Annotated in this window: 106 protein-coding genes and 3 pseudogenes (1 of these 109 only partly in view); 53 read left to right on the top strand and 56 right to left on the bottom strand. The window is 72.9% G+C overall.

Annotated elements, in window-relative coordinates; genetic code table 11:
* Positions 1-422, bottom strand: partial view of a LysR substrate-binding domain-containing protein gene (locus AB0I79_RS41260; RefSeq protein WP_357885415.1) — the beginning only. It extends 481 nt beyond the left edge of the window; 422 of the gene's 903 nt are visible here — the first part of the coding sequence; its start codon is at positions 420-422; its stop codon lies beyond the left edge, outside the window.
* A gap of 97 nt (positions 423-519) precedes the next feature.
* Between AB0I79_RS41260 and AB0I79_RS41255 the strand changes: the two genes are divergently transcribed.
* A complete protein-coding gene (locus tag AB0I79_RS41255; protein ID WP_357885413.1) occupies positions 520-885 on the top strand; it encodes a nuclear transport factor 2 family protein in 366 nt (121 codons plus the stop codon).
* 69 nt (positions 886-954) lie between these two features.
* Here the strand turns inward: AB0I79_RS41255 and AB0I79_RS41250 are convergent, their stop codons facing one another.
* The gene (locus tag AB0I79_RS41250; protein ID WP_357885411.1) at positions 955-4107 is read right to left on the bottom strand and encodes a BTAD domain-containing putative transcriptional regulator; all 3153 of its coding nucleotides are present in this window, start codon (positions 4105-4107) and stop codon (positions 955-957) included.
* Between the two features lie 213 nt (positions 4108-4320).
* Between AB0I79_RS41250 and AB0I79_RS41245 the strand changes: the two genes are divergently transcribed.
* From AB0I79_RS41245 to AB0I79_RS41225, 5 genes are all read left to right on the top strand, one after another.
* A complete protein-coding gene (locus tag AB0I79_RS41245) occupies positions 4321-4779 on the top strand; it encodes a hypothetical protein (protein WP_357885409.1) in 459 nt (152 codons plus the stop codon).
* Positions 4780-4890: 111 nt separating this feature from the next.
* Positions 4891-5955 carry a sigma-70 family RNA polymerase sigma factor gene (locus tag AB0I79_RS41240; protein WP_357885407.1) on the top strand — a complete coding sequence of 355 codons (1065 nt, stop codon included), beginning with the start codon at positions 4891-4893 and terminating at the stop codon, positions 5953-5955.
* Between the two features lie 3 nt (positions 5956-5958).
* Entirely contained in the window at positions 5959-7371 is a 1413-nt protein-coding gene (locus AB0I79_RS41235; RefSeq protein ID WP_357885405.1) for an MFS transporter, read from the top strand.
* Entirely contained in the window at positions 7364-8155 is a 792-nt protein-coding gene (locus AB0I79_RS41230; RefSeq protein WP_357885403.1) for an isocitrate lyase/phosphoenolpyruvate mutase family protein, read from the top strand. The genes AB0I79_RS41235 and AB0I79_RS41230 overlap by 8 nt, the downstream gene beginning before the upstream one ends.
* 127 nt (positions 8156-8282) lie before the next feature.
* A complete protein-coding gene (locus AB0I79_RS41225) occupies positions 8283-9194 on the top strand; it encodes a helix-turn-helix domain-containing protein (RefSeq protein WP_357885401.1) in 912 nt (303 codons plus the stop codon).
* Positions 9195-9257: 63 nt separating this feature from the next.
* Here the strand turns inward: AB0I79_RS41225 and AB0I79_RS41220 are convergent, their stop codons facing one another.
* Positions 9258-9761, bottom strand: a complete 504-nt coding sequence (locus AB0I79_RS41220) for a hypothetical protein (RefSeq protein ID WP_357885399.1) — start codon at positions 9759-9761, stop codon at positions 9258-9260.
* Between the two features lie 189 nt (positions 9762-9950).
* Positions 9951-10328 (bottom strand): helix-turn-helix domain-containing protein, encoded by a 378-nt coding sequence (locus tag AB0I79_RS41215; RefSeq protein ID WP_357885567.1) that lies wholly within the window; start codon positions 10326-10328, stop codon positions 9951-9953.
* A 229-nt stretch (positions 10329-10557) separates the two neighbouring features.
* On the opposite strand from AB0I79_RS41215, the gene AB0I79_RS41210 reads away from it, so the two are divergent.
* Complete coding sequence (locus AB0I79_RS41210; protein WP_357885397.1) at positions 10558-11040, top strand: hypothetical protein; 483 nt, start codon at positions 10558-10560, stop codon at positions 11038-11040.
* A gap of 88 nt (positions 11041-11128) precedes the next feature.
* Here the strand turns inward: AB0I79_RS41210 and AB0I79_RS41205 are convergent, their stop codons facing one another.
* Entirely contained in the window at positions 11129-12424 is a 1296-nt protein-coding gene (locus AB0I79_RS41205) for a cytochrome P450 (protein WP_357885395.1), read from the bottom strand.
* 291 nt (positions 12425-12715) lie between these two features.
* On the opposite strand from AB0I79_RS41205, the gene AB0I79_RS41200 reads away from it, so the two are divergent.
* Both AB0I79_RS41200 and AB0I79_RS41195 read left to right on the top strand, forming a co-directional pair.
* Positions 12716-14605 carry a S9 family peptidase gene (locus AB0I79_RS41200; RefSeq protein WP_357885393.1) on the top strand — a complete coding sequence of 630 codons (1890 nt, stop codon included), beginning with the start codon at positions 12716-12718 and terminating at the stop codon, positions 14603-14605.
* A 43-nt stretch (positions 14606-14648) separates the two neighbouring features.
* Positions 14649-15188, top strand: coding sequence for a TIGR00730 family Rossman fold protein (locus AB0I79_RS41195; protein WP_357885391.1), 540 nt, complete (start codon positions 14649-14651; stop codon positions 15186-15188).
* On the opposite strand, the gene AB0I79_RS41190 is transcribed toward AB0I79_RS41195, so the two are convergent.
* Positions 15158-16111, bottom strand: a complete 954-nt coding sequence (locus tag AB0I79_RS41190) for an LLM class flavin-dependent oxidoreductase (RefSeq protein ID WP_357885389.1) — start codon at positions 16109-16111, stop codon at positions 15158-15160. The genes AB0I79_RS41195 and AB0I79_RS41190 overlap by 31 nt on opposite strands.
* Positions 16112-16183: 72 nt before the next feature.
* Positions 16184-16648: a MarR family transcriptional regulator gene (locus AB0I79_RS41185; RefSeq protein WP_357885387.1), complete on the bottom strand. Its 465-nt coding sequence runs from the start codon at positions 16646-16648 to the stop codon at positions 16184-16186.
* An 89-nt stretch (positions 16649-16737) separates the two neighbouring features.
* Here AB0I79_RS41185 and AB0I79_RS41180 point away from each other — a divergent pair, with 89 nt between their 5' ends.
* Both AB0I79_RS41180 and AB0I79_RS41175 read left to right on the top strand, forming a co-directional pair.
* Positions 16738-17100 (top strand): hypothetical protein, encoded by a 363-nt coding sequence (locus AB0I79_RS41180; protein ID WP_357885385.1) that lies wholly within the window; start codon positions 16738-16740, stop codon positions 17098-17100.
* 171 nt (positions 17101-17271) lie between these two features.
* Positions 17272-18906 carry an MmgE/PrpD family protein gene (locus AB0I79_RS41175; RefSeq protein ID WP_357885383.1) on the top strand — a complete coding sequence of 545 codons (1635 nt, stop codon included), beginning with the start codon at positions 17272-17274 and terminating at the stop codon, positions 18904-18906.
* A gap of 105 nt (positions 18907-19011) precedes the next feature.
* Here AB0I79_RS41175 and AB0I79_RS41170 read toward each other — a convergent pair whose 3' ends face one another.
* The 4 genes from AB0I79_RS41170 to AB0I79_RS41155 all read right to left on the bottom strand — a co-directional run bounded on the left by AB0I79_RS41170 (position 19012) and on the right by AB0I79_RS41155 (position 24494).
* Positions 19012-20769: a hypothetical protein gene (locus tag AB0I79_RS41170; RefSeq protein ID WP_357885381.1), complete on the bottom strand. Its 1758-nt coding sequence runs from the start codon at positions 20767-20769 to the stop codon at positions 19012-19014.
* A gap of 279 nt (positions 20770-21048) precedes the next feature.
* On the bottom strand, positions 21049-22245 hold the full coding sequence (locus tag AB0I79_RS41165) for a CoA transferase (protein ID WP_357885379.1): 1197 nt from the start codon (positions 22243-22245) through the stop codon (positions 21049-21051).
* Between the two features lie 24 nt (positions 22246-22269).
* Positions 22270-23679, bottom strand: coding sequence for an amidohydrolase family protein (locus AB0I79_RS41160; RefSeq protein ID WP_357885377.1), 1410 nt, complete (start codon positions 23677-23679; stop codon positions 22270-22272).
* Positions 23676-24494: an IclR family transcriptional regulator gene (locus AB0I79_RS41155; RefSeq protein ID WP_357885375.1), complete on the bottom strand. Its 819-nt coding sequence runs from the start codon at positions 24492-24494 to the stop codon at positions 23676-23678. The genes AB0I79_RS41160 and AB0I79_RS41155 overlap by 4 nt, the downstream gene beginning before the upstream one ends.
* A gap of 88 nt (positions 24495-24582) precedes the next feature.
* On the opposite strand from AB0I79_RS41155, the gene AB0I79_RS41150 reads away from it, so the two are divergent.
* The 3 genes from AB0I79_RS41150 (at position 24583) to AB0I79_RS41140 (ending at position 27040) form a co-directional block, all read left to right on the top strand.
* The gene (locus AB0I79_RS41150) at positions 24583-25377 is read left to right on the top strand and encodes a cyclase family protein (RefSeq protein WP_357885373.1); all 795 of its coding nucleotides are present in this window, start codon (positions 24583-24585) and stop codon (positions 25375-25377) included.
* 122 nt (positions 25378-25499) lie between these two features.
* Positions 25500-26630 carry an acyltransferase family protein gene (locus tag AB0I79_RS41145; RefSeq protein ID WP_357885371.1) on the top strand — a complete coding sequence of 377 codons (1131 nt, stop codon included), beginning with the start codon at positions 25500-25502 and terminating at the stop codon, positions 26628-26630.
* Positions 26631-26698: 68 nt separating this feature from the next.
* Entirely contained in the window at positions 26699-27040 is a 342-nt protein-coding gene (locus tag AB0I79_RS41140) for a hypothetical protein (protein WP_357885369.1), read from the top strand.
* Positions 27041-27149: 109 nt separating this feature from the next.
* On the opposite strand, the gene AB0I79_RS41135 is transcribed toward AB0I79_RS41140, so the two are convergent.
* Positions 27150-27626 carry a YkvA family protein gene (locus AB0I79_RS41135; RefSeq protein WP_357885367.1) on the bottom strand — a complete coding sequence of 159 codons (477 nt, stop codon included), beginning with the start codon at positions 27624-27626 and terminating at the stop codon, positions 27150-27152.
* A 203-nt stretch (positions 27627-27829) separates the two neighbouring features.
* Between AB0I79_RS41135 and AB0I79_RS41130 the strand changes: the two genes are divergently transcribed.
* The 3 genes from AB0I79_RS41130 to AB0I79_RS41120 all read left to right on the top strand — a co-directional run bounded on the left by AB0I79_RS41130 (position 27830) and on the right by AB0I79_RS41120 (position 30611).
* Positions 27830-27982 carry a hypothetical protein gene (locus AB0I79_RS41130; RefSeq protein ID WP_357885365.1) on the top strand — a complete coding sequence of 51 codons (153 nt, stop codon included), beginning with the start codon at positions 27830-27832 and terminating at the stop codon, positions 27980-27982.
* A gap of 333 nt (positions 27983-28315) precedes the next feature.
* Entirely contained in the window at positions 28316-29092 is a 777-nt protein-coding gene (locus tag AB0I79_RS41125; protein WP_357885363.1) for an LLM class flavin-dependent oxidoreductase, read from the top strand.
* A gap of 130 nt (positions 29093-29222) precedes the next feature.
* Complete coding sequence (locus AB0I79_RS41120; protein ID WP_357885361.1) at positions 29223-30611, top strand: glutamine synthetase family protein; 1389 nt, start codon at positions 29223-29225, stop codon at positions 30609-30611.
* A 72-nt stretch (positions 30612-30683) separates the two neighbouring features.
* On the opposite strand, the gene AB0I79_RS41115 is transcribed toward AB0I79_RS41120, so the two are convergent.
* Positions 30684-31565, bottom strand: coding sequence for a LysR family transcriptional regulator (locus AB0I79_RS41115; RefSeq protein WP_357885359.1), 882 nt, complete (start codon positions 31563-31565; stop codon positions 30684-30686).
* Between the two features lie 96 nt (positions 31566-31661).
* On the opposite strand from AB0I79_RS41115, the gene AB0I79_RS41110 reads away from it, so the two are divergent.
* The 5 genes and pseudogenes from AB0I79_RS41110 (at position 31662) to AB0I79_RS41090 (ending at position 34363) form a co-directional block, all read left to right on the top strand.
* Positions 31662-32405, top strand: coding sequence for an arginase family protein (locus AB0I79_RS41110; protein WP_357885357.1), 744 nt, complete (start codon positions 31662-31664; stop codon positions 32403-32405).
* Between the two features lie 84 nt (positions 32406-32489).
* Positions 32490-32657: pseudogene (locus AB0I79_RS41105) on the top strand (FAD-dependent monooxygenase); the annotation flags it as partial.
* A 64-nt stretch (positions 32658-32721) separates the two neighbouring features.
* The gene (locus AB0I79_RS41100) at positions 32722-32829 is read left to right on the top strand and encodes a hypothetical protein (protein ID WP_357885355.1); all 108 of its coding nucleotides are present in this window, start codon (positions 32722-32724) and stop codon (positions 32827-32829) included.
* 95 nt (positions 32830-32924) lie between these two features.
* On the top strand, positions 32925-33278 hold the full coding sequence (locus AB0I79_RS41095; RefSeq protein WP_357885353.1) for an STAS domain-containing protein: 354 nt from the start codon (positions 32925-32927) through the stop codon (positions 33276-33278).
* A 254-nt stretch (positions 33279-33532) separates the two neighbouring features.
* Positions 33533-34363 carry a hypothetical protein gene (locus AB0I79_RS41090; RefSeq protein WP_357885351.1) on the top strand — a complete coding sequence of 277 codons (831 nt, stop codon included), beginning with the start codon at positions 33533-33535 and terminating at the stop codon, positions 34361-34363.
* Between the two features lie 166 nt (positions 34364-34529).
* On the opposite strand, the gene AB0I79_RS41085 is transcribed toward AB0I79_RS41090, so the two are convergent.
* Positions 34530-34874, bottom strand: a complete 345-nt coding sequence (locus tag AB0I79_RS41085) for an STAS domain-containing protein (protein WP_357885349.1) — start codon at positions 34872-34874, stop codon at positions 34530-34532.
* 155 nt (positions 34875-35029) lie between these two features.
* Between AB0I79_RS41085 and AB0I79_RS41080 the strand changes: the two genes are divergently transcribed.
* Positions 35030-35524 carry an archease gene (locus AB0I79_RS41080; RefSeq protein ID WP_357885347.1) on the top strand — a complete coding sequence of 165 codons (495 nt, stop codon included), beginning with the start codon at positions 35030-35032 and terminating at the stop codon, positions 35522-35524.
* A 59-nt stretch (positions 35525-35583) separates the two neighbouring features.
* Here the strand turns inward: AB0I79_RS41080 and AB0I79_RS41075 are convergent, their stop codons facing one another.
* The 5 genes from AB0I79_RS41075 to AB0I79_RS41055 all read right to left on the bottom strand — a co-directional run bounded on the left by AB0I79_RS41075 (position 35584) and on the right by AB0I79_RS41055 (position 40132).
* Entirely contained in the window at positions 35584-37008 is a 1425-nt protein-coding gene (locus AB0I79_RS41075) for an RtcB family protein (RefSeq protein WP_357885345.1), read from the bottom strand.
* Positions 37009-37129: 121 nt separating this feature from the next.
* The gene (locus AB0I79_RS41070) at positions 37130-37978 is read right to left on the bottom strand and encodes an aminoglycoside phosphotransferase family protein (protein ID WP_357885343.1); all 849 of its coding nucleotides are present in this window, start codon (positions 37976-37978) and stop codon (positions 37130-37132) included.
* Between the two features lie 6 nt (positions 37979-37984).
* Positions 37985-38779 (bottom strand): SGNH/GDSL hydrolase family protein, encoded by a 795-nt coding sequence (locus AB0I79_RS41065; protein WP_357885341.1) that lies wholly within the window; start codon positions 38777-38779, stop codon positions 37985-37987.
* Positions 38779-39342, bottom strand: coding sequence for a PadR family transcriptional regulator (locus tag AB0I79_RS41060; RefSeq protein WP_357885339.1), 564 nt, complete (start codon positions 39340-39342; stop codon positions 38779-38781). Before AB0I79_RS41060 ends, AB0I79_RS41065 begins: the two co-directional genes overlap by 1 nt.
* A gap of 325 nt (positions 39343-39667) precedes the next feature.
* Entirely contained in the window at positions 39668-40132 is a 465-nt protein-coding gene (locus tag AB0I79_RS41055; RefSeq protein WP_357885337.1) for a MarR family transcriptional regulator, read from the bottom strand.
* Between the two features lie 90 nt (positions 40133-40222).
* Here AB0I79_RS41055 and AB0I79_RS41050 point away from each other — a divergent pair, with 90 nt between their 5' ends.
* Positions 40223-40402, top strand: coding sequence for a hypothetical protein (locus tag AB0I79_RS41050; RefSeq protein WP_080038241.1), 180 nt, complete (start codon positions 40223-40225; stop codon positions 40400-40402).
* An 18-nt stretch (positions 40403-40420) separates the two neighbouring features.
* Here the strand turns inward: AB0I79_RS41050 and AB0I79_RS41045 are convergent, their stop codons facing one another.
* Entirely contained in the window at positions 40421-41212 is a 792-nt protein-coding gene (locus AB0I79_RS41045; protein WP_357885335.1) for a class I SAM-dependent methyltransferase, read from the bottom strand.
* A 40-nt stretch (positions 41213-41252) separates the two neighbouring features.
* Entirely contained in the window at positions 41253-42935 is a 1683-nt protein-coding gene (locus AB0I79_RS41040; RefSeq protein WP_357885333.1) for a CBM35 domain-containing protein, read from the bottom strand.
* A gap of 206 nt (positions 42936-43141) precedes the next feature.
* Between AB0I79_RS41040 and AB0I79_RS41035 the strand changes: the two genes are divergently transcribed.
* On the top strand, positions 43142-43552 hold the full coding sequence (locus AB0I79_RS41035) for a hypothetical protein (protein ID WP_357885331.1): 411 nt from the start codon (positions 43142-43144) through the stop codon (positions 43550-43552).
* 199 nt (positions 43553-43751) lie between these two features.
* Positions 43752-44198 (top strand): DUF6010 family protein, encoded by a 447-nt coding sequence (locus tag AB0I79_RS41030; protein WP_357885329.1) that lies wholly within the window; start codon positions 43752-43754, stop codon positions 44196-44198.
* Positions 44199-44242: 44 nt separating this feature from the next.
* Here the strand turns inward: AB0I79_RS41030 and AB0I79_RS41025 are convergent, their stop codons facing one another.
* Positions 44243-44401, bottom strand: a complete 159-nt coding sequence (locus tag AB0I79_RS41025) for a hypothetical protein (RefSeq protein WP_357885327.1) — start codon at positions 44399-44401, stop codon at positions 44243-44245.
* Between the two features lie 405 nt (positions 44402-44806).
* Here AB0I79_RS41025 and AB0I79_RS41020 point away from each other — a divergent pair, with 405 nt between their 5' ends.
* On the top strand, positions 44807-46039 hold the full coding sequence (locus tag AB0I79_RS41020; protein ID WP_357885325.1) for an MFS transporter: 1233 nt from the start codon (positions 44807-44809) through the stop codon (positions 46037-46039).
* A 124-nt stretch (positions 46040-46163) separates the two neighbouring features.
* On the opposite strand, the gene AB0I79_RS41015 is transcribed toward AB0I79_RS41020, so the two are convergent.
* Positions 46164-46472 (bottom strand): DUF6300 family protein, encoded by a 309-nt coding sequence (locus AB0I79_RS41015; RefSeq protein ID WP_357885323.1) that lies wholly within the window; start codon positions 46470-46472, stop codon positions 46164-46166.
* A 35-nt stretch (positions 46473-46507) separates the two neighbouring features.
* The gene (gene dnaE / locus AB0I79_RS41010; RefSeq protein WP_357885321.1) at positions 46508-50050 is read right to left on the bottom strand and encodes a DNA polymerase III subunit alpha; all 3543 of its coding nucleotides are present in this window, start codon (positions 50048-50050) and stop codon (positions 46508-46510) included.
* 111 nt (positions 50051-50161) lie between these two features.
* On the opposite strand from dnaE, the gene AB0I79_RS41005 reads away from it, so the two are divergent.
* Entirely contained in the window at positions 50162-51103 is a 942-nt protein-coding gene (locus AB0I79_RS41005) for a LysR family transcriptional regulator (protein WP_357885319.1), read from the top strand.
* 85 nt (positions 51104-51188) lie between these two features.
* Positions 51189-52004 (top strand): SAM-dependent methyltransferase, encoded by an 816-nt coding sequence (locus tag AB0I79_RS41000; protein ID WP_357885318.1) that lies wholly within the window; start codon positions 51189-51191, stop codon positions 52002-52004.
* Positions 52005-52066: 62 nt separating this feature from the next.
* On the opposite strand, the pseudogene AB0I79_RS40995 reads toward AB0I79_RS41000, so the two are convergent.
* Positions 52067-52189, bottom strand: a pseudogene (locus AB0I79_RS40995) (hypothetical protein); the annotation flags it as partial.
* 131 nt (positions 52190-52320) lie between these two features.
* Between AB0I79_RS40995 and AB0I79_RS40990 the strand changes: the two are divergent.
* Positions 52321-52575, top strand: a pseudogene (locus tag AB0I79_RS40990) (MarR family transcriptional regulator); the annotation flags it as partial.
* 343 nt (positions 52576-52918) lie between these two features.
* Here AB0I79_RS40990 and AB0I79_RS40985 read toward each other — a convergent pair.
* Together AB0I79_RS40985 and AB0I79_RS40980 are read right to left on the bottom strand one after the other, a co-directional pair.
* The gene (locus tag AB0I79_RS40985; protein ID WP_357885316.1) at positions 52919-53809 is read right to left on the bottom strand and encodes a hypothetical protein; all 891 of its coding nucleotides are present in this window, start codon (positions 53807-53809) and stop codon (positions 52919-52921) included.
* A 129-nt stretch (positions 53810-53938) separates the two neighbouring features.
* On the bottom strand, positions 53939-54826 hold the full coding sequence (locus tag AB0I79_RS40980; protein ID WP_357885314.1) for a hypothetical protein: 888 nt from the start codon (positions 54824-54826) through the stop codon (positions 53939-53941).
* Positions 54827-55031: 205 nt separating this feature from the next.
* On the opposite strand from AB0I79_RS40980, the gene AB0I79_RS40975 reads away from it, so the two are divergent.
* The 3 genes from AB0I79_RS40975 to AB0I79_RS40965 are packed head-to-tail and all read left to right on the top strand — an operon-like array spanning position 55032 to position 57055.
* Positions 55032-55613: a hypothetical protein gene (locus AB0I79_RS40975; protein WP_357885312.1), complete on the top strand. Its 582-nt coding sequence runs from the start codon at positions 55032-55034 to the stop codon at positions 55611-55613.
* 9 nt (positions 55614-55622) lie between these two features.
* Positions 55623-56006 carry a hypothetical protein gene (locus tag AB0I79_RS40970; protein WP_357885310.1) on the top strand — a complete coding sequence of 128 codons (384 nt, stop codon included), beginning with the start codon at positions 55623-55625 and terminating at the stop codon, positions 56004-56006.
* 14 nt (positions 56007-56020) lie between these two features.
* Positions 56021-57055, top strand: coding sequence for a methyltransferase (locus tag AB0I79_RS40965; protein WP_357885308.1), 1035 nt, complete (start codon positions 56021-56023; stop codon positions 57053-57055).
* On the opposite strand, the gene AB0I79_RS40960 is transcribed toward AB0I79_RS40965, so the two are convergent.
* A complete protein-coding gene (locus tag AB0I79_RS40960) occupies positions 57056-57763 on the bottom strand; it encodes a hypothetical protein (RefSeq protein ID WP_357885306.1) in 708 nt (235 codons plus the stop codon). It lies immediately after the preceding gene.
* A gap of 722 nt (positions 57764-58485) precedes the next feature.
* Positions 58486-59094, bottom strand: a complete 609-nt coding sequence (locus AB0I79_RS40955; RefSeq protein ID WP_357885304.1) for a TetR/AcrR family transcriptional regulator — start codon at positions 59092-59094, stop codon at positions 58486-58488.
* Between the two features lie 48 nt (positions 59095-59142).
* Between AB0I79_RS40955 and AB0I79_RS40950 the strand changes: the two genes are divergently transcribed.
* Positions 59143-60057: a hypothetical protein gene (locus AB0I79_RS40950; protein ID WP_357885302.1), complete on the top strand. Its 915-nt coding sequence runs from the start codon at positions 59143-59145 to the stop codon at positions 60055-60057.
* Between the two features lie 48 nt (positions 60058-60105).
* Here the strand turns inward: AB0I79_RS40950 and AB0I79_RS40945 are convergent, their stop codons facing one another.
* The 9 genes from AB0I79_RS40945 to AB0I79_RS40905 all read right to left on the bottom strand — a co-directional run bounded on the left by AB0I79_RS40945 (position 60106) and on the right by AB0I79_RS40905 (position 69032).
* Positions 60106-61452 carry a hypothetical protein gene (locus tag AB0I79_RS40945; protein WP_357885300.1) on the bottom strand — a complete coding sequence of 449 codons (1347 nt, stop codon included), beginning with the start codon at positions 61450-61452 and terminating at the stop codon, positions 60106-60108.
* On the bottom strand, positions 61449-61571 hold the full coding sequence (locus AB0I79_RS40940; protein WP_357885298.1) for a hypothetical protein: 123 nt from the start codon (positions 61569-61571) through the stop codon (positions 61449-61451). Before AB0I79_RS40940 ends, AB0I79_RS40945 begins: the two co-directional genes overlap by 4 nt.
* 122 nt (positions 61572-61693) lie before the next feature.
* Positions 61694-63778, bottom strand: coding sequence for a beta-galactosidase (locus tag AB0I79_RS40935; RefSeq protein ID WP_357885296.1), 2085 nt, complete (start codon positions 63776-63778; stop codon positions 61694-61696).
* An 11-nt stretch (positions 63779-63789) separates the two neighbouring features.
* Entirely contained in the window at positions 63790-64719 is a 930-nt protein-coding gene (locus AB0I79_RS40930; protein ID WP_357885294.1) for a carbohydrate ABC transporter permease, read from the bottom strand.
* Positions 64716-65600: a sugar ABC transporter permease gene (locus AB0I79_RS40925; protein ID WP_357885292.1), complete on the bottom strand. Its 885-nt coding sequence runs from the start codon at positions 65598-65600 to the stop codon at positions 64716-64718. The genes AB0I79_RS40930 and AB0I79_RS40925 overlap by 4 nt, the downstream gene beginning before the upstream one ends.
* The gene (locus tag AB0I79_RS40920; protein ID WP_357885290.1) at positions 65597-66958 is read right to left on the bottom strand and encodes a sugar ABC transporter substrate-binding protein; all 1362 of its coding nucleotides are present in this window, start codon (positions 66956-66958) and stop codon (positions 65597-65599) included. Before AB0I79_RS40920 ends, AB0I79_RS40925 begins: the two co-directional genes overlap by 4 nt.
* Positions 66955-67980: a LacI family DNA-binding transcriptional regulator gene (locus tag AB0I79_RS40915; protein WP_357885288.1), complete on the bottom strand. Its 1026-nt coding sequence runs from the start codon at positions 67978-67980 to the stop codon at positions 66955-66957. The genes AB0I79_RS40920 and AB0I79_RS40915 overlap by 4 nt, the downstream gene beginning before the upstream one ends.
* A gap of 143 nt (positions 67981-68123) precedes the next feature.
* Positions 68124-68330 carry a hypothetical protein gene (locus AB0I79_RS40910; protein WP_357885286.1) on the bottom strand — a complete coding sequence of 69 codons (207 nt, stop codon included), beginning with the start codon at positions 68328-68330 and terminating at the stop codon, positions 68124-68126.
* A gap of 204 nt (positions 68331-68534) precedes the next feature.
* Positions 68535-69032 carry a MarR family transcriptional regulator gene (locus AB0I79_RS40905; RefSeq protein WP_357885284.1) on the bottom strand — a complete coding sequence of 166 codons (498 nt, stop codon included), beginning with the start codon at positions 69030-69032 and terminating at the stop codon, positions 68535-68537.
* Positions 69033-69101: 69 nt separating this feature from the next.
* Between AB0I79_RS40905 and AB0I79_RS40900 the strand changes: the two genes are divergently transcribed.
* From AB0I79_RS40900 to AB0I79_RS40885, 4 genes are all read left to right on the top strand, one after another.
* Complete coding sequence (locus tag AB0I79_RS40900) at positions 69102-70436, top strand: FAD-dependent monooxygenase (protein WP_357885282.1); 1335 nt, start codon at positions 69102-69104, stop codon at positions 70434-70436.
* Between the two features lie 113 nt (positions 70437-70549).
* A complete protein-coding gene (locus tag AB0I79_RS40895; protein ID WP_357885280.1) occupies positions 70550-71404 on the top strand; it encodes an aldo/keto reductase in 855 nt (284 codons plus the stop codon).
* A gap of 142 nt (positions 71405-71546) precedes the next feature.
* Positions 71547-72065: a SigE family RNA polymerase sigma factor gene (locus AB0I79_RS40890; RefSeq protein ID WP_357885278.1), complete on the top strand. Its 519-nt coding sequence runs from the start codon at positions 71547-71549 to the stop codon at positions 72063-72065.
* Positions 72062-73162 carry a hypothetical protein gene (locus tag AB0I79_RS40885; protein ID WP_357885276.1) on the top strand — a complete coding sequence of 367 codons (1101 nt, stop codon included), beginning with the start codon at positions 72062-72064 and terminating at the stop codon, positions 73160-73162. Before AB0I79_RS40890 ends, AB0I79_RS40885 begins: the two co-directional genes overlap by 4 nt.
* A gap of 201 nt (positions 73163-73363) precedes the next feature.
* On the opposite strand, the gene AB0I79_RS40880 is transcribed toward AB0I79_RS40885, so the two are convergent.
* On the bottom strand, positions 73364-74515 hold the full coding sequence (locus AB0I79_RS40880; protein WP_357885274.1) for an alginate lyase family protein: 1152 nt from the start codon (positions 74513-74515) through the stop codon (positions 73364-73366).
* A gap of 145 nt (positions 74516-74660) precedes the next feature.
* On the bottom strand, positions 74661-75959 hold the full coding sequence (locus AB0I79_RS40875; protein WP_357885272.1) for an alpha/beta hydrolase: 1299 nt from the start codon (positions 75957-75959) through the stop codon (positions 74661-74663).
* A 583-nt stretch (positions 75960-76542) separates the two neighbouring features.
* Between AB0I79_RS40875 and AB0I79_RS40870 the strand changes: the two genes are divergently transcribed.
* Both AB0I79_RS40870 and AB0I79_RS40865 read left to right on the top strand, forming a co-directional pair.
* Complete coding sequence (locus AB0I79_RS40870; protein ID WP_357885270.1) at positions 76543-77565, top strand: histidine kinase; 1023 nt, start codon at positions 76543-76545, stop codon at positions 77563-77565.
* Positions 77562-78263, top strand: coding sequence for a response regulator transcription factor (locus AB0I79_RS40865; protein ID WP_357885268.1), 702 nt, complete (start codon positions 77562-77564; stop codon positions 78261-78263). Before AB0I79_RS40870 ends, AB0I79_RS40865 begins: the two co-directional genes overlap by 4 nt.
* Before the next feature lie 279 nt (positions 78264-78542).
* Here AB0I79_RS40865 and AB0I79_RS40860 read toward each other — a convergent pair whose 3' ends face one another.
* The 4 genes from AB0I79_RS40860 to AB0I79_RS40845 all read right to left on the bottom strand — a co-directional run bounded on the left by AB0I79_RS40860 (position 78543) and on the right by AB0I79_RS40845 (position 82749).
* The gene (locus AB0I79_RS40860; protein WP_357885266.1) at positions 78543-79673 is read right to left on the bottom strand and encodes a hypothetical protein; all 1131 of its coding nucleotides are present in this window, start codon (positions 79671-79673) and stop codon (positions 78543-78545) included.
* Between the two features lie 312 nt (positions 79674-79985).
* Positions 79986-80582 carry a DUF1707 domain-containing protein gene (locus AB0I79_RS40855; protein WP_357885264.1) on the bottom strand — a complete coding sequence of 199 codons (597 nt, stop codon included), beginning with the start codon at positions 80580-80582 and terminating at the stop codon, positions 79986-79988.
* 100 nt (positions 80583-80682) lie between these two features.
* Positions 80683-81465 carry a glycerophosphodiester phosphodiesterase family protein gene (locus AB0I79_RS40850; RefSeq protein WP_357885262.1) on the bottom strand — a complete coding sequence of 261 codons (783 nt, stop codon included), beginning with the start codon at positions 81463-81465 and terminating at the stop codon, positions 80683-80685.
* Positions 81466-81543: 78 nt separating this feature from the next.
* Positions 81544-82749 (bottom strand): MFS transporter, encoded by a 1206-nt coding sequence (locus AB0I79_RS40845; protein WP_357885260.1) that lies wholly within the window; start codon positions 82747-82749, stop codon positions 81544-81546.
* A 72-nt stretch (positions 82750-82821) separates the two neighbouring features.
* Between AB0I79_RS40845 and AB0I79_RS40840 the strand changes: the two genes are divergently transcribed.
* Positions 82822-83793: a helix-turn-helix domain-containing protein gene (locus AB0I79_RS40840; protein ID WP_357885258.1), complete on the top strand. Its 972-nt coding sequence runs from the start codon at positions 82822-82824 to the stop codon at positions 83791-83793.
* A 25-nt stretch (positions 83794-83818) separates the two neighbouring features.
* Here the strand turns inward: AB0I79_RS40840 and AB0I79_RS40835 are convergent, their stop codons facing one another.
* A complete protein-coding gene (locus AB0I79_RS40835; RefSeq protein WP_357885256.1) occupies positions 83819-84124 on the bottom strand; it encodes a hypothetical protein in 306 nt (101 codons plus the stop codon).
* Between the two features lie 185 nt (positions 84125-84309).
* Between AB0I79_RS40835 and AB0I79_RS40830 the strand changes: the two genes are divergently transcribed.
* The 4 genes from AB0I79_RS40830 (at position 84310) to AB0I79_RS40815 (ending at position 91212) form a co-directional block, all read left to right on the top strand.
* The gene (locus tag AB0I79_RS40830) at positions 84310-85458 is read left to right on the top strand and encodes a glutamate--cysteine ligase (protein ID WP_357885254.1); all 1149 of its coding nucleotides are present in this window, start codon (positions 84310-84312) and stop codon (positions 85456-85458) included.
* Between the two features lie 11 nt (positions 85459-85469).
* Positions 85470-87257 (top strand): N-acetylglutaminylglutamine amidotransferase, encoded by a 1788-nt coding sequence (locus AB0I79_RS40825; RefSeq protein ID WP_357885252.1) that lies wholly within the window; start codon positions 85470-85472, stop codon positions 87255-87257.
* Between the two features lie 233 nt (positions 87258-87490).
* Positions 87491-89341 (top strand): alpha/beta fold hydrolase, encoded by a 1851-nt coding sequence (locus AB0I79_RS40820; RefSeq protein WP_357885250.1) that lies wholly within the window; start codon positions 87491-87493, stop codon positions 89339-89341.
* Positions 89342-89586: 245 nt separating this feature from the next.
* Positions 89587-91212 (top strand): RecQ family ATP-dependent DNA helicase, encoded by a 1626-nt coding sequence (locus AB0I79_RS40815; protein WP_357885248.1) that lies wholly within the window; start codon positions 89587-89589, stop codon positions 91210-91212.
* Between the two features lie 6 nt (positions 91213-91218).
* On the opposite strand, the gene AB0I79_RS40810 is transcribed toward AB0I79_RS40815, so the two are convergent.
* The 6 genes from AB0I79_RS40810 to AB0I79_RS40785 all read right to left on the bottom strand — a co-directional run bounded on the left by AB0I79_RS40810 (position 91219) and on the right by AB0I79_RS40785 (position 96944).
* Entirely contained in the window at positions 91219-91668 is a 450-nt protein-coding gene (locus tag AB0I79_RS40810) for a DUF6789 family protein (RefSeq protein WP_357885246.1), read from the bottom strand.
* Positions 91669-91709: 41 nt separating this feature from the next.
* Positions 91710-92432, bottom strand: coding sequence for a TetR/AcrR family transcriptional regulator (locus AB0I79_RS40805; protein WP_357885244.1), 723 nt, complete (start codon positions 92430-92432; stop codon positions 91710-91712).
* Positions 92429-93949 (bottom strand): N-acyl homoserine lactonase family protein, encoded by a 1521-nt coding sequence (locus AB0I79_RS40800; RefSeq protein WP_357885242.1) that lies wholly within the window; start codon positions 93947-93949, stop codon positions 92429-92431. The genes AB0I79_RS40805 and AB0I79_RS40800 overlap by 4 nt, the downstream gene beginning before the upstream one ends.
* Positions 93950-94120: 171 nt before the next feature.
* Entirely contained in the window at positions 94121-94810 is a 690-nt protein-coding gene (locus tag AB0I79_RS40795) for a DUF899 family protein (protein WP_357885240.1), read from the bottom strand.
* 165 nt (positions 94811-94975) lie between these two features.
* Entirely contained in the window at positions 94976-95956 is a 981-nt protein-coding gene (locus AB0I79_RS40790) for an LLM class flavin-dependent oxidoreductase (RefSeq protein ID WP_357885238.1), read from the bottom strand.
* Between the two features lie 46 nt (positions 95957-96002).
* Entirely contained in the window at positions 96003-96944 is a 942-nt protein-coding gene (locus AB0I79_RS40785) for an RNA polymerase sigma-70 factor (protein ID WP_357885236.1), read from the bottom strand.
* Between the two features lie 184 nt (positions 96945-97128).
* On the opposite strand from AB0I79_RS40785, the gene AB0I79_RS40780 reads away from it, so the two are divergent.
* Positions 97129-97992 carry an SDR family NAD(P)-dependent oxidoreductase gene (locus tag AB0I79_RS40780; RefSeq protein ID WP_357885235.1) on the top strand — a complete coding sequence of 288 codons (864 nt, stop codon included), beginning with the start codon at positions 97129-97131 and terminating at the stop codon, positions 97990-97992.
* Here AB0I79_RS40780 and AB0I79_RS40775 read toward each other — a convergent pair.
* Positions 97965-98909: an oxidoreductase gene (locus AB0I79_RS40775; protein WP_357885233.1), complete on the bottom strand. Its 945-nt coding sequence runs from the start codon at positions 98907-98909 to the stop codon at positions 97965-97967. The two genes, AB0I79_RS40780 and AB0I79_RS40775, sit on opposite strands and share 28 nt — an antisense overlap.
* A gap of 107 nt (positions 98910-99016) precedes the next feature.
* On the opposite strand from AB0I79_RS40775, the gene AB0I79_RS40770 reads away from it, so the two are divergent.
* Both AB0I79_RS40770 and AB0I79_RS40765 read left to right on the top strand, forming a co-directional pair.
* Positions 99017-99640, top strand: coding sequence for a TetR/AcrR family transcriptional regulator (locus AB0I79_RS40770; protein ID WP_357885231.1), 624 nt, complete (start codon positions 99017-99019; stop codon positions 99638-99640).
* Between the two features lie 150 nt (positions 99641-99790).
* Positions 99791-100813, top strand: coding sequence for a hypothetical protein (locus AB0I79_RS40765; protein ID WP_357885229.1), 1023 nt, complete (start codon positions 99791-99793; stop codon positions 100811-100813).
* A gap of 146 nt (positions 100814-100959) precedes the next feature.
* Here AB0I79_RS40765 and AB0I79_RS40760 read toward each other — a convergent pair whose 3' ends face one another.
* Both AB0I79_RS40760 and AB0I79_RS40755 read right to left on the bottom strand, forming a co-directional pair.
* A complete protein-coding gene (locus AB0I79_RS40760; RefSeq protein ID WP_357885227.1) occupies positions 100960-101802 on the bottom strand; it encodes a universal stress protein in 843 nt (280 codons plus the stop codon).
* Positions 101803-102285: 483 nt separating this feature from the next.
* On the bottom strand, positions 102286-102699 hold the full coding sequence (locus AB0I79_RS40755) for a VOC family protein (RefSeq protein ID WP_357885225.1): 414 nt from the start codon (positions 102697-102699) through the stop codon (positions 102286-102288).
* 116 nt (positions 102700-102815) lie between these two features.
* Between AB0I79_RS40755 and AB0I79_RS40750 the strand changes: the two genes are divergently transcribed.
* From AB0I79_RS40750 to AB0I79_RS40735, 4 genes are all read left to right on the top strand, one after another.
* Positions 102816-103688 carry a sigma-70 family RNA polymerase sigma factor gene (locus tag AB0I79_RS40750; RefSeq protein ID WP_357885223.1) on the top strand — a complete coding sequence of 291 codons (873 nt, stop codon included), beginning with the start codon at positions 102816-102818 and terminating at the stop codon, positions 103686-103688.
* On the top strand, positions 103685-104113 hold the full coding sequence (locus AB0I79_RS40745) for a VOC family protein (RefSeq protein ID WP_357885221.1): 429 nt from the start codon (positions 103685-103687) through the stop codon (positions 104111-104113). Before AB0I79_RS40750 ends, AB0I79_RS40745 begins: the two co-directional genes overlap by 4 nt.
* Positions 104114-104397: 284 nt before the next feature.
* Entirely contained in the window at positions 104398-107580 is a 3183-nt protein-coding gene (locus tag AB0I79_RS40740) for a family 78 glycoside hydrolase catalytic domain (RefSeq protein ID WP_357885219.1), read from the top strand.
* A gap of 304 nt (positions 107581-107884) precedes the next feature.
* Positions 107885-108331: a DUF4383 domain-containing protein gene (locus AB0I79_RS40735; protein WP_357885217.1), complete on the top strand. Its 447-nt coding sequence runs from the start codon at positions 107885-107887 to the stop codon at positions 108329-108331.
* Between the two features lie 41 nt (positions 108332-108372).
* Here AB0I79_RS40735 and AB0I79_RS40730 read toward each other — a convergent pair whose 3' ends face one another.
* A complete protein-coding gene (locus tag AB0I79_RS40730) occupies positions 108373-109236 on the bottom strand; it encodes a helix-turn-helix transcriptional regulator (RefSeq protein WP_357885215.1) in 864 nt (287 codons plus the stop codon).
* A gap of 115 nt (positions 109237-109351) precedes the next feature.
* Here AB0I79_RS40730 and AB0I79_RS40725 point away from each other — a divergent pair, with 115 nt between their 5' ends.
* Positions 109352-110050 (top strand): SDR family NAD(P)-dependent oxidoreductase, encoded by a 699-nt coding sequence (locus AB0I79_RS40725; RefSeq protein ID WP_357885213.1) that lies wholly within the window; start codon positions 109352-109354, stop codon positions 110048-110050.
* Here AB0I79_RS40725 and AB0I79_RS40720 read toward each other — a convergent pair.
* Positions 109983-110591, bottom strand: a complete 609-nt coding sequence (locus AB0I79_RS40720) for a hypothetical protein (protein WP_357885211.1) — start codon at positions 110589-110591, stop codon at positions 109983-109985. The two genes, AB0I79_RS40725 and AB0I79_RS40720, sit on opposite strands and share 68 nt — an antisense overlap.
* Positions 110592-110901 lie beyond the last annotated feature (310 nt).

The following is a 110901-nucleotide window of genomic DNA, read 5'->3' as shown; positions in this document are numbered from 1 at the left end:
ACGGCGCCGTCGCGGACGGCGGCCGCGAGCCGGTCGGAGTTGTCCTCCAGCAGCGAGAGCTCGACACCGGGATGCGCCGCGTGGAAGGCGGCCAGCGCCTCGAACAGCGGCGTGACCGTGCAGCCGATCACCATGCCGATGGTCAGCCGCCCTCTGATCAGGCCGGTGACCTCTCCCACCGCCTGGCCGACCGCCCCGGCGGCGGCCAGCGCCGCGCGGGCGTGCTCGAGCGCCGCCTTGCCGGCGACGGTGAGGGTGGCCGCGCGGGCCGAACGGTCGAACAGCTCGGCGCCGAGCTCGCGTTCGAGCTGGCGGATCTGGGCGCTGACGCCGGACTGGCTGATGTGCACCCGCTCGGCGGCCCGGGTGAAGCTCTGCTCCTCGGCGACCGCCACGAAGTATTCGAGCTGCCTCAGTTCCATAACTTGCAATTCTAGATGTCATCGGAACTAGCTGTTGGACTTCTAGATCGGAGCGCGGCAGGCTGGAGGGACCGAGACACGAAGAGGAGAGAACTCCATGACCGAGTACGAGAAGGCCATGCGGCCGGAGGACATCACCCGGCTGTTCGTCGAGCGTTCCAACGCCGGCGACGCGGCCGGGGTCGCCGCGCTGTACGAGGAGGAGGCGGTGATCGCCTACCCGCCGGGCAGCCGGACCACCGGCCGCGCGGCCATCCAGGAGCTGTGGGAGAAGGTGCTGGCCGGCCGGCCGCGTTTCGAGCCGGAGCAGCCGCTGCCGACGCTCATCAGCGGGGAGCTCGCCCTCACCTCCACCCCGCCCAGGGACGGGGCCGGCGCCCGGGCCCAGGTCGTGCGCCGCCAGCCGGACGGAAGCTGGCTGCGCGTGCTCGACCAGCCCGAGTTCGTCACCCCCGCCCGCTGACGGCCCCCGCCCGCGGGCGCCGCCGGGCTGTCGCCGGTCCGATCAGCCATCGGCGGGCGCGCGCGTCGTTCACGGAGCGAGCGTGATCTCCGCCAGCTCACGCCACTCCCGCTGCCGGCCCTCACGAACCGCCTCGGTGAACGCCTCCTCACCGAGGCGGTCGCGCGTGTCCGCCGTGATCCGGGCAACGTCCGGCAGCGAACGGTCCGGCGTGCCGCGCACGGCCTCGCTCGCCGCGAGCAGGCGCACGGCCTGCTCGTCCTGCCCCTGCCGCAGCGCGAGATCCGCGATCCCGACCAGTATCTCGGCCACCATCGGCGGATACGGCTGCTCCACGACCATGTGGAACGCCTCGGCCCGATGCCCCCGCGCCTCCTCCAGATCCTCGGCGAGGTAACCCTGGAGGTCCAGGGCCTGGGCGTGGACGGCGTCGCCCACGTCCGCGCCGCCCAGCACCGCCCGCACCGTGGCCAGGTGTTCGCGCGCCTCGTCCGGCTCGCCGCGCCAGCGGGCCAGCTGCGCCTTCGCCAGCGCCAGCCCGGCGAGCGTCCCCGGCCAGGTGATCCCGTCCGCGCACCGCTGGGCCTCCGCCATGGCCGACGCGCTGGACCGCTCGTCGCCGGCCAGCCAGTGGAGCTGCGCCTGCCGCGTCCGCAGCCCGACCACGTCCTCGCCCGCGCCTACCTCGGCCAGCGCCACGGCCGCCTCCTCGTAGTGCTCGCACGCGCGCGCGAACTCGCCGCGCAGAGCGAGCCGGTCGGCCCGGAACGTCAGCGCCAGCGAGATCCCCCAGCGGTCGCCCAGCGCGCGGAACTCTGCCAGGCCGATCTCGAGGTCGGTGTCCACGTCGGTCTCGTCGCGTTCCAGCGTGAGCCGGAACCTGGCACGGCTGAGCCTGGCCTGCGCGCGCACCCACGGATCGTCGTCGGCGATGAGCGGCTCGAACGCGGGCATGACCTCCGCGGGGTTCTCCAGCAGCCGCTCCAGCGGCGCGACGAAGCCGACCATCGGACTGCGATGCTCCGGCCTGGCGAACCGGTGCGCCTTCTCGATCCACTCGCGCGCCTGGAACTGATCGCCGCCGGGCCCCGAGGAGACGAACACCGCCAGGATCGTGTATGCCAGCGCCCGCACCTCGTCGGGCACCTCACCCGGCAGCGACGCCGCCGCGATGCCCAGTTCGGTGCCCTCGGCCCGGTGCCCGCTGAGGAACCAGTACCAGCCTGTCGCCCCGACCAGCCGCATCGCCTCCTCGGCCCAGCCCTCGGCGATCGCCCCGCGCATGGCCGCGCTCAGGTTGTCGTGCTCGGCCTGGAGCGTGGCCAGCCACTCCATCTGCTCGGCCCGCCGCAGGTGCGGATCGGCCGCCTCGGCCAGCTCGACGAAGTAGGCCAGATGCGCCCGCCGTACCAGCTCGCTCTCCCCGGCTTCGGCGAGCCGGTGCGCCGCGTACTCCCTGATGGTGTCGAGCATCCGGTAACGCGGCAGGTCATCGCCGTCGGCGACCAGCAGCGACTTCTCGATCAACGCGGTCAGCACGTCGAGCACGTGCTCCCCCGCGAACGTCTCGCCGCCGCACACCCGCTCGGCCGCCTCCAGGCTCGCCCCGCCGGAGAACACCGACAGCCGCCGCAGCACGCCGCGCTCGGTCTCGCTCAGCAGATCCCAGCTCCAGTCCACGACCGCGCGCAGCGTCTTGTGCCGGGCGAGCGCCGTACGGCTGCCGCTGGTCAACAGCCGGAACCGGTCGTCGAGCCGGCGTGCCAGCTGATCGACGGACATCGTCCGCAGCCGCGCCGCGGCCAGCTCGATCGCCAGCGGGATCCCGTCCAGCGCCCGGCAGATCCCGGCCATGACCGCCAGGGTCGGCGTGTCGGAGCCGATGTCCTTGCGCACCAGGGCGGCGCGGTCCCGCAACAACCGCACCGCGGGAGAGGACCGGACCTCGTCGGCGCCGGCGCCCTGCGCGGGCAGCGCGAGCGGCTCGACCTGCCACAGCACCTCCCCCGTGATGCCCAGCGGCTCCCTGCTCGTCGCCAGGATCCGCAACCTCCGGCACTCCCCCAGCAGCCGATCCGCGAACTCCGCGGCCTCCTCGATCACGTGCTCGCAGTTGTCGAGGATCAGCAGGATCGTCCGCTCCCGGATCGCGGCGATGAGCCGATCCATCGGCTCCCCGCCCCGCGCGCCGCCCAGCACGGCCTGGTCCCGCAGGCCGATCACGGTGAGCGTGGCCTGCGCCAGCTCGCCACCCGCCCGTACCGACGCCAGCTCGACCAGCCACGCGCCGTCCGGCAGCTCGGCCAGCATCCTGCGCGCGGTCTCGGTGGCCAGCCGCGTCTTGCCGGAGCCGCCCGGCCCCGTGAGCGTGACCAGCCGATGCTTGACGGCCAGCCCGGCCACCGTGGCGACGTCATCGTCCTTGCCGACGAAGCTCGTCAGCTCGGCGCGCAGGTTCGTCCGGCGGTTCTCCGCCCGCTCGCCCAGCTCGCCCCGCAGCAACGCCGTGTGCAGCGCCGACAGCTCCGCCGACGGATCGGCGCCCAGCTCCTCGGCCAGCAGCTCCCGCGTCCGCTGGAACACGGTCAACGCCTCGGTCCCGCGGCCCGCCTCGGCCAGCGCCCGCATCAGCGCCGCCACGAACCCCTCCCGCAGCGGATACGTGGCGACCAGCTCGGTCAGCTCAGAGACCAGCTCGGAGCCGCGGCCGAGCCGGATGTCGGCGTCCACCCGGTCCCCGAGCGCGGCCACGTGCAGCTCGTCCAGCCGCGCGACCGCCGCGTCGAACAGCTCGCTGTCACGCAGCGCGATGTCGGCCATCGCCGAACCACGCCACAACGCCAACGCCGAACGCAGCAGCTCCGCGCGCTCCGCGGGCTCCGCCGCCGCCCGCGCCTTGCCGACCAGCTGCTCGAACCGCCACACGTCCACGGCTTCAGGAGCGACCGCCAGCCGGTACCCGCCCGCGTCCGCCTCGATCACGCCGTCCGGCAGCACCCTGCGCAGCCTGGACACCAACGCCTGCAGGGCGTTCACCTCGTCCGAGGGCGGCTGCTCCCCCCAGATCCAGTCCACCAGCCTCGCCCGCGTGACGATCCGCCCGGGCTCCAGGGCGAGCGCGGCGAGCAACCCGCGCAGCCGAATCCCAGGAACCTCCACCACGGCCCCATCACGGCCTCTGACCTCGAACGGTCCTAGCAATCCGACTCGCACGCCAGCCATTGTGCCGAACCCGGACGATCCCGACGAACCGCCACCGCTCCCAGCCCGCCCTCACCACCGATCTTCACCGGACCGTTATCAGGGGCCGGCCGCCGGAACCACGGCACGATCATGCGGGTTGCAGTCGCCGTGCAAGCGGCACCTGATCGACTGGCCGCATCGGAACGGATCAGGCCGGCCCACCAGGCCCGCCTCTCAGCGTGAGGTAGCAGGATGGCATCGACTGTCTTCGGAACCACGGCCGTGATCGCGGTGGTCGTGGGTGTGGTGTTGTTCCTCAGGTTGAGGCGCAAGCCGGAGACCCGGGCCGGGGCGTACATCAGCGCGACGTTCCTGTTCCTGGGCGCGGGGATCCTCACCATGGGCTCCATCTCGTTCGCGAGCCTGGAGTCCGCCGCGCTGCGGACGTTCACGGAGCAGGAGCGCGCGGCGGCGATGCCGTGCGACGCGGCGGTCCTGGGGGCCGAGGAGACGTCCAACAAGCTCAACGGGCGCTACATCTGGCTGCTGCGGCTGCGCGTCACTCCCCAGGCCGGCAGCCCGTACGAGATCGAGCGCACGGCCCGGCTCACCTCGTCCATGGGCGAACGCCTGGAGCGGGGCGGTGTGGTGCTCCCCTGCCTGGTGGCCCGCACCGACAACACCCGGATCGAGATCCCCGCGCTGGCCTGAGGTTCCCGGCCACGAGCGGAGGCCGGAAAAATCGCGCGACGGCCGACCGCTTTCCGCGGCCGCTGGTGTCCATCCATGTGAAGACAGGATGACGAGACACCAGGAGTCACGATGCGAGAGATCCCGCCGACCGGGGTCCCCGATGCCGTTGCGGAGCTGCTGGAAGCGGCGCGCAGCGGAGACGGCGAGGCGTTCCGCAGGCTGATCGAGCCGTACCGGCGCGAGCTTCAGGTGCACTGTTACCGCATCCTCGGCTCGGTGCAGGACGCCGAGGACCTGCTGCAGGAGACGCTGCTGGCCGCGTGGCGCGGCATCGGCGACTACCAGGAGCGCGCGTCGCTGCGGACGTGGCTCTACCGGATCGCGACCAACCGCTGCCTCAACGCTCTGCGGGCCGCCGGGCGCCGCCCGCGGGATCCGGCGGCCTACCGGACGGAGGTACCGATGCCCGAGCCGTCGCGCCGCAGGGAGGAGCCGAGCTGGCTGGAGCCGTACCCGGACGTGCTGCTCGGCGAGATCGCCGACCAGTTGCCGGGGCCGGAGGCCAGGTACGAGGTCAGGGAGTCGGTGTCGCTGGCGTCCCTGGCGGCGCTGCAGCAGCTGCCGCCGAGGCAGCGGGCCGTCCTGGTGCTGCGGGACGTGCTGGGATTCCGCGCCGCCGAGGTGGCGGGCATGCTCGACACGTCCGAGAACGCGGTGACGATGGCGCTCAAGCGAGCGCGGGCCGCGCTGGCGCGCGACTTGCCCGGCGGCCGGGAGAGCGGCCCGCTGCCGGACTCGCCGCAGGAACGCCGGATCGTGGACGAGTTCAGCCGCGCGCTCCAGGCCGGCGACGTGGCCGCCATCGTCGCCATGCTGACGGACGACGCGTGGCTGACGATGCCGCCGATGCCGCTGGAGTACCAGGGCCCGGATGCCATCGGGCACTTCCTGTCCACGGTCGCGGTGCGCGGCTGCCGGCGCTACGTGCTGGTCCCGACCCGGGCGAACGGCCAGCCGGCGTTCGGCTGCTACCTGCGCGACCCGCGCACCCCGGTCCTGCACGCGTACGGCCTGCTCGTCCTGACCCTGGCCGGGGACCGCATCTGCGCGCTGACGCGCTTCCACGACAACTCGTTCCTGCCGATGTTCGGCCTGCCCCGGTCGCTGCGCGGCCTCCCGTCGGGCGAGCGCTGAGAGATGCGATCCAAGCAGGCATGGGGGTTGGGGCTCGCCTCGCTGGCGTCGTTCATGATGGCGCTGGACAGCCTGGTCGTGACGACGGCGCTGAGCACCATCCGGCAGGACCTGACAGCCTCGATCGAGGCACTCGAGTGGGTGGTCAACGCCTACAGCCTGGCGCTCGCGGTCCTGCTGCCGACCGGTGCGGCGCTGGGTGACAGGTACGGCCGCCGCCGCATGTTCGCGGCCGGGCTGGCGGTGTTCACCCTCGCCTCGGCGGCCTGCGCGCTGTCCCCCGGCATCGGCGCGCTGATCGTGTCCAGGGCGTTGCAGGGCGCCGGCGCCGCGATGGTGCTGCCGCTGTCGCTCACCCTGGTCAGCACGCTGTTCCCGCCGCAGGAGCGGGGCAGGGCGATGGGGCTGTACCTGGGCATCACGGGGCTGGCGACGTTCAGCGGGCCGTTCGTCGGTGGCGTCATCGCCGAAGGGCTGGCCTGGCAGTGGATCTTCTGGGTGAACCTGCCGATCGGCCTGGTCGCGATCCTGCTCACGGCGCTGCGCGTGGACGAGAGCCGCGGCTCCGGCGGGCGGTTCGACCTGGGCGGGGTGGTGCTGGTGAGCTCGGGCGCGTTCGGCGTCGTCTGGGCCCTGGTGCGCGGGAACGCGGCGGGCTGGGGCAGCGCGGAGGTGCTGGGGGCGCTGCTGCTCGGCGTCGCGCTGGTCGTCGCGTTCGTGCTCTGGGAACGGCGGGCCGAGGCGCCGATGTTGCCGATGCGGTTCTTCCGGCTCCGGGCGTTCGCCACGGCCAACCCGGCGAACTTCCTCGTGTTCGCCTCGCTGTACGGCACGATGTTCTTCCTCGCGCAGTACTTCCAGACCGTCCACGGTGACGGGCCGCTCGTCGCCGGCCTGCGGCTGATGCCGTGGACGGCGACGCTGATGGTCTGCGCGCCGATCGCCGGGCGGCTGGCCGACAGGGTGGGCGAGCGGGCGTTCGTGGTGGGCGGCCTGCTGCTCCAGACGCTCGGCATGGGCTGGATCGCCCTGGTCGCCGGCCCCGGCACGGGCTACCTCGAACTGCTGCCCGCGCTGATCGTCGGCTCGGCCGGGCTGACCATGGCCATGCCCGCCGCCCAGAAGGCGGTGGTCGGCGCGGTGCGCCCGCAGGAGATCGGGCAGGCGTCCGGCGCGTTCATGACACTGCGGATCCTCGGCGGGGTGTTCGGCGTCGCCGTCGCGGTCGCGGTCTTCGCGAGTACGGGCGGCTACGCCTCGCCCGAGGAGTTCAGTACGGGTTTCGCCGCGGGGATGGGCGCGGTCACCGTGCTCGCGTTCCTCGGCATGCTCGTCGCGCTCGGCATGCCGGGCGGACGAGCGGCCGCCGTGGCGGCACCACCGATGACCCGCGAAAGGGAGGAAGTTCATGAGTGACATATCTCGCCCGGCGCTGCCGGGGATGGCGGCCGGCCTGCGCGAGCTGCACGTGCCCGGCGATCCGCTCGTGCTGGCCAACGTCTGGGACGCCGCCTCGGCCCGGATCGCCGAGGCGGCCGGCTTCCCGGCGCTGGCCACGAGCAGCGCGGCCACGGCCGCGGTACTCGGCTACGACGACGGTGAGCAGGCTCCGGTCGGCGAGGTGCTGGCCGCCGCCGCGCGGATCGTCCGCGCGGTGCGCGTGCCGGTGACGGTCGACTTCGAGCGCGGCTACGGGCTCGCGCCGGCCGAGCTGGTCGAACGGTTCGCCGCGACCGGGGCCGCGGGGCTGAACCTGGAGGATTCGCACCCGGCGACCGGCGACCTGGTGGACGCGGCCGAGCAGGCGGACTTCCTGTCCGCGGTGCGCGAGGCGGCGGTGTCGCTGGGCGTGGACCTGGTGATCAACGCGCGTACGGACCTGTTCCTGCGCCGGCCCGTGCCGCCGGAGGCGCAGCTCGCCGGGACGCTGGACCGCGGTGCCCGCTACCTCGCGGCCGGCGCGGACTGCGTCTACCCGATCGGCGCCGGGGATCCCGCGGTGATCCGGGCGCTGGCCGGGGGCGTTCCCGGTCCCGTCAACATCGCCTACGGGAACGGGAAGCTGTCGCGGGCCGAGCTCGCGGCGCTCGGCGTCGCGCGGGTGAGCTTCGGGCCGGCGTTGCAGCGGCACCTGTACGGCACGTTCGGCTCCGCGATCTTCTCGGCGGTGGCCTCCGGTGAGAATCCCTTCACGCTCTGAGCCGCTTCGCATGCCGCATCCGGTGGATTCTGATCGTCCGGGGCCGTCGGCCCCGGACGCCGGTGGTGGCCGGGGTCGTCGTGCGAGAGCGCCGTTCCGTACGGTGGCGGCGCTCGCCATGGACGGCGTGAGCGCCATCGCACTGGGCGGGATCAGCGGGGGCTTCGCCTCTTGCGCGCAACCGGGGCTGCCGGAGTTCGAGGTCGTGGTGTGCGCGGAAGTGCCGGGAATGGTGCGGACCGATCTCGGCCTGCCGTTGCGGGTGACACATGGTCTGGACACGCTGGCCGAGGCGGACCTGATCATCGTGCTGCCCTCCTGCGCCTCGGCCCCGCGGCCGTCGCCGGCGGTGTCCGCGGCACTGCGGGCCGCCTACCGGCGGGAGGCGATCATCGTCGCGTTCAGCGCCGGGACCTACCTGCTGGCGGACGCCCGGCTGCTGGACGGGCGGCGCGCCACCACGCACTGGAGCCTGATCGACGGCTTCGCCGCCCGCTTCCCCCAGGTGAGCGTGGTGCCGGGGGCACTCTACGTCGACGAGGGGCGTCTCATCACGGGAGCGGGCGGGGCGTCCTGCCTCGACGTGTGCATGCACCTGCTGCGCCGCGAGCACGGCGCCGCCGTGGCCAACGCCGTCGCCCGCGAGATGGTGGCGGCGCCGCACCGGGAGGGCGACCAGGCCCAGTATCGTGACCGGCCCGTCACGGCCGAGGGTGAGAGGTCCCTCGCCGGCGTCATCGACTGGCTCCTGGCCAACCTCGACCGGCCGGTGTCGATCGGGGAACTGGCGGGGCGGGCGCTGATGAGCGAGCGCACCTTCAACCGCCGGTTCAAGGCCGTCACCGGGACCACGCCCTACTCGTGGCTGTTGGCGCAGCGGCTGGAGCGGGCCACCGAGCTCCTGGAGACCACGGAGCTGTCCGTCGAGGAAGTCGCGCGCCGCGTCGGTTACAACACCGTCGCGGTCTTCCGCCAGCAGTTCACGAAACGCCACGGCATCGCGCCGCGGACTTATCGCAGGAAATTTCGTCAAGAATGAGATTGCGACAGAAGGGCCGCGCGATGGCAGGATTGCACGATCGCGCGGCCCCGTCGTCACACTTTACCGGTCGCGCCGCTCGACCTGCGGAGCCGAGTCCGTCAGGCCATCCGGCGCCTTCTCCGCCACCTTGGACGAGGAGAAGAGCGGAACCAGGCTCGACCCCCAGGTAACGGTGCGCGGCTCGTCCAGCGCCCACGGGCCGGAAATGTATGCCGTCTCCCAGTTGGGATTGTCGGGATCCAGCGCGGTGGTATGGAAGTACTCGTCGGTCTTGGGGTCGAGGCAGTCGGTCCAGGTGTACCAGCCCGCACCCAGGTACATGTTCGGCCGCTCGATGGCCATGAAGTTGTTGAAGTACTGCGTCCATTGATAGTTGCCGGCGACCAGCTCTATCCGGCGCTGCACGCATGAGGTGGGCAGCGAATCGACGGGGTACGCCGCCAGATACTGAGTCTTGTAGTTATAGGCCGGCGGATACGCATCAGCAGCGGCGGCGGGCGCGGTCAGCGACAGCATCGCGGCGAATAATCCGCCCGCGAGAGCGAAAAAACCCTTCCGTTTCATCAGCTTCCTTTGCTGCTCGTGAGTTTCGCCGCGACTTCATGTGCGGCAATTGACATCATATGAATGCCTCACGGAGCAGAAAAAGAGAAAGCTCTGCCATTGTTCGCCTGTTTCCGGCCACCGCCTGTCAGTCGAAGGTGATGACCGAGCGCTTTCCCGCATGCCCCCGGTGGCCGCCGCCACGCCGCCTCACCGCGGCCGGACGCCTGCCTGGCGGGCCTCGGCGGCCTGGCCGTTCTCCCGGACGCAGGCGTCGATGACGGCCCGCAGCAGGCCGGGGAAGCGGGTGTCGAGGTCGTCCGGGCGCAGGCTGTTCATCTTGGTGGTGCCCTGGTAGTGCTGGCGGATGATGCCGGCCTCGCGCAGCACGTTGAAGTGGTGGGTGGCGGTCGAGCGGGAGACCGGCAGGTCGAAGGTGCCGCAGCTGAGATCGTGGCCCGCGATGGCGAGCTGGGCGATCACCGAGCGGCGGACGGGGTCGGCGACCGCCTCCATGAACTGCTGGAGGGTGACCTCGGCGACGGAGGCGTTGTCCACGGTGCGCGGGGTGGTCTTCGGGCGGGCCACGCGGTCTCCTCCTCGCGGGATCAAGGCTGGCACGCCATGGTACGACGGCCGTCGAAGGAGTGGGCGGGCCGGCCCGCGGGCAGGAGGACCACGGACGAGGGGGCCAGGAGCCGGCTCCGGCCAGCGCGAAGAATTCCTGCAGCCGGCCACCTGCTTGGTCAGCCGCTCCTGCACCTGCAGATCGCGGGCGAACAGTTCGGCGACCCGGGCGAGCTTCGACAGCCCCAGGATGCGGTCGCCGGGCAGGCGCCCCGCAACACCGTCTCGTTCCACCTGGACAAGCTGGTGGGCCGAGGGGCTGCTCGAAGCCGTCTACCAGCGTCGCACCGGCCGCACCGGTCCCGGCCAGGCGGCGCAGGCCTCAGGAGAGCCGCCCCGCGCCGCGCTCGACCGGCGCGCCCGCGAGCTGGGCGGCGAACTCGGCAGGAAGGCGCGCTCCGCCGCCCCCGCGCCCTGCCCCCGCGACGCGGTCATGCTCGCCCTGGAGTCCCTCGGGTACGAGCCCCGCGCCGTCGGCGACACCGTCGACCTCGTCAACTGCCCCTTCCACAGCCTGGCCCGGCAACACACCGAGCTGGTCTGCGGGATGAACCTGTGCCTCGTCACCGGCCTCCTCGAAGGCCTCGCCGCAACGGACGTCACCGCCCGCCTGGAGCCCGACCCCGAACACTGCTGCGTCCGCCTCCACCCGGCCGGCCACCCTTCCTCCTGAGCCCGACCGGCAGGCCGGGCGGTCGGGGCGGCAGGCCGGGCGGCGGGTACCGGCCGCATCCAGTTCTGGCGCGGGAGGACCGCGGGGGTCATCGTGGGCGGCGCAGCCCGCGCAGGAAGGTCCACAGCGGTGAGCGGGCCTGCTTCCCGGCGGGCTCGTCCGCCGGAGGCTGCTGCGGGGCGGGCGCCTCGTCCGCGGCCGGGCCGCTCCTCCGGGGTTGCGGGGCCTGGGCGAGCTCGTACTGGACGGGCAGCGACCGCAGCGCCCGCATGAACGGCGAAGGCCGCCAGGGCAGCTGGTCGGCCGGGAGCGCGAGCTTCACCTTGGACATCCGCTTGAACAGCCGGTGCACGGCGATGGCGGTGATCCGGGTCGCCAGGAGCTGGCCGAGGCAGTTGTGCGGCCCCGCGCCCCAGGCCAGGTGGGCGCGGGTGGTGCGGATGGCATGCCAGTCGATCGCCCCGGCGAAGCGCGGATCCTGGTGGGCGGCGGCGACGGAGAGCATCACGGGATCGCCGGGGGCGATGGTGTAGTTGCCCAGCTTCACCTCGGTCAGCGCGTAGCGGAAGGTGAGGTTGGCCATCGGCGGGTTGAGCAGGGCGACCCTGTTCAACGTCTCGTCGATGGCGCCCACCGACAGGCTCTCGCGCACGTCCGGGTTGGCGGCGACCTCGACGACCACGTTGCAGACGAGGCTGGCGGTGAAGTCCAGCAGGCCGGGCAGCATGAGCAGCTCGCGGGCCAGCTCGTCCAGGGTGATGTCGGGCTTGGCCTTGATCAGGTAGGACGGCAGGTCGTCGCCGGGGGCCGCGCGCTTGGCGGCGCCCAGCTCGGTCATGGCGGCGTACAGCCGCTCGAACGCCGCGGCCGCCTCCGGGCCGGCGTCGATCATCCGCCAGATGTCCATGACGACGTCCTCGCCGCGGGCGGCGGTGAAGCCGAGCATGCGGTTGGCGACCATGAGCGGGAGCGGCCGCGCGTACTGGGCGGCCAGGTCGGCCCACCCGGTGGCGCCGCCCTCCGCCAGCACGCCGATGAGGTCGTCGGCGTAGCGCACGACGGCCTGCTCCAGCTGCTGCGCCTGGGGGTGGCCGTGGTCCTGGAAGGGGGCCAGCGCGCTGGTCCAGGCGTGGCGCAGCGCGTTCTGGGCGGCGCCTTCCTGGAACGTCGAGTTGTTGACCTGGAAGACGGGCAGCAGGGGCCAGTCGGCCGGGATCCGGCCTTCGGCGTGCGCCTTCCACCTGTCCACGCGCTTGCTCCACACGCCTCCGGAGTTCTGCAGGACGCGGAGCACCTCCTCGTACCCCATGACGAACCAGACCGGCACCCCGAGGAGATCGACCGGCGCGACGGGGCCGTAGATCTTGCGCAGTCTTTCGTGCACTTGCGCGGGGTCCGCGTCGTAGTCCCTGGTCAGCAGTGGCTCGGGGGTTGCCGGCGCCGGTGTCGCGGGGGGTTGCTGGGGCCACGGGCCTTGGGTCACGTGCTGAACTACCTCTCTGCTCGCTGCTCCGCCGTCACGGATCGTGGAACGCGTGACGCGTTCTGGGAGCTTACGGCTGTTTCACGCAGAAGGTGTGCAGCATCACGAATTGTAACCAAAGGCGGGGTGTGCAGGAATATGTGATCTCCGCGCCGCTATGGCCGCCGGAGCGCTGCGGTTAGGGTCGTGCGCATGAAACCTGCGGATATCTCCCTTTTGCATGCTCTCGGCGCGCCGACGATCTCGCCCGACGGGAAGCATGCGATCGTCGCCGTCACGCGGCCCGACCTCGAGGCCGACGAGTACCGCGGCGGCCTCTGGCTGGTCCCGACCGACGGTTCGGCCGAGCCGCGCCGGCTGACGCGGGGGCCGCGCGACGCCGAGCCGGCGTACTCCCCCGACGGCGCCTGGCTGGCCTTCGTCCGCGGCGGTGACGGCGCCAAGCCGCAGCTCTACGTGATGCCCACCGGCGGCGGCGAGCCACGGAAGGTGACCGACCAGCCGCTCGGCGTCAGCGAGCCGGTGTGGAGCCCCGACTCGCGGCGGCTGGCCTTCGTCGCGCGCGTGCCCGAGGAGGGCCGGTACGGCGAGGGCGAGCCGGACAAGGAACGCCCTCGCCGCATCACCGGCTTCCATTACCGCTGGGACAACGTGGGCTTCGTCCTCGACCGGCGCGCGCACGTCTTCGTCGTCGACCCCTTCGCCGAGGAGCCCGCGCCCGCCCAGGTCACCGAGGGCGACTTCGACCACGGCGAGGTGGCCTGGAGCCCGGACGGCTCGCTGCTGGCGTTCGTGGCGGCCCGTCACGACGAGCGCGACGCCTCGCTCGCCAACGACGTGTGGGTGAGCGCCCCCGACGGCTCGGGCCTGCGCCGGGTGACCGCCACCGACCTGGCGGTGGCCGCGCCGCGCTTCACCCCGGACGGCGACGCCGTGTGCTTCCTCGGCACCGTCATCGGCCCCGAGCGCCGCCACCTGGTCTGCAGGAACCTCGGGCTCTGGCTGGCGCCGCTCGCCGGCGGCGAGGCCCGCCGCCTCACCGACGAGGAGCGCTTCCACGTCTGCGAGGACCCCTACGCGCCCACGGCCGACGGCGTGCTGGTCACCGTGGAGAACCGGGGCGCCAGGGACCTGCTGCGGGTGCCGTACGCGGGCACGGAGCCGGACGTCCTGATCGGCGGCCGGCGTGAGGTCAACGCCGTCGCCCACGCCGGCGGTGTCACCGTCGCGGTCGTCGCCGACGCCCGCACCCCGGGCGAGCTGGTCGCCCTGCGCGACGGCGGCGAGACCACCCTCACCTCCTTCGGCCGCGACCTCGACGTGCTGCCCATCGAGGAGGTCACCGGCACGGCGCCCGACGGCTACCCCGTGCACGGCTGGATCGTCCGTCCCGCCGGCGAGGGCCCGCACCCGGTGCTCCTCATGATCCACGGCGGCCCCTTCACGCAGTACGGCTGGCACGTCTTCGACGAGGCGCAGGTCTACGCCTCGGCCGGGTACGCGGTCGTCATGGGCAACCCGCGCGGCTCGTCCGGCTACGGCCAGGCGCACGGCCGGCACATCATCGGCGACGTCGGCCGCCTGTCGGCGATCGACCTGCTGGCGCTGCTGGACGCCGCCCTGGCCACCGGCGGCCTGGACGCCTCCCGCGCCGGCGTGCTCGGCGGCTCGCACGGCGGCTTCATGACCACCTGGCTGGCCGCGCACCACGGCGAGCGGTTCAAGGCGGCGATCAGCGAGCGCGCGCTCAACGCGATCGACAGCTTCCACGGCAGCAGCGACATCGGCTGGTCGTTCACCCGTGACCTGTACGGCGAGGACCAGGCGCGCTGGGTGGAGCAGAGCCCGCTCACGCACGCCGACAAGATCGAGATGCCGTTCCTGATCATCCACTCGGAGCACGACTGGCGGTGCCCGGTGGAGCAGGCGCAGCGGCTGTTCGTCAAGCTCCGGCTGCGCGGGGTGGAGACGGAGCTGCTGCTGTTCCAGGGAGAGGGTCACGAGCTGTCCCGCTCGGGGCTGCCCAGCCATCGGGTGGCCCGTTTCGAGGCCATCCTCGACTGGTGGGGGCGGCACCTGTGACCCCGTCCCGCGGCGCGGCGGGCACCCCCCTACGGTGGTCCTCATGAACATTTGCGTCTTCCTGTCGGCCGCTGACCTGCCCGAGACCTACACCCGGCCCGCCCGCGAGTTCGCCGAGCTGATCGGCAAGGGCGGGCACACGCTGGTCTGGGGAGGCTCCGACGTGGGCCTGATGAAGGTGGTGGCCGACAGCGTGCACGCGGCGGGCGGGCGGCTGATGGGCGTCTCGGTGGACTTCCTGGCCGGCAAGGCGCGCCGCGGCGTGGACGACATGATCATCGCCTCCGACCTCGCCGAGCGCAAGAAGCTGCTGCTGGAGAAGGCGGACGCGGTGGTCATCATGGTGGGCGGCACGGGCACGCTGGACGAGGCCACCGAGATCATGGAGCTGAAGAAGCACGGGCGGACGGACAAGCCCGTCGTGCTGCTGAACACGGCGGGCTTCTACGACGGCCTCAAGGAGCAGTTCCGGCGGATGGAGGACGAGGGTTTCCTGCCGCGTCCCCTCACCGACCTGGTCTTCTTCGCTGAGGAGCCCGTGGGCGCGATGGCCTACCTGGAGGAGTCGCTCGGCATCGAGTGACGCCGCTCGCGGCCGTGCTCCTTCGCCACCGCCTCGCGTACGGCGGGGGCGATCTCCTGGGCCCAGCGGGCCAGGGTGGTGGCGTCGACGGCGCCGTGGCCGGCGGCGAAGAGCGTGAAGCCTGACGCGCCGTGCTCCAGGACGGCCCCGGTCAGCTCCTCGACCCACTGGCCGGGGGAGCCACCGAGCCAGCGGCCCTCACCGTCGCGGGTGGCGGGCAGCGGCCGGTCGGTGATGCGCCCGGGGAGGTTGAAGACCGTGCGGATCTCGCCCGGGTCGCGGCCGGCGGCCACCGCCGCCTCGTCGATGATCGGGCGCGAGGACCGGTAGCGCTCGCTGAGCCAGTCGGCCGCGTGCCCGGGGATCCAGCCGTCGGCCACGCGGCCGGTGGCGGCCAGGGACTTCGGGCCGACCGATCCGGTCCACACGGGCGGCGCGGCCACCGGAGCGGGCTCGATCCGGTGCACCTGGTAGTGGGCGCCCTCGAAGGTGACCGGGGAGCCGCCTCCGGACAGCAGCTTGACCAGGACGATCGCCTCCTCGAAGGCGTCGACGGCGTCGCCGGGCGACAGCCGCGGCACGCCCATGTCGGCGATGCGGTCCCACAGCCCGCCCGCGCCCATGCCGAGCACGACCCGGCCCTCCGACAGGGCCGACAACGACGTCACCGTCCTGGCCAGCATGGCGGGCGGCCGGGTCGGCAGGTTGGTCACGTTGGCGAAGCCCGCGATGTGCCGGGTGCGCCCGAGGACGAAGCCGAGCGCGGCGTAGGCGTCCAGGCGGCCGCCGATGTAGGGGTGGTCCGACAGGGTGAAGAGGTCCAGCCCGTCCCGGTCGGCCTGCTGGGTCATGCGCAACAGCTCAGGTATGTCGTCGATGCCGGGATGCGTGCCGAACCCGAAGACGACGTCATGTGCGGACATTTTCCTGCCTCTCAACGCTCAGTTCGTGCCACGAACCATATTAGTTCGTGGCACGAACTGCAACCCCGTCGCTCAGTGCGGGCGGACCGACTCCATGAAGACGGTGGGCACCTTGTTGTCCGCCACGACGCGCCCGAGCAGGGCGGCTAGCGCGTCGCGCTCCTCCTCGGGGAATCCGGAGACCAGCTCCTCGACGCGGCGGCAGGTCTCGGTGTAGAACTCGCCGGCCAGCTTGGCGCCCCGCCTGGTGAGCCCCACCCGCACCGCGCGCGAGTCGTGCGGATCGGGCCTGCGCTCGACCAGGCCGTTGCGCTCGCTGCGGTCGACCAGGCCGGTCAGGCTCGACTTGGCCAGACCGAGCAGCGCGCCCAGCTCGCTCATGCCGTACGGGCGCGGCATCAGGACGCACAACAGCTGGCCCTGCTGCTGGGTGATGCCGTACTCGCGGGCGGAGGCCTCGTACACGGCGTTCACCAGGAACGTGGACCGTACCAGGGCCGCCACTATCCCGATCGGGCCGTCAACATGCTCATTCACCGCCCAAGAATAACAAAATTCGCGGGACGAACTACTCCGGCGGGACGGCCGGTAGGATTGGACTCGTGGCACGCCGGGAGGGAGGGCGCGTGGCAGTGGCACGAGTGCTGGTGATCGGTCTCGATCCCGCCAGGATCGAGGGCTGGGACCCCGAGCCGGTCCAGGCGGCGATCGCACGCGGCCAGGCCCGGTTCGCCGGCCTCGGCATCGAGGCCGACTGGTGCCTGGTGGCGGTCGGCGACGACCCCGAAGGGGCGATCGTCGCGGCGCTGACCCGCGCGGAGCACGGCTGCGTGGTGATCGGGGGCGGCATCCGCACCTACGAGCCGATGCTCGAGCTCTTCGAGAAGGTCGTCAACCTGGTGCGGCTGCACGCGCCCGGCGCCGCCATCGCCTTCAACAGCACCCCGGAGGACTGCGCGGACGCGGCGCTGAGGTGGCTGCGCCGGTAGATCTCGGCCGGACACACCGCCCGCGACCATGAGCCGGGCTGGAGCGCCCGAACGAGCGCGAGTCGCACAACTGGAAGCCGGGCGACCCGTGCCCGCCCGATCATCTCCGCCCTTCCCGTACGCCGCCGTTCCCGCGGACGATGGGACGGCGACGGCTTGTGAGGAGAGCGGATGACGTACGTGAGGCGGCTGGCCGAGTTCGCGGTGGCGTGCAGGGACGGGGAACTGCCGGCCGCGGTGCGGGACGACGTGCCGGGCCGGGTGCTGGACGTGCTCGGCAACTGCCTGGCCGCCTGCGCCGAGCCGGACGGGGACGCCGCGCCGGCGGTGCTGCGTGCCGTACGGCGCTGGGGCGGCAGCGGCGAGGCGACCGTGATCGGGAGCGGCGACCGGCTGCCTGCGCCGTCGGCGGCGCTGGTCAACGGCACCCTCGCGCACGCGCTCGACTTCGACGACACGCACCTGCCGTCCGTGCTGCACCCGAGCGCGTCCGTCGTGCCCGCGGCGCTGGCGGCTGCCCAGAGCGCGGGCGCGCGCTGGAGCCTGCCCGCAGCGTCGTTTCACGCGGAGCGGGGGACGGCGCAGGACGCGAGCGCGTCTTGCGGGGAGCGTGGGGCTGGCGCCTTTCATGCGGACGGGGTGGACGCGTTTCCTGCGGACCGTGGGGCTGGCGCGTTCTATGCGGACGCGGTGGACGCGTTTCCTGCGGACCGTGGAGTGGGCGCTTTTCCTGCGGAGCCGGTGGCGGCGCAGAGGGCGGGGGCGTCCGGTGCGGAGCTGGTGGCGGCGGTCGCGGCGGGGATCGAGGTGTGCGGCCGGCTCGGCATGGCGTCCTACCTGCCGCAGGAGCGCAACTCGCTCTTCTTCGAGCAGGGCCAGCACGCGACCTCCATCTGCGGCACGCTGGGCGCCGCCGTGGCCGCGGGGCTGCTGTTCGGGCTGACGGCCGAGGGGGTGGCGCACGCGATGGGCGTGGCGGCCTCGATGGGGGCCGGTCTGATCGAGGCCAACCGTACGGGCGGGACGGTCAAGCGGGTGCACTGCGGGTGGGCCGCGCACGCCGGGGTGTCGGCCGCGGTGCTGGCCGCGGAGGGGCTGACCGGGCCACCGACGGTGCTGGAGGGGCGGTTCGGGTTCTTCCAGGCATGGCTGGGCGGGCGGTACGACGCCGATGCGCTGATGTCGGGGCTGGGCGAGCGGTGGGAGCTGCTGCGTACGGTCTACAAGCCGTACCCGACCAACCATTTCACCCACCCGGTCATCGACTGCGCGCTGGCGCTGCGGCGCGGCGGGCTGGACCCGTCGCGGATCGCGGAGGTCGAGGTGGGGGTGCCCGGCCCGGTGCTGCGCACGATCGCCGAGCCGCGGGAGGAGAAGGTCCGGCCGCGCTCGCCGTACCACGCGAAGTTCTCCGGCCCCTACACGGTCGCCGCGGCACTGCTGGGCGGGGGCGGGCTCGGGCTTGCGCTGGAGGACTTCGCCGCGCTGGACCCAGCGCGGCTGGAGCTGGCGGGGCGGGTGCGGTGCGTGGCCGACGAGCGGGCCTCGGAGATCTTTCCCAGGGCGTTCGCGGCGGTGGTACGGGTGCGGCTGCACGACGGCTCGACGCTGGAGCACCGGGTGGACTCCTCGCGCGGCGGGCCCGAGCACCCGCTCTCGGCAGCGGAGCTGGAGACGAAGTTCCGCTCCAACGCGGGCCGCGCGCTGCCTGAGGGCCGGGTGAGCGAACTGGCCGAGGCGGTGCGGAGGCTGGGCGCGGGCGGCACGGTGGATGACGTCCTGGCACGCACCGTACGAGCGTCCTAGCCGGACGTCAGACGGGACGGGGGCCGCCCTCGTCAGGCGGGACGGGGCGCCGCGCTCGTCAGGCGGGACGGGGTGCCGCGCTCGCCCGATGAACGGGTGCCGTTCTCATCCGATGAGGTGGCGCCGGACGGTTCGGGGTTCGGCCGGGCGGTTTCCGCGGAGGCGGCGAAGGTGCCCGGCCAGGGCCAGTGCCCGGCGGAGCGCGGGCAGCGCGGCGGCGTGGTCGCCCGCCTGCAGGTGCGCGTGCCCGAGGCGGCGGTAGGCCAGGCACTGGGCCTCGGCCGCGCCGAGGCGTTCCGCGGCGAACACGGCGGCCTCCCAGACGTGGACGCGGTCGTGGACGTGCCCCCTGCGCTGCAGCATCTCGTCCATGGACCAGGCGATCCGCCAGGTGTTCTCGTTCCAGTCCTGGTCGGCGGTCCAGCGCAGGAGGGCCAGCAGGCAGTCGCGCTCGGCGTCGAACCACTCCAGGGCGTCCTGCTCCGTCGTCAACGGGGTGAGATCGACGCCCTGCGCCGGTGGGTTCATGGTGATGGGCCGGATCTGCGGGGCCAGGGTGCGCTCGCCGCGGTTCGCGGTGTGCAGGTAGTGGTCGACCAGCCGTCTCAGCGCGGCGGCCGAGGAGGCGGGCCGTCCCTGCTCGATCGCGTACAGGCGGATCAGGTCGTGCATGCGGTAGCGGCCCGGCCGGTGCTGGACGACCAGGTGCGCGGCCTCCAGCAGGCGCATCAGCGTGCGCGTGCGTGCGGCGGGCAGGGCGGCGAGCGACGCCGCGGCAGGCAGGCCGACGTCGGGCACCGGCGCCGGGCCCAGGGCCAGGAACAACCCCCTGGCGTCCTCGGCGAGGCTCAGGCAGGAGGCCTGCAGGACGGCGCGCAGGCCGCCGGGGATCTCGCCCGCGTCCTGCGTCTCCGGATGGGTGACGGCGTTGCGCAGCTCGGCCGTGAGGGTGTCCAGGGGCAGATGCGGCCGGGCCGCGACGCGCGCCGCCACGATGCCGAGCACGAGCGGCAGGCCCGCGCAGTGGCGGATGAGGTCGCGCACGGCGTGCGGCTGGGTGGTGCCGGCGCTGCGGACGAGCAGCCGCGACGCCTCCTGCTCGCTCAGCCCCTCCAGCGGCAGCACCCGCACGCCGGGCCCGCCCGGGAACAGCTCCTGCACCCCGAGCCCGCCCGGAGGCAAGTCCTGCACCCCAAGCCTGCCCGGAGGCAAGTCCTGCACCCCAAGCCCGCCTGGGGACAACATGTGCGCGTCGGGCCCGCCCGGGGACAGCTCCTGCGCGCCAGACCCGCCCAACGACGGCACCTGCGCATCGGGCCCAGTGCAGGGCTGCTCCTGCGCGCTGTGCCCCGAGAGCGGCCGGCCCGGGTGCCGGCGGCTGGTCACCAGGACGGCGCTGGAGGTGGTGCCGGGCAGCAGCGTCTCCACCTGAGCCGGGGAGGCGGCGTCGTCGATCAGGACGAGCATGCGCCGGCCGGCCATCATGCTCCGGTAGAGCCCGGCCTGGGCCTCGGGCTCGGCGGGGACGGCCCGGGGGTCGGCGCCGAGCGCCAGCAGGAAGCCGCGCACCGCCTCCTCCGGCGGCACGGGCGGGGTCACGGGGTCGGAGCCGCGCAGGTTGACGTGGAGCTGCCCGTCCGGGAACAGGCCGGCGTTGCGGTCCGCCCAGTGCAGGGCCAGCCATGTCTTGCCGACGCCGCCCGCGCCCACGATCGCGACCGCTCTCGCGGCGCCCTCCTGGGACAGCGCCTCATCCAGGAGGCGAAGCTCCGCCTCCCGTCCACTGAACAGGTGGCCGGGCACAGCGGGCGATGGCCTGGGCACCACGGTGACCGACTCTGGCGGCTGCTGTCTCGCCACCACGGTGGCCGACTCCCGTGGCCGTGGTCTTGCCACTTCGGTGGCCGGCGCGGCCGGGAGCTGCCTGGGCACCGCGACGGCCGATGCGGGCGACGGAGGACCTGACGCCTCGAACCGCATGTGCGTCCTCATGGAGCTCCCCGATCGTCCTCGCGCCGATGAAAGATCGACTTTAGCCGCCCTCGCGCGACTTAAGCGGACGAATCAGGCAACCCATTCGCACCCGGCCACCCCTGCCGGATCCGCCCCTGCCCGATTCGTCCGTGGCGGGATTCGTCCGTGTCAGATGACGCCCTTCTCGCGCAACCCCGCCAGCTCCTGGCCGGTCAGACCGAGCAGCCCGCCGTAGACCTCGTCGTTGTGCTGGCCGAGCTCCGGCCCGGCGGTGCGCACCGCACCGGGCGTGGCCGACAGTTTCGGCACGACGTTCTGCATGGCCAGCTCGCCGAACTCGGGGTGCGGCACGCGCACGATGGCCTGGCGGGCGGCGAAGTGCGGGTCGGCGAACATGTCCTTGGCCGTGTAGATGCGCCCGGCCGGGACGCCGCCCTCGTGCAGCGCCCGCAGCAGGTCGCCGGCGGGCAGCTCGGCCGTCCAGGCGGCGACGAGCGCGTCCAGCTCCGCCATGTGCTCGCCGCGCGCGCCGTGCGTGGCGAAGCGGGCGTCGGCGGCCAGCTCGGGGCGGCCCATCACGCGGGCCAGCCGGGCGAAGACGCTGTCCTGGTTGGCGGCGATGAGGATGGACTCGCCGTCGGCGGTCGGGTAGACGTTGCTGGGTGAGACGTTCGGCAGCACGGGGCCGGTGCGTTTGCGCTGGTAGGAGGCCTGCTGCCATTCAGGCAGGAGCGACTCCATCATGGCCAGCACGGCCTCGTAGATCGCCGAGTCCACGACCTGGCCCCTGCCGCTGCGCTCGCGCTCGTGCAGCGCGACCAGGGTGCCGACGCAGGCGTGCGTGGCGGCCAGCGAGTCGCCGAGCGAGATCCCGGCCCGCGACGGCGGCCTGTCGGGGTCGCCGGTGACGTGGCGGATGCCGCCCATCGCCTCGCCGATCGACCCGTATCCGGCGCGCGGGGCGTACGGACCGGTCTGCCCGAAACCGGTCACCCGGGTGATCACCAGGCGGGGATTGATCGCGTGCAGTTCCTGCGGTGACAGGCTCCACCGCTCCAGCGTGCCGGGCCGGAAGTTCTCCAGCAGCACGTCGGCGCCGGCCACCAGCCGCTTGACGAGGTCCTGCCCCTCGGGGGTGCGCAGGTCGCAGGTGACGGACTTCTTGTTGCGCGCCACGACCGGCCACCACAGCGAACGCCCGTACGGCTTCTCCCTGCCCCACTCGCGCATCGGGTCGCCGCGCCCGGGGTCCTCCACCTTGATCACCTCGGCGCCGAAGTCGCCGAGCAGTTGCCCGCAGAACGGGCCGGCCAGGAGCTGGCCGAGTTCGACGACGCGCACGTCGTCCAGGGGCAGCGCGCTCATCTCCGCTCCTTACGGCGGTCCGTCTCAACGGTGCAGGTACGAGCCCGACGGCTCGCCGGCGGTCTTGCCCTCGTGGAAGGCGACCCGCCCGCCGACGACCGTGGTCACCGGCCAGCCGGTCACCCGGACGCCCTCGAACGGGCAGTGGTCCTGCCCCGACAGCAGCAGGTCCGTGGTGACGGTCCTGGTCAGCGCCGGGTCCAGGACGGTGAGGTCGGCGTCGAACCCGACAGCCAGGCCGCCTTTGCGCCCCCACAGGTTGAAGGCGCGGGCGGGGTTGGCGGCGGCGACCTCGGCGATCCTGGTCAGCGGCAGGCCCCGGCGCAGGTGCCCCTCGGAGAACAGCACGGGATACAGCAGCGCCGTGCCGCCGAACCCGGGTCTCGCCGGCCACAGGTCGTCGCCCTTGTGCTCCTCCAGGCAGCAGGCGTGGTCGGAGGCCACCCAGTCGATCCGCCCGTCGGCCACGCCCGCCCACAGCGCCTCGTTGTGCTCGCGGGTGCGGATCGGCGGGTTGACCTTGCCGCCCAGGCCGCCGCGCGCGTCCAGGTCGTCGTGGTCGAGGCACAGGTGGTGCAGGGTGGTCTCGCGCCTGGCGGGGGTGCGGGCGGCCGCCTCGAGCGCCTCGGCGCTCGACAGGTGCAGCAGGTTGATCTCGACGCCGGTGTGCCCGGCGAGCACGGCCGCCTCGGCGATGGCGAGCTGCTCGGTCAGGGGCGGGCGGGCCTGGGCGTAGGCGCGCAGGTTCTGGGGGGCGCCGCCGGCGCGTACGCGGTCGATGAAGACGCGCATCAGCTCCGACTGCTCGCAGTGCAGGCTCAGCGACAGCCGCCTGCCGGGGTGGGCGGCCTGCGTCTCGGCCAGCTTCTCCATGATCAGGTAGAGGTGTCCGAGGTCGTACTCGTCGCTCATGGTGAACGCCCGGGCGTCGCGGCTGTTGGCCGCCAGGTCGAAGCCCTTGTAGAACATGTAGTACTTGAACGAGGTGATGCCGTGCCCGGCGACGAGGGCGGGGATCTCGTCGATCTGGCCGGAGGTCATCGGGGCCAGGTGGAAGCCGTAGTCGGTCCACGCGCGCCCGGCGACCGCCCGCAGCACCTCGGGCAAGATCGTCTGGTACGGGCCGGTCCTGTCGAGGTAGTGCTGTCCTGTACGGAAGTAGGACAGGACGGTCGTCGCCCCGCCGACCAGGCAGGACCGCGTCTCCTCGAAGGCGTCCACCCCCAGGTCGCGGTAGATCCCCAGGTGGAAGTGGGCGTCCACCGCCCCCGGTAACACGATCTTCCCGGCGGCGTCGATCACCTCCGCGCCGCCGTCGAGGTCCTCGCCGATCGCGACGATCCGGCCGTCCCGTACGGCCAGGTCGGCGCGGACCTCGCCGTGGTACGGCAGGACCAGGGTTCCGCCCTTGACGAGCAGGTCGTATCGCATCATGGTGCCCCTTCCGCGGCGGCGTGGCCCATCCGGGCCGACAGTTTGCGGGTGGTCTCCAGCAGCGCCCGCGCGCACCGCCTCTCCTCGCCGCGGAAGCGCTCCAGCGGCCCGCACACGCTGATCACCCCGGCGGGCCGCCCGTGGTGGTCGAGCACGGGCGCGGCGACGGAGGCGGAGCCCGGCTGCCGCTCGGCCCGGGAGCGGGCGTAGCCGCGGCGCCGGACGGCCGCCAGGTCCGCGCGCAGCGCGGCCTCATCGACGGGCGTGCGCTCGGTGAGCCGGGTCAGCGGCTGCGTGGCGAAGTAGTCGTCGATCTCCTCCTCGGCCAGGAACGCCAGGAACGCCCGCGACGAGGCGCCGGCGTGCAGCGGGTACGGCACGCCGAGCGTCACCGACATGATCACCTCGCGGCTGGGGGTCGCCTGGTCGACGTAGACGCGCGCGTGCCCGGTGCGGATGGACAGCGTGGCCGTCTCCGACAGCGCCGTGGACAGGGCGACCAGCTCCGGCGCGGCGAGCCTGCGCAGGTCCAGCCGGTCAAGGTAGGCCAGGCCCAGCCGCATGGCGGTCAGGCCGAGCGAGTACCGCCTGCTCTGCTCGTCCAGGTCGATCAGGCCGCGCAGCCGCAGCGACGCCAGGATCCGGTGGACGGCCGCCTTCGACAGCTCCAGCCGCCCGGCGATCTCGGTGACCCCGAGGGTGCGCGCGGCCGGATCGGCGAACAGCACGAGCACGTCGGCCGCGCGCTCGACGGTCGCGACGGTCTGGCTGGCGCCGCCGGTGCCGCGGCGGCGCGGGTGCCCGGTCGTCGGCATGAGGGTGTGCCCTTCCTGCCGGTCGGCTCCTGCCGTACAGTCTGGAACAGCTTTCCTCGTAGTGGAACACCCTGAAGGACGTCCTCTCGTGCGAGCCCCGTGGGAGGCGCTGGCCGGGGCCGAGGTGTTCGACCTGGCCCAGCCGATGCGCACCGGCATGCCGCAGTCGCCCAACCATGTGCCGTTCCGGATGGTGCTGGAGCGCCGCCACGGGGACGTGGTGCGCGCCGACGGCGGGTCGGCGGCCAACGAGGTCATCGTCACCGGCGGCCACGTGGGCACCCACGTGGACGCGCTGGCGCACGTCTCGCAGGAGGGCAGGTTGCACGGCGGGCACGAGGCGGCGGCGGTGCAGGGGCATGCGGGGTTCACGGCGCTGGGCATCGACGCCTTCGAGCCGTACGTCGGCCGGGCCGTGCTGCTCGACGTGGCCGCCGTGCACGGTGTCGCCGCGCTGCCGCCGGGATACGAGATCACCCCCGCCGACCTGGACAGGGCCGCGGACGGGCTGGCGCCGCAACCGGGGGAGGCGCTGCTGATCGGCACGGGCTGGTCGCGGCACTGGGGCGAGCCGGAGCTGTTCACCGGCCAGTCCCGCGGCGCGCCCGGCCCGGGCGCGGCGGCCGGGCGCTGGCTGGCCGAGCGGCGCCCCCGCCTGGTGGGGGCCGAGAGCATCGCGTTCGAGCACATCCCGCCCGGGCACGGTCACGCCACGCTGCCGGTGCACCGGATCCTCCTGGTGGAGGCGGGGATCAACATCGTGGAGACCATGCGCCTGTGGCCGCTGCTGGACGCCGGCCACCGCGAGGTCCTGCTCATCGTCAACCCGCTGCCGCTGGCCGGCGCGACGGGCGCGCCCGTCAGGCCGCTGGCGCTGGCCTGACGGGCTCGCTCCGCGCAGGGGTGTGCCTAGCTCCACCCCTGTGTACGTCCAGGTGCATACCGGCTACTGCCCGCGCTTCCTAGCGTCGTCATCACGTCCGACGACCCGAAACGGAGTGCGCCATGAGAGCCGACCCCCGTCCCGCGCCACCAGCCCGGAGCAGCGCGTCCCCGACGCGGCTGTGGTTCGCCGACAACCTGCGGATCCTGCTGACCTCGCTGGTGGTCCTGCACCACGTCGCCGTCATGTACAGCGGGATGCCGCTGTGGTACTACACCGAGCCACCGACCAGCGTGGCGGCCAGCGTCGGCCTGTCGATCTTCCTGCTGGTGAACCAGGCCTGGTTCATGGGCGCGTTCTTCCTGCTGTCCGGCTACTTCACGCCCGGCTCCTACGACCGCAAGGGCCCCGGCGCGTTCCTGCGCGACCGGCTGATCCGCCTGGGGATCCCGCTGGTCGTGTTCTACTTCGTGCTCAGCCCGCTGCTGCACGCCGGCTCCTACCCGGACGGCTCGCCGCTGGCGGCCTACCTGGACACGATCGGCTCGGGGCCGCTGTGGTTCGTGCTCGCGCTGCTCGTCTTCGACGTCTGCTACGCCGCCGTCCGTCTCGCCGGCGCCCGGCGGCGGCCTCGGGAGCGGGCCGTCCGACCGCCCGCCCTGCCCATGGTGATCGCCTTCGTGGCGGTGCTGGCCCTGGGGACGTACGCGCTGCGGATCGTGCTCCCGGCGGGCACCTGGGTGCCGGTCGTCGACTTCCCGACCATCGCCTACCTGCCGCAGTACGTCAGCTTCTTCGTCGCAGGCACGGTGGCCTACCGGCGCGGCTGGTTCCACGCCGTCACCCCCCGCATGGGCTGGGCCGGGTTCGGCCTGGCCGCCGGGGCCAGCCTGGTGTTCCTGCCGCTCGCGCTGGCCGGCGGGCTGGAGGCGTGGATGGGGCACGGCACGCTGAGCTCCCTGTTCTTCGCGCTGTGGGACTCGGCGTTCGCGGTCGGCGCCGTGCTCGCGCTGCTCGCCCTCTTCCGCAGCAGGCTGGACGGCCAGGGGCCGCTGGGCCGCTACCTGTCGGCCCACGCGTTCACCGTGTACGTGATCCACGCGTTCGTGGTGACGGCGGCCGGTCTCGCGCTCGGTGCCCTGGCCTGGCCGACGCCGGCGAAGTTCGCACTCGTGGCCGCCGTGACGCTGCCGGCCTGTTTCGCGCTGGCGGGGCCCATCCGCCGGCTGCCCGGCGTCCGCCGCGTCCTGTGAGCGCCCTGAGGTGGCGCCCCCGCGATCCGGCGGAGTAAGTCACCGAAGATCGGCACAAGGGCCCCAGGTTGCCGCTGTTCGCCGGCCCGGGCACCCGCCCGGGCACCGCCGCGCGGGTGGCCGGCGGCACGGGTGGCCGGACGCTGCTGTTCGGGCTGCTGCCGCGGCCGGCGGTGGCGGTGAGCTGGACCGTGCTGGGCCTGTTCCTGGTCGTGGACCTGCTGGCGGAGTTCCGGCTGGCCGGCGGGGCCGTGCTCGAACTGTCGCCGTTCGTGCACGTGCCCGCGCTGCTGCTGGGCGGCGCGCCGTCACCGGCGGCGCCCCTGCTGGCGCTGACCGTACTGGCGGCCGGGCTGGCGGCGGCGGGCCTGGCGTTCCTGCGCCGCCGCGACCTGGCCCCCACGTCCTGAATTCCACGTCCTGAACCCCGCGTCGTGAACCCCGCGTCGCGAACCCCACGTCGCGAACCCCACGTCGTGAACCCCACGTCGTGAACCTCTGCCAGCGCCCGCATACGTCTCAGGAACCCTGCTGATCGGTCCGGCCGTCCGCCTCGCGCCGGCGAGCAAGCCCTGACCGGGAATCCCCGTCGAGCCCGGTCAACCGGGCCAGCGCGGCGAAGCCGTCGTCGGTGCCCGGCCAGTGCCGGCGGACGGCCTGCAGACCGGCGCGGCGGACCACGGAGCGCAGCACCGCCGTGACGATGATGGCGTCGTCGGCATACCCCAGCACGGGGATGAAGTCGGGCACCAGGTCCAGCGGCAGGGCCAGGTAGCCCAGCAGCAGCGCGAGCCGCACGCGCACACCACGGGGCAGGGCGGGGTCGGCGGCCAGGCGGCGCACCAGGCGCAGCACGTCGGGCAGCAGCCGCAGCGCCTCCCGCAGCAGATTGCCGCGGGGCCGGACGACCGCCAGCGCGCCGATCATCGCCAGCCAGGCGACCAGCAGCGCGGCCCCGATCCCGATCAGCAGGTCCCAGCCCCACGACCCGGTCATGCCTGCCCCTTCTCAGGGGCGGTCACGGCAGTGGACGCGCCGATCGACGGCCGGTCCCGTTCCTCCAGATCGCCCATCACACGCTCACGCTACGCCGCTCCGCCGAAGGCCCGGAACGGGGCCCGCGATGAGCTTGGAATACGGCGCGGCACACGGCTGTTCTCGTCCATCAAAGATTCAACTTCTGATGGAGGGAATTTCTGGTGGCCATCGCATTCATGCTCGTCATGAGCCTCATCGTGGGCAGCTTCCTCACCGGCGCCATGATCGCCGTCGTGCTGAGCGGCATCAGGGACCGCCAGTGGCCCGTCCTGTGGCGGCGGCGCGTGGTCTACCGCGGCTTCATCCCCCGCTGACCCCACCGGTCCCCCTTCTGGGCCGGCGACGTCCGCCAGGCGCGGACACCCGCACTCGCCGCACGCACGCTCCCGCCACTCGCGGTAACGTCGGAGCAAGGTCGGCCGCGAACGACGCCCGCCGCTCGCGGCCCTCGGCCATCAAGCGCCCAATCCACCGCACCAGCGGCCGCTACTGGCGCGCCGCGAGCTGCGCGCCTACCACCATGGAGACGGCCGGACGAGCTGAGCCGGCCACCCCAGAGTCCACCCAACGGGCCGAGCCGGCCCCGGCCGCAGGTAGGGGGCGGGGCGCCACGCGAGCACACGATCACCACCGCATAGCCTTGACCCATGGTGCGCTTCGCTATCGGCCTGCCCAACGTCGGCGAGTTCGGAGACCCCACCCTCCTGACCGAACTCGCCGTCGCCGCCGAAGAACACGGCTGGGACGGCGTCTACCTCTGGGACCACCTCCTCTACCACGATCCCGGCTGGCCCGTCGCCAACCCCACCGTCACGCTGTCCGCCATCGCCGCCCGCACCCACCGCATTCGCCTGGGCATCCTCATGACGGCGCTCCCACGCCGACGCGTCCAGACGGTCGCCAAGGAAACCGCGACCCTCGACCGGCTGTCCGAAGGACGGCTCGTCTTCGGCGCCGGCCTCGGCTCCATGGACACCGAGTACACCGACTTCGGCGAGGACCCCGACCTGAAGATCCGCGCCGCCAAACTCGACCGCGGCCTGGACGACCTGACCCACCTGTGGCAGCGACTCCTGCCACCACCCGTCCAGCGGCCACGCATCCCCATCTGGTGCCCCGGACGATGGCCCACCCGTGCCGGCTTCCGCCGAGCCGCCCGCTGGGACGGCGCGATGCCCACCTTCCACCACTTCGGCCAGGACCGCCCCGTCCCCCCATCGGAGTTCGCCCAGGTGGTCGACTATCTCGCCGAACAACGCGGCACCCTCGACGGCTACGACATCGCCCTCGAAGGACGCGCCGCCGACGGCCTCGTCGACGCCTACACCGCAGCCGGCATGACCTGGTGGATCGAGGCCATGGGCTGGTGGCGCGGCGGCGTCCGCGACGCCCGCGCGACCATCACCGCCGGACCGCCCCGCTGAGCCCCCGGATCAAGCCACACATCCACGGACATACCCCTCGACCAGCCAAAACCCGCGAGCGTGGCATCCCCTCGACTCGCCCCGCCGGCTATAAGGTGCCACGCGGGCCGCACACCAAGAGGGGATGCCGATGCTCGACCACACCACCACCGGCGCACCGCAAGCCGACACCCAGACACTCGACCTCGACCTCGCCGCCGCAGGCGTCGCCGGCGTCATCATCACCTGGGCCGACAACAACGGCATCCCGCGCTCGCGCACCGTACCCGTCGAACAGTTCACCGCCGCGACCGAGCGCGGCATCGGCATCACGCCCCTCTTCGCCGTCTTCGACTCCCACGACACCATCACCTTCGACCACCCCCCGCTCGGCACCCCCTCGGGCGACATCCGCCTGATTCCCGTCACCGACCGCATCGTCCAGCTCGCCGGACAACCCTCCTTCGCCTGGGCCCCCGGACGCCAGATCGCCCCCGACGGCTCCCCCTGGCCCTACGACCAGCGAACCGCCCTCGAACGCCAGGTCGCCCGCGCCGCCGACCTCGGCATCCAGATCCGCGCCGGGTACGAGATCGAATTCCACCTCAGCCCGGCCGACGACACCGGCGACGACCCCCGCCCCGTCTACGACGGCCCTTCCTACGGCCCCACCAAGATGCTCGCCGTGGACGCCTTCGCCGGACAGCTGCTCCGCGACCTCAACCGCAACGGCATCCCCGTCGGCCAGCTCCACGGCGAATACGGCGCCGGCCAGTACGAGCTCAACATCGCCCCCGCCGACCCCGTCACCGCCGCCGACCGCCAGCTCCTCACCCGCCAGACCATCCACGCCGCCGCCCGCAACCACGGACTGCGCGCCAGCTTCGCCCCCCTCGTCACCCCCGGCCACGTCGGCAACGGCTGGCACCTGCACACCTCACCCTCCCGCGCCGGCGCCAACCTCCTCTCCGGCGGCCACGGCCCCGCCGGCATCACCCAGGAAGGCGCCGCCTACCTCGCCGGCCTCCTCCGCGACCTGCCCGCCATCGTCGCCATCACCGCCCCCAGCCTCTCCTCCCTGCAACGCCTGCGACCCGGATACTGGTCCGGCGCCTACACCTGCTGGGGCGTGGAGAACCGCGAAGCCGCACTCCGGCTCGTCCCCACCACCCCGCTCCTCGGCCCCGACCACGCCAACCTCGGACTCAAACCCTCCGACGCCTCCGCCAACCCCTACCTCGCCCTCACCGCCGTCATCGCCGCCGGCCTCGCCGGCATCGAGGACGGCCTCACACCCCCCGACCCCGTCCAGGAGGACCCCGGCACCTGGACCGACCAGCAACGCGCCCAGCACGGCATCCACCGCCTGCCCACCACCGTCCAGCAGCAACTCCGCGCCCTGCTGGACAACCCCCGCATCCGCGCCGCGCTGGGCGAGGAGATCACCGACGCCTTCCGCGCCGTACGCACCTCCGACGCCGACCGCGCCGGCGACCTCCACCCGGCCGACATCATCCGCGCCTACCGCTGGCTCTACTGACCGGCCGGCGCCTCACCCCTCACGCCGACACCGCATATCGCACTCACAGCCAAGCGCCTTTACATTGTAGATTCATTCCAGGAGCAGGTCGAGGATGGCGTTGACCGCGGGGGTCGCGGTGCGGACGAGGGCGTAGCTGGTGCGGGTGATCTCGATCGTGGAGATCGGGCGCAGCACGACGCCCCCGGGCACGCCGACGGCGGTGGCGACCAGCTCGGGGACGAGGGCCACCCCCAGCCCCTCCCGCACCATGCGCAGCACGAGCGCGTAGTCGTCGGCCGTGTGGATGACGTTCGGGCGGAAGCAGCCCGCCAGGGCGCAGGCGCGGTCGAGCATCTCGTGGTCGCTGGTCCCCTGCGAGCCGGCGATCCACGGCTCCTCCCGCAGGGCGCGCAGGTCCACCGCGCCGGACGCCGTCGGGTGATCGGCGGGCAGGGCCATCAGCATCGGCTCGACGCCCAGGAACCGGCGCGTGACTCCCGGCCGGGGGTCCTCCGGGATGAGGCTGTAGGTGAACGTGATCGCCACGTCGCACCTGCCGGCACGCAGCGCCTCGACGGCCTCGCGAGGTTCGAGCTCATGGACGATCACGTGCAGGCCGGGGTGGCGGCCCCGGGCCGCGGCGATCGCCGGCAGGAGGCGGGCGACGGCCGCCGTGGCGAAACAGGCCACCCTGACCGGCCCTCGCGGGGTCGCGGCCGAGCGGAGGTCCTCCTCGGCGGCGTCCAGGGCGTCCAGGACGACATGCGCGTGCCGTACGAGCCGCTGCCCCTCGGCGGTCAGGCGGACCCGCCGGCCCGCCCGCTCGAACAGCGGCACCCCGGCCTCCCGTTCCAGGGCGGCGAGCTGTTGCGAGACGGCGGACGAGGTCAGGCCGCCCATCTCGGCGACGGCCGTCATCGTGCCGTGCTCGGCGAACTCGCGCAGCAGGCGCAGCCTGACCGGATCCAACATCAAGCACATCTTATAGATCCGTGCAGAACTACTAAGTGGACGTTGCCGATGAGGCGAGGCGACACTGTCGGTCCACCCCTTCAAGAGGAGAGCGACATGCTGACCGTCGTCGAGGTTCCGCAGTGGCAGGGATCGTCATCACCCACCGCACCCAGGCTGGTCGAAGGCGCCGCCCGGCTGGCGGCCATGATCCCCGGGGCGGCCGCGCACGTGCGGGTCGAGACCGGCACGACCCTGGCCGAGACCGCCGACCGCGTACGGCAGGCGCTCCCCCGCGACGGGTTCACCGTCACGGTCGGCGGCGACTGCGGTGTCGAGCTCGAACCGGTCACGGCCGCGCTGCGCCGGCACGGCGACCGCCTGCACGTCGCCTGGTTCGACGCCCACGGCGACATGAACACCCCCGACACGTCCCCGTCGGGCGCCTTTCACGGCATGATCCTCCGCACGCTCCAGGGCGACGGCCCGCCCGGCCTCGTCCGCTCCCCCGCGCTGCGTCCCGGCCAGGTCGCCCTGGCCGGCACCCGCTCGCTGGACCCGGCCGAGGCCGACCACATCCGCCGGTCCGGCATCGGCGGCCTGGACACCATCGGCTCGGACGCCGTCGTCTACGTGCACGTGGACCTCGACGTCCTGGACGGCATCACCTCGGTCGGTTACCCGGAGCCTGACGGCCTGTCCGCCCAGGCACTCACCGAGGCGATCGCCGGGCTCGCCGCCCGCCACGAGATCGCCGGGCTCGGCATCACCGAGTACGCGCCCGCCGACCCGCGCGACGAGGAGCTGCTGCGGGGGCTGGTCCCTGAGCTCGTACGCCTGTGTGCCGCCTCGCGTCGATAGCTGCCGACAAATCTTGGCCAACAACCGTCGACACCACGGCGCCGGGGTGACGGTGTCCACTGCGGCGGGGAGCGGCAGGTGCCGCGGTATCGGGTGGGCGGGTGTTGTGGCCGGGGATGCCGCGCATGTGTGGTCAGGGTATGAACACCGGTCTGCAGGATGCGGCGAACCTGGGCTGGAAGCTGGCCGCGGTGCTGGGGGGTGCGCCGCAGGCGCTGCTGGACAGCTATCACGGTGAGCGGGTATCCGGTGGGGCGTTCGGTGCTGCGCAGCAGCGGCGCGCTGATCCGCGCCCGCCCGCCCCGGCGGCCCGCTGATGCTCATCCGCCCCGACGGGTACATCGCCTGGACCGGCACCGACACCACCGACCTGCACCGCACCCTGGCCGAGCTCGCCGGGCCGCCCGCTGAGAGCCGCCGGTGATCCGCTAGCTCGGCGGCGCAGGGGTAGTGTCCGCATCAGGAAGGTCCGGAGGCGTGGCCGCGACCGATCACCTGCAACGGTGAGGTGAGTGAGCCATGGCCTACATGTCGAGCCTTCTCGCGCATGGCCGCTGGACCGTCGTCCGCGTCACCGGCACCGTCGACGACTGGCGGATGCCGGCACTCCGTGCCCAGCTCGCCGACGCCGTGGACGTCTGCCCGCGCGTGGCCGTGGACCTGTCCGGCTGCCGGCTGACGGGCACCCGCTGGATGGGCGTCCTGCTGGAGGCCGGGCGCCGCGCGCACGACCGTGGTCACCTGTTCGCCGTCGTCAGTCCCCGGCCGCACGCCACGCGCCTGTGCCTGCCGGTTCTGGCCAGGGGCGGGCGGCTGCTGCTGTGCTGGTCCATGGAGCAGTTGCCGAAGCTGGAACCCGTCGGACGCCACTAACCGGACGACGGCGGTGAAACCGGTGGGAACCCACCGAGTCCGTGCGACGTCCAACCAGAGCTAGCGTTCGCGCCGGGCACCCGCGCCACCCCGTGGCGGTGCCGGCGCCGTAGTCCGACCTGTTCGCCTTCGACTGACGACGCGAGTCAGACCCCCGCCCTCCACGCCGTGGCGGTTTGTGCCATGCGTTCGTACGGAGGGCTGCTGTCCCCGATCCGATCCCACCGACCCCCGTGGAGGACCAGGTGACGCCCATGAGTTCCGGCCAACCGCACGAGGAACGTCCCCGCCGCCGGCGGATCCCCCGGCAACTGCTCAAGCTCGCCACCATCGCGATCGTCGCCACCAGCGGCCTCGGGGTGACCGTATCGGCCTCGGCCGCCACTCCGGCCCCGGCGCCCTCCGCCACCGAAACCCCGGCCGAAACCCCCACCCCGACACCCACCGAAACCCTCACCCCGACGCCCACCGGGACACCGACGACCTCGCCCACGCCGGCCGAGCTGCCGCCCATCAACCCGTGGGGGTTCGTCGGCACGATGCACGGCGAGTTCTCGGTGGCGACCAAGGACGGGTGCGGCGCCGTCACGCTGCTCACCCAGACCGGGCAGGTGACCGCGCTGGCGGACGGCTCCATCACGGTACGCAGCCAGGACGGGTTCGAGCAGGCGTACACGATCGACGAGTCCACGCGCCAGCCTCGGGTGCGGCTCCGTGACGGCGAGGAGAGCCGGCTCCAGCAGGACGGCTGGGTCTCGGTGACGGCCACCACGGACGGCCAGACGGCCAGGGCGGCCTACATCCTGGACCTCTCGCAGCCCATGAGGCTCCACCCGCAGGACAAGAGCGGCTGGCGGCGCGCCAAGCAGTGGTGGGCGATCGTCCCGAACTGGCAGACTCCGACCCCGTGCCCCACCCCGACCCAGACGGCCACGCCGCTGCCGACCGACACCGCCACGGCCGTCCCGACGGAGGCCCCCACCGAGGTCCCGACCGAAACACCAACCGAGACGCCGCCTGAGACGCCGACCGGAACCCCGACCGAAACGCCCACGCAGACGCCGACCCCGACCCCCACCTCCTGAGCCGATCCGCGCCTGGTTCCCGGGCGGTCACCCTCACCCACCAGGAACCGATCACCCGTCACGTAACGGGAACCGGCCGGCCGTCGGCCGTCTCCGGTTGCCCGGCGTCGGAGGTCAGCACGGCTGTCCGACGTCGGAGGTCAGCACGGCTGTTCGAGGTCGCGGGTCAGAGCGCGCGTAGCTCGGCGACGGCCTCCTCCAGCGTCGAGCGCAGGTCGAGGACCCGGTCGAGGCCGCGCTGCCGGAAGAGCGCCCGCATCAGGTCGCCGGTCTCGCACACCAGCGCCCGGCCTCCCGCCGCCCGCGCGTGGTGGTGCATCGCGAGCAGCACGGTCAGGCCGTAGGAGTCGGCCGAGGTCAGGGCGCCGAGGTCGATCGCGACCCGCGGCAGCGCCCGGGCCAGCGCGGCCTGCAGCAAAGGGCAGGTGTCCATGTCGAGCTCGCCGCTGACGGTGACCACGGTGACGCGCGAGTCGAGCTCGACCTCGCTGATCCGCAGGCGTTCCGTCATGGCGCGCCTCGCCGTCGGGCCTCCGTCAACCGGTTGATCATCACGACGACTCTATCCGGATCCCGGACCTTCCCTGGCCCCGGTTGGCGTACATCCTGCCGTTTCTTGACGCCGGCGGGCTTTGCGGGCGGGCCCGTCCCTGGTGGAGTGGCAGCATGAGCAGAGGTCACCGCGCGGTCCCGCACACCGCCGACATCGCGCTGGAAGCATGGGCGGGTGGCCGCGAGGAGTGCCTGGCGGAGGCGGTGCGGGCGCTGGTGGAGAGCTTCGCCGACCTCAGTACGGCCCCCGCGCCGGACGATGACGTCGGCTTCCCCGCGCCCGGCCACGACGGCGGTGAGGCCTCGGGCGACGGCGAGGCTGCGGCCGACGATCCAGTCCCGGGCGGCGGTGGGGTCCCGGGCGGCGGTCAGGGGGATGGCGCGGGGATGCTGATCGCGCTGCTGGAAGAGGTGATCTACCAGGTCGAGGTGCACGGCCGCGTGGTCGTGGACGTCCGGCCCGGGCAGGAGGGCGGCCTGCGGCTGGCCACCGTCCCCGCCGAGGCAGTCGAGCAGGTCGGCGCGATGCCGAAGGCGGTCACCACGCACGGCTTGCGATTCGGCCGGGAGGACGGTGAGTGGCGGGCGCGGGCGGTGGTGGACGTCTGAGCCACCTGAACCCCTGACCCGCCCATCCCCACCGCCGACCCTGTGACCACCGGACCGGCCTACCCCTTGACCACCCCGACAGGCGCGAGTTTGGCGACCTTCCTGGCCAGGCCCGCCAGGTGGCACGCCGTCACCACCGCGTCCACGTCCTTGTACGCGTGCGGCGTCTCCTCTGCCAGCCCCCGCGCCGACGCCCCCCGCACAGCGACCCCCGCCTCCTTCAGCTCCGCCCGCAGCCTGGCCGCCGACGTGCTCTTGAGCGCCTGGTGACGGCTCAGCCGCCGCCCCGCCCCGTGGCAGGCCGACGCGAACGCGGGCGCGTCCGGGGTCCCGGCCAGCACGTACGAGCCCACCCCCATCGAGCCGGGCACCAGCACCGGCTGCCCCACCGCCCGCAGGTCCGCCGGCAGGTCCTCGTGACCGGGCGGCAGGGCCAGGGTCGCGCCCTTACGGTGCACGCACAGCCGCCGCGCCCGGCCTTCGACGTGGTGCGTCTCCAGCTTGGCGAGGTTGTGCGAGACGTCGTACAGCAGGCTCAGCCCGCCGTCCCCGGTGGCGCGCTCGAAGGCGCGGCGGGCGGCCTGGCCGAGGAGCTGCCGGTTGGCCCGGCCGTAGTTCGCGGCGGCCGCCATCGCCGACAGGTACGCCTGCCCTTCCGGCGAGGTGACCGGCGCGCACGCGAGCTGCCGGTCCGGGACGCTGATGCCGTACCTGGCCATGGCCGCCTCCATGACGCGCACCGAGTCGGTGCACACCTGGTGACCCAGCCCGCGGGAGCCGGTGTGGATGAGCACGCAGACGCGCCCCGGCCACAGCCCGTACGCCCGCGCGATCTCCTCGTCGAAGACCTCGGAGACCGCCTCCACCTCCAGGAAGTGGTTGCCGGAGCCGAGGCTGCCGACCTGCGCCAGCCCGCGCTCCCTGGCACGGGCGCCGATCGCGGCGGGGTCGGCGTCGGCCACGGCGCCGCGGTCCTCGCAGCGCTCCAGGTCGGCGGGTTCGCCGTGGCCGCGTTCCACGGCGTACCTGGCGCCACCGGCCAGGACCTCCTCCAGCTCGGCCGGGCCGCGCAGGTGCCACACCGCGCCCTTGCTCATGCCCCGCGGGATCGTCTCGTCGAGCGCGTCCATGACGGCGTCCAGCCGCGGGCGCAGCTCGTCGAGGTGCAGGCCGGACAGCAGCAGGCGCACGCCGCACGAGATGTCGAAACCCACCCCTCCGGGCGAGACCACCCCGTCGCGCTCCACGTCGGTGGCCGCCACCCCGCCGATGGGGAACCCGTACCCCCAGTGCATGTCGGGCATCGCGTACGAGGCCTCGACGATCCCCGGCAGCGTGGCCACCGCCGCCACCTGCCCCAGCGCCTGGTCAGCGGAGGGATCCGGCAGCAGGTCGGCGGTGGCGAACACCACGCCCGGCACCCGCATCGGCGCCTCGACGTCGATCCGCCAGCGATACGGGGTCTCCTCGACCAGCCTCATCATGGTGCCCCCTCCCCTCCCCCGGCCTTACCCCGCCGCACCCTCCGCATGCCCGCGATGCCGCAAGATGGCCCGATTCATCACCGCAGATCAGCGCCGCCGGCCAGCCGCCGGTGCCGCGCGATCACGGTGCCGTGAGGGCCGCCTCGATGCCGGCGCCGTGCCGCTCCAGCCACGCCTCGCGCCGCTTGATCTGGTCCCCCACGCCCTCCTCCCACATGCGCGCCCACCCGCCGCCCAGTTCCTCGGCGTTCCGCCTCATCAGGAACCACGACCGCCGCGTCCGCATCACGGCCACCTCGACCAGCCGCGACCGGTCGATCTCCGGCATGCCGTACGCGTCGGCGAGGATCCGGCAGCGGCGCGGCACGTCCACCTCCCGCAGCAGCGGGTCGGCGTCCGCGGGGTCGCCGAGCGGCGCCCAGTACAACATCGCGTTGTACAGCTCGTCCACCCTGGTCACCGGCCGGGCGATGTCGAAGTCGATCAGCGCGGCGGCCTCGCCGTCGCGGAAGACAAGGTTGTCCGGCGTGTAGTCCATGTGCCCGACCAGCTCCACCGGGTACGGCGGCTCGGGCGGCGTGCCCGGCGGATCCGCCAGTCCGAGGCCGGGCCGCACCCCGACAGGCACGGCGAAGGCCGCGACGGCCTCGTGGTAGGCGCGTACGAGCCGCCCCACCGACGCCAGCCGCCCCTCGTCGGCGATCCACGGCGGCCGCGGCCGCCCGGCCACCTCGCCGGGCACGAAGCTCAGCACCTCCCGCCCGGCCGCGTCCACGCCGAGGAACCGCGGAGCTCCCGCGAACCCGGCCTCCTCCAGGTGCCGCAGCAACGCGTGCACGAGCGGCGCGTTCGTGCCGACCGTCCGGCGGACCGTGTCGCCGACGCGTACGACCCCCTCGGTGACGTCCCCGCCGGCCAGCGGGATCTCGGGAGGGGACTCGGGCGGTTCGGCGTACGTGACGGCGTTCATCTCACCTCAGAGGAGCGTCGGGGAGTCCCCATGATCGCATGGGACGGGAGCGAGCAGCGGGCGCTTGGCCGTGCGCCCGTCCCCCGAGGAGCGCCCGCGCAGGCGCCGGCCGATCCACGGCCCCGCGAACGTCGCCAGCCACCGCGCCTCGGCCGCCGCCGACCGCCAGGCCCTCGGCGCGGGCAGCGCCGGCAGCGGCGCCATCCACGTGTCGTCGCTGCCCGGCAGCCCCAGCGCGTGCGCCACCGCGGCGGCGAACCTGGCGTGCCCGATCGGGCTGGCGTGCAGCCGGTCGCGGCTCCACATGCGCGCGTCGGTCACGTACTCCAGCGGGTAGGTGTCCACCAGCGTCACCCCGTGCCGGGCCGCGGCCTCGCGGATGCGCTCGTTGACGTCCAGCACGCGCGGCACCAGCGGCCGGGCCATCGGCGCGATCTTGCCGATGTCGGGGAACGTCACGGTCACCACGTGCGCGCCCGCCTCCACCAGGGCGGCGAACATCTCCTCCAGCACCCCGGCCACCAGCGCGGCGTCGAAGCCGGGGCGGATCACGTCGTTCATGCCCGCCATGACGGTCGCCAGGTCGGGCCGCAGCTCCAGCGCCACCGGGAGCTGCTCGTCGCGGATCTGCGCCGCCGTCCGGCCGCGCACGGCCAGGTTGGCGTACAGCAGGCCCGGGTCGGCGCGGGCCAGGTGCTCGGCGAGCCGGTCGGCCCACCCGCGGTGGCCCAGGACGTCGTCACCGTCGCCCAGCCCTTCGGTCTGGCTGTCGCCGAGCGCGACGTACCGCGTGTACGTCATCACACCCTCCTCCTCGCCCGCTCCTCCAGCACCTGCGCGGTCCGCCGGCACCAGTCGCGCATCTCCCTCTCCAGCCGGCACCCGCCCAGGCAGGACAGGTACGGCCCGATCCGCTCACCCGCGCGCAGGAACTCCTCCTCGTCGAGCTCGCCGCGCAGCCGCCGCAGGATCTGCTCGAACAAGGCCAGCTTGGCGGCGGCCTCCTCGGCCCGCTCCCGAAGCTGGGCGATCAGCGGGGCCGGGTCCACCAGGTCCGCGGCATGCACCTTGACGGCCAGGTCGTCGCGGAGGAGAAGGGGCTTGGCCGGGGTGGCGGCGAAGGCGGCCAGCTCGTCCAGCCCCGCCTGGGTGACCTTGAACACGCGCTTGTTCGGGCGGCCCTGCTGGACGATTTCGCGCCCTGCCACGAGGGCGTCGGCCTCCAGCTTGGTCAGCTCGGCGTAGAGCTGCTGGGGGGCGGCGTACCAGAAGTTGGAGACGCCGACGTCGAAGATCTTCGTGAGCTGGTAGCCGCTGTACTCGCCGTCGAGCAGCGCCGCCAGCACCGCGTGCCGAAGAGCCACCGCTAGTCATCTTCATTACTAGTCATGCTGGTGACTATAGGTTGGCTCTTCGCTCGCGGCAAGGACCTCCTTGTCGGCGGGCGCCTTTACAAAGTAGATCAATAGATTTGGAAAGCCCCCGCCCCGAAGTGGTACGTCATCCGCACCCCGGCCCTCCGACGTAGAAGAGGCACGACCACGCGAGGAGACCGAGATGCGCGCCACCCGAACGATGATGCGGCCGAAGCCGGCACGCCCCCGCCCCGGCCTGGATCTACGGACGCCGTCCGGGCGCCGGCTCCCGTACTGAGACGCCCGCCTCCGGACCGCGGAGGCGGGCACCACGTCAGCCCGCGGCGTCACCGGAGCGGCGGGCGGCCGCGATCACGCGCGTCAGCGACTCGTGCAGGTGCTGCAGCTCCTCCAGGCTCATGCCGAGCCGGGCCACGATCGCGGGCGGGATCTTCTCGGCCCGTGCCCGCAGCGCGCGCCCCTCGGTGGTGAGGGTCACGGCCAGCGCGCGCTCGTCCTTGCTGCTGCGCTCACGCCGGATGTAACCGAGCGCCTCCAGCCGCTTGAGCAGGGGCGACATGGTGCCGGGGTCGAGCTGGAGCAGCTCCCCCAGCTCCTTGACCGACAGCGGCTCCCGCTCCCAGAGCGCCAGCATCGCCAGGTACTGGGGATGCGTCAGACCCATGGGCTGCAGCAGCGGCCGGTAGAGCGCGATCACGCTGCGCGAGGCGATGCTGAGGGCGAAGCACACCTGGCGGTCCAGCGCCAGCAGATCTGTTGCCTCTGTCACAGGCTCCATCGGTGTGCACCTCCATCGTCTGCTGGTAGCTTACTTGGTGTACAAACTATTAGGGAACAAATCGTTTCGGCCCGGCTGGAGGACCTCCCCATGTTTCACCGCAAGCCGCTGGAGGAGCGCATCGCCGAGCGCCAGGCCAAGCTGCCTCCACTGAAGGAGGGCAAGCACTTCGAGCACGGCCCGGCCAAGTTCGTGTTCGTGTCGTTGCTCGTCGCCGTGGCGCTCATGCACTTCGTCGGGCTGGCCGTCGTCATGCACTTCTCCTCCTGACGGCGCCCGGTCCCGCCGTCAGCGGCGGCGGCAGATCATCATCTCGGTCGTGGGGCTCTCCCTCAGCAGGCGGACGAGCCGCCGTTCCAGCGGGTAGAGCAGCGATCCCGCCAGGCCGCCGGTCTGCTCGCTCAGGGTGAGCGCGCGCAGGAAGCCGCCCCACAGCTTGCGCCAGACGGGGTTCGCGTCGACCTGGGCGTTCATGAGGACGAGCATCGGCATCCGCCGCATCACGTCGAACCCGGCCTCGTCGAGAGCCTTGGTGATCCACGGCAGCGTGTGGTTGACCTGGTGGTCGCCGCGCTGCTCGGGCCGCTGCAGGAAGTTCTCCGACAGGACGAAGATCCCGCCGGGGCGCAACGCGGCGGCCACGGAGCCCAGCGCCGCCTTGTAGCGGGCGTCGTCGGTGATGTGGAAGAGCATGTCCATGGCCGAGACCGCGTCGAACGAGCCCTGCTCCAGCGTGTCGCCGGGCTCGGCGATGTCCACCTCGTGGAACTCCACCCCGGGGAAGCGCCCGCGCAGCCGCTCCACCGCCGCCGCCGTGAGGTCGCAGCCGACGATCGACTTGACGCCCAGCCCCTGCCAGCGGCGCACGTAGAAGCCCGTCCCCGAGCCGATGTCGAGGACGCGGGCGTCGGGCAGATGGAGGGGCAGCGTGGCGGCCTCACGGTCGAAGACCTCCGCGCGCACGCGGTACATCCAGGTGTTGAACGCCCGGCCGAGCGCCGCGTAGCCGACCCCGCTCTCGGTCCAGTCGGACTGCAGGCGCCGCTCCCAGAAGCCTTTCAGTTCACCATGCGTCTTCATCCGGCAAGGCTAACGGCCGCGGCGGCGGGCCGTCGGCAGGTCAGGCGATCTCGACGTGATCCAGCTCGGCCCAGCGGCTGTGGTGCTGGAAACGCAGCGTGTTCCAGCCGCGGGTGAGCGGCAGCGAGGCCGTCACCTGCCGCCAGACGTCCCAGCCGTGGTGGGGGTAGTCGAGGGTGAACCGGGTGGAGCCGTTCACCGTCACAATGTGCTGCGCGTCGCCGTATCCGGCGGCGTAGGTCACGTACGCGATGTAGCGTCCGTCCTTCGGCGCGTACACCCGCAGGTCGACCCGGCTGTCCTCGTGGTCGAGGCCGGCCACGACCGTGCCCTGTGACGCGCCGACGGCGCCGGGGCGGGTGCGCGCGCGGCTGATCTGCCCGGCCTCCGCCTCGTAGCGGGCCCGCGGGGCGGTGCGCCCGTCGCGCTCGGGCGGGGCGTCGAGGGTACGGGTGCCGCGGAAGGTCTCGCCCGCGATGCGGTAGCCGTGCGCGGCCTCGCCGCCGGTGTGGCCGGGGCCGACGTCGAGGGTGTCGGTGGTGGTCCAGGCGCCGCCGATCTGCTGCTCGACGGCGTAACCGAACTCGTTGAAGTCCCACTCCGAGGAGACGAACGTGTTGACGACGGCCAGCGTGCCCTGGCCGGCGGTCAGGGACGGTGGGAGGTCGACGTGCTGCTCCGCCCAGCCGTCGAGGCCGTCGGGGAGCGGATCCCACTGCCCGGCGGGGGCGCCGTTCACGCCGATGGTGGCGCGCTGGCGGGAGACGCGGGCGTCCAGGCGGCGGACCAGCCGCACGGGGCCGCCCGCCGGGTCGATCCGGACGGTGAAGCGGCTCGACCCGCCGGGGCCGAACGCGCGCCCGTCGTCGGTGACCGTGTCCCGCCCCGGCCACACGAGGGCGGCGGCGACCACGGTCGCGGCGGCGGCCGGCGCGGCGAGCAGCAGCGCCCAGCGCCGCCTGCGCCTCCGCCCTGCGGCGGGGGCCGGCTCCCCCGCTGCGGGCCCGTCCGCTCCCGGCCCGTCCGCTCCCGGCGCGACCGCCGAGGCCGGGGAGCTCGGAGGGTGCGCGGCGGCGGGCGTGCTCGGGAGGGGTTGAGGTTGCGCGGCGGCGGGCGTGCTCGGGAAGGGTTGAGATGGCACGGCGGCGGGCGTGGCCGGCGGCGGCGTCATCGGCCCACCGGCCGGCGGCGGCACCACCCGACCCACCACCTGCGGAGCCGCTTGGCCCGCCGCTTGGCCCGCCGCCTGGGGTGCCGCCTGGGGTGCCGCCGGCTGACCGCCCGGCTGCGGGACCGCCGACCCACCGTCCGGTTGCTGACCGGCCGGCGCTGGCGGCCGGTACTGGCCCGGTACGGCCGGCATGCGTGCGAGCCGTACCCGCTCCCAAGCCCGCTCCCACGCGGGCAGCCGGTGCTCGGGCACCTGGCAGGCCCGCAGGAACGCCATCATCACCGCCTTGCGCGGGAAGCGCCGCCCCGCCAGCATGTCGGCGCAGGTGGCGCGGGGCAGCCGGGTGCCGCCCTCCCGGTCGGCCCGCGCCTGCAGCTCCCGCAGCGACACGTCGGCCCGCGCGAACTGCTCGGCCAGCATCGCCACCAGTTCCTCATGGCTGTTCACCGACTCCGGCACGGGCCCGCCCTCCTCCCCCGCCGCCGGGAGATCCTTGTCCGGATCCGCGTTCGCCGACCCCTCGGGCTCCGGCCCGTTCCTGACCCCACCCACACCGGAAAGTATACGAACCATTACTCACCGTGTCCGGATGTGGCGGCAAAGTGTCCGAGGCCGGCGCGCGGGCGGACGGGTCCGGACGAGTTCGCACGCGTCCGTCTGCCCCTCTGTTGGACACCCCGGCTGCCCCGTTTAGCTGGCACAGCGCCGGCCGGGAGCCCCCCGAGCACGGCCATCCGACACGAGAGAGCGGCAACCTCATGCGTAAGAACCTCCACCAGGCCACCCGCACGTTCCGCCTGCGCACCGCGCTCGCCTCCTGCGGCGTCACCGCCCTGGCGGTCGTGGCCTGCCTGTCCGTCCCGGCCGCCGCGGCGCCGCAGCATCCTTCGGCCACGGAGCTGCAGCGTGCGAGAGCGGCATGCCCGTCCGGGAACGTGTGCATCTATCCGGACACGTCCTCCAGCGGCAACCCGGACACCTACTACAGGTACGGCGCCCACAACCTGAGGAACGTCTTCGGCAACCGCCTGATCATCAACAACCAGACCGGCGGCGCGGGCTTCCGGCTCTGCGCCGCCTACGGCGGGCAGAACTGCGGTGTCCGCCTTGGCCCCGGCGAGTACGTCGCGAACCTGTCGCCGGTCAACTCCATCCTGCTCGAGCCGTAACCGGCGGCGTCCGCGAGCCGGTCAGGCCGGGCCTTCCCCCTGAGGCCCGGCCTGACCCGTTCGCCGGGGAACGTGGCAGGAATCCGTTGGAAGTTGTCAATTCACCCCGTGGGGCGCCGCTCGCCGGCCGTTCTAAGCTGGCGGCGCCCTCGGCCGGGGTCATTGTCCCTTCCCGCCACGTTTCACAGAACGGACCGAGATGTCCATCATCATGCCGATCGTGATCGGCCTGATCGCCGTCACCATCGTCTCCCTCGTCCCCGAGCCGCACCGCCGCCCGCTCAACGCCATCCTGGTCGGCGGGGCGGGCGCCGCCTACCTGAGCGGGTTCGGGCTCGGCTACTGGGAGTTCGTGCTGCCCGTCGTCATGGCGTACGTCGCGTACCGGGGTCTCAAGAGCTGGACCTGGATCGGAGTCGGCTGGCTGCTGCACACCGTGTGGGACGTCTTCCACCACCTCAAGGGCAGCCCCATCCTGCCCATCTCGCACGACTCCTCCCTCGGCTGCGCCATCTGCGACCCGGTGATCGCCCTGTGGTGCTTCGCGGGCGGCCCGTCCATCCCCGGCTGGATCCGCGCCCGCTTCACCCGCAGGCCGGCCACCCCGCTCGCCACCGGCCCCGGGCAGCCCGGGCAGCCCGGGTAGCCCGCCTCGACCGACGGCATCCCGTGCGGCGGCCGGAGCCTCCATCAGCGCCTCGTCCGGGAGCGCCGTGGCGCTTCTGGCTCCGGCCGGTTCGACAACCAGCGCAGCAGGCGGAAGGCGCGCTCGCTGATCACATCGGAGCCGAACAACGCCGCCGCGACGACCACCACCGCGACCGACGCCTCGATCACGGCCAGCGTCACTCCGAGGGCAGCATGAGCCGACCACGCCAACGCGGGCACGCCAAGGCCCACCGTTCCGACACCTGCCGCCCGTACCCAGGCAGCGCGTGCCAAAGGCTCCATCCCAGCCACCACCTCCCGATGAACCCGACACCCCCGTGTCGGTCGAGCCCATGGGGCAATCTGGCGGCATGGCGCCTCGGCAAGAACCCTACCCGCCTTGCGGCGAGCGCGTAGAAGAAGAGGGCGATCGCTGACGTTTCGGGGCGAATACCCGGTTTCCTCGTCGCAGCCCCACGCCAAGCCTTGCGGACAGCCGGGACCTCGGCGGACAACCGCTGGTTGTCCGTGCGCGCGCGCCCGTTGTTTGAGTGTGCGGCCCTCTCCCGTGTTGGATCGGCACCCGGTCCGATCGGAGGGAGAGGGATGGCGGGCGACGATGGTCTGGGACGTGATTTCGGCCGGCTGTGGGGGGCCTACGCGACCAGTTCCCTGGGCACGTGGCTGGCGCTGGACTCGCTCCCGCTGATAGCCGTCCTCGTGCTGGACGCGAGCGCCGCGCAGCTCTCCTGGATGGCGGCGGCCTCCGGGGCGGCCGGCGCGCTGCTGGCGGTGCCGCTGGGCCCGTGGGTCGAGTTCCAGCGGAAGCGGCCGCTGATGATCCGCGCCGATCTGGTGCGCTTCCTCGTGCTCATGAGTGTGCCTGCCGCCCACCTGCTGGGGCTGCTGAGCTACGTCCAGCTCCTGGCGGTGGCCGTGGTGGTCGCCGTGTCGGACATCGTCTTCGTCGGGGCGAGCGGCGCGCATCTGAAGTCCCTCGTCCCCGACCGGCACCTGACGCGGGCCAACGGCCGGTTCGAGACCGTCACCTGGGTGTCCACGGCCATCGGCCCGCCGGCCGGCGGGGCGCTCATCGGCCTCCTCGGGCCGGTCGCCACGGTCGTCGTGAACGCCGTCAGCTACGCGCTGTCCGCGCTCGGCATCCGCGCGATCGCCGCGCCCGAGCCCGCTCCGCCGGTTCCGCCCGTCTCACCCGTCCCGCCCGCCCGGGCCGCCCGGGCCGCCGGCGGCTCCCGCCTGGCGGAGGTGGCGGCGGGCTGGCGCACGATCGCCGCCGACCGGGACCTGCGCCTGCTGCTCGCCAACACCGTGCTGGTGAACGCGCTCATCATGGCCACCGCTCCCCTGCTGCTCCACCTGATGCTGAACGACCTGGGCTTCACCCCGCTGGAGTACGGGCTCGGCTTCGGCATCCCCTGCCTCGGCGGCATCGTGGGCGCGCGGCTGTCCCGGCCGCTGGTGCGCCGCTTCGGGGAGCGGCGGATCCTGCTCGTCTTCGGCGCCGCCCGAGCCCTCTGGCTGGTCGGGCTGGTCTTCGTCGGGCCCGGAACGGGCGGGCTGCTCGTCGTCATGGCGGTCGAGATGGCCATGATCACGTGCATCGGGGTCTTCAACCCGGTGCTGGCGACCTACCGGCTGCGCAGGCCGCCGAAGGAGACGCTGGCCCGCGTCCTGACCGCGTGGACCATCACCAGCCGTGCGGCCATCGCCGCGGCCACGGCCCTGTGGGGCGTGCTGGCCGGCGTGGTCGGCGGGCGGGCGGCGATCGCCGTCGCGGGGATCCTGCTCATCGGCACCACCGCCCTCCTGCCGCGTTGACGGCGCGAGGCCGGCGAGGCGCCAGGCGTGCTCGGGCGCAGTGCGTGACGGGCGCAGGGCGTGACGGGCGCAGGCGTGACGGGCGCAGGCGTGACGGGCGCAGGGCGTCCGCCCCTGGGGCGGATCAGAGCTCGCCCCTGCGCCAGGCGTCCGCCTCGGCCCGCAGCGCGTCCTCGTCCGGCGCCTGCGGCCGGGCCCGGCCGGCCCACTGGTGCAGCAGCCGGGCCAGGAGAGCCGCGTGCTCGGGGCGGGCCGTGCCGTGGACGGCGAAGTAGGTGACGAGCGGGTCGCCCGCGTCGCAGCGGGCGCACAACAGCACCTCCCCGCGCCCGCGCACCGGGCGGCCAGACGCGTTCGTCCAGGTGCGCGGCAGGCGCAGGACGGCCAGCACCTCGCCGGTGCGGCAGCGGGGGCAGGCGGGAGCGCCGCTCATGCACTGCCGATCGCCGCGGCTCTCAGCGCCGCCGCTCATGCGCTGGCGATCGCCGCGGCGCCGAGGAGCGCCTTGATGTCGCCGTAGAACGCCGGGCCCGGGGTGACCTGGAACGGGACCAGGTCGAGCAGGAGGTTGCCGGCGTGCCGGCGGTGCAGGTGCACGTGGACGGGCGCGCGCCCGGGATGGGCGGTGAGGATGTGCTTGAACTCCTGGACGACGCGCGCGCTCAGGTGGCCCTCCTGGATCGAGATCACCACGGGCTGCTCGGCGCCGGCCGTCGAGACGTCGAGGACGGTGACCTCCTCGCCGTACACGCTGAGCGTCTCGTCGCGCACGTTGATCCGGCCGCGCACCGAGATGACCCGGTCCTCGGCCAGCGCCTCGCCGTACAGGGTGTACGTCTTGGGGAAGATCAGGCACTCCACGGAGGCGTCGTGGTCCTCCAGGGTGACGATCGCCCACGGGCTGCCCTGCTTGGTGACCTTGCGCTGCAGGCCGGAGACGATGCCGCTGATCCTGACGGTCCCGTCCTGGCGTCCCGAGGCGATCAGGTCGGCGATCGTGGTGTCGCGGCCGGCGTCCAGGACGCGTTCGGCGCCGTCGAGGGGATGGCTGGAGACGTACAGGCCGAGCATCTCGCGTTCGAAGGCCAGCAGGGTGGCCTTGTCCCACTCGCCGTCGGGGATGGCGATCGAGAAGGCGCCCCTCTGCCCCGCCTCGCCGAACAGCGTGTCCTGGCCGTGGGCCTCGTTGCGCTTGACGTCGATGATCGCGTCGACGGCCTGCTCGTGCACCGCCACCAGGCCCTTGCGCACGTGCCCCAGCGAGTCGAACGCGCCCGCCTTGGCCAGCGACTCGATCACGCGCTTGTTGCAGACGACGGACGGCACCTTGCCGAGGAAGTCGTCGAAGCCGGTGTAGGGGCCCTTGGCTTCGCGGGTGGTGACGATGGCGTCCACGACGTTGGCGCCGACGTTGCGTACGGCGCCGAGGCCGAAGCGGATGTCGGAGCCGACGGCGGTGAAGTCGAGCTTGCTGGCGTTGACGTCGGGCGGCAGCACCTTGATGCCGAGGCGGCGGCAGTCCGACAGGTAGACGGCCATCTTGTCCTTGTCGTCGCCGACGGAGGTGAGCAGCGCGGCCAGGTACTCGCAGGGGTGGTTGGCCTTGAGGTAGGCCGTCCAGTAGGAGACCAGGCCGTATCCGGCGGTGTGCGACTTGTTGAAGCCGTAGCCGCTGAAGGGCACGAGCACGTCCCAGACCGCCTTGATCGCCTCGTCGGAGAAGCCGCGGCCGCGCATGCCCGCCGAGAACCTGTCCCACTCGGCGTCCAGCACCTCCTTCTTCTTCTTGCCCATCGCGCGGCGCAGCAGGTCGGCGGCGCCGAGCGAGTAGCCGGCGAGCTGCTGGGCGATGGCCATGACCTGCTCCTGGAAGACGACCAGGTGGTAGGTGTCGCCCAGGATGGGCTCGAGCACGTCCTCCAGCTCGGGGTGGATCGGCTCGACCTGCTGCTTGCCGGTCTTGCGCAGCGCGTAGTTGGTGTGGGCGTTCATCTCCATGGGGCCCGGCCGGTAGAGCGCGTTGACGGCCGCGATGTCGGTGAACGTGGTGGGCTGCATGAGCCGCAGCAGGACCCGCATGCCGCCGCTGTCGAGCTGGAAGACGCCGAGCGTGTCGCCGCGGGCCAGCAGCTCGTAGGTGGTGGCGTCGTCGAGCGGGACCTCGAAGATGTCGATCTCGATGCCCTTGTTGGCGCGGACGTTCGCGATGGCGTCGCCGATCACGGTCAGGTTGCGCAGCCCGAGGAAGTCCATCTTCAGCAGGCCCATGTCCTCGGCCTGCGTGAACGGGAAGCCGGTGATGACGGGACCGCCGGCCTTGGGCTTGACCAGCGGGATCACGTCGATGAGCGGCTCGCTGGACAGGATGACGCCGGCGGCGTGCACGCCGGTGCCGCGGGTGAGGCCCTCGAGGCCGGTCGCGGTGTCGATCACCCGTTTGACGTCGGGGTCCTGCTCGTACATGGCGCGCAGCTCGGCGGCCTCGCCGTGCCGGGGGTGGCTTTTGTCGTGGATGGCGGCCAGGGGGATCTCCTTGCCGCCGACCGCGGCAGGGAAGGCCTTGGTGATGCGGTCGCCGACGGCGTACGGCAGGCCCAGCACGCGGCAGGAGTCCTTGACGGCGGCCTTGGCCTTGATGGTGCTGAAGGTGACGATCTGGCAGACGCGGTCGTCGCCGTACTTGCGGGTGACGTAGTCGATCATCTCGTCCCGCCGCCGGTCGTCGAAGTCGAGGTCGACGTCCGGCATGGTGATGCGCTCGGGGTTGAGGAAGCGTTCGAAGATGAGCTTGTGCTCGATCGGGTCGAGCTGGGTGATGCCCGTGCAGTACGCGACCATCGACCCGGTGGCGGAGCCGCGCCCCGGGCCCAGGCCGATGCCGTTCTCGCGGGCGTACCTGCAGATGTCGGCCACCACGAGGAAGTAGCCGGGGAAGCCCATGGCGTCGATGACGGACAGCTCGTGGTCGATGCGGGCGAGCACGCCGGCCGGCGGGTCGCCGCCGTAGCGGCGGCGGGCGCCGGCGAGGGTCTCCTTGCGCAGCCAGGACGACTCGCTCTCGCCTTCCGGCACGGGGAAGCGCGGCGTCAGGTCGCGGTGGGCGAACACCTCGCCGTAGTCGCCGATCCGCTCGGCGATCAGCAGCGTGTTGTCGCACGCGCCGGGCACCTCGGCGTCCCACAGCTCGCGCATCCGCGCGGCGGGCTTGACGTGGTAGCCGCTGCCGCTGAAGCGGAAGCGGTCGGCGTCGGCGAGCCGCTTGCCGGTGCCGACGCACAGCAGCGCGTCGTGCGCGTTCGCCTGGTCCTCGGTGACGTAGTGGGAGTCGTTGGTGGCCAGGGGCGGCAGCGCGAGCTGCTTGCCCAGTCTCAGCAGGTCGTCGCGGACGCGGCGCTCGATGGGCAGGCCGTGGTCCATCAGCTCCAGGTAGTAGTTGCCGGCGCCGAAGAGGTCGCGGTAGCGGGCGGCGGCCTCGACGGCCTGCTCGTACTGGCCGAGTCGGAGCCGGGTCTGGACCTCGCCGGACGGGCAGCCGGTCGTGGCGATGAGCCCGGCGCCGTGCTCGGCGAGCAGCTCATCGTCCATGCGCGGATATTTCTGGACGTGTCCTTCGAGCCAGGCGCGGGACTGGAGGCGGAACAGGTTCCGCAGGCCCCGGGCGTCGGCCGCCCACATCGTCAGGTGCGTGTAGAGGCCGCGCCCGGAGACGTCGCCGCCCTCGCCGGTGTCGTCGTTCGAGCGGCGCAGGGCGAGGTTGTCGCTGTAGTAGACCGGCCGGCGGTGGTGCCGGGAGGCGGGGGCCAGGTACGCCTCGATGCCGATGATCGGCTTGACGCCGGCCCTGCGCGCGGACTGGTAGAACTCGTAGGCCCCGTGCACGTTGCCGTGGTCGCTCATCGCCACGGCGGGCATGCCCTGCCGGGACACCTCGTCCATCAGCAGGCCGGCCTTCGCGGCGCCGTCGAGCATGCTGTACTCGGTGTGCACGTGCAGATGGACGAAGGATCCCACCGGCTGATCACCCCTGCTGGTTGTAGGCTCTGGGACGGCCCGCGCAATTCGACCCGAGAGCAGGTGGGGTTGTCCAACAATCGACACGCCGATCCGGCACAACCACCGGTTGTGGAGGAAGGTGAGGCGGATCTGGATCTCGGCGCGGTCCGCGCGTTCGTCGCCGTCACCGAGGAGCGGTACTTCAGCGAGGCCGCGACCCGGCTGGGGATCAGCCAGCAGGCCGTCTCGAAGCGGATCGCGAAGCTGGAGTCGGACCTGGGGCTGAGGCTGTTCTCCCGCACCCGCAACGGGGCCGAGCCGACCGAGGACGGGCGGGCGTTCCTGCCCCATGCCCGCGCGCTGATCGGGATCGCCGACCAGACGCGGGAGGTGCTGCGGGGGCGGCGGCGCGCCCTGCGGGTGGACGTCCTCGACACCCGGCTGCCGGCCACCGACCTCCTCAGGACCTTCCACCGGGCGAACGGGGAGGTGGGCGTCGAGATCGTCACCTCCAACGGGCTCAGGTCCGCCCGCGTCGCGCTCGAGCGCGGCTCCGTGGACGCCGCGTTCTGCCGCGTGAGCGGCCCCCTGGAGGAGCTCGCCAGCGTGCCCGCCGTCCTGGAGCCGATCCATCTGCTGGTCAGCCGCGGCCATCCGTTCGCCGGGCGGACGTCGGTGCGGACGTCGGAGCTGGCGGGCACGGTGGTGTGGATGCCCGGCAACGTCCCCGGCAGCGAGTGGGAGGAGCTCTACCGCCTGCTCGGCGCCGCGTTCGGCTTCAGGATCGACGCCTCGGGGCCTGACTTCGGCTGGGAGCACTTCGTGGCCGACGTCGGCGCCGGCCGGGGGGTGAGCCTCGTCGGCGGGCTGATCCGCCTGCCCTGGCATCCGGACACCGTGCAGGTCCCGCTCGTCGAGCCCGCGCCCGTCTATCCGGCCTCGCTGCTGTTCCACCGGCGCAACCGCCATCCGGTGCTGGAGGCGCTCGTCCGCTTCGTGACGGGCAACCGGCCGGCGTTCGACCCCGCGCGCCAGTGGCTGCCCGAGCCCGACCGGGCCGCGTTCAGCTGAACTTGGGGTTTCTCGCACGTCTGGAAGATCACGGAAGGTCGGGTTTACCCGTATGATCCCGTCCAGGCGAGGAAGGCAGGCAGCGGTGGACGAGAACGTTCCCCAGGGCATCGACCCGACGGTGCCCAGCGTCGCGCGGATGTACGACTACTACCTGGGCGGCAAGGACCACTTCGCGGCGGACCGGGAGGCGGCCGAGCAGATCATGCGGCTCGCCCGCGAATCCGGCACCGACGTGCGGGAGGTGGCCCTGGCCAACCGCGGCTTCCTCATCCGCGCCGTACGGCACCTCGCCGGGGCCGGGGTGCGGCAGTTCCTCGACATCGGCGCCGGGCTGCCCACCCAGGACAACGTGCACCAGGTGGTGCAGCGGGTGGCGCCGGGCTCGAAGGTCGTCTACGTCGACAACGACCCGATCGTGCTGACCCACGCCCAGGCCCTGCTCGCCGACAACCCCGACACGTTCGCCGTCCAGGGGGACCTGCACCGGCCCGCGGACATCGTGAAGGCCGCCGCCGCCCACCTCGACTTCGGGCGGCCCGTGGCGATCGTCGTGGCCGCCGTCCTCCACTTCTTCCACGACGACGGCGAGGTGGCCGCGATCGCGGCCACCCTGCGGGACGCGCTGGTGCCGGGCGGGTACCTGGTCCTCTCGCACGGCTACGTCGAGCCGGGTGAGGGCGACCCGCACAGGCTGGACGAGGCGCGCGGCGTCTACCGGCGCTCGGCCTCGGGCGCGGTCGCCTGGCGCGACCGCGAGACCGTGCGCGGCTACTTCGACGGGCTGGAGCTGCTGGAGCCGGGGGTCGTGCCGGCCCAGGAGTGGCGCAACGACGACCCGTACCTGCCGCCGGGCCTGGCCAAGGGCGGCGTCCTGGCCGGCGTCGGCCGCCGCGCCTGACCTGCGCGGAAGGCTGGGGCCACGGCTGACCCGCGCGGGAGGGCCGCCGCCGAGGGGTGCGGTCAGGCCAGGGCGTACATGCGGATGGCGACCGTGTCCGGTGCCGCCTCGCGGGCGAGGCCGACAAAGACGGTCTCGGCGAGCCAGCGGTGCGCGGGCGCGTCGGTGCAGAACACCGGTGAGGTGCGGTAGTAGACCCCCGGTCCTGGACACCTTCAGGTCCACGACCACCTCCGACGTGCCGCGCACCTGCCCCTTGGCGTCGTCTCCGGGAAAGCCGAAACTCGCGGATTCCAGGTGAACGGCGGCGCCGAACGTGGCCGCTGACCCGCCGCGCGACGGCGCCGACGCCATCCAGGACGCCTGGCGGCGCGAGCTGCCGGGTGTCCCAGTGGACTCGATCGGTGTCATCACCCGGATCTGGTGGGCCGCCAAGGTTTTCGGCGACGAGCGCCGCCGTCTCCTGGCGAAGCTGGGGGTAGACGTCGCGCCCCTGGATCTGCTGTCCGCGCTGCGGCGCTCCGGCCCGCCTTACCGGATGAGCCCGGGTGAGCTGGCCGACGCCTGCATGGTGACGCGCGGCGCGATCACCCAGCGCGTCGAGCGGGCGGCCAGGGCCGGGCTGGTCGACGGACCACCGCCGGGTCGGCTACCACGCGCGCGCGGTCGCCCTCAGCGATTCAGGCCACGTCCTGCTCGACCGCGTCGTCGCCGACCTGCTCGCGACCGAGGATCGCCTCATCGGCCACCTCGCACCCGAACGCTGCGACCAACTCGCCGACCTGTTGAACGAATATTCATGTCAAGAAATATCTATGGGTCGGCTACAGGGCCGGACATCGGGGCCTCGATGCGGGAGCCGCCTGTCCCTCGACCCTTTCCGTGGAAAAGGCGGCTCCCAAGGCTTCAGCGGTTCAGTCGCTGTACTTGTGCCAGGTGACGTACGTGATGCCGCCGTTGATGACGGCGAACTCGACCGTGGTGTCCGGGCAGTTGGCCGGATCGGTGACGTTCTGGAAGATTCCCTGGAGCCGCAGGGTCTTCGTACCCTGCGCCGGGGTCACGGTGACCCGATGGGTGATGGGAGCCGTGGCTGTCTGGCAGGACTGGAGGCGCGTGCCGCCGGGCACCGAGAACTGGTGCTGGATGACGGTGCGTCGCGGCGCTTCGACCGCGCCGGTCTCGTTGTCGATGACGCGCGCCTGGACCCACATGTTGGAGCAGTGGCCGGCGGTCGCGCAGATCTGCCCATTGACGTCCCAGCTCACGTAGTAGCGGCCGGGCTGGGGCAGGGTGGTCACCAGGGCCGTGTTCAGCCACGTGCCCGGGTTGCCGTGCAGCGCCCGGTCGGCCGTGAGCGCCGCCTCCCCGGAGGCGGGCGACAGCCGTGCGCCGATCCGCCAGCGGTCCGGGCAGTCGGCCGGGGCGGCCTCGGTGATCTCCATGTCGATCGACCGCGCCCCCCTCGGATGGACGGGGCCGGGCGCCGTGCTCGGCAGCGGCACCAGTTGCGTCTTCGGTACGAGGAGGCCCGTCTCGGTGCAGCGCAGAGCGTTGCACGCCGCGGGGTTGAGCACCGGCTCCGCGATGATCGGGTCGTCGTCGCGGCCTGTGCCGTCGAACGCGATGCACGCCGAGTCCTCGAAGTTGATCCTGTCGAGGCCGGGCGGGATTTGGATGGGGGCGGCGGCGAGGTCGACGGCGTCGGCGACGAGGTCGGCGTCGGCCGCCGTGGCGTTGGGCGGCCGACAGCCGCAGTTGCGGGCGGACGGCGTGGCGTCGCCGGGTGGCTGGGTGTGGTCCATGAACGGGGCCCTTCTGTCCGGGGTGGGGAGATGCCGTGACGGTCACCACGGTCGCCATGCGCACCGTGGTGACCGGCCGGAGGTGTGCGGCCTCGGGCAGTGCCGAGCGTCCTCCGGGAGAGGACGAGGTCAGCCCGCCGTGTTGGCCGTGGGGGCGAGCCAGTGGGCCGTGAGGTAGGTGCGGCCGTCGATGTTGCTCACCACGGCCGCTGATCCGGCCGTGGTGATGCGGCGGGCCGCGAGTTGGATGGTGTCTCCGGCGTTGAAGCTGTGCATGAACTGGCGGGATCCCGTCGCCTGGACGTGGTTGCCCCTTCCGCCGGCCGGTTCGCTGATGTGCACGGTCAGCACTTCCGTGCCGTTGACCAGCGTGCCGTTCTTGAACATGGCCGCGGTGACCCCTGTCGCGAGCTGGACGGGGCCCGGCGCCGGGAGCGTGACCCAGCCGCGTACCTGGAAGTTGACCTCCCACGCGCCGGCCCGGGGAATGGTGAGCGTGGGAACCTCGGAGAGGATGTCCCATTCGCGGGCGTCGGCGGTGAGGTCGTGCCGGAAGGCCAGCGTGGCGGGGGTCTGCACCCACGTGCCGTTCAGGTCGATCCGCCAGGTCTGCGGGCAGGCGCCCTCCTCCGGAGGCGTCACCCTCAGCCCCGGCCCGCCCTCAATGATCACCCCCGGGACGAGCAGGCCGGTGCCGGTACAGCGCGCGGCGTTGCAGGCCGCGGAGTTGAGCACCGGCTCGGCGGTGATCGGGTCGTTGGGGTGTCCGGTGCCGTTGAACGCGATGCACGCGGAGTCCGCGAAGTGGGTCCTGTCCTGGCCGGGAGGGTCGAAGGGCGGCTCGAAGGGCTGGTCGGGCGGCGGGGCGGCGTGGGTCACGGGCGTGGCCGGAGGGTCGCGGTCGTCGTCGTGGGGGTGGTTGATGTCGTCGGCGTGCTGGGAGTGGTCCATGAACGGGGCCTTTCTCAGCTGGGGGAAGAGGGGGAGCCGGGTCAAGAACATGAGCAGAGCTCTCATCGAGGGATGTTCCCTGCCACGTCCAAAAGACCTGCCATGATTACATATAGTGACTCAACCATCGCTGTATGCACATGTCGATGCGGCAACAATCTGCTACCTGTCATACACAGAATGCGAACGGCTTCCGTGCCGGCTGTCTCGACGGCTGGGCAGGCGGTAGCGACGGCTGAGCGCACGTGGAGAGCCCTCCAAGGTCGTGGGCATGAACGCACTGACCGCTCCCGACGTACGCGGCGTGAGGGGGATGATCCTCCTTCCGCCGGCCGGAGACGGCGCCATCGACTGGGAGGGGCTGGGCGCGCAGATCGACGCGCTGGCCGTGAGCGGCGTGGACGGGATCTACGCGCACGGGACCGCAGGTGCGTCCCGCGCCCTCGGCGAGAACGAGTTCGACCGGATCAACACGCTGCTCGCCGAGCGCTGCGAGGCCACGGGGCTGCCGGGATCTCGACGTAGTGGACGCCCGCACCGTCCGGCAGCGGTGCGCCGGCCATCAGGCGTTCCCGCCGAACGCGTCACAGGCCCAGAGCACCAGCAGCAGGCGTGCCAGCGCCTGCTGCGGGTCGTCGGCCGGCATCAAGTGGCCCAGGGCCCAGTGCAGGTTGGCGACGAGGTCTCCCCACAGGCCGGCGTCAGTGAAGCGGTCACCGCGTGCTCGCCGAGCGTCGGCGGGGGCGGCGAGGGGCCGAAGCAGCACCGCGCCCAGTCGCGCAGCCGCGGGTGCGTTCCGGCGGCCGCGTCCCGCGCCGCGAAATCCGCCGTCACGAAGGCTACTGCTTCCTGACCGCCACCGGTGGAGGAGCTGGAGCTGCCGCTGCTCGGCGAGGCGGCGCCGCTGTGGTCACTGCTGCTGTTCGAGGACCTGCTGCCCATGGTCGCCGGGATGCGGGAGCTGGGCGACGAGGCGACCAGGATCAACCTCACGCACTGCTACGGGGCCGCCTCGGAGCTGTGGGGCGCCGCACCCGGCCTCTCGGCGTACATCCCGGGGTGGGCGCGGCGGGCCACGCTGATCACGCGGCTGCAGGAGCTGCTCGGCTCGAACACGATCCTGCTCACCCCCGCCCCCGCCGAGCCGCCCTTCGAGCACGACGCCGGCATCCTCGACGCCGCGCAGGCCGTCGAGGATCGGGCGCCCGGAGACCGCGTTTACCGTGTCACCTGGATCCCCAGGTAACCGGAGGCTTCGCCATGCCGACAGAGATCAGCGGTGAGACGCCCGCGGACGGGCGGGAAGCGACGCGGTACCTCATCGACGAGGCGCTCGGATACGTCTACCCGGGCGCGCTGCGCGCGGCGGCCTCGCTCGGCGTGGCGGACCTGCTGGCGGGCGGGCCGCTCACCGTGGCGGAGCTGGCCGGGCAGGCCGGCGTGCACGAGGCGGGCCTGCGCCGGGTCCTGCGGGTGCTGGCCACGCGCGGCGTCTTCGAGGAGCTGGCCGACGGCCGCTTCGCCCTCACCCAGGTCGGGCAGGCGCTGCGCTCCGACGTGCCCCTGTCGGCGCGGCCGGCCGTCATCATGCTCACCGACACCACCCTGTGGCGGCCCGCCGGCGAGGTGGAGCTGTCGCTGAAGCAGGGCGGCTCGGTGTTCGAGGACATCTTCGGCATGTCGTTCTTCGACTACATCGCCGGGAACCCCCAGACCGCCGCCGCCTTCCACACCGGCATGGCGGCCTTCTCCGACCAGGAGAACGAGCTCATCGCCGCCGCCTACGACTTCCCCGGGTCCGGCGTCGTGGTCGACGTCGGCGGCGGCCACGGCGGGTTCCTGCTGGAGGTGCTGCGCCGCCGTCCCGGCCTGGACGGCGTGCTGATGGACGAGGAGCACGTGGTGGCCGGGCACCGGCTCGACGCCGAGGACGTCAAGGGCCGCTGGCGGGCGGCGCCCGGCGACTTCTTCGCCGAGGTGCCCGCCGGCGCGGACGTCTACGTGATCAAGCGCGTGCTGCACGACTGGGACGACGAGAGCTGCCTGACCATCCTGCGCAACTGCCGGCGCGCGATGGTGCCCGGGGGGCGGATCCTGGTCATCGACGCGGTCGTCCCGCCCGGCAACGAGCCCCACCAGGCCAAGGCCGTGGACATGATGCTGATGACCGCGTTCCCCGGGCGGGAGCGCACGGAGGCGGAGTTCGCCGGGCTGCTCGCCGCGGCAGGGCTGCGGATGTCCCGGGTGGTGCCCACGGGGACGGTGGTCTCCATCGTGGAGGCGGTCGAGCCGTAGTCAGACGCAGGACAGCCGGACGGGGCCCGCCACGATCGACTGGTCACCTGTCGTGTTGCCCTTGCCGGTGTCCCTGATCTCCACCATGACCAGGCCGCCGGCGACCGTGACCGTCGAGGGCGCCGCGACCCAGGTGCCCCGGCGCATGCGCTGGTCGAGCGTGAACTCGGCGACCGTGCGGGCGTCCTTGTCGAAGCCGTCGCTGACCGTGTACCAGACGCGCTGGCCGGCCAGGCCCGACTTGGGCACGTACACGCCCACCGCGCACTGGTGCCTGCCGCGCAGGCCGGTGGTGAAACGCCACTGGAACGTGTTGGCCGGCTGACCGGCGGCGCCGGGGTCGTACGTCAGGTCCGAGAACAGGAAGCCCTCCCCGCAGCCCGCGCCGGTCCATCCTCCGGCCCTGGCGTCCTTCCAGCCGGCCCGGCCCGGGGCGCCGATGATGTTCACGCTGCGGGTGGTGTCGCGGGGGCAGCTCGGGCCGGCGACCGCCGAGAAGGCGAGGCCGCTCCCGGCCTTGCGCTCGTTCTGCCTGGACTGCGTGTCCTGTTTCGCCGGCTGGGCGGCCTGGCCGGTGGCGGTGGCGGTGGCGGTCGCCGCGGGCTCGGCGGTCCCGGCCGGTGCGGCCAGCGCCGTGGTGGGCTGCCCGTCCTGGTTGAGCAGGGTGACGGCGAACAACCCGACCTGGGCGAGCACCCCGGCGATCACCCACACCTTGATGGAGCCCCGCCACCGCCGCGCCCGCGTGGCGGAAGCGGGGGGTTGCGGCGGGGGTGTGGGTGCTGCTGCGGCACGAGCCGAGGGCGCCGGAGCCTGTGCCCCAAGGGCCGCCGTGCGGGGCGGCGGCGCTACGGTTCCGGTCGAGCGGGTTGCCGGTGCCGGCGCCTGTGCCGGGCGGACCGGAGGCAGGGGTGCCGGGCGGACTTTCCGGAACTGCACCGTGGCCGCTGCCGCCTCGTCGGGCCGATCACGCCCGCCTGCCCGCTCGTCCTGCTCGCCCCGCTGGTCCTTCTGGTCCCTCTGGTCCTTCTGGTCCCACCGTAGGTCCCACTGGCCCTCCTGTCGCCCCTGTCCCCGGGCGGGGCGCTGCCCCGGGCCCGGCGGCGGCACGGGCACGGGCACCAGCCGTTCCTGCGGCGGCACGGGTACCGGCACCGGCCGTTCCTGCGGCGGCGGCGGCACGGGCACCGGCACTGGCTGCCCCTGCCTGTGCCGCCCGCCCGTCGCTCTCTTGCTCGTCATCGTGGCCCCCTGGATACCGGCTGCCGCCCTCCCTCGGGGCGGCTCTCCGCTCCTGAATACGACGGGACGTGATGATTGGCCTGCTCACCATGATGACCAGCGTTGACCAGCCCCCGTGGACACGCTCGGCGCCCCCGCCCGATGTACGCCGCGCCGCCCACCGCCGTTGCCGCTGGACAGGGTCCCGATCAGGGGGTGACCTCCCGCCGGCCGTTCCGCGGGGTGGCGGGAGCGGGCTCGGTGTCGCGGGACAGGGCCGTGACCAGCGGGAGGTAGACCTCGTCGACGATCTCGACGAGCACCTCGTCGGGGACGGTGGGCTCGCCCCTGGTGACCAACTCGTTGCGCAGCAACCCCATCGCCACCGTCGCGACCCTGGCCGTCACCTGGATGCCCGCCCGCCGCAGCACGGCCTGCCACATGCCCGCGCCGCCGTCCGTGGCGCGCGAATGGAGGACGGCCAGCAGCTCCGGGTCGTCCCGCGCGCCGGCCAGCAGGCCGCGCAGGATCTCGCCGAGCGGCGACGACCAGTGGTTGTTCGCGGCGCGCAGCAGGGCCAGGACGTCGCCGCGCAGGCTGCCGGTGTCGGGGATCACCGTCCGGTCGGCGGCCAGCCCGGCGTAGGCGGCGACGCCGAGCGCGGCGCGGTTGGGCCAGCGGCGGTAGAGGGCGTTCTTGTTGGTGCCCGCCCGCTGTGCCACCCGTTCCATGGTCAATCGGGCATATCCGGATTCGAGGAGCTCGTCCTGGGCCGCTTTGAGAATGGCCTGCTCCAGCTCTTGACCGCGACGCCTCATGAGTATCAGGGTACGGTACGTACCGTACCTTTTGAAAGGGATGAGATCATGCGTGGCAAGGGCATCGTGTACGACACCGGCATCGTGATCGGCGGCCACGACACCAGGCAGACGTTCGACCTCGACGCCGTCCGGCACGACCTGCGGGTGATCCGGCGTGACCTGCGCTGCACGGCCGTCAGGATCATCGGCTCGGCCCCCTCCAGGCTGGAGGCGGCCGCCCGCGAGGCGGTCGCCGCGGGGCTGGAGGTGTGGTTCTCCCCGTTCACCGCTGACCTGTCGCCGTCGGAGCTGCTCGACCTGTTCGCCGACTGCGCCGGGCGGATCAAGGACACCGGCATGGTGTTCGTGGCGGGGGCGGAGCACAGCCTGCTCAACCGGGGTTTCCTGCCCGGCGACACGATCGGGGACCGGATCGGGCTGCTCTCCGAGCCGGAGAGGCTGCGCGAGCGCCTCGGGCGGGTGCCCGCGCTGATCAACGCGTTCCTGGAGGACGCCGTGACGGTGGTCAGGGAGCGGTTCGCCGGGAGGATCACGTACGCGGCCATCCCCTTCGAGTCCGTGGACTGGTCGTTGTTCGACATCGTCGGGGTGGACCTGTACCGGTCGGCGGAGATCGCCGACCGGTACCGCGACGGGGTGCGCGCCCTGGTCGCGCGGAGCGGCAAGCCGGTGGCGATCACCGAGGTGGGCTGCATGACGTTCCGGGGCGGCGCCGATCTCGGGGCGCGGGGCACCGAGGTGGTGGAGTACGACGGGCACCGGCCGGTGGGGCTGAGCCGGCCGCTGGCGCGCGACGAGGGCGAGCAGGAGGGGGTGGACAGCGTGTTCGTCAACACGTTCGCGCAGTACGACCTGCCCGGGGAGCTCGACGCGGCCAGCTACGGCGTCGTCCGGGTGACCGGTGAGACGTCGTGGGAGCCGAAGGAGGCCTTCCACCTGCTGGCCGAGCGATACGGCTGAGCGTCCGGGCCCGCCGGAGGGCGTCGCCCCGCGACACGACCCGGACGGCTACCTCCTCTTCGTCCCGCTCAGGCTCACGTGGAGGTGGTCGTCGTGGTCGGTACGGAAGTCCTTCTCCCGGATGATCGTGTTGCCGATCCTGCTCCAGGCGCCGATCCCGAGGTCGAGCTCCGCCCGCTCCTTCTTGGCGTTCGTGAACGGGTACACACCCTCCCTGAGCAGCGCGGCCGCCCAGCCCGCGGTGAACCGGGAGTCCCCCTTGACCGGGCTGCCGGCAGCGTAGTGGATCCGCACGACGTTCTTGTTGTCGATCAGCCTGCCCAGCCGCGTCCTGGTCGTCTCCGCCCAGTCCCTGACCTGGCGCAGCCCGTCGGCGCCGCCGTTCATCGCGGCCTTCGTCGCGGCCACCAGCCTCTCGTGGTTCAGGCCGCCGGAGCCGGCCACGCCGGCCTTCACGCCGGCGAAACGGTAGAGGTGGAACGCGTCGAGGTCGTCGCCGGTCAGGTGCGTCTGGTGACCGAGGTTGCGGGCGTGCTCGCCGGAGACGTCGTTGATCTCCGGCAGCAGCGCCTTGCCGGCCGCGACCGACAGCCAGCCGTGGGTGAAGGACGAGCACCAGTCGTCCCCGCCGTCGTCCTGGGCACGCTGCCCGAACCTGTCGATCCCGGCGGGCAGCCGCCACAGCGGGAACAGGTTCGCGGAGACCCGGCTCGTGGTCACCACGGCGCCGTCCTGGCCCCTGCCGTACAGGCTGACCCGGTAGCCGATCCTGGCCACCTCCGACGGCTTGCCGCGCACCTTGGAGGGGTGCTGCTCGTCGAAGGTCACCCGCACCTTGAGCTTGCCCCGGCCGACGCTCCTGACGCCTTCGCCGCCATCGGCGGTGGGCGCCGCCTTGGTCACCGTCTGCAGCACCGCGCCGCGGGCCTTCGGGCTGGTGTCGAGCAGGTCCACCCGGACGCAGGTGAGCTCGACGCCTGTCGGCAGCGTGTAGTCGACGCCGAAGTACCGCTGCCGGGTGTTGGCCTCGTCCGGCCGCGGGATGCTGACCCTGTCGTCCCTGGCGGACTTCGCCAGGCCGGGCCTGGCGTGGCGCGGCACCCGGTCCCGGCTGATCGCGGTGACCTCGAAGGCCGACTCACCGGACACGGCATGCGAGACGTCGCAATCCTCGCCGGCGTCGGGGACCAGGACCTCCTCGCCGAAATCGGGATCCCGCACCTTCTCGGAGCCCTCCTCCACCTCGGGAACCAGGAGCTCGCCGGGCGACTCGGGGCTCGCCGGCGTGGCGGCCCAGGCGGCCGATCCGCCGAGCTGGAGCGTGCCCGCGGAGACCACCGCGACGGCGGTCACGGCGGCGGCCACGAGCCGGCGCGGGCCTGAGCGCCGGGTCATGGCGCGCCCCGCTCGGCGGGACCGTTCAAGCTGGTCATGATTGCCTCCTCGATGAGGTGTATGCCGTCGTTTGTACGGCGCGAGGCATTGACCAGCCAGAACGGCACGTTGACCAGCATTGTCCATGGTGATCGAGGAGGGTCCGGTCAGGTCCGGGTGCCGGCGGGCGAGGCCCGACCACGTGGCGCGGCGCTCGGGCAGGCCGCCACGCTCTGCGCGGCGAGCGCCGGCACGGGTGCGCCTACGCCTCTACCAGCACGCGCACGTCCCACGGGCCGAGCCGCAGCTCCGTCCCGGCGGCGTGTTCGCCGCCGCCGAGGACGTCGCGGGCGGCGACGGGGACGGGCACGGCCGCCTCCTGCCAGCTCCAGTTGTGCAGGAAGCGCAGCCGCCGTCCGTCCCGCGCGGTCGCGCCGGTGGAGGTGACGCCGGCCGGGACCCGGTGCCACGGGCCGGGGTCGGGAGCCAGCCACCGGAACAGGGCCTCCCCGAACGAGGGGTTCGGGAGGGTGCCGACGCAGGTGACGCGGCCCGCGCCGTGCGCCCGGGTGGTGACGGCGGCGAAGCGGCCGAAGTGCGGGTGCTCGTAGGAGGCCAGCACGTCGGCGCCGTCGGCCTGCAGGCCGTCGGCCCAGCGGGTGCCGGCCCAGGCGGCGGCGCCCTCCGGCGGCGTGAGCGGTGAGCCGTCCATCGCCCGCACCGGCAGGTCGGCGTCGAGGTTGCTGAACTCGTCGTACCAGGCCCCCGCCGCCTCCGCGAGCCGCGCGGGCTGCACGTCGCGCCGGGCCCGCGCCTCGTGGTCGGCGTACGCGGTGCGCGGCCCGAGCACGAGGTGGCCGCCCGCGGCCGCGTACGCCTGGAGCCAGTCGAGGGTGGCGTCGTCGGCCACGTAGAGACCGGCGGCCACCAGCACCGGGTGCCGGCGCGCCACCGTCGAGGGGTCCTCGGCGACGGCCTGCCCGGCGTGCACCACGCGTGCCTGCAGGCCGGCGTCGAACGCGCCGCGGTAGAAGGTGTCGAAGACGGCCTCGTACGAGCGCCGGTCGGGCCCGCCGTCCGGCGCCTGGAGCGGCGGCTGCGCGGCCAGCGCCCACTTGCTGGGGTGGGAGTACAGCAGCGCGACGTCCCCGTCCGGGGTCAGGCCCTCGACCAGGTCGCCGGCCTGCTCCAGCTCGGCGCCGATGCGGGCGATCTCCCGGTAGGTGCGCCCGGGCCGGCCGCTGTGCGGCAGCACGCCGCCCCAGTACGTCTCGGCGCCGAACACCAGCGTCCGCCACTGCCAGTACTCGATCATGGAGGCGCCGCGGGAGACGAGCGCCCAGGCGGCCTGCCGCCACTGCCCGTCGTAGGCGGGCTGGTTGACCCAGGGCGCACCGATGGCCTGCGCGTTGGTCTCGGTGACGAGGAACGGCTCCTGCCGGGAGGAGTACATCCGGTCGGCCACCCGGTAGAACGCCCACGTGTCGCGGGTGCGCCAGTCCTGCGTGGCGTGCGGCCTGGCGGGCAGGGCGAGCCCGTCCTGCATCGCGTAGTACGGGTTCCCGGCGGCCACGTCGAGGCCGGCGGTCAGCTCGTCGTCGGCGACCGCGGGCCGGTCGTAGGCGATGCAGGTGGTGACGAACTGCTCGGGGCGGGCGTACTCGCGCACGATGCCGGCCTGCCAGCCGATGAACTCCGTCACCTGGTCGGCCTGGAAGCGACGCCACGCCTGCTCGTACTGGGGCTGGGCGTTGCCGTCGGGGGTCCACAGGTCGGCCCAGGTGGACAGCCGGTGCGACCAGTAGACCAGGCCCCACTCCTCGTTCAGCGTCTCCACGTCGCCGTACTGCCGCCGCAGCCAGTCGGTGAAGCGCTGGAAGATGCCGTGGTTGTGCAGCAGGTGCAGGCCCGGCTCGTTGTCCACCTGGTAGCCGATGATCGACGGATGCCCGGCGTACCGCTCGACGACCTTGCGGATGACGCGCTCGGCGTGGAACAGGAAGGCCGGGTGGGTGAAGTCCATCTCCTGGCGCGCGCCCCAGCCGATGCGCCGCCCGGTCTCGCGCTCCCCCGCGATCTCCGGGTAGAGGCGGGTCAGCCACGGCGGCGCCGCGTACGTCGGCGTGCCCAGGATGACGCCGATGCCACGCTCGTGCGCGCCGTCGAGCGTGGGCTGCAGCCAGTCCAGGTTGAACCGGCCGTTCTCGGGCTCCCAGGTGGACCAGACCGACTCGCCCACCCGGATCACGGAGAAGCGGGCCTCGGCCATCAGGTCCAGATCTGTCTTCAGCAGCTCGCTGGGATGGTACTCGGGGTAGTAGGCGGCGCCGAAGAGCACTCGCGACACGGATGATCCTTTCATTGTTTGACCCCGCCTGCGGCCAGCCCGCTCTGCCAGTACCGCTGCAGCAGCAGGAACGCCACGACCAGCGGGATGATCGACAGGAGCGAGCCGGTGACGACGAGGGGGATGACGTCGCCGCTGCCGCCGGCGACCGTGGCCTGCCCGGCCCAGTTGGCCAGGCCCACGGTGACCGGGTACAGCGACGGGTTGCTGAGCATGATCAGCGGCAGGAAGTAGTTGTTCCAGGTGGCCACGAGCGTGAACAGCAGCACGGTGACGAACCCGGGCGCCAGCAGCCGCATGACCACCTGCCAGAAGATCCGCAGCTCGCCCGCGCCGTCGATGCGGGCGGCCTCCAGGAGGCTGTCGGGCACGGCGTCCTCGGCGTAGACGCGCATGAGGTACAGGCCGAACGGGTTCACCAGCGACGGCAGGATGATCGCCCACGGCGTGTTGACCAGCCCGATCTGCGCGAAGATCAGGTACGTGGGGATGGCCAGCGCCGTGCTCGGCACCATGATCGCGCCGAGCACGAGGCCGAACAGCGCCTTGTTGCCGCGGAAGCCGAACTTGGCGAACCCGTAGCCGCCCAGCGCGCACAGCAGCGCCGCGCCGCCCGCGCTGACGACCGCGTAGAGCGCGGTGTTGAGCAGCCACCGGCCGTACACGCCGTCCTCGGCGGCGAACACGTCGCCGATGTTGCCGGCGAGCGCGAAGTCGTCGGCGAACCAGAGCCCGAAGCTGGAGAACAGGTCCCCGGTGGTCTTCGTGGCCGCCACCAGCAGCCAGAACAGCGGCAGCAGGAAGTAGACGAGGAACGCCAGCATGCCGAGGGTCAGCAGCGGGCTGCGCCGCCGGCCGGGCGGCGTGCTCGCGGTGCTCGTGGCCCGCGTCGCGGACCCGGCCGCGGACGCGGACGCGGACGTGGTCACGGGGGTGGTCATGTCCGCCTCCGGGTGAGGGCGAGCTGGACGGTGTAGGAGACCGCGACGATGACCAGGCCGAGCAGGAACGACACCGCCGCCGCGTAGTTGAGGTCCTGGCTGGTGAAGGCCAGCGAGTAGGCGTACAGGTTGGGGGTGTAGGCGCTGTCGATGACGCTCGGGGCCAGGCGCTGCATGAGCTGCGGCTCGTTGAAGAGCTGGAAGCTGCCGATGACCGAGAAGATCAGCGCCATCATCAGGGCGGGCCGCAGCGCCGGGATCTTCACGCTCCACGCGGTGCGCCAGGCGCCGGCGCCGTCCACGGCCGCCGCCTCGTACAGCTCGGAGGGGATGGCACGCAGCGCCGCGTACAGGATGATCATGTTGTAGCCGGCGAACTCCCAGGTCACGATGTTGGCCAGGGAGCCGAGCATGAGGTCGCCGCCGAGCAGGTTGGGGGCGGGCAGGCCGAGCGTGCCGGCGAGCTGGGCGATCGGGCCGAACTCGGGGCCGTACAGGTAGCCCCACATGAGCGCGGCGACCACGCTGGGCACCGCGTACGGCACGAAGATGCCCAGCCGGATGAAGCGCGACAGCCAGAGCATGCCGCTGTCCAGCGCGAGCGCGAACAGCAGCCCGAGCAGCAGCATGAGCGGCACCTGGACGAGGAAGAACTCGGCCACCCGCAGCACGCCGCCGAGCAGCCGCTCGTCGGTCAGCGCGCGCACGTAGTTGTCGAGGCCGACGAACGTGGTGCCGCCGATGAGCTGCTCCCTGAACAGGCTCAGGTATCCGGCGTAGGCCAGCGGCACCACCAGCATGGCCACGAACACGATCATGAAGGGCGCGATGAACAGGTATCCCGCGGCCGACCTCCGCGGGGCGGTCCGGGTGCTCGTCACTGGGCGACCTTGAAGCCCTGGCTCTCGGCGTACGTGGTGATCCGCTGCTGCCACTGGTCGAGCGCGGCCGGGGTGTCGCTCTTGTCGGCCAGGGACTTGCCGACGGTCTCGTCCCAGTCGTTGACCGTCTGGTCCAGGAACGGCGGCCAGCCGAAGCCCTTGTCCACGGTGTCGCTGATCCCGGCGAAGACCTGGTTGACGGTCTGGCCGCCGTAGAACTCGGGCTTCTGCTCGGCGAACGACGCGTCGTTCAGCAGCGCCTTCGTCGGCGGGAACAGGAACTGCTCGGTCGCCATCATCTTGGTCGACTCGGGGTCGGTGTTGAGGAACTCGGCGAACTTGGCCGCGGCGATCGGGTTCTTCGTGGTCTTGATGACGGCGCTGGTGGAGCCGCCCCAGTTGCCGGACTTGTTCTCGCCCGCCGTCCACTGCGGCAGGGGCGCCGCCCGCCACTTGCCGCTGGTGTCCTTGGCGTTGCCGGCCAGGAACACCGGGCCCCAGGCCGCGGTCAGCCAGGTGGCGTACTTGCCCTTGTTGAGCGCCTGGTACCACTGGTCGGTGAAGTCGGGGTCGGTGGAGACCACGCCTTCCTTGACGAGCCCGCCCCAGTACGTGCCGAGCTTCTTGGAGACCTCGTCGTTAACGCTAACATCGATGTCCTGCGCGCTCGCCATCCGGAACGGTTTGCCGCCCGCCTGCCACAGCAGGCCCATCCAGGCGCCGTTCTGGTTGGAGGCCAGGTTGGTCAGGTAGACGCCGGGGTCGGCGGCGTGCAGCTTGCGGGCGGCGGCGGCGAACTCGTCCCACGTCTTCGGCGGCTGGATGCCGTGCTTGTCGAAGATGTCCTTGCGATACAGCATGCCCATCGGGCCGGTGTCCTGCGGGATCGCCCACACCTCGCCGTTCTTGCCCGCGACCTGGTCCCACGTCCAGTCCACGAACTTGTCCTTCAGCGCCTCGGCGCCGTAGGGCCGCAGGTCGAGCAGGCTGTCGATGATGGTGAAGGTCGGGATGTACTGGAACTCGATCTGCACGACGTCGGGGGCGCCGCTGCCGGCCTTCAGCGCGGTGCGCAGCTTGGTGTACTGGGGCTCGCCCTGCCCGGCGTTGACCACCTTGACCTTGATCGCCGGGTACTTCTTCTCGAACAGCGCCACCTCCTTGCCGATGTCCGGCACCCAGGTCCAGAACGTCAGCTCCGTGGGCGTCTGCATGGCCTTGTCGATGTCGGCCTGGCTGACGGCGGCGGCGGGCGGCTGGTCGGCTGCCGGCTGGGCGCCGCCGCCACCGCCGCAGCCGGCGAGGAACAGGGTCGCCGCGGCCGCCGCGGCGAGCCACCGGGTGCGTGTCATGGTCATGTCTTCTCCTTGGGGGGTCGGGTGGACTGACGCTTGACCAGGTGCGTGGTCGGGAGATCGGGCGCGGACGCGCCGGGGCGGCCCTCGATGCGCTCGACGAGCAGCGCGAGGCCCTGGGCCACGGACGCCGCGAAGTCCTGCCGGATGGTGGTCAGGGGCGGCGACAGGTACGCGGCGGCCGGGATGTCGTCCATCCCGATGACGCTCACCTGCTCGGGCACCGCGCGGCCGGCCTCGGCCAGGGCGCGCAGCACGCCGATCGCCATGTCGTCGTTGGCCACGAACACCGCCGTGACCTCCGGATCCGCCGCGAGGACCCGGCCGGCCGCGTAGCCGGAGGCAGGCGTCCAGTCGCCTTCGAGCATCGGCGGCTCGGGGGCGCCGGCCGCGGCCAGGGCCGCGCGCCAGCCGCGCACGCGCTCCCGCGAGGCCCACCACCGCCCGGGGCCCGCGACGTGCCACACGGTGGCGTGGCCGAGGCCGAGCAGGTGCTCGGTGGCCTCGCGGCCCGCGTCCACGTTGGACGGGCTGTTGATGATCACGTCGGGGCCCGCGAGCCCGGGCAGCGGCCCCAGGCTGAGCACCGGCACGCCGGGCTCGATGCGCAACTGCTCGCCGACGTCGATCGGCTCGGACAGCACGATGCCGTCCACGCCCTGCTCCAGCAGCGACTCCACGGCCCTGGCCACGCCGCTGTCGTCGCCTTCGAGGGTGTTCACCACGCTGAAGGCGTAACCGATCGCCCTGGCCCGCCGCTCCAGCTCGATGAGCTGCGAGGCGGGGCCGTACAGGGTGCTGCCGAGCGAGACCACGCCGATGCGGTGGAAGCGGCCCAGGTTGAGCGCGCGGGCCGCCGTGTTGCGGCGGTAGCCGAGCTCGCGCGCCGCCGCGAGGACCCGCTCGCGGATCTCGTCGCTCACGTACGGCTCGCCGTTCATCACGCGCGAGACCGTCTTCTGCGACACCCCGGCCAGCCTGGCGACGTCCGTGCTGCCAGGAGGCCTGCGTCTGGTCTCGGACATGCGCAGCTCCTCGCGTCTGACTACGTAGTCAGCGGTGGCTAGTACTGTGCTTGCCCGGTGACACGATTGTCAAGGGCACGTTTCCGGCCGCCGCCATGCTCGCGAGGGCCGCTCACCGTCCGGGTCCGCCGATCAGGGGCGCCTCACAGCCACGCGGACTCGCCCCATCCCCGCTCGGCGCGTCGCAGGCGGATCGCGAAGCAGCCGGCTCTGAGGCGTTCGCGCTGCGCGGCGAGATCGTGGCGGATCCTCCGCCCCGCGGCCTCGATGCGCCTGGAGTCGGCCCGGATGTCGCGCGCCTGGAGCAGGAGCCTCTCCGCGGCGGCACGCACCTCCGTCACCCGCTCCACGAGACTGGGACCTTCGGCGCGCCGGGCAGCCGGATCACGACCCATGGTCTGCATCGCGCCACGCCCTTCCCTCGCCCGGGGACCCGCTGGAGCCACCTCCACCATCGCCCGCCGACGCCGCGCCGGTCAGGTCAGGCGACGAACCGCTCAGCCGCCGTTCGGCCGGAAAACGAAAGGGCGGGCCGATCGCGGGACGACCGGCCCTCAGCCGCGCGGCCCCCGCCGTCCCTGTTTCGCCGGCTCGGCGCGGACGCGTTCGAGGTGCCGCTCGTACAGCTCCCGGGAACGGCGCAGGAAGAGCCGCACCCGCTCCAGCTCGGCGGCGCCGAACTCCGCCATCACCGCCTCCCCCTCGGTGGCGATGGGCCCGTACAGCTCCCACGTCCTCGCGGCCGCCTCCTCGGTGATCCGCACGACGACCTTGCGCCGGTCGGACGGGTCCGGCGAGCGGGTGAGGTAGCCCAGCTTCTCCAGCCGGTCGAGCATCGCGGTGACGCTGCCCGTGGTCAGGCCGAGCGCCGGGCCGAGGACGCTGGGCGTGACCGGGCCCTGGGTGCCCAGGATCTCCAGGCAGCGCAGGTCGGTGCGGTTCACGCCGAGGAAGATCGCGGCGGCCTCGTCGTAGGCGTCCACCGCCGCCTGCATGTGCTGCATCTCCTGAGCGACGGCGGCCCTCAGCTCACCCAGCTTTTCACTTGACATTCAAGCTTCTCGCCTTTCAAGATAAATATGTCTCGACCATCAAGATACATGACCTTCAAGGAGACTTCCATGCACGTCATCGTGATCGGTGCGGGCACCGGCGGCATGTGCCTGGCTCACGGCCTGCGGCGGGCCGGCGTGTCGGTCGCCGTCTACGAACGCGACCGCACCCGGGCCGACAACCTGTACGGCTACCGCGTCGGCATCGACTCCGCGGGCAACCGGGCCCTGCGCGCGTGCCTGCCGCCCGAGCTGTTCGACACCTTCGTCGCCACCTGCGCCCGCGCTCCCCGCCACTTCAACGTCCTGACCGAGAAGCGCGACGTCACCGCCTCGTTCCCGCTGCGGCCCGACGACGACCCCGTCAACAGCGAGCGCTCGGTCTCCCGGATGACGCTGCGCCAGATCCTGCTGACGGGGATGGAGGACGTGGTCCACTTCGGCAAGGAGTTCACCCGCTACGAGCGCCACGGCGACGGCACCGTCACCGCCCACTTCGCCGACGGCACCAGCGCGACGGGCGACCTGCTGGTGGCCGCCGACGGCACCGGCTCCCGCGTGCGCCGCCAGTACCTGCCGCACGCCAGGATCGAGGACTCCGGCATCGTGGCCATCTCCGCCAAGGTGCCGGTCACCGAGGAGACCCGGGCCCTGCTCACGCCCGAGATGTTCCACGGGATCTCCTCGGTGTTCGCCCCCGGCGGCCTGTTCTGCATCTGGCACGTGATGGAGTTCAAGTGGGACCGGGACGGCGGGCTCAAGCACGGCGTGGGCGGCAACGAGCGGGAGCTGATCGAGCGCTGGCCCGGCCTGCTCTACGACAACACCCGCGACTACATCAACTGGGGCCTGTCGGCCGCGGCCCGCAAGTTCCCCGCCGGCGTCATGCGGATGGGGGGCAAGGAGCTGGTGGAGGTGGCCCTCGGCATGACGCAGGGCTGGCACCCCGATCTGCGCAGGCTGTTCGCGCTGGCGGAGCCGGAGACCTGCTTCCCCGTCAACATCCGCACCTCCGTGCCCGTCGAGCCGTGGCGGAGCACGAACGTCACCCTGCTCGGCGACGCCATCCACACCATGACACCGGGCCAGGGCGTCGGTGCCAACACCGCGCTGCGCGACGCCATGCTGCTGTGCCGGGAGCTCACCAGCGGCAAGCAGGTCCTCGACGCCGTGGCCGCGTACGAGCGGGAGATGATCCCGTACGGCTTCGCCCGCGTGCGGGACTCGCTGGCCCGCATGGACGGCGACGCCGCCATCCACAAGCCGGTCATCGGCCGCGCGGTGCTGGCGATGACGCGCGCCTACTTCGGGGTGACCGGCCGGGTCCCGGCACTCAAGCGCAAGTTCGTCGACGACCTCTACACCTACCGCGGCGCCGACGAGCACATCTCGGGCGGCAGGTGAGCCCGGCACCCGCGCTGGCCAGGTCCAGCGTGTCAACCGTTTGACAGATGAGCGGGATTTCGGTTGACCTGGAGTGCGCTCCAGGAGCCAGGCTGGGTCCCATGCACAACACCATGACAACGCGCACCATCGGCGACCGGCCGGTCGGAGCCATCGGGCTCGGGGCCATGCCCATGTCGGTGGCCGGTCACATGCCGGACGAGGAGCAGTCGATCAGGACGATCCACGCCGCCCTCGACGCCGGCATCACCCTGATCGACACGGCCGACGCCTACACGCCGTCCCACGAGGACGTCGGCCACAACGAGCGGCTGGTGGCCCGGGCCCTGTCCCTGTGGGGCGGCGACACCGGCGCGGTGCTGGTCGCGACCAAGGGCGGGCACACCCGCACGCCCGGCGGCTGGGACGTGGACGGCAGCCCGGCGTACCTGCGGGCGGCCTGTGACCGCTCGCTGAAGGCGCTCGGGGTGGACAGCATCGGCCTCTACCAGCACCACCGGCCCGACCCGAAGGTGCCGTACGAGGAGACGATCGGGGCGCTGAAGGAGCTGCACGACGCGGGCAAGATCCAGTTCGCGGGCATCTCGAACGCCAACCCGGAGCAGATCAGGCTCGCCCACGACATCCTGGGCGAGCGCCTGGTGAGCGTGCAGAACGAGTACTCGCCGCGGTTCCGCTCCAGCGAGCCGGAGATCGACGTGTGCGCCGAGCTCGGGCTGGCCTTCCTGCCGTGGTCGCCGCTCGGCGGCATCGGCCGCACCGGCGAGCTGCGCGAGCTCAACGCCGCCTTCACCGAGATCGCCGACGCCCACGGCGTCACCCCGCAGCAGGTCTGCCTGGCCTGGGAGCTGGCCCGCAGCCCGGTCGTCATCCCGATCCCCGGCGCCAGCCGCCCGGAGACCATCGTCGACTCGGCCGCCGCCGCCTCCCTGGAGCTGAGCCAGGAGGAGCTCGCCCGCCTCGGGTGACAGCCCGCCGGTCAACGCCGCCCGGGCCGGGGACACCGGCCCGGGCGGCCGTGCCTGCCGGCATCCGCCGGTCCCCTTCCGGCTGCCGGGTACAACCTTTCGTCCCGCGGGTGGCGTTGGCAACGGGCGAGAGGAGATCACATTGGACCGTCATGACGGCTTCCGCGAGTTCGTGCTCGCCCGCCAGCAAGCGCTGATGCGGACGGCGTACCTGCTCACGGGAGACGCCCATCTCGCCGAGGACCTGCTGCAGAGCGTCCTGATCAAGGTCGTGGGGCAGTGGGCCAAACTGGCCAGGGACGGCAGTCCCGAGGCCTACACCCGCAAGGCGCTGGTCAACCAGTACATCTCCTGGCGGCGCAGGCCGCGCCCCGAGCTGCCGAGCGCCGACGTGCCCGAGCGGGCCGCCTCCTCCGACGAGGCCGCGCTCGACCGCATCGTGCTGCGCCAGGCGCTGGCCAAGCTGGGCCCCAAGCAGCGCGCCGTGATCGTGCTGCGGTTCTGGGAGGACCTGACCGAGGCGCAGACGGCGGAGGTGCTGGGCTGCTCCATCGGCAACGTCAAGAGCCAGACGCATCACGCGCTGGCCCGGCTGCGTACGATCGCTCCCGAGCTGGCGCACCTGCTGAACGACCCCGAGATCGCGGAGGTGACCCGATGACGCGGCTGCGCTCGGCTCTCGACGGCATCGCCGCCGAAGCACCCCAGGTGAACCTGCTGGACGCGGCCATCGCCGGGCACCGGCGCCGGCGGCGGGCCACGATCGCGCTGGCCGCCGCCGCGACGGCGGCCGTGGTGGGGCTGACCAGCGCCGCCGTGGCGTTGCCGTGGCGGTGGGGCGCCGCCCCTCCCGTACCGCAGCAGACGGCCGTGGTGCCCGACCTGCCCGGAGGGAACGTGGGGGTGCTGAGCCACGCGTACCGCACGCCGTGCAAGAGGGTCGCCGAGCCGCGCGGCATCGACTGCGACGACGTGGAGTGGCGGGTCGTCACGGCAGCGGGGAAGACGTACCGGGTGCCGCAGGCGCTCGTCCACACCGCCGGCAACCACGACGCTCCCGTCGCGCTCAGCCGGGACGGGCACACGTTCGCGTACTACAGCAGGCAGGCCCAGGCGCACGTGGTGCGCGACATGGTGACCGGGGCAGAGGTGACCGTGCCGCTGCCGGAGGAGGAGATCGAGGTCGGCTCCATGCTGGCGGTGTCCGACGGCGGCCGTTACCTGGTCTTCGACCCGCGGGAGGGCACCAGGTACCCGGGCCGGCTCATCGACACGCGGACCGGGAAGCGCACCACGATCAACGGCAAGTACGAGCCGGTCACCATCAAGGACGGCGTGGTCCAGTGGATCCGCTACATCAAGACGGACCTGTGGTTCATGCCGGTCGCCGGGGGCGGCAAGCCGGTGCGGTTCGACGGCAGGTTCATCGCGCCCAGCGAGCTCGCCCCGGACGGGCGCACGGTGGTCGCGATCGACGGCGAGGACGTCCGTGCCGCGAGGCCGATGCTCACCGTGCTCGACGTCAAGACCGGGCGGACCGGCCGGCAGGTCGCGGTCAGCGGGCTGCCCTCGAACCGCGGCATCGTCCACCCCACCCGCTGGCACAACGCGACGGAGGTCGAGGTCAGGTACTCCGGCAAGGGCGGCTGGGCGCTCTACGCCGTGAACGTCGGGACGGGGAAGGCCCGGCTGCTGAAGAAGTACGGCGAGGTCGCGAGCCTGACCCTCCCGGGGGAGGCGGCGGGCGTCCTCCCCTGACCTCCACCGCCGCAGGGTGGCCGGCAACGGGCGTCCTGCCCTGAGACTCCCGTCCCGGGCGGGCCCAGACGTCGTACGGTCCGGGCCCCTGCCGGGCTCGACCAGACGGAGACCTCTGCAGACATGTCGGCCACGCCGTCGGGGGCGAGGTCCGGCGTGGCCGACCCGCTCATCGCGGCCCAGCGCGGGTTCAGCGCGGGTTCAGCGCGGGTTCTTCGCGTGGGTGAGGGTCTCCCAGGCCAGGAAGCGCGAGGCACCGACCGGGCGCTTCTGCTTCACCCACTTCTCGGCATGGGGCATGTCGTATCCGAGACGCTGGTGCAGCGCGTTGTAGCCGACTTCGAGGTTCGGCCCGAGGCCGGGGGTGACCTCTCCGCCGCACAGCCACGACGGCACCGGCGCGCCCAGTTGCAGGCGAGCGTGGAAATCCATCGCGAACCGCAGCCGGTGCTTGGCCGTGGCGTACAGGTCCACGCCCTGGTGGCGGGCCGTCTCTGCGACGTGGGAGATGGCCGCGAGCCCCCATCCCGTGTGCCCGAAGTCACGGCAGGTTTCCTGGGTGAGGCCGTTCACGAACGTGGTCTGCCCGTGCCAGTATTCGATGATCTCGGCTTCGGTGTCGTGCTTGCTGTTCGGTGGCGCTTTGGGCAGCGAGCCGTCCGTCTTGAGATAGATGTAGGCGGGGAGCCTGCCGCGCCAGGTCGTGACCGCCCGGTCGAACGAGGCCCGGTCGTCCAGGTGCACGGCGATGCCGATGGCGGCATCGGTCATGATCAGTTCCCAGTTGCCTTGGTTGTCGGGCCTTCCGGCGATCACGGTCGGGAGGTACACGGTGCGCAGCTTGCCGGCGAACCGGCCGGCCTGGGTCCAGCCGGAGTAGGTGTGCCTGATGAGCTCGGCGGCGCGGGAGAAGTTGGCGCCCGCGAAGCCGGTCTGCAGCGGCGCGTTGCTCCCGGTGTGTTCGGTGATCACGGCTGACCAGGCGTCCATGATCTGGATCGCCTTCTTCGCGTAGCGGGGGTCCTTGGTGAGGTACCACTGCAGGGCGTGTGTGTAGGCCGCGTTGGCATCCTGACGCTCGTCCGAGCAGCCGTGGTCGGGGTTCCCCCACATACCGCACTCCACGACGGCGCGGGGCTTGGCCGTGTAGGACAGCGAGGCATCGGAACTGCGTTGCAGGGCTTCCCAGGCAGACTTCCACGGTTCGTTGCCGAGGTTGGCTCTGACGAAGTCGAGCTGAGCGCGGCTGACCAGGACGCCGGGATGCTTGAACGCGGCCGCCTGCGCAGGCTGCGGGGCGGATAAGGCGGCGGCCACGAGCATGGTGGCGGCGAGAGGGCGACCGAGACGCAAGGGTTTCCTTCCAGGCGCGGACGTCCATTCAGCCAGCCGCCGGCTCAGCTGTCAACGTTCTCGCGCCGTGGACCTCGGCCGCTGTACCGCCGCATGCCGTACCCACGGTTGGACATGCGCAGCCGGCCGGGTGCTCGGCGGTTGTCTAAGCGCAGCTCTGCTGCTTGACGTCACACCGTTTGACCTCGGGGTACCGCGTTGAGGGCTTGTCCAGCAGGGGCTGGGGCTTGTGGCGCAGGTGCAGGTCGAGGAAGGCTCGCACGGTGCTGCGGGTGATCTCGACCGCGCGTTCTGCGGACAGGCCGGGATTGCGGTGGATACCGAGCTGCTCCACCAGCAGGGCGGTGTCGGTGAAGGAGGCATGTTCTGCCCCTGTCACCACGAGCCAGCGCTTCCATCCGGTCAGCCGCGCCCAGTCACGGTCCCACGTGGTGTCCTTGCCTGCCGGGCTGTGCATGGCCTGCGTGCCCAGGAAGAGGAACGGCCGCGACAGCCCGCTGTCCGGGATCGGGGAGAAGGTGGTGCCGTCCATGTTGAGGCCGGCACGCACGCGGGTGTCGTTCAGCATGGCGGCGATGGCGCTCGCGCCTCCTGCGGAGTGCCCGGCCATCGCGATCCGGGACGGGGCGATCAGCGAGGCGCCCTTCCAGACGGGGTGCGCGCCGGTCAGTTCGTCGAGGACGAAGGTGACGTCGGCCGCTCTGCTCTGGCCTACCTTGTTCCAGAACATCTGGTCCTTGCGGGCCTCACAGGCGACACACGTGGTGACCCGGCCGTCAGGGAAGGTCGTGGCCAGGCTCTCGTAGGTGTGGTCGATGCCGGCCACTACGTAGCCCCTGCTGGCCAGCTCTTCGGCCAGGGCGGTGAGCGAGGCGCGGGGTTCGGTGAAGCCTGGGGAGAGGACCACCAGGGGCAGGCTGTGTTCGCGTCCTGCCGGTCTGGTGTCGCTGAAGGCGTTGGTCCGCGTTGTGCTCAAGGCGTCGTACGGCACGCCGGGGATGTCCTCGCCTTTCAGGATGAGCTCTGATTCCTTCGCCGTCATGTACGGGGCCCGCTTCCCGCTGCGGGATTTGGTCGGGTACCACAGGGAGATCATGAGTTCCCTCGCCTTCGCAGCGGGAACCCAGGGGTCGGCGCGGGAGGTGTCCTTGAGGTGCAGGGACGTGGTGCCGACCGGCTGGGATCCGGTCGGTTCGGGCAGGTGTGGCGTGCCGGTCCGGGTGGGCGACGGATCGGCGGCGACAGATGCGGTGACAGATGCGGCGGAGCCGAGCGACGGTTGGCGCGAGGGGGAACCGGGGACGAGCGGACCTGATGTGGAGGCGCAGGAGGTGGCGGCCGCGAAGGCGAGCAGGGCCGCGACGGCGGTGGTGCCTCGGCGGATCCGGCGGGGCGGCGTCGGTGTCCCCGCGCCGGTGCCGTGCCCTGAGGCTGGATTGCGCATGCCCATTCTCTCCATCGCATGAGCCAACGGACTGTCCTTCCTGATGGGGCCGCCTCGACGGGACCTGTGCCGGCGGCCGGTGGCGACAACGACGCTAGGGGCCGGCGAGATTCGTCCGCGTCGGCTGTGTTGCCGATATCGAGCCCTTCTCGGGGAGGATCGCTCGGCGGCGTCATCCTTGCGATGTACTTCTGGCGGAGGTCGGATCCGGTCACCGGGGCTGACGCGGGACGTGCCATGCGGCCGGGACAATGCATCAGTGACGACAGTGAGCAGAAGACGTGCATGGTGGCGATCGCGGCCGGATGTGCTATGGCCTGTACGGGAACCCGCTGCGCCCTCGCGCCGGTCGCTCCTCGCCGACCTGCTGCTCGCGATCGCCCTGACCGTCGTCGCCGTGGCCGCGACAGCGGGCGCCGCGGACGGCACCCATCGCCTCGACGGCCGACAGCCCTCTTTCTTGGAGCCCTTGCAACTGCGGCCCTCTCCACCGCCACGAAGCAGCGATGCCCCGCCTGACCGCGGGGAACGGCCCGTCGCCCCCGCCGGCCGCCAGGAGGATCCAGGTCCGCTCCCGCTCCTGGTGGTCCTGACGGCTCTGCCGCTGGCAGTGCGACGGCTGTACCCGCTGATCACTTTCTGGACGGTGCTGGCCGCGGCGTTGGCCACCCACGACGACGCGACGTGGATCACCGTGGTGGCGTTCGCCATCGCCGCCTATGGCTCCGTGGCCCACAGCCCTCACCGGGTGCCGGCCGTCGGCGGGCTCGTCCTCGCCACCGTGCTGGCGGGCGTCGCCTTCCGGGACTCCGTCCCGGCGTTGCCGAGCTGGCTGGGGCCGTTCGTGGTGGTGATGAGCGCCGGAGTCGCCGCGAGCTTCGTCCGCTCCTGGCGGCAGCGGCTCGAGGCGGGCCGCCGTCGATTCGCCGACCTGGAGCGGGCGCAGGAGGAGGCCATGCGCAAGGCCGTCCAGGAAGAGCGCTCCCGGATCGCCGCGGAACTCCACGACGTCGTCACCCACAATGTGAACGTGATGGTGATCCAGGCCGGAGCGGCACGCAAGGTGATGGACACGGCCCCTTCCCGGTCGAAGCAGGCCATGCTGGCGGTCGAAGCCGGCGGCCGGGCCGCCATGGCCGAACTACGCCATGTCATGGGCCTGCTCGCCGGACCGGAGAGCGAGCGGGCCGGCAGCAGCGCCGACGGGCTCGAACCGCAGCCGGGACTCGACCAGCTCGACTCGTTGATCGAACGGGTACGAGCAGCCGGGGTGCCGGTCAGCGTCGAGATCTCTCCACCGCCCGGCCCGCTGCCGCCCGGGGTGGAGCTGGCCGTCTACCGCGTCGTCCAGGAGGCGCTGACCAACACGATCAAACACGCGGCCGGCGCGCAGGCGTCCGTCAGCATCGGCCACCGCGGCGACTGCCTGGAGATCGAGGTCACCGACACCGGCGGCAGCCGGACGACGCGCGCCGGAGACGGCCAGGGCCGGGGCCTGATCGGGCTGCGGGAGCGCCTTGCCCTTTACGGCGGCACCCTGCAGGCCGGGCCGCGGAGCGGCGGGGGCTATCGGATCACGGCGCGGGTTCCGTGGACGACCAGGTGAACCGGCCTCTGCGCGTGGTCATCGCCGACGACCAAGCGTTGGTCCGCAGCGGGTTCGGGATGATCCTCACCGCCGACGGCATCGACGTGGCGGCCGAGGCTGCCGACGGAGCAGAAGCCGTCGCCGCCGTCCGGCGTACTCGGCCCGACGTCGTGCTCATGGACATCCGGATGCCGCAGATGGACGGCCTCGAGGCCACCCGGCAGATCATGGCAGCAGGCGCGGGCGAGACCCGCGTGCTCATCCTGACCACGTACGACCTCGACCACTACGTCTACGCCGCGCTCACCGCAGGGGCCAGTGGCTTCCTGCTCAAGGACGTCACGCCCGAGCACCTGGTGGCCGCGGTGCGCCTGGTGCGCGCAGGCGACGCCCTGCTCGCACCGGCGATCACCCGCCGCCTGGTCGAGCGGTTCGCCCGCCGCGACGACGCCGGCCCAGCCGTCCATGGGGACCTGTCGGAGCTGACACCCCGGGAACTGGAGGTGCTGCGCCTGCTCGCCACCGGGCTGAGCAACGCCGAACTCGCTGACCGGCTGGTCCTCAGCCCGACGACAGTGAAGACTCATGTCGCGCGCATCCTGTCCAAGCTCGGCCTCAGGGACCGGGTGCAGGCGGTCGTCCTCGCCTACGAGACCGGGCTGATCGCCCCACGCTCACCCGCCAACCGGCCGCCGGAGAACCTGCCCGGACCGTGAAAGCCGGCCGCGCATCGTCGGCCTGTACCGGCTGCTGATGCGGGCCTCGCCCGGCCCGATCGCCCGGCTGAACCACGCCGTGGCCATGGCCGAAGGGCCGGCGGCGGGCCGGGCACTGCTGGACGCCCTGGACGATCCGCGCCTGGCCCGCGACCGCCGCCTCCATGCCGCCCGCGCGCACCTGCTGGAGATGTCCGGGGACCGCAAGGCCGCGCGGGCATGGGCTCGACCCGGCGCTCGCGTTCGACCTCGTGGTGCCGTCGCTGCCAGAGGTCGCGGTCAGCTCGCCTGGTCGCGCAGCAGCTCCGTCACGGTGGTGGCGCGCATCAGGTGCGGGTCCAGCAGCTTCGCCCGCTCGCGCGGGACGCCGCCCGCGAGAGCCGCGTCCGTGAGCGCCTTCCTGAGCCACTGCACGTCCACCGGATGGCCGTCGGGCTGCCTGAGCAGCGGCTCCCCGGCCGTACGGGCGGCTGCCAGGGCGCGCAGCAGCGAGCGGGCCAGCGGCGGGACCGGGAAGGCCACCAGGTCGCCGCGCCCGTCGTGCACGGTCACGACGGCGGGCTCGCCGGCCGTCACCGCCCGCAGGTCCTGCACGGTCAGCCCGGCCAGGGCGGACACGGGCGCGCCCGTCGCGTCCAGCAGCGCGACGGCCGCGGCCTCGGCGGACCTGCCCTCGGCGGCCAGCCGGGCGGCGCCCTCGCGCAGCAGCCGCCGCTCCTCGCGGCTCAGCACGTCGCGGTCGCGGGCAGGCGCCGGGCGCGGCACGGTGGCGGTGCGGTCGTGCCGCACGACGCCGCTGCGCCAGGCGAAGGTGTAGAACGACGACAGCACGGCCCGTTTCCTGGACACCGTCGCGCTCGACAGCGGCCTGCCCGGGTTGCGCACGCCGATGGTCAGCGTCCCGGCGCGGGCGGCGTCGCAGTAGGCGTCGAGGTGGGCGCCGGTGACCGCGAGCAGTTCGATCGCCGGGTCCACGCTGCGCAGCCAGCGCACGAACGCGGCCAGCACCTGCAGCCGGGTCTGCCGGGTGGCCGCGGACTGCTTGTCCAGCAGCCAGGCGGCCACGGTGCGCCGGGTGGCCGGTGCCAGGGAGTCGACCAGGTCGACGTCGGCGCCCGACGCCTCGCCTCCGTCGCCGGGACGGCGGCGCGGCCGCAACCCGCCGATCCGCCCCACGCTGAGCACCGCCGGATCCGTCACGGCCTCTTCCGGAACGGCCTGCGCCACCCCGGTCTCACCTCGCTCCTCCACCATCGCCGCCAGGCGCCACTCGTCGGCAACCGGTGTCGTACGCGGCCCGTCGGGCACCGCGCTCTCGGGACGCCCCGTGCCCTGCTCCTCGCCGGTCGCCGGGAGGGCGGCGGGCGGGATCGTCGGGGCGGCGGCGTCTGTTCGGGGCAGGCTCAGCACTCGGCCGTCCCCGCCCTCGCGGTCACGGCCGCGCACCCGGCATGGCCGGGCAGCGCCGCACGGCCTCGCAGCCTCGCGTGACCGGCCAGGCCCGTAAGGCCGAGCAGCGCCGGCCGCGCCAGGGACGTCACGGACGTGTCGGCGGCCGGCGAGCAGGCGAGAACGCCGCGACGGCCTGAGCCAGGCAGTGCAATCATGATCTCGATCTTCTCACGGCACGGCCCTCCGCCGCCTCCAATGTCGGGTTGTGACCGCCGATGTCATGATCTGCGAGTTTTACCGGTCAGCAGGTTCGGGCCGCGAGCCCGGCCCTCAATTCCCCTGCAGGCGCCGCTGCTTACGGCGTTCCCAGGTGTTGGGGTGCCGGATGACCACGCCTCCCGCGCCGCCGCTGCCGGTGAGGCGGATCAGCGGCGTCCTGGGGAGCCGCTGCGGCGTGGTCTTGTCCGTGAAGCCGCCCATGCCCCCGTCCATCCGGGAGGTCTCCGCGGCCCAGCCGTCGGGGATGATGATCGTGATGCCGCCCATCTGGCCCTGCGCCTCGATCCGGACCTCGGGCAGCCGGCACTCGGCCTGGGTGAAGTCGAGCTTGACCGCGCCCATCCCGCCGTACACGGTGATGCGCCCGGGCACGTCCCAGCGCCCGGAACGCGTCGCGCCGTTCATGCCGCCCTTGACGACCAGCGGCTCCTGATTCACCGGGACGTCCGGCGGCAGATCGGCGGTCAGGGGCGCCAGATCGGCGTACGTCTTGGCGCTCAACGCCAGCTCCAGCCGCGTGTCCAGCTCGCCCAGGTCGATCCGGCCCTCGGCCGCCGCCGTGTTCAGTCGTTCTACCACCGCTTCGCGCTCGTCATGCGAGACGCGCCACTCATCACGGCGGACGGGTTCCGGAAGCCCAGCGTTCATGCCCCAATGATACGGAAATACGGGGAAATAGGCCGTCGGCTCGTCCGGGCATCCGGACGACGTGCGCCCGGCCGCACGTCGCCCGGGGCCTGCCTCGCCCTCACTGGCACTTGCCCACCAGCCAGGCCCGCATTTGGGACGGGTAGTCGGTGGCGATCCGCCTGGCGCCGCTCTGGAGCGCGGCCTTCCACGCGTTCTCGTTCAGCTGCCACGGGGGCGGCGGCTCCTCCCACCTGGTGACGTCGGGCCAGATCGGGCCGCCGCTGAGCACCTGCGTCATGCCCGCGGCCGTCACCCGGGTCCTGAGCTCGGCGGCGATCCCGCTGTCGTGGGAGTACAGGATGATCTCCTGCGACCGGTGGTTCTCCCTGACGGGGTCGAGAACCTCCGCCCATGCCCGCGCCTTGATCGCGGCGTCCGTGCTGAACAGCGACTGCCGGGCCTCGGGCTTGATCTCCACCAGCCCGACCATGCCGGCCGACCTCATCGCGGCCAGCCATTCGCGGAAGGTGTGGACGGTCTCGCCCTGGAAGGGACCGCGGGTGATGGTCCGGCCGTCGAGCTTGGTGTCGCCGGTCGCCCACCAGATCTCGGTGATGTTCTTCTTCGTGCCCGTCAACCCCCAGGTGGAGGTGTTGTGCCACATGACGGCCTTGGTGCCGTTCCTGGTCAGCTGCAGGTCGGCCTCGACGCCTGACGAGCCCCACGCCTTGTACTGGCGGATGGCCGTGGGGTTGTTGGGCTGGCGGATCTGGTCCCGTTCCCAGGCGTTGGCGCCGGTGGGGTAGCCGCCGTGCCCGAAGATCTGCGGGCACGCGGGCAGCGCGGCGGACGGCGAAACGAGTGACGAGGCCAGCAATAACGCGGTGAGGGGGATGGACACGGCACACCTTTCGATCTTGTGGTGAACCCACGGTACGCCTCCTGTGATCATCCCGCAGCTCCGATGCGGGGTGAGCGGCTACGTCGGCGAGCCGGCTCGGGCCGGGACCGACCGGCCTGCGGCCCCCTGAGGCTCCCGGCCGAGCCGCCTGACCGGCTTGATCAGCAGCAGGGCCGCCACCACGCCGACCGCCACCACGGCCGACCCCAGCATGAAGGCGCGCGGCTCGACCAGCGTGGTGACCGGACCGGCCAGCGCCTGCCCGGCCGCCATGCCCGCGACCGACCCGGCCACCTGGTAGGCGTTGACCCGGTTGAGCACGTCCGGAGCGATCTGCGTCTGCACGCTGGTCGACCACATCACCGACCAGAACGCCCACGCGCACCCGCCGAGCAGGTGCCCGGCCATCAGCACCGGCAACGGCAGCCCGAGCGCGACCGTCAGCGGAACCGCCACGTACCCGCTCAGCGCCACCGCCCCGGCCGCGAGCGGCCTGCGCGGCCTGAACCTGATCGCCACCAACCCGCCCAGGACGGTGCCGAGGCCGAGCGCCGCCATCACCCAGCCGTAGTCGGCCCCGATGACCTGCGACGCCAGCGGCACGGACGGTCCGATCACCAGCACGCCCCAGAACACCCAGACCAGGATGACCGACCACATCCAGCTCCTGGCCCTGAACTCCTCCCAGCCCCTGCGCAGGTCGCTCAGCACGTCGGAGGGCCCCGGCCTGGGCACGGCGACCCGGACCAGCAGCAGGCCCACCCCGCTGACCAGGAACGTCGCGGCGTCCACCGTGTAGACGAAGACCGGCCCGCCGACGACGATGAGGACTCCCGCCAGCGCGGGACCCGCGAGCTGGGTGACCGCCTCGGCGAGCTTGAGGGTCGCGTTGGCCCGCTGCGGGTCCGTGGCGACCAGGGGGACCATGCCGTTGACGCCCGGTTCGAACATCCCGGCGGCCGTGCCCGACAGGAACGCCATCACCAGCAGCAGGGGGTACGGCGGAGCGCCGTCCAGGAAGGCGACGGCCACGACCCCCTGGGTGACGACCCTGACCACGTCCGCGCCGATCATCACGCGCCGGGCGCCGATCCGGTCGGCGACGACCCCGCCGAACAACATGACCAGCACGGCCGACGCGGTCCAGAGCGCGAGCACGTAGCCGACGCCCGCGATCCCGTAAACCTTCCCGATCGCCAGCGCCGAGGCGACGGGCATCATCGCGTCGCCGAGCAGCGAGATCGTGCGGGCACCGAAGTAGAGGGTGAAGTTCCTCGTCCACATGAGCTCCAATTCTGGATATTTCCAGATCAGAGCGCCGGTGTCCCAGATGACATCATGAGGTACATTCGCGCCATGCCTGCGGAATCCCCGGAAACGCCCCCGACACCTTCCGGCCCGCATCGCGTGGTCGCCTTGGTCGCCCCGAACCAGGAGCTCTACCCGGTCACCGCCGCCTCCGCCGTCTTCGGCTACCACGGGCCCGACATCCCCCAGCACTACAGCTTCCGGCTGTGCGCCGAGCGCCCCGGCTCGCTCCCCACCACCCTCGGCGTCCCCATCCAGGTGGACGACGGCCTCGAAGCCCTCGGCGACGCCGACACCGTGCTCGTCGCGGGCTGGACCATCGCCCCCTCCCCCGCCGTGCTCCACGCCGTCTCACGCGCCCACGCCCGGGGTGCCCGCGTCATCGCCGTCTGCGCCGGGATCTTCATCCCCGCCGCCCTGGGCCTCCTGGACGGCCGCCGCGCCTCCGTCCACTGGGAGCTCTCCGCCGAGCTCGCCGCCCGCCACCCCCGCGTCATCCTCGACGACACCGTCATCTACGTCGATCACGGCGACGTCGCCACCGCCGGGGCCTCGGCCGCCACCAGCGACCTCTGCCTGCACCAGGTGCTGCAGGAGCACGGCGCGGCCCACGCCATGCGCATCGGCCGCCAGCTCGCCGCCGGTCCGCACCGGGAGGGCTGCCAGCGCCAGTACCCTCCCCTCCCCACCACCGGCCCCATGCCGGACTCGCTGGCCCCGCTGCTCGAATGGCTCCTCTCCCGTCTGTCCGACCAGATCACGGTCGAGGACATGGCCGCCTTCTCGGGCGTCTCCGCCCGTACCCTCACCCGCCAGTTCGCCACCCAGCTCGGCGTCCCGCCCGCCCGCTGGCTGCTGGAACGCCGCCTGGCCGCCACCCGCGCGCTGCTGGAGGAGACCGACCTGCCCGTCGAGACCATCGCCACCCGCGTCGGCCTGTCCTCGGCGGTCAACCTCCGCCGCCGCTTCCACACCGCCCTGCGCACCACGCCTGCCGCCTACCGCCGCTCCTTCCGCTGACACCGCCGCCCGCGCCGTCAGGGACTCAGGGGCGCGGCGAGTCCCTCGTCCAGCGCGGGCTCCAGCCGCGGTGTGAGCGACGGCCCGAGGCAGCGACGCATCTGCGGCACACGTCGCCGACCTGCTCGGCCGAGCCGCCGGACTCCGGGAACACCTCCGGCCAGGCCACGTGGTGGAAGCGGAGCAGCCCGGACCGGCTGAGCGGCAGCCCGCACAGCGTCTGGTTCGTCCCGGGGAACCAGGCGTGCGCTTCGCCCGCCGGGCGCCGTACCCCCTGCTCGTCGCGCCACTGCCCCGAGGCGGCGACCGACGGCTCACCTCGTGCCGGCATCGGTGTCCTCCTCGTCACGGTCGATCTCCCTCGCGAGGTGCCCGACTACCCGCCGCTTTCCTCCTCAACCTTGGCAAATCCCCGCGTCAAACATGTTCCGTGCAAAGAATCGTCACGTGCATAAGGCCGTTCTCGGGGGAGTAGACAAGCCTGCCACGAGTTGGACGAGCCGGGGGTGATTGATCGTGGAGGGAGAAGAGGAAGCGATCCGGGTGGGAGTGGAGGAGGAGTTCCACGTCGTCGACGTCCGCACTCGCCGCCTGGCGGCGCGGGCCGAGCTGTTGCTGGAGGCGTTGCCCGAGGACAGCTTCGCGCGGGAGTTGCAGCGTTCGACGGTGGAGTCCAACAGCGCGCCCTTCCGGCGGCTGGAGGATCTGGCGCGTGACCTGTGCGGGTTGCGAAGGCGGCTGATCCGGCAGGCCGACGAGGTGGGGCTCGGGATCAGCGCGGCGGGCAGCGCTCCGCTGGTCGAGATGGACGAGGTGAAGGTCTCCGCGGAGCCTCGCTACGAGCAGATGCTGAGCGACTACCAGCAGCTCACGCGGGAGCAGCTGATCTGCGGCATGCACGTGCACGCGGAGGTGAGCGACCCCGACCTGGCCGTCGCGGTGGCGCACCGGTTGACGCCGTGGCTGCCGCCGCTGCTGGCGCTGTCGGCCAGCTCGCCGTACTGGGACGGCGGCGACACCGGATACGCCAGCTACCGCAGCCTGGTGTGGCAGCGCTGGCCCACGGCGGGCCCGATCGCCAAGTACGACTCCGCCGCCGACTACGAGGAGATGATCAAGGAGTTGATCCGCTCGGGGGTGATCACCGATCCCGGGATGATCTACTCCGACATCCGGCCGTCGCAGCACGTGCCCACGGTCGAGCTGCGCATCTGCGACTCCTGCCCGCGGGTCCAGGACGTCGTGCTGATCGTCGGCCTGTTCCGGGCGCTGGTGGCCAGGGAGCTGGAGGCGGTGCGCCGGGGAGTGGAACGGGAGGTACATCTGGAGGCGGCCCGGGCGGCGACCTGGCAGGCGGCGCGCTCGGGGCTGGAGGGTGAGCTGATCGACCCGGTGGGCGGGGTGCCGCGGCCGGCGCCCGTGGTGATCCGGCGCCTGGTCGAGGGGCTGCGGCCGCAGCTGGAGGACTCGGGTGACGCGGGGCTGGTCTCGGAACTGATCGAGGAGGCGCTGGCCAGGGGCAGCTCCGCGCAGCGCCAGCGGCAGGCGTTCGCCCGGCGGGGGCGGCTGGCCGACGTGGTGGACCTGCTGCTGACCGAGACCAGGGACTGCCGGTGGGACCGGCCGGCGGACGATCCCCCGGCGTACCGGTCCGCGGCGTCCTGAGGAGGCCTGAGATGTGCGGGCTGAGCGGAGAGTTGCGCTTCGACGGCGCCGAGGCGGACATCGGGGCCGTCGGCCGGATGGCGGAGGCGATGCACGAGCGCGGCCCGGACGGCTCCGGGCTGTGGTCGCAGGGGCCGGTCGCGCTGGGCCACCGCCGGCTGAAGATCATCGACCTGTCGGACAAGGCGGCCCAGCCGATGGTGGACGGCGAGCTGGGGCTGGCGGTGGTGTTCAACGGCTGCCTCTACAACTACGGCGAGCTGCGGGACGAGCTGCGCGGCGCGGGTTACCGGTTCTACTCCACCTCCGACACCGAGGTGCTGATGAAGGCCTTCCACCGGTGGGGGCCCGCCTGCGTCGACCGGTTCAAGGGCATGTTCGCCTTCGCCGTCCACGAGCGCGACACGGGGCGGCTGACGCTGGGCAGGGACCGCCTCGGCATCAAGCCGATGTACGTGACCGAGAACGCCCGGCGGCTGCGCTTCGCCTCCTCGCTGCCTGCCCTGCTGGCGGCCGGCGAGGTGGACACCGGCATCGACCCGGTGGCGCTGCACCACTACATGACCTTCCACTCGCTGGTGCCCGGCGAGCGCACGATCCTGTCCGGGGTGCGCAAGCTGCCGCCCGCCACGGTACGGGTGATCGAGCCGGACGGCGGCGGCGCCGAGCACCGGTACTGGGAGCCGTCCCACACCCGGGGCGCCCTGCCCGAGCATGCCGGGCTGAGCGACACGGAGTGGCGCCGGGCCGTGCTGGACGCGCTGCGCGTGGCGGTGCGCCGCCGGATGGTCGCCGACGTGCCGGTCGGCGTCCTGCTGTCCGGCGGCCTGGACTCCAGCCTCATCGTGGCGCTGCTGGCGGAGCAGGGACAGCAGGACCTGGCCACGTTCAGCATCGGCTTCGAACCGGCCGGCGGCGAGCCGGGCGAGGAGTTCGCCTACTCGGACCTGGTCGCCCGGCGGTTCGGCACCGACCACCACCGCATCCGCATCCCGGACGCGCGCCTGATGGAGGGGCTGCAGGACGCGGTGCGGGCGATGAGCGAGCCGATGGTCAGCCACGACTGCGTCGCCTTCTACCTGCTGTCGCAGGAGGTCGCCCGGCACGTCAAGGTCGTGCAGTCGGGGCAGGGGGCCGACGAGGTGTTCGCCGGCTACAGCTGGTTCCCGCCGCTGGCCGGCGTGCCCCGCGAGGAGGCCGCCGGCGTCTACGCCCGCGCGTTCTTCGACCGGCCCCACGACGGGCTGGCCGCGATCCTGTCGCCCGATCGCCTGCTGGATCGCGACGCCAGCGGCGACTTCGTCCGCGCCCACCTGGCCAGGCCGGGTGCCGAGACCGCGCTGGACGCCGTGCTGCGCCTGGAGACCACCGCCATGCTGGTGGACGACCCGGTCAAGCGGGTCGACAACATGACGATGGCCCACGGGCTGGAGGCGCGCACGCCGTTCCTCGACCACGAGCTGGTCGAGCTGGCCGCCGCCTGCCCCGCCGAGCTCAAGCTGGCCCACGGCGGCAAGGGCGTGCTCAAGGACGCCGCCCGGCGGCTGCTGCCGGCCGAGGTCGTCGACCGGCCCAAGGGATACTTCCCCGTCCCCGCCGTCCGGCACGTCGACGGGGCCCTGCTCGACCTCGTCCGCGACGCGCTGACCAGCCGGGCAGCCCGCGAACGGGGCCTGTTCCGGCAGGACTACGTGGATCGGCTGCTCGCCGACCCCGAGCAGGACAGGGCGACGACCGGCGTGAACACGCTGTGGCAGCTCGGGCTGCTGGAGCTGTGGCTGCAGACCCACGGCGTGTGACGCCGCGGCCCGCCGCCGCCCCGCCGCACCTGCCCGCGACCGCCGGCCCGGCCGGCGGGCCCTCACCCACGCCCGCAAACCCGGCCGGCGGGCCCCCACCCGCGCCCGCAAACCCGGCCGGCGGGCCGCCGCCCACGCCCGCAAACCCGGCCGAGGGGCCGCCGTCTGTGCCTGCGCGACCGGCCGGCGGCCCGCTACGCCCGCCCACAAGCTCGGCCGGCGGCCCGCCGCGCGTGCCTGCGGTCGCGAGTCTCGTCGGTGGCCGGCCGTACCTGCCCGCGGCCGAGAGCCTGACCGCGTGGAGCTGCCGCGCCCCCGCCCTGGCGCCCGGAAACAGCGCCGTCGCCTTCATCAGCGACCACGACGGTTCGCCCCGGGTGTGGATCCAGTCCCTCCAGGGCGACGCCGAGGCGTGGGCCGTCGACACCGGGCCGCAGCCGGCGGTCGACGTGAGCTGGGCGCCGACGGGGACGCACCTGGCCGTGCTGGTGGCGCCCGGCGGCGGCGAGCACACCCAGGTGTGGACCGTCCAGCCGCACGGCGGCGACCTGCGCCTGCTGGCCGCCCCCGACGGCGGCTCCGCCGGGGTGGTCCGCTGGACGGGGCGGGGCGAGACGCTCCTGGTCACCGAGACCTCGTCCACCGGCCTGGCGCGGGCCGTGCTCATCGACGCGGTCACCGGCGGCCGCCAGGTCATCGCGGCCGGCGCGCTGCTGAGGCCGGTGGCCATCAGCCGGGACCACGTGACCATGCTGCTGCGGCGGGGCGCGCGTGGCCGCCGGCGCATGTTCCTGGCCGACCTGGCCGCCGAGGCGCTCGGCGCGCACGCGCCGAGCGGCGAACGGCCCCTGCTGCCCGGCCTGCCCGGATCCACCGACGACGGGGCCCTCTCCCCCGACGGCCGCATCGCCTATCTGGTCTCGGACGCCGGCCGCGACCGGGCCGCGCTGCTGGCCGTACGGCAGGGCGCCGAGGCCGTCGTGCTGGCCGAACGGCGCGACGCGGAGCTGGACCGGCTCGCGCTCAGCGCGGACGGGCGCCGCGCGCTGCTGGTGTGGAACGCGCACGGCCGCTCCGAGCTGGACGTCATGGAGCTGGAGAGCGGCGAGCTCCACCACCTCCCGCCGCCGCCCGCCGCCGTGGTCACCTCGGCCCGGATCGGCTGGGACGGCACGCTGGCCGCGCTGGCCGCCGAGAGCCCGCAGGAGCCCTCGCACGTCCTGCTGTGCGACCTGGACGCGGGCGACCACTGGGGCGGCTACCGGCACGCCGCCGGTGCGGGCCCGCTGCCCACGGCGGCAGGCGCCGAGCTGGTGCGCTTCCGGGCCAGGGACGGCCTGGAGCTGGCGGCCTGGCTCTACCGGCCGCCGCACGCGCGCGGCCCGGCGCCGTTCGCGGTGTTCCTGCACGGCGGCCCCGAGGACCAGGAGCGGCCCACCTTCAACCCCCTCTACCAGAACCTGCTGGCCGCCGGGATCGGCGTGTTCGCCCCGAACGTGCGCGGCTCAGGCGGGTACGGGCGCGCCTTCCGCCAGGCCGACGACCGCGAGCTGCGCTTCGACGCGGTGAACGACGTGGCCGACTGCGTGGCGGAGCTGGTGCGCCTCGGCGCCGGCGACCCGTCCCGGCTGGCCTGCATGGGCTGGTCGTACGGCGGCTACCTCACCCTCGCCACGCTCGTCACGCACCCGCGGCTCTTCCGCGCCGCCGTGACCGTCAGCGGCATCGCCGACTTCTCGACCTTCTACGCCCGCACCGAGCCCTGGATCGCCGCCGCCGCGGTCGGCGAGTACGGCCACCCGGACACCGACCGCGACCTGCTGCGCGCCCTGTCACCGCTGCACTCCCTCGACCGGCTGGCCGCGCCCCTCCTGGTGGTGCACGGAGCCCAGGACACCAACGTCCCGCTGTACGAGGCCGAGCAGGTGGTCGAGGCGGCCACCGCCCTGGGCGTGCCCTGCGATCATCTCTTCTTCCAGGACGAGGGCCACGAGATCCGGCGGATCGGCAACAGGATCAGCTTCGTGACCAGGGTGGCGGACTGGCTGGCGCACCACCTGCGGGTCCCGTCGCGCCCCCGTTGACGTGACGCCCGCAGGGCAGGTGGGTGGATGCGCCGCCGGCACGGCTGGGCTGCGGACCGAACCGGGCCAGGCCTCAGGTCGAACCGGGCCGCAGGTCGAACCGAGCCGCAGGTCGAACCGAGCCGCAGGTCGAACCGAGCCGCAGGTCGAACCGAGCTGGTAGCCGGGCTCGGCTCCGATGACATGCCGGCCGCCTGCCGGGGCAGGAACGACATCCCGGCGAGGCAGAGTGCGAGGGAGAGCCGATGAAGGACACGGGCGCGGAGTGCGAGCGGGTGGCGCGGCAGGCACTCGGCCTGGCCGACCTGCGGCCGGGCCAGCTGGCCGCGATGACCGCGCTGGCGCGGGGCCGCGACGTGCTGGTGGTGATGCCGACCGGCGGCGGCAAGTCCGCGATCTACCAGGTGCCCGCGCTGCTCCTGCCAGGCCCCACCGTGGTGGTGTCACCCCTGATCGCCCTGCAGCGCGACCAGGTCGAAGCGCTGCGCCAGCACGACGAGGCGGCGGCGAGCCTGGACGCCGGCACCCCGGCCGGCCGGCGGCGGGCGACCTTCGAGTCACTGCGGGCAGGCGAGACGGAGTTCCTGTTCTGCGCGCCCGAGCAGCTGGCCCGGCCCGACGTGGTGCGCGACCTGGCCGCCGTCGAGCCCTCCCTCCTGGTGGTGGACGAGGCCCACCTGATCTCCTCGTGGGGGCATGACTTCCGCCCCGACTACCTGCGGCTCGGTCAGGTGGCCGAGGCGCTGGGCCGCCCCGCGATCGCCGCCCTGACCGCCACCGCGGCCCCGCCGGTGCGGGCGGAAATCGCCGAACGGCTGGGCCTGCGCGACCCCTTGGAGATCGTGCAGGGGTTCGACCGGCCCAACATCTCGCTCGAGGTACGCCGCATGCTGGACGATCCCGCCCCCGAGATCGTCGCCGCGGTGCGCGAGGAAGCGGGGCCGGGCATCGTGTACACGGCGGTGCGCAGGCAGACCGGCCGCCTGAGCGGGCTGCTGAACGAGGCGGGCGTGCGGGCGGCGGCGTACCACGCCGGGCTGCGGCGGGCCGAGCGCGACGACGTGCACGGCCGATTCATGGGCGGCGAGCTGGACGTGGTGGTCGCCACCAGCGCCTTCGGCATGGGGATCGACAAGCCGGACGTGCGGTTCGTCCTGCACGCCGAGGTGCCGGGGTCGCCGGACGCCTACTACCAGGAGATCGGCCGGGCCGGCCGGGACGGCGAGGCGGCCAGGGCGGTGCTGTTCTACCGTCCCGAGGACCTGGGCCTGCAGCGCTACTTCACCGCGGCCGTACCGGACCTGGAGACGCTGGCCCGGGTCGCGGAGGCGGTCGCCGAGGCCGGGCCGGGCAGCGACCGCAAGAAGCTGCGCGAGCGTACGGGGTTGTCGCCGCGCCGCCTGACGATGCTGCTCGACCTGCTGGAGAGGACGGGTGCGGTACGGCTGGGCACGCGCCGGGTCGGCCCGGCGCCCGGCGGGCCCGACCCGCGGACCGCGGCGGACCTGGCCCGGCGGCTGGCCGAGCGCCGGCGCGACGTCGAACGCACCCGGCTGGAGATGATGCGCCGTTACGCCGAGACCGGCGACTGCCGGCGGCGTTTCCTGCTCGGTTACTTCGGCGAGGACCTCCCCGACCCGTGCGGCGACTGCGACAACTGCCGGGCCGGCACCGCCGGGCGGCAGCGGGAGGAGAGCGGGCCGTTCCCCACGCACGCCAGGGTGGTGCATCGGACCTGGGGGCCGGGCGAGGTCGTGCAGCGCGGCGAGGACCGGCTGACCGTCCTGTTCGACACGGCCGGTTACCACGAGCTGCAACTCGACGCGGTGCTCGAACAGCGGCTCCTCACCGAGACACCGGACTCCCCCTGACGGTGGTCAGGGCGAGTCCGGTGCGTTGAGCCGGTTCACCGCCAGCGCCAGCACGGTGCCGTACACCACGTGGCCGGCGACCATGACCGCCTGCCGGCCGCGCCGGTCCTGGGAGGCCCGGGGCAGGATGCCCAGCCCGGGGATCCAGCCCTGATAGCTGGAGGCCCAGATGGTCAGGGCGTAGCCGACGCCCGCGGCAGCCGGGACGCGGCGGCCCCTGGCCAGCACGCCGTACAGGGAGCCCAGGGTGATGCCGAAACCGGCGTGCGCCAGCGCGCCCGCGACACCCTCGCCGGGCTTCGGCTGGTGCCGGTGGCCCGGGAGCAGTGCGCGGACGATCCGTTTGGGCGGCTGGTCGGGCATGAGGCCCATCCGGCTGCCCGCCACCATGACCCCGCTCATCGCCGCGGTGGCGAGTGCGCCGCCCGCGGCGCCCTTGATGAGATCGCGTATCATGCGGGGCCGTTGCCCTCCAGAGGCGGCCGGAAACGCGTGTGTCAGGTCGCGGGCTCACCGCTCGGGCCGGGCGGACCGCTCGGGTCAGGCCCACCGCTCGGGTCAGGCCCACCGGACGGCTCGGACGGGTCAGACGCGCCGGACGGATCGGACGTGCGGGGCGGGCGCAGCAGCCGGTCGGCCTGGCGGAGCACGCCCTCCAGGTATCGGCGGCCGTCGGCGGGTGCGTCGGGGTCGATGAGCATGCGGTACATGGCCGCGCCGACGACCATGTCGATCACGGTGTCGAGATCGGTGCCGAGGTCGGCGGCGGCCTCCGGATGGGCGCGTTCCAGCGCGGCGCGGATCAGCCGGCGGCGGGGCTGGATGTACTGCTCGCGATAGGTGGCCAGCAGTGACGGCTGGGTGATGCTGGAGCCGATGAGCTGGGCGAGGATCGTACGGAAGCGGGCGTCGCCGAGGGTGCCCGCCCAGGAGCCGGCGAGCCGCTCGTCGACCGGCTGCGCCCCGGCGTCGGCCGCCTCCCAGATCTCGGCCTCGGGGACGAGGGTGCGCGCCTGCTCGATCGCCTGGATCAGCAGCTCCTCCTTGGAGGACCAGCGCCGGTAGACGGTGACCTTGGCCACCCCGGCGCGCTTGGCGATCTGCTCGACGTTGGCGCCCTCCAGGCCGCGCTCCACGAACAGCTCCAGCGCCGCCTTCATGATCGCCTCGTCGGCCTCGGGGTCGCGCGGCCTGCCCCGGGTGCGCCGCGTCGAGGTCATCGGAACTCGACCCGTCCCGGTCCCGTCCCGGACTCCGGCGGGACGAAGCGGGGCGCGTGCCCGGCCCGCAGCCGCCAGCCGGGGGTGAGGACGGCCTCCATGTGCGTACGCAACTCCCGCAACCCCTCCTTGCCGGGCCTCCCGTGGGCGAACGCGGGAACGACCCGGTCGGCATGGTAGCGGGTGTTGTCGTGGGCGAACAGCGGCACGGTGGCGGGCTCGGCGGCCAGCAGGGCCTGGATGCGCCGGGCCGCCTCGAGCTGGCGGGCGGTGTCGGCCCCGCCGATGGTCATCTGGCGGACCTGGTCGACGGCCAGGTGGGGCAGCGTGTAGAGGGTGTCGCCGACGAACAGCACGCTGCCGCCGTCCATGCGCAGCAGCACGCACATGTGGCCGGGCGAGTGGCCGGGGGTGGGCAGCAGGATGACGCTGCCGTCGCCGAAGTGGTCCTGACCGGCCGGGAACGCGCCGAAGGCGCCTGAATCGAAGGCGGGGAAGGAGAGGTTCTCCTTGACCAGGTCGAAGGAGTGCGGGTAGAGCACGCCGTGGTCCCAGTCGCGGCGGTCCAGCACCACCTCGGCCTGGGGCAGGCTGCGCAGCCCTCCGGCGTGGTCGTCGTGGACGTGGGTGAGGAAGACGGTGCCGATCCGCCCGGCGTCGTAGCCGAGCCTGGCCAGGCGGACCCGCAGGTCCTGGCCGGGGCTCAGCCGGTACTCGTCGCGCTCGGTCAGCAGGCGCGAGGTCAGGTCGTAGTACCCGTCGTGGTCGTGCGCCTGCTCCCAGTTGACGCCGGTGTCGACCATCAGGAGCCCGTGCCGGGGGTGGTCGATGAGGTAGGCGTGGACGGGCACCGCGATCTGCGCCTTGTCCACCAGGGTGCGCAGGTAGCCGTTCAGCCCTTCCCAGCCGTCCAAACCGCCGTAGAACTGGCCGTAGGTGACGATGGTGTCGCCGGCGTGAATCGGGAACACCCGCACGGCCCCGTCGGCGATCCGCCGCCGCGCGCCCGGGGCGCGTACGGCCTGTTGCCGCTGCCGCTCGCCCCGTGCCAGCGCCTGGCCGCGCCGGCGTTCCACCCAGCCGGGCGACAGCCCGCTCAGCACGCCCAGCACCAGCCCGGCGCCGCCCGCCAGGAAGGCCCGCCTGGTCTGCGCGGCGGCCCGGCCGCCCGCCGCCCGCCGGGCGCGCAGGAACGCGGGCGCCGCCCAGGTCAGGGCTGCCACGGCGGCCAGGGCGAGCAGCACCGGCAGGTCCGTGACGTGGTGCACGACCGCGAGGTAGAGCGCCAGGGTGCCGAGGGCGGCCGGGATCCCGGGGAACGCCCGGACCCGGCGCCGCGTGGACCGCCGGCCGAGCACGCGGGGCCACAGCAGGCCGGCCGGCAGCGCGGCGAGCAGCAGTCCGTAGGGGACCAGCAGCGGCATCGGCACGCTCTTCAGCCGCAGGACGATCAGCCAGACGGCGGCTGCCGCGAGGGCGGGGACGAGTAACGCGATCTTGCTCAGGGTCTTCAGCACGCGGGCACCTCATTTTGTAAACGCATACGGATGCGTTTACATATTAGAGCGGCCGTGCCCGCCCGACGGCGCGCAGGGGGTACCGGAGACGGTGGCCGGCGGCTTCTGCCGGCCACCGTGTCCCTGGACGGCCTCCCTGGGCGTCCCTGGGCGTCCCTGGAAACCGTGTCCCTAGACCGTGCCCGGGCCGTACATCGCGGCGATCTCCTTGGAGTCGAGCCACCGGCTGTAGGTGGGCGACTGCGGCCAGCCGTCGGGTGAGTCCTGCCACTCCTCCTGCCGCCCGTACGGCAGCAGGTCGATCAGCGCGAAGCTGTGGCTGAGCTGCTCGGTGCCCCGGCCGTTGGTGTGCCAGGTGCGGTAGACGGTGTCGCCGTCGCGCAGGAACACGTTGACGGCGAAACCGCCGCCGGGCGGTGCGCCGACGTCGGTCCCGAACGGGCTGTTCGCGGTGGAGTACCAGGTCATCTTGTTCCCGACCCGCCGCTTGTAGGCGAGCGCCTCGTCGATCGGGCCCTGGGTGACGACGACGAACCGGGCGTCGTAGCCGTCCAGGAACTCCAGCCGGGTGTACTGCGAGGTGAACCCCGTGCAGCCGGGGCACTGCCACTCCTTGCCCGCGAACCACATGTGGTTGTAGACGATCAGCTGCCTCCTGCCTTCGAAGACGTCGGCCAGCCGGACCGGCCCGTGCTCGCCCTCGAGGATGTAGTCCGGCATCCGCACCATGGGCAGGCGGCGGCGCTGGGCGGCGATGGCGTCGAGTTCCCGGGTGGCGGCCTTCTCCCGGGCGCGCAGCTCGTCGAGCTGACGCTGCCAGGTGGCGGCGTCGACGACGGGCGGTAGTGCGTTCGTACTCATGGGTCCCTCACTGATCGGGTGCGCGTCTTGCGGTACACAGAGGTAGACCCGGCCCGGCCGTGGAACTCATCGGTGGCCGGCGTCCGCCCCGGTCAGTCCGGCGTCAGCCCCCGTCAGACCTCGTCAGCCCCCGTCAGCCCCCGTCAGCCCGGTGTCCGCCCGTCGTCAGGCGGTGAGCCGGGGGATGACCTGCTCGCCGAACAGCCGGATCGCGGTCAGCACCTCTTCCCGAGGCAGGCCGCCGATGTCGATCAGCACCAGGTGCGCGTCGAGCCCGAGCAGCTTCTGCTGCGCGTTGAGCCGGTCGGCGACCTCGCCGGGATCGCCGCAGATCGCCGCGCCCTCCATCAACATGTCGATGTCGATCGCGTTGCCGTCGCCCCGCCACGGGCTGGCGAACGCGGCGTACGCCTCCAGGTAGGGCCGCCACCGTTCGCGCGCGCCGCGCTCGGCGACGAACACGTGGCTGGGCAGCGCGACCCGGCCGGGGTCGTCGCGCCGGTAGCCGGCCACGACGTCCACGTAGACGCCGGGGTCGCGCAGGGTGCTGGGCAGCATGAGCGGCATGCCCAGCTCGGCGGCGAAGTCGGCGGAGGCCGCCGAGCCGCTGCCGACCCATAACGTCGGGTGCGGCCGCTGGACCGGGCGGGGGGTGGTGGTCACGCCCTCCAGCGGGCTGCGGAACGTGCCGCGCCAGGTGACGTTCTCCTCCTGCAGCAGTTTCAGCAGCAGGCGCAGGTATTCGTGGAAGCGCGGCCGCAGGTCCGAGGGGGCGATGCCGAAGGCGACGTCGGTCTCCTTCGACACGCCGCGGGCCACGATGAGCTCGGCGCGCCCGGCGGACAGCACGTCGAGGGTGGCGAGCTCCTCCGCGACGCGCACGGGGTCGTGGTGGGCCAGCAGGGTGACGCCGGTGGACAGCCGCAGGGTGGTGGTGCGGGCCGCGATGGCGGCGAGCAGGAGCTCCGGCGCGGAGACGATGTAGCGGGTGAAGTGGTGCTCGCCGATGGCGACGCCGGTGAATCCGGCCTGTTCGGCCGCGACGGCCTGGTCGACGATGGCGCGCACGCGATCCGGCTCGGAAGGCGCTCGCCCGGTACGTGGATCCGGCAGGTGATCCCCGAGGATCAGCAGGTAGACATCCACAAGTCTGGACTCTACCTGCTGATCGTCGCCTCCTCGCGGCCCGCGTTCAGCGCAGGGCGAGCGGCACCTCCGACGCGATGCCGGTCAGCTTCTGCGGGTTGCGGACGTAGTAGAGGCCGGTGATGCGGGCGTCCTCGACCCTGACGGCGATGACGCCGTCGATCTCGCCGTTCACGCGGAGCACGAGTGCCGGGTTGCCGTTGACCACGGTGGGCTCGCCGGTGGGCGTGAACTGGGCCTTGCCGATCCCGCCGACGATGAAGCGGGCCACCTTGCCGGCGCCGACGATCGGCCGCGGCGAGGCCTGCTTGACGCCGCCGCCGTCGCTGATCAGCACGACGTCGGGGGCGAGCACGTCCAGCAGCCCCTGCAGGTCCCCGGTCTCGAACGCGCGCTGGAACGACGCCAGCGCCGACCTGGCCACGCCCGGGGGGACCACCTCGCGGGGGCGGCGGGCATCGACGTGCCGGCGGGCGCGGTGCGCGATCTGCCGGACGGCCGCCGGGCTCTTGCCCACGGCGGCGGCGATCTCGTCGTAGCCGACGTCGAACACCTCGCGCAGCACGAACACGGCCCGCTCGGTCGGCGACAGCGTCTCCAGGACGAGCATGAGCGCCATCGACACGCTCTCCGCGAGCTCGGCGTTCTCGGCCACGTCCGGCGTGGTGAGCAGCGGCTCCGGAAGCCAGGGGCCGATGTACTCCTCCCTGCGGCGCTTCATCGAGCGCAGCCGGTCCAGCGACCGCCTGGTCGCGATCCTGACCAGGTAGGCGCGCCGGTCGAGCACCTGCTCCAGATCGACCTTGATCCACCCCAGCCAGGTCTCCTGCAGGACGTCCTCGGCGTCGGCCACCGACCCGAGCATCTCGTAGGCGACGGTGAACAGCAGGTTGCGGTGGGCGACGAACGCCTCGGTGGCGGCGTCCACCGGCCCGCCGCCGGCCGGTGGCTCGCCCGTGGCCGCCGTCGGCTCGCTGCGCTCGTTCATGTCCTGCTCCTACCTGTTCGCTGTCAAGTGTGCTCCATCAACGAGTCGCCGCCCGCCGCCGCGGTGTGACACCCGTGACGGGTGGCGTATGCCACATGCCCGCGGTGTCACAGGCGCCGGGGCCGCCGGCGTCTCATGGTCGTCAAGGCGCATCCGCCACGGGCATGGAGAACGGAAAGACATCATGAGCAAGGTCTGGTTCATCACCGGTTCGTCGCGCGGCCTGGGCCGCCAGTTCGTCGAGGCGGCCCTGTCGCGCGGCGACAGGGTGGCCGCGACCGCCCGCGCCACCGCGAGCCTCGACGACCTGGTGACCGCCTACGGCGACGCGGTGCTCCCGCTCGCGATGGACGTGACCGACAAGGCCGCCGTCCTCGAGAGCGTCAAGGCGGCCAAGGAGCACTTCGGGCGCCTGGACGTCATCGTGAACAACGCCGGCTTCGCCCAGATCGGCGCGGTCGAGGAGCTGACCGAGCAGCAGCTGCGCGACCAGATGGAGACCAACCTGTTCGGCGCGGTGTGGGTGATCCAGGCCGCGCTGCCGTACCTGCGCGAGCAGCGCTCGGGGCACATCATCCAGCTGTCCTCGGCCGCCGGGCTCATCGCCATGCCGCTCGGCGGCGCCTACCACGCCTCCAAGTGGGCTCTGGAAGGCCTGAACGAAGCCCTCGCCGGCGAGGTCGCCGGCTTCGGCGTCAAGGTGACCATCGTCGAGCCCGGCGGCTTCGCCACCCGCGACGGCAAGAACCCCGACCCGCTCGACAACGGCCACGTGGCCCTGCCCGACCCGGCCTACGACGACCTCCGGCTGCGCCTGGGCGCGGTCGCGGGAAGGCAGCCCGCGGGCGACCCCGCCGCCGCCGCCCAGGCGCTCCTCAAGCTCGCCGACCTGGACAACCCGCCCCTGCGGGTGCTCTTCGGCCAGGGCTTCTACCCGATGATCCAGCAGGCCTACACCGACCGGCTCAAGACCTGGGACGACTGGCAGGACCTGTCGGCGCAGGCGCACGGCACGCTCGATCAGCAGGGTGCCGCGGACAGGGCGTAGCCGACGCCGGTGAGGCGTTCGGACAACCGCCACAGGTCGGCGGCCGTGGCGGCGTCGCGGATGGCCCGCTCACGAGTACGGCGGACCGGCTCCCCCCGCAGTTGCAGCAGGCCGTCGGGGACGATGTAGCTGCCGCCGGGCAGGCCCGGCTCGGTCGCCGCGTACAGGGAGGTCTTGGCCCCCTCCAGGGGCGGGCGGAACGCCACTCGCACCAGCAGGCGGGTCAGGGCCGCGTACAGCCGTCCCCTGCTGCTGTTGGCGCCGCCGGTGAGCACGTTGGTGCGGGTGAGCCCGGGGGCGACGGCCATGCTGCGCAGCCTCAGCCCGGCGGCGTCGGCCCGGCGCTGCAGCTCGACGGCGAAGTAGAGGTTGGCCCGCTTGGCCTGCACGTACGCGAACGCCGCGCGGTAGCCGCGCTCGGCGTTGAGGTTGTCCAGGTCGAAGCGGGCGAACCGCTGCCCCTCGCTGCTGACGGTGACCACCCGGGGATCGGGCGCGGCGAGCAGGTGGGGCAGGAGCAGGCCGGTCAGGGCGAAGGTGCCCAGATGGTCGATGCCGAACTGCGACTCGAACCCGTCGGCGGTCCGGGCGTAGGGCACCATCGCCACCCCTGCGTTGTTGACCAGCAGATCGAGCCGGCCGCGCCGCCAGCCGGCGGCGAACTCCCTGATGGAGGCCAGGCTGCCGAGGTCCAGCTGGCGCAGCTCGAGGTGCGCGCCGGGCACCTCGTCACCCATGCGGGTGAGGGCGGCGCGGCCGCGTCCGGGGTCGCGGCAGGCCAGCACGACGTGCGCGCCGCGGCGGGCCAGCTCGCGGGCGGTGACGTAGCCGATGCCGCTGTTGGCGCCGGTCACCACCGCGACGCGGCCGGTCTGGTCGGGGACGGCCTGGAGAGTCCAGGCGGCGGGCTTGCGCATGATGTGCCACCTCGGGGGAAGAACGCGACGGGGAACGTATCGCAACTCGAAGTTGCGATACGCTGATCCTGCCAGTCGCTCCCGAAGTATCGCAACTCGGAGTTGCAATGCAGTCTGATCAGCCCCCCGCCAGGCCGGTCGGCCGCGGCGCCAAGGTACGCGCCGCCGTCCACGCCGCCGCGCTCGCCGAGCTCGTCGACAAGGGCTACGCCGCGCTGACCGTCGACAACGTCGCCCAGCGCGCCGGAGTCCACAAGACGACGGTGTACCGGCGGTGGAAGGATCGCGAAAGCCTGCTCACCGAGGCCCTGGCCGAGCACATGGCCGCCGACATCCCCGTTCCCGACACCGGTGCGATCGACAGCGATCTGCGGGCGCTGGCCCGCTCGCTCGTCCAGGCGTTCACCAGCCCCACCGGGCAGGCCATCCTCGCCGCCATGTTCACCGGGGCGGCCCACCTGCCCGAGATCGCCGCGGCCCGGCGGCACGTGTTCGACGACCGGCTCGCCAGGGCCCAGCCGGTGGTGCTGCGCGCCGTCGGCCGCGGCGAGCTCCCCGCCGGCACTGACCCCGCCGAGCTGCTGAGAACCCTGGCCGCGCCGATCTACCTGCGCCTGCTCATCACCGCCGACCCGGTGGACGAGGCCGTCGCCGACCGGGCGGCGCACGTCGCGCTGGCCGCCGCACGCGCCGGCGCCCTGAGCACTCCCGCCACCCCCGCCGCGCCCTGAGCGCTCCCGCCGCCTCCGCCGCGCCCTGAGCTGGACGGCTCCCAGGACGGAGCCCGCGCTGTGGCCGTTCCCGGGACAGGCCCGGTGGAGATCGCGTACGGTGACCGGTTGATGACCGGTCAAGCCCGTAAGCCACCCGGAGCCTGTTTCATGCGAACCGCAGCGACGATCCTCTCCTTCGTCCTCGCCATCACCCTCCTGCCCGTCCCACCCGCCTCCGCCGCGCCGCTCCCCGGCGGCAAGACCACCTACGTCGTCTCGCAGGGTCACCTGAAGGCCGCCTCCCGGCAGAACTGGCTCCGCCTGGGCAGCTACCGCTTCGCCGCGAACGGCACGGTCAGCGCCTCCCTGTACCTGTGGTGGCAGCGTCATCCCGAGGCCAGGCAGCGCACCGGCATGGTCCCCGACCAGGGCTGCACCACCAAGGCGGGCGGTTCCGCCTCGCGTCCCCGCACCTGCCGGGTGCTCACCGCCGGCGGTTTCACCGGCGCCCCCGACGAGAGCCGCACCGGGACGTACAGCATGGCGGGCGACGTGCTCACCATCCGGTGGAAGATCGCCCAGGCCTGGACGGAGCAGTGGTACGTGCGCCGCTCACCCGACGGCAAGCTGGCCCGCCTCGACCTCAAGCGGAGCACCCTGGCCACGCACGGGTACGGCTACGGCAGCAACGCCACGATCGGCACCCGGCGCGAGATGAGCTCGGTGAAGGCGTTCCCCGGCTCGCTGCGGCAGGACCTGACGAGCTGGGCGGGCGGCAAGCTCGTCACCTCGAACGACCAGCCGTTCAGCCATTCGTCCTTCCGCGCCTGCACGACCACGACCTCGTGCCTGACCTACCTGCAGCCGTCCTCGCGCGGCGCCTGCCAGAAGTCGGGCGGCTGCCCCCACTACGGCGGCGGCACCAAGGCCGGCGTCAGCTCCATCCAGTACTACCTCACGAAGATCTCCAACTCCGACCGCCGCGACACGATGTGGCACTGGTGCACCTGCCTGGCGATGGAGCGCCGCGAGTTCTGCTACACCGGCAACTCGCACGTCAAGCCGCTCATGCAGGTCATCGACGACAGCGGGGCCTTCCGCGGCTGGGTCGGCGCAGAAGCCTCCTTCTCGACCGGCTCGTCGCGGGCGGGGGACATGCTGGCGGTCTTCCGCCTCACGGACTTCCACTGACGCCGCCACCGCACCCGGCCACCCACCCTCACCACCCCCGGCCTCGGCCTGGACCGTGAACGGGGTACCGCCCGGGCGTCGGCCTCCGGCTCCGCGGCCGGCCGGCGGCGGACGTCCCCGGCGACCATGACGAAGACCCCGCGCCGTCAGGCGCGAACCACGGCCACCGGGCAGCGGGCGTGGTGCAGCACGTTCCGGCTGACCGAGCCGAGCAGCGCCGATCCGAGAGCGCCGCGCCCGTGCGAGCCGACGACGAGCAGGTCGGCCCGTTCGGCCGCCGCGGTGAGCGCGTCCACCGGGTGCGCGCTCCGCACGTCCTCGATCACCTCCACCCGCGGGTGGTCGCGGCCGAGCGTCTTCAACCGGTCGCGGACGACCTGGAGCCGCGCGGCGCGGACCTCGTCCATGTCGTACACGATGTCCGGGGCGTAGGCGTGCACCGGGAGCTGCCAGGCGTGCACGGCCCTGAGCGCCGCGCCGCGCAGCTCCGCCTGATCGAAGGCGTAGGCCAGGGCGGGCTCGCACTCCGGCGAGTCGTCCACCCCCACCACGACCTCCCCCTGCGCGGGCAGGTGCGCGGCGTGCACCACCACGACGGGGCAGTGCACGTGCCCGGCCAGGTGCATGCTCACCGAGCCCACCAGCGCGCCGGCGAACCCGCCCAGCCCGCGGCTGCCGGCCACCAGCTCGACGGCGTCTCCGGCCCTCTCGCGCAGCACCTCGGCGGGCCTGCCCGTCACCAGCTCCGTGGTGGCCTCGACGGCCGGCTGCCGCTCGCGGGCCAGGGCCTCCGCCTCCTGCAGCACCTGCCGCCCGCCGCGCAGCAGCGTGTCGGGCAGGGCCGCGTCGGGGCGCTTGCCGACCAGGTACCACGAGGTGTCCACCACGTGCACGATCCGCAGCGGCAGGTGCCTGCGGGCGGCGTCGCCGGCCGCCCACTCCACGGCGGCTCGCGAGGCCACGGATCCGTCCACTCCTACGATGATCACGATTTCCTCCCTCGTCACCTCTCATCGCACCACGCGCGGGCCCGCCAAGGCAGGGCCGGGTGGCCCCGGCGTGAGGGTCCAACGGCTCCGGGAGGGACGGCACATGCCTCACGCGGCGAGCGCCACGTGACCGTCCGCGTCGGGCCGCAGCAGGTCACCGGGGTTGCGTCCGCTCAGGGGCCGCGCGTTCGAAGACACCCGCCGGGCGGGATGGACGCGGCCCCTGCCCGGCCGGCCGGGCTCGCCACTGTGACTGCCGGTCACTGCCACCGATCCGCTGCCGGGCCGGGGGCCGCCTCGGGGATGGGGATCTCCTGCCCCGGCGGGTGCCTGCTTCCATGATCGTTGTACGGGCCGGGGGAGGCAGGGCCGAAAGTCCCCGGCCCGCCGGGACGAAGGGCCTGTACCGGGTCCGGCGCCGGCCCTGACCCGCGCCGGCGCCGGACCGCTTCGTCAGGCCCTTACTCCGCGTTCGTCATGCCCTTACTCCGCGTACGGCTGGTCCCCTCCCCGGGCGCTGTAGCCGAGGCTCCAGATGTAGCCGTCCGGGTCGGCGAACGTGCCGCCGTACCCGCCCCACGGCAACGCCCCGGCGGGCTTGAGGATCGTGGCGCCGGCCTTCTCGGCCTCCGCCATGACCTCGTCCACCCGCTCCTGGCTACGGACGACGTAGGTCAGCACCAGCCCGCTGAACCCGCTGCCCTCCGCGCTCGTGCCCACCTGGCCGGCCAGGCCCTCGCGGCCGTAGAAGCCGACGGGCGAGGCCCCGTCCGATTCGAAGAACACCGAGATGCCGTAGTCGTTCTTGACCTTCCAGCCGAGCCCGTCGGTGTAGAACCGCTTGGCCCGCTCCATGTCCTGGACGCCGAGCAGGATCGAGCTCACGTGCGCTTTCACGTTGTGTCTCCTCTTATCTGTACTGACAGGTGCGACACCGGAGCCGGGCCCCGATGTCACATTTCTCCGTTGTGTCGGTCAATCTGAATGACCGGTGAGACGGAGGAATGTGACAGATGGCCGAACAGGACTGGGTCAGCGAGCGGTTCACCGAGCACCAGGACCGCCTGCGCGCGGTGGCCTACCGGATGCTCGGCTCACCCGGCGAGGCCGAGGACGCCGTACAGGAGGCGTGGCTGCGGGTCAGCCGCGCCGACACCGGGCAGGTGGAGAACCCGGCCGGCTGGCTGACCACGGTCGTCGCCCGCGTCTGCCTGAACATGCTGGAGGCACGCCGCAACCGGCGTGAGGACGCGGCCGGGGCACTGCCTCCCGAGCCGGCCACGCCGCACGCGGGCGTCCAGGCGCCCGGCCGGGCCGGCCCCGAGGACGAGGCGCTGCTGGCCGATTCGGTCGGTGTCGCGCTGATGGTGGTGCTGGACACGCTGGCGCCCGTGGAACGGCTCGCGTTCGTCCTGCACGACGTCTTCGCCGTGTCGTTCGGCGAGATCGGCACCATCATCGACCGCTCCCCCGCCGCGGCCCGGCAGCTCGCCAGCCGGGCCCGGCGCCGGGTGCAGGGCGCGGCCGGCGCGGCCGAGGCCGCGCGGCCGGCGAAGCGGGACATCGTCGAGGCCTTCCTCTCCGCCTCCAGGAACGGCGACTTCGCCGCCCTGATCGAGATCCTCGATCCGGACGTGGTGGTCGGCGAGATCCGCGGCGGCCACGCGGTGGCGACCTTCTTCGCGGGCGGGGCCAAGGCGGCCCGGCTCGCCCTGGTCGACGGCGTTCCGTCGGCCGTCTGGCTGCACCGGGGCCGGCCGAGGGCCGTCTTCGCGTTCACCGTCATCGGCGGCAGGATCACCCGCATCGCCATCGACACCGATCCCGACCGGCTCGGCGACCTCGACATCGTCCTTCTCCCCGCCGCCACCAGGGAGCGGCTTTGAGCGGCCCGCGTCTGAGGCTCTCGCAGTGCGCTCTCGCCGTCCACGACCTGGACCGGGCGCTCGGCTTCTACCGTGACGTGCTCGGCTTCGAGGTGCGTGACGACGTCGAGGCCGGGGGAACGCGATGGGTGAGCGTCGGCCCGCCGGCGCAGCCGGACCTGCGGATCCTCCTCGGATCGCCCGGCGCGGACCCGGGTGTCCCGCCGGCGGACCGGCGGGCGATCGAGGACCTGCTGGCCAAGGGCCTGCTGGGCCGCCTCGTCTTCGTGACCGACGACTGCGACGCCACGTTCCGGCTGCTGGAGGCGGCGGGCGCCGAGGTGATGCAGGAGCCCATCAGCCGGCCGGACGGCGCCCGCGACTGCGCCTTCCTCGATCCGTCCGGCAACCTCGTACGCTTCACCCAGCCCCGGCCCGATCGGTGACCGCGATCTCCCGCCTGTTGAATCGTTTTAGCAGGTCAGGGAGGTCCGGACGGCAGCGCGACTCGAGCTTGAGCGGTCGGCGCGTACCGATACCCGAATCGCAAGGTCCTCAGTGACCTGACGTGCTGCGACCACGTGAACCGTTACTCAAACCTCCCTTGACGGCCCACCTCGCAACGCTTACGTTAACGGCGTCTGCAAGGTTCTTAAATCGTTTTAGGGCCGCAGGGAGTGGTTTCGTGTCCTCATTACGCCGCCGGATCCGCTTATGGGCAGGACTGGGAGTGACGTTCACCCTCGTCCTGGGACAGCCCCTCAACCCCGCGCCGGCCGCCGCCGGCGGACAGCCCCACGTCGAGGTCGTGAACCTGCGCGTGGACGGCCGGCGCGACCAGCCTCTCGGCATCGACAACCCCGCCCCCTTGCTGGGATGGCGGATGACCCCGGCCAGGGGCGCCGCCGGCCATCCGTGCCACCGGCCCGGTTCCCGGGCCGCCTGCCCGGCCGACGCGCAGACCGCGTACCAGATCCAGGCTGCCGCGAGCGAGAGCGACCTCGGGCGCGGGCGGCTGCTGTGGGACTCCGGCAAGGTGCGCTCCGCCACCCAGTCCGGCGTCCGCTACGGCGGGCGGCCGCTCGCCTCGCGGCAGCGGATCAGCTGGCACGTCCGCGTCTGGGACGCCGGCGGGCAGCCGTCGGCCTGGAGCAGGCCGTCCTCCTGGGAGATGGGCCTGCTCCGGCAGGGCGACTGGGGGCAGGCCCGCTGGATCGACCACCCCGGCCGCACCGAATCCCAGCCCATGCCGATCTTCGCCCGCGCGTTCGACCTCGACCGGCGCAGGCGCGTGGCGAGCGCCCGCCTCTACCTGTCCGGCGTCGGCCTGCACCTGCCCACGCTCAACGGCCGCGGGCTCACCGACGAGGTGCTCGCCCCCGGCAACTCCAACTACCAGCTCTCCAGCGAGTACCGCACCTACGACCTCGCCCGCACCCTGCGCGCCGGCGCCAACACCCTCGGCGTCCGGCTCGGCAACGGCCCCGCCTACGTACGGCGCAGCGTCACCAACCCGGCCGTCGGCCGGACCGCGCCCTACTCCTGGTGGCAGAGCCAGCTCAAGGGCAGCGGCACCCTGACCGCGAGCACCGCCCCCGGCGCCACCACCGTGTCCCTCGACAGCGTGACCGGCTACCACGTCGGCGGCACCGTCAACATCGACACCGGCGACGGCGGCGACAACCTCGAGTCCCGCACGATCACCGCGATCGGCGCCTCCGAGATCACCTTCACCCCCGCGCTCGGCAGGCCGCACTCCACGGGCGCGACGGTGACCGGCTCGGGCAACAACATCGCCGCCAGCGACCCGAGCGCCGGCGCGGCGGTGACGCCGCGCCTGATCGCCCGCCTGGAGATCACCTACACCGACGGCCCGCCGGACGTCATCGTCTCCGACCGGAGCTGGCGCACCGCCCTGGGCCCCCTCGTCACCGACGCCTGGTACTCCGGCTCCGACCACGACGCCCGCCGCGAGCAACCCGGCTGGGACTCCCCCGGCGCCGACCTCTCCCCCACCGCCAAGCGCCGCGACGGCACCCCCATGGCCTGGACGGACGCCGGCATCGCACCACCGCCGAACCTCGCCACCCGGCTCGTCGCCCGCACGGCCGAGCCGGTCAAGGCCGTCGAGACCTTCACCCCGGTCTCCGTGACCAACCCCGTGCCCGGCGTCTGGGTGTTCGACCTCGGGCAGAACATCACCGGCCGGCCGCGGCTGAACCTCAGGGGCGGGTTGCCGAGCGGTGTCACCATCCGCATGTCACCCGCCGAATCCCTCGCCGCGGACGGCACCGTCGACCAGGCCTCCCTGATGGGCGGCGGCGGCAACCGGGGGCGCGACCTGTTCAACACCTACACCACCGCCGGCCTGCCCGGCGGCGAGAGCTGGCAGCCGGACTTCACCTACTTCGGCATGCAGTGGATCCAGGTCACCGGCCTGCCCGACGGTCACGTCCCGGCGAAAGACCTGATCCAGGGCGTCCGGCTGCAGGCGGACACGCCCGTCGCGGGCCGCGTGACCACCTCCGACGCCCGGATCAACCGCATCCACACGATGGCCCGCTACTCCTTCGCCGCCAACATCATGTCGGTGTTCACCGACTGCCCCGGCCGCGAGAAGCTCTCCTACCCGGCCGACTACACGATGCCCATGGGCGCCATCCACCGCGACCACGACCTCGCCGCCTACCTCAAGACCACCATGCGGCACCTCACCGAGGGCCAGTCGATCGCCGACACCCCGATGCGCGGCAACGTCGCGCTGAAGACGCCCGTCTACGACTGGGGCTACAGCGGCCGCTTCGGCGACGAGATCAACTGGGGCAACGCCGTCATCCTCGTCCCGGCGATGCTGTACGAGCTGTACGGCGACACCGAGACGATGGCGCGGCACTACGACCGGATGGTCGCCTTCGCCGAATACATCCAGCGCCAGAAGGCCGGGACCGGCGCGGACGCGCACATCGTGGACGCCGCCCTCGCCGACTGGGTGGCCGCCGACCAGACCTCCGGCCGGATCACCGGCACCTGGGGCTACTACGTCATGATCACCAAACTGGCCAGGATGGCCGAGCTGACCGGCCACACCGCCGACGCCACCGGCTACCAGGCACTCGCCGCCGACATCAAGACCGCCTTCAACGCCCGCTTCTACAACCAGCAGCTCCGCCGTTACACCACCGACGGCAACGCCGGCACGACCGGCGCCACCCAGACGGCCCAGGCGCTCGCCCTGGACGCCGGCCTCGTCCCCGACGGGGAACGCCAGGCCGTCCTCGACGCCCTCGTCGAGCTCGTGTACGCCTTCCACCCCAACGGCGAAGGACCGCACTTCAGCGGCGGCACCATCGGCATGGCCCCGACCGTCCGGGCCCTGGCCGACGGCGGGCGCGACGACGTCCTGTGGGAGCTGCTCCAGGAGGACGACCAGCCGAGCTACGGCTACTTCATGCAGTCCACCCCCGCCAACCCGGGCGGCATGACCACCATCGGCGAACGCTGGAACCGCGGCGACTCCAAGAACCACATGATCCTCGCCCAGATCGAGGAGTGGTTCCACACCGGCCTGGCCGGCATCCGCGCCGCCGACGACTCGATCGCCTACCGCGAGCTCGTCATCCAGCCCAAGCCGGTCGGCGACCTCGCCTCCGTCAAGGGCAGCTACGACACCCCCCAAGGCACCGCCCGATCGGAATGGACCAGGACCGGCCGCCGCTTCGAGCTGACGGTCGAGGTCCCGCCGAACACCACCGCCGAGGTGTGGGTGCCGGCCGAGGACCGGCGCCTGGTGGCGGCACCGCACCGGGCCACGTTCCTGCGGATGGACGGCGATCATGCCGTCTACCGGGTCGCCTCCGGCTCCTTCGCGTTCGTGGCGGCGCACACCGGCCAGGCCGCGCGGGCACGGCCGTGATGCGGCCTCCGGGCGGGCTCCCGCGCGGTCACGGGCGCCGCGTCCGGTGAGCACCCGTGGGCGCTTCCCGGCCAGGGCCGTCGAGTCCGGCCGGCCCCTGGAGGGAAGCGCTCCTGCCTCACCGCCGGTCTCCGGCGTGACCGTCCACGGCGGCGAGCGCCGTCCGGCAGAGGCCGAGCAGTTCCTCGTCCTTGCCGACCGCCTTTACAGTGTAGATTTATTCTGCCCAAACCGGCGCCCAGGTGCGGCGACTGACCTCGTGTCTGGGGGTAGGGGGAGGGTCAGCCTATTTAGGGAGGTCCCGATGGACACCCCGCGTACTCTCGCCACCCGCTCCCCGGTGCAGCTCGCCGCGCTCGTCGTCGGCGTGGTCTTCCTGCTCGTCGGGGTGCTCGGCTTCATCCCGGGTATCACCACCGGCTACGACGACCTGCGGTTCGCGGGCCACGAGTCCGACGCGCACCTGCTCGGCGTCTTCCAGATCTCGATCCTGCACAACATCGTCCACCTGCTGTTCGGCATCGCCGGCGTGCTGCTCGCCCGCACCTGGAGCGGCGCGCGCAACTTCCTCGTCGGCGGTGGGGCGATCTACCTGCTGCTCTGGATCTACGGCATGCTGGTCGGCCACGACAGCCCGGCCAACTTCGTCCCGGTCAATGCCGCGGACAACTGGCTGCACCTGGTGCTGGGCATCGGCATGATCGCCCTCGGCCTGCTGCTGGGCCGCCGCCGCGTGACCGCCGGCCGCTGAGCACCACTTCCGCCAGGCGCTCCTGACCGCCAGCGGGCAGGTCAGCGACCTGCGGGCAGGCCGGCGACCGAGGCGAGCCGCAGCTTCGTCTCGTCCTCGCTGCCGGGTACGGCTGTCATGATCACGATCTTGAGCTCGGAGTCGCCGTCGGTCAGCACGTCGCAGTCCACGGTGACCGGGCCCACCGAGGGATGCCGGACCGTCTTGTGGTCCTCGCGGTGGGCGGCCACCGCGCCGGTCGCCCACAGCTCGGCGAAGCGCCGGTTGCCCGCGTTCAGCACGCGGATCAGCTCGGCCAGGCGCGCGTCGCGGGGGAAGCGGCCGGTCGCGCGGCGCAGGTCGGACACGACGGCGGCGTCCGTGCCGTCGCGGTCGGCCTCGACGACGGGCCAGAGCGCGAGGCGGGCGGGGCCGCCGTCGATCGGGAACCTGTCGCGCGCGAAGTTGCGCAGGTGCGGCGGCGCGGAGGAGGGGTCGCCCAGCAGCGCGGCCCAGCCGTGGTTCCACCAGACGAGCTGCCAGTCCGCCGCGAACACGGCGACCGCGACGTCCCCGAGCCGGGTGAGCACGCGGTGCATGCCGGGCGGGATGTGGTCGCGGACGGCGCCGTCCGCCGGCGGGACGAGGCGGGCCAGCCGGTAGAGGTGGTCGCGTTCGGCGGCGGACAGTTGCAGGGCGCGGGCCAGGGACGCCACCACCTGCGCCGAGGGGGTCGTGGCGCGCCCCTGCTCCAGGCGTACGACGTAGTCGACCGACACGCCGGCGAGCTCGGCCAGCTCCTCGCGGCGCAGCCCGCTCGCGCGGCGCGCCGGGCGGACGGGCAGCGCCGCGGCGGACGGGGGCAGGCGGTCGCGCCACGCGCGGATCGTCGCGCCCAGCCCGGCCCCGGGTGGTGTCGTCGTCATGGCTTCCATCCTCGCGCACGCCCGGTCATCAGCGGCGACGTGGACGGTGGTACTGCTGCTCCTACCGTCGAGCCGTCCCTGGCGGGGCCGCCGCGGCCGGACGACCATGCATCACATGACGATCACTTTCATCACCGGAGCGAACAAGGGCCTCGGCCGGGAGACCGCCCGCCGCCTCGTCGAACTCGGCCACACCGTGCTGCTCGGAGCCCGCGACCCCGAGCGGGGCGCGGAGGCCGCCGCCGCGCTCGGCGCGCGGTTCGTCCCGATCGACGTGACCGACGACGCGTCCGTCACCGCCGCGGCGGCGGACGTGGCCCGGCACGAGGGCTCGATCGACGTTCTGATCAACAACGCCGGCGTCCACGGCCCTTCCGGCGATCCCAGCGCTCTCACCGGCGCCGACGCCCTGGCCGTCCTCGACGTCAACCTCGCCGGCGTGGTGCGGGCGACCACCGCGTTCCTGCCGCTGCTGCGCCGATCGCCGGACCCGGTCATCATCAACGTCAGCAGCGGCATGGGCTCCCTCGCCCACACCCACGACCCGTCCAGACCCGAGTCCAGGGTCATCGCGCCGCTCTACACCGCCTCGAAGGCGGCGCTGACGATGCTGACCACCCAGTACGCCAAGGCGCTGCCGGGCATCCGGGTCAACGCCGCCGACCCCGGCTACACGGCGACCGACCTCAACGGCCACACCGGCCCCCAGACGGTCACCGAGGGGACGGACGCGATCGTCGGCCTCGCTACGGAGCATCCCGGCGCCGGCTCAGGACGTCTCGTCGACCGGCACGGGGAGATCTTCTGGTCCTGAGCCGGGCGCCGCGCCGCCCGTAGGACCACGCCCCCACGACCAGCGCGGCTCCCAGGCCGCCGAAGGCCAGCCCGCCGAACAGGATCATCCAGGTCACGTCCCCGCTGCTGGTGAAGGGCGGCACCGGCGGGAACCGGGCGATCACCCCGGCCAGGCCGAGCGGCACCATGACCAGCAGCACCACCCCGTACGTCCCGAGGCAGAGCCCCACGGCCCACGCCGGGATCAGCGGCAGCGGGGCAGGCACCTGCCGCCCCGCGAGCAGCGGGGTCCACCGCGGGAAGACCATCCCCCACCGCTGCACCAGCCCGAGCGCGAGGAACACGCCGAGCAGCGCCGCCAGCACCGTCAGATCGACACCCACAGCCGCCAGCGCCCGGTAGACGGCGTCGCCGTCGCTCTCGATCCCCCGGCGCCAGGCCTCCCCGTCCACGCCGAGGGCGTCACCGCCGAGCGTCCACACCGTCTTCACCCCCGCCCACGGCACCAGCCCGCCCAGCAGCAGATACACCGTCACCCTGACCCGTAGCGAAGCAGTCACGCGCCCCTCCATGTCCCCAGGGTCGCGTGCCTGGGCAGGGACGCGCCTCCCCCGCACGGGGGATCAGCGCGCCGGTTTACCGGCCGCGGCCTTTCCGGCAGTGCCACCAGGCGTGGCCGGGCCTGCCGGCGACGATGAGTGTCGAGGATTCAGGAGCCGTGGAAGCCGGACACGGTTCCGCCGTACTGCCTGCCGGGCTGCCTGCCGGGCTGCCTGCCGGGCTGCCTGCCGGGCTGCCCGGGCGGCCCGGGCGGCCCGGGCGGCCCGGGCGGCCCGGGCGGCCCGGGCGGCCCGGGCGGCCTGCTGGGTG

Origin of the sequence: Nonomuraea sp. NPDC050202 (assembly GCF_040656115.1) — a bacterium.
In the GTDB taxonomy this organism is placed as follows: domain Bacteria; phylum Actinomycetota; class Actinomycetes; order Streptosporangiales; family Streptosporangiaceae; genus Nonomuraea.
This window is presented reverse-complemented; position numbering and strand designations above follow the sequence as displayed.

Excerpts from the sequence above, each read along its gene's own strand:
- AB0I79_RS41255 (WP_357885413.1), top strand. The coding sequence starts at position 520 with ATGACCGAGTACGAGAAGGCCATGCGGCCGGAGGACATCACCCGGCTG.
- AB0I79_RS41250 (WP_357885411.1), bottom strand. The coding sequence starts at position 4,107 with ATGGCTGGCGTGCGAGTCGGATTGCTAGGACCGTTCGAGGTCAGAGGC.
- AB0I79_RS41245 (WP_357885409.1), top strand. The coding sequence starts at position 4,321 with ATGGCATCGACTGTCTTCGGAACCACGGCCGTGATCGCGGTGGTCGTG.
- AB0I79_RS41240 (WP_357885407.1), top strand. The coding sequence starts at position 4,891 with ATGCGAGAGATCCCGCCGACCGGGGTCCCCGATGCCGTTGCGGAGCTG.
- AB0I79_RS41235 (WP_357885405.1), top strand. The coding sequence starts at position 5,959 with ATGCGATCCAAGCAGGCATGGGGGTTGGGGCTCGCCTCGCTGGCGTCG.
- AB0I79_RS41230 (WP_357885403.1), top strand. The coding sequence starts at position 7,364 with ATGAGTGACATATCTCGCCCGGCGCTGCCGGGGATGGCGGCCGGCCTG.
- AB0I79_RS41220 (WP_357885399.1), bottom strand. The coding sequence starts at position 9,761 with ATGAAACGGAAGGGTTTTTTCGCTCTCGCGGGCGGATTATTCGCCGCG.
- AB0I79_RS41210 (WP_357885397.1), top strand. The coding sequence starts at position 10,558 with ATGCGGTCGCCGGGCAGGCGCCCCGCAACACCGTCTCGTTCCACCTGG.
- AB0I79_RS41200 (WP_357885393.1), top strand. The coding sequence starts at position 12,716 with ATGAAACCTGCGGATATCTCCCTTTTGCATGCTCTCGGCGCGCCGACG.
- AB0I79_RS41195 (WP_357885391.1), top strand. The coding sequence starts at position 14,649 with ATGAACATTTGCGTCTTCCTGTCGGCCGCTGACCTGCCCGAGACCTAC.
- AB0I79_RS41190 (WP_357885389.1), bottom strand. The coding sequence starts at position 16,111 with ATGTCCGCACATGACGTCGTCTTCGGGTTCGGCACGCATCCCGGCATC.
- AB0I79_RS41175 (WP_357885383.1), top strand. The coding sequence starts at position 17,272 with ATGACGTACGTGAGGCGGCTGGCCGAGTTCGCGGTGGCGTGCAGGGAC.
- AB0I79_RS41165 (WP_357885379.1), bottom strand. The coding sequence starts at position 22,245 with ATGAGCGCGCTGCCCCTGGACGACGTGCGCGTCGTCGAACTCGGCCAG.
- AB0I79_RS41160 (WP_357885377.1), bottom strand. The coding sequence starts at position 23,679 with ATGATGCGATACGACCTGCTCGTCAAGGGCGGAACCCTGGTCCTGCCG.
- AB0I79_RS41155 (WP_357885375.1), bottom strand. The coding sequence starts at position 24,494 with ATGCCGACGACCGGGCACCCGCGCCGCCGCGGCACCGGCGGCGCCAGC.
- AB0I79_RS41145 (WP_357885371.1), top strand. The coding sequence starts at position 25,500 with ATGAGAGCCGACCCCCGTCCCGCGCCACCAGCCCGGAGCAGCGCGTCC.
- AB0I79_RS41135 (WP_357885367.1), bottom strand. The coding sequence starts at position 27,626 with ATGACCGGGTCGTGGGGCTGGGACCTGCTGATCGGGATCGGGGCCGCG.
- AB0I79_RS41125 (WP_357885363.1), top strand. The coding sequence starts at position 28,316 with ATGGTGCGCTTCGCTATCGGCCTGCCCAACGTCGGCGAGTTCGGAGAC.
- AB0I79_RS41120 (WP_357885361.1), top strand. The coding sequence starts at position 29,223 with ATGCTCGACCACACCACCACCGGCGCACCGCAAGCCGACACCCAGACA.
- AB0I79_RS41115 (WP_357885359.1), bottom strand. The coding sequence starts at position 31,565 with ATGTTGGATCCGGTCAGGCTGCGCCTGCTGCGCGAGTTCGCCGAGCAC.
- AB0I79_RS41110 (WP_357885357.1), top strand. The coding sequence starts at position 31,662 with ATGCTGACCGTCGTCGAGGTTCCGCAGTGGCAGGGATCGTCATCACCC.
- AB0I79_RS41100 (WP_357885355.1), top strand. The coding sequence starts at position 32,722 with ATGCTCATCCGCCCCGACGGGTACATCGCCTGGACCGGCACCGACACC.
- AB0I79_RS41095 (WP_357885353.1), top strand. The coding sequence starts at position 32,925 with ATGGCCTACATGTCGAGCCTTCTCGCGCATGGCCGCTGGACCGTCGTC.
- AB0I79_RS41090 (WP_357885351.1), top strand. The coding sequence starts at position 33,533 with ATGAGTTCCGGCCAACCGCACGAGGAACGTCCCCGCCGCCGGCGGATC.
- AB0I79_RS41085 (WP_357885349.1), bottom strand. The coding sequence starts at position 34,874 with ATGACGGAACGCCTGCGGATCAGCGAGGTCGAGCTCGACTCGCGCGTC.
- AB0I79_RS41080 (WP_357885347.1), top strand. The coding sequence starts at position 35,030 with ATGAGCAGAGGTCACCGCGCGGTCCCGCACACCGCCGACATCGCGCTG.
- AB0I79_RS41075 (WP_357885345.1), bottom strand. The coding sequence starts at position 37,008 with ATGATGAGGCTGGTCGAGGAGACCCCGTATCGCTGGCGGATCGACGTC.
- AB0I79_RS41070 (WP_357885343.1), bottom strand. The coding sequence starts at position 37,978 with ATGAACGCCGTCACGTACGCCGAACCGCCCGAGTCCCCTCCCGAGATC.
- AB0I79_RS41065 (WP_357885341.1), bottom strand. The coding sequence starts at position 38,779 with ATGACGTACACGCGGTACGTCGCGCTCGGCGACAGCCAGACCGAAGGG.
- AB0I79_RS41055 (WP_357885337.1), bottom strand. The coding sequence starts at position 40,132 with ATGGAGCCTGTGACAGAGGCAACAGATCTGCTGGCGCTGGACCGCCAG.
- AB0I79_RS41050 (WP_080038241.1), top strand. The coding sequence starts at position 40,223 with ATGTTTCACCGCAAGCCGCTGGAGGAGCGCATCGCCGAGCGCCAGGCC.
- AB0I79_RS41045 (WP_357885335.1), bottom strand. The coding sequence starts at position 41,212 with ATGAAGACGCATGGTGAACTGAAAGGCTTCTGGGAGCGGCGCCTGCAG.
- AB0I79_RS41035 (WP_357885331.1), top strand. The coding sequence starts at position 43,142 with ATGCGTAAGAACCTCCACCAGGCCACCCGCACGTTCCGCCTGCGCACC.
- AB0I79_RS41030 (WP_357885329.1), top strand. The coding sequence starts at position 43,752 with ATGTCCATCATCATGCCGATCGTGATCGGCCTGATCGCCGTCACCATC.
- AB0I79_RS41020 (WP_357885325.1), top strand. The coding sequence starts at position 44,807 with ATGGCGGGCGACGATGGTCTGGGACGTGATTTCGGCCGGCTGTGGGGG.
- AB0I79_RS41015 (WP_357885323.1), bottom strand. The coding sequence starts at position 46,472 with ATGAGCGGCGCTCCCGCCTGCCCCCGCTGCCGCACCGGCGAGGTGCTG.
- AB0I79_RS40985 (WP_357885316.1), bottom strand. The coding sequence starts at position 53,809 with ATGGACCACACCCAGCCACCCGGCGACGCCACGCCGTCCGCCCGCAAC.
- AB0I79_RS40980 (WP_357885314.1), bottom strand. The coding sequence starts at position 54,826 with ATGAGAGCTCTGCTCATGTTCTTGACCCGGCTCCCCCTCTTCCCCCAG.
- AB0I79_RS40975 (WP_357885312.1), top strand. The coding sequence starts at position 55,032 with ATGAACGCACTGACCGCTCCCGACGTACGCGGCGTGAGGGGGATGATC.
- AB0I79_RS40965 (WP_357885308.1), top strand. The coding sequence starts at position 56,021 with ATGCCGACAGAGATCAGCGGTGAGACGCCCGCGGACGGGCGGGAAGCG.
- AB0I79_RS40955 (WP_357885304.1), bottom strand. The coding sequence starts at position 59,094 with ATGAGGCGTCGCGGTCAAGAGCTGGAGCAGGCCATTCTCAAAGCGGCC.
- AB0I79_RS40950 (WP_357885302.1), top strand. The coding sequence starts at position 59,143 with ATGCGTGGCAAGGGCATCGTGTACGACACCGGCATCGTGATCGGCGGC.
- AB0I79_RS40945 (WP_357885300.1), bottom strand. The coding sequence starts at position 61,452 with ATGACCCGGCGCTCAGGCCCGCGCCGGCTCGTGGCCGCCGCCGTGACC.
- AB0I79_RS40940 (WP_357885298.1), bottom strand. The coding sequence starts at position 61,571 with ATGCTGGTCAACGTGCCGTTCTGGCTGGTCAATGCCTCGCGCCGTACA.
- AB0I79_RS40930 (WP_357885294.1), bottom strand. The coding sequence starts at position 64,719 with ATGACCACCCCCGTGACCACGTCCGCGTCCGCGTCCGCGGCCGGGTCC.
- AB0I79_RS40920 (WP_357885290.1), bottom strand. The coding sequence starts at position 66,958 with ATGACCATGACACGCACCCGGTGGCTCGCCGCGGCGGCCGCGGCGACC.
- AB0I79_RS40915 (WP_357885288.1), bottom strand. The coding sequence starts at position 67,980 with ATGTCCGAGACCAGACGCAGGCCTCCTGGCAGCACGGACGTCGCCAGG.
- AB0I79_RS40905 (WP_357885284.1), bottom strand. The coding sequence starts at position 69,032 with ATGTCAAGTGAAAAGCTGGGTGAGCTGAGGGCCGCCGTCGCTCAGGAG.
- AB0I79_RS40900 (WP_357885282.1), top strand. The coding sequence starts at position 69,102 with ATGCACGTCATCGTGATCGGTGCGGGCACCGGCGGCATGTGCCTGGCT.
- AB0I79_RS40895 (WP_357885280.1), top strand. The coding sequence starts at position 70,550 with ATGACAACGCGCACCATCGGCGACCGGCCGGTCGGAGCCATCGGGCTC.
- AB0I79_RS40885 (WP_357885276.1), top strand. The coding sequence starts at position 72,062 with ATGACGCGGCTGCGCTCGGCTCTCGACGGCATCGCCGCCGAAGCACCC.
- AB0I79_RS40875 (WP_357885272.1), bottom strand. The coding sequence starts at position 75,959 with ATGCGCAATCCAGCCTCAGGGCACGGCACCGGCGCGGGGACACCGACG.
- AB0I79_RS40855 (WP_357885264.1), bottom strand. The coding sequence starts at position 80,582 with ATGAACGCTGGGCTTCCGGAACCCGTCCGCCGTGATGAGTGGCGCGTC.
- AB0I79_RS40845 (WP_357885260.1), bottom strand. The coding sequence starts at position 82,749 with ATGTGGACGAGGAACTTCACCCTCTACTTCGGTGCCCGCACGATCTCG.
- AB0I79_RS40840 (WP_357885258.1), top strand. The coding sequence starts at position 82,822 with ATGCCTGCGGAATCCCCGGAAACGCCCCCGACACCTTCCGGCCCGCAT.
- AB0I79_RS40835 (WP_357885256.1), bottom strand. The coding sequence starts at position 84,124 with ATGCCGGCACGAGGTGAGCCGTCGGTCGCCGCCTCGGGGCAGTGGCGC.
- AB0I79_RS40825 (WP_357885252.1), top strand. The coding sequence starts at position 85,470 with ATGTGCGGGCTGAGCGGAGAGTTGCGCTTCGACGGCGCCGAGGCGGAC.
- AB0I79_RS40815 (WP_357885248.1), top strand. The coding sequence starts at position 89,587 with ATGAAGGACACGGGCGCGGAGTGCGAGCGGGTGGCGCGGCAGGCACTC.
- AB0I79_RS40810 (WP_357885246.1), bottom strand. The coding sequence starts at position 91,668 with ATGATACGCGATCTCATCAAGGGCGCCGCGGGCGGCGCACTCGCCACC.
- AB0I79_RS40805 (WP_357885244.1), bottom strand. The coding sequence starts at position 92,432 with ATGACCTCGACGCGGCGCACCCGGGGCAGGCCGCGCGACCCCGAGGCC.
- AB0I79_RS40795 (WP_357885240.1), bottom strand. The coding sequence starts at position 94,810 with ATGAGTACGAACGCACTACCGCCCGTCGTCGACGCCGCCACCTGGCAG.
- AB0I79_RS40785 (WP_357885236.1), bottom strand. The coding sequence starts at position 96,944 with ATGAACGAGCGCAGCGAGCCGACGGCGGCCACGGGCGAGCCACCGGCC.
- AB0I79_RS40780 (WP_357885235.1), top strand. The coding sequence starts at position 97,129 with ATGAGCAAGGTCTGGTTCATCACCGGTTCGTCGCGCGGCCTGGGCCGC.
- AB0I79_RS40775 (WP_357885233.1), bottom strand. The coding sequence starts at position 98,909 with ATGCGCAAGCCCGCCGCCTGGACTCTCCAGGCCGTCCCCGACCAGACC.
- AB0I79_RS40770 (WP_357885231.1), top strand. The coding sequence starts at position 99,017 with ATGCAGTCTGATCAGCCCCCCGCCAGGCCGGTCGGCCGCGGCGCCAAG.
- AB0I79_RS40765 (WP_357885229.1), top strand. The coding sequence starts at position 99,791 with ATGCGAACCGCAGCGACGATCCTCTCCTTCGTCCTCGCCATCACCCTC.
- AB0I79_RS40750 (WP_357885223.1), top strand. The coding sequence starts at position 102,816 with ATGGCCGAACAGGACTGGGTCAGCGAGCGGTTCACCGAGCACCAGGAC.
- AB0I79_RS40735 (WP_357885217.1), top strand. The coding sequence starts at position 107,885 with ATGGACACCCCGCGTACTCTCGCCACCCGCTCCCCGGTGCAGCTCGCC.
- AB0I79_RS40730 (WP_357885215.1), bottom strand. The coding sequence starts at position 109,236 with ATGACGACGACACCACCCGGGGCCGGGCTGGGCGCGACGATCCGCGCG.
- AB0I79_RS40725 (WP_357885213.1), top strand. The coding sequence starts at position 109,352 with ATGACGATCACTTTCATCACCGGAGCGAACAAGGGCCTCGGCCGGGAG.